Raw genomic sequence first — 112,159 nt, 5'->3', positions numbered from 1 at the left:
CCGCACACCACGCAGTCCGCGAGCGGATGCCGCACGCCTGCCAGCGGGTACCGCGACCGCGCGAGCAGCGCCTCGTCGTACGTCGGCGGAGGCGGTGCCGGGGAGTCGCTGAGCTGACCGGGTCGGGCCAGCGCGATCAGCCGGCCACGATGGTGGACCACTCCCCCACCGCGCCCATCCCCGACGACCGGAAGTTCGAGGCCGAGCGGGATCGGTCGATGCAGGACGACGGTGACCGTCTCCGCGTCGATGTGCTGAGCAAGGGAGCCGGCGGCGAACCCGCCGTTGGCGGAGCGGCGCGGACCGTTCAGCCGTCGATCGAGGAAGATCGTCCCGGTCGGCTCGGCATATTCGGCCGTGCGCGACGGGGCAGCCGGGAGAGTCACCGGCGAGTCGTGGTCGTGGGATGAGAGTGCGAGTGCTGACATGCTTCGAGTAGACGCGTGTCGGCATGACGGGCGCGTCGCCCTTTACGGCCATTCGCGACTGGCCGAAAACGGCCATGGTGAGTTGTGAGGCAGCGAGTGCTCCGCCGCCGAACAGCGTCAGACGAGGTCCAGCTCGCGCGCGAACGCGCGCACCCGCTCGGCCATGACCGAGGGCACCTCGGCGACCGCGAAATGCCCTCCCTCATCGAGGCGCTCGAAGGTGCGCAGGTCACGGTAGAAACGCCGCGCGAGCGATTCCGGATAGTCGCCTTCGTGACGCTGGATGTGCACGGATGCCGGAATCGAGACCGGCGGCATCTCATCGGGCTGGTCGGCGCCCTCGTAGTACGGGCGGAAGGAGGAGCCGATGCTCTGCGTCGTCCAGTAGATCATCGCCTCGGTGAGGATGCGCTCCCGCGAGATGCGACGTTCGACCGCCCGTGGATCCGCCGGAGGCGTGTCACTCCACTCGACCAGCTTCTCAGCCAGCCAGGCGATCAGCCCTGCCGGGGAGTCGTTCAGCGCCGCCGCCAGAGTGTCGGGGCGCGTCGCCTGCACGTGACCGTACGCGCCGTTGGCGCCGCCCCACTGCTGGAGGCGCGCGAAGAACGCCACCTCGTCGGGCGCCGTGAGTTCCGGACGCTCGGCCATCGACGGGAAGTGCGAGTGCGTCACGATGACGCCGCTCACCGCCTCGGGATAGGAGCCGGCGATCAGATCGTTCACGTTGGCCGACACGTCCTCGCCGTACGTGAGGTACTTCTCGTAACCCAGCACATCCGTCATGAGCGCGTGCATCGTGGCGGCAAGGCGGACCTCGGTGACGGGCCCGTCGGTGTAGGCCGAGGAGTAGCCGAAGCCGGGAAAGCTCGGCACGACGACGTGGAAATCGGGCAGCAGGTCGGCGAAATCCAGCTGCAGTGCGAACGTGTGCGGCCAGCCGTGCATGACCAGCAGCGCCGGCGCATCATCGCGGTCGGAACGCAGGTGGGCGAAATGGACGGTGCTGTCCCCGATCTCGGCGAGGAATTGCGGATGCCGGTTGAGCCACCGTTCGCGACCCCGCCAGTCCCACGTGCGCCACGTCGCGACGAGCTCGGCGAGGTAGTCGGCGCTCATGCCGGACTCCGGCCGGCGTGGTGAGTCCGGCAGCGGCCGGAACCGCGCGAGACGCTCTCGCAGATCGTCGAGTTCGGAATCGGGCACCTGGATCGAGAAGGGGCGCGGGCTGCTCACACGCCGAAGCTACTCGGCACCTCCGACACGCTCCCGTATGCCATGCATGGCTTCGCGCGTCCGCGCGAAGGTTCGCGCTTCGATGCTGGCGAGGGCCCCACGGTGATGCGTGAGGGGAAAACGGTCAGGCGCTCTTGCGCTTCTCCCGCAGGACGAGCGTGGGAAGGGCGCCCTCTTCGACGGCCGCTCGGGTCACGACGACCTTGTCGACGTCGTCTGTCGAGGGGATCTCGAACATGATCGGTCCCAGCACGTCCTCGAGGATCGCGCGCAGGCCGCGAGCGCCCGTCTTGCGAGCCACGGCGAGGTCGGCGATGGCCTCGAGCGCCTCACGGTCGAACTCCAGTGCGACGCCGTCGAGCTCGAACATGCGGTGGTACTGCTTCACGAGTGCGTTCTTCGGCTCGGTGAGGATCTCCATGAGCGCTTCGCGATCGAGCGGCGAGACCGAGGCGATGACGGGCAGCCGGCCGATGAACTCGGGGATCAGCCCGAACTTGTGGAGGTCTTCGGGCTGCACGTCGCCGAAAAGGTGGAGGTCTTCGTCCTTGCGGTGCAGCGAGGCGCCGAATCCGACGCCGTGCTTGCCGACGCGCGACGAGATGATGTCTTCGAGGCCGGCGAAGGCGCCGGCGACGATGAAGAGCACGTTCGTCGTGTCGATCTGGATGAATTCCTGATGGGGGTGCTTGCGCCCGCCCTGGGGCGGCACCGACGCGACCGTTCCCTCGAGGATCTTCAGCAGCGCCTGCTGGACGCCCTCCCCCGACACGTCGCGGGTGATCGACGGGTTCTCGGCCTTGCGGGCGATCTTGTCGACCTCGTCGATGTAGATGATGCCGGTCTCGGCGCGCTTCGTGTCGAAGTCGGCGGCCTGCAGCAGCTTGAGGAGGATGTTCTCGACGTCTTCGCCGACATAGCCGGCCTCTGTGAGCGCGGTGGCGTCGGCCACGGCGAACGGCACGTTGAGACGCTTGGCGAGCGTCTGTGCCAGATAGGTCTTGCCGCAGCCGGTGGGGCCCAGCAGGAGGATGTTGCTCTTGGCGAGCTCGATCTCATCGGCGCGCTGCTCGGCCGACTGGATCGTGCCGTGCGCGCGGACGCGCTTGTAGTGGTTGTACACGGCGACCGACAGTGCCCGCTTGGCGTCGGTCTGACCGACGACGTACTCCTCGAGGAACGCGAAGATCTCGCGGGGCTTGGGCAGATCGAAGTCTGCGACGACGCCCGATGAGGACTCGGCCATGCGCTCTTCGATGATCTCGTTGCAGAGCTCGACGCATTCGTCGCAGATGTAGACGCCCGGTCCTGCGATCAGCTGCTGGACCTGCTTCTGACTCTTCCCGCAGAAGGAGCATTTGAACAGGTCGGCGCTCTCACCGATGCGTGCCATGCCGCTCCTCCTCGTGACGTCGGGGCAAGCCCCCCAGCTGTTCTCCGAGCCTAATAGCTGACGCCGACATGCGGCGGCATTGCGACGCACGTTGTGGAATCGTCGGTTTCGCGCTGAGCGGACGAGGCACCCGGGAGCACGACGACGCCCCGCCGCCGGAGAATCCGGACGACGGGGCGTCGAAGAACCGCTGCTGTCGAAGCGACTACTTCGTCAGCGCCGCCTGCTGGCCGCGCTTGCGCGTGGTGAGCACCTGGTCGACGAGACCGTATGCGACGCTCTCCTCGGCGGAGAGGATCTTGTCGCGGTCGATGTCCTTGTTCACCTCTGCCTGCGTCTTGTTCGAGTGCTTCGCGAGCGTCTCTTCGAGCCACGTCCGCATACGGAGGATCTCCGCGGCCTGGATCTCGATGTCGGACGCCTGACCGTGCCCGGCCTCGCCGACGGCGGGCTGGTGGATCAGGATGCGGGCGTTCGGCAGCGCGAGGCGCTTGCCGGGGGCGCCGGCGGCCAGCAGCACGGCAGCCGCCGAGGCGGCCTGACCGAGCACGACCGTCTGGATCTGCGGCGACACGTACTGCATGGTGTCGTAAATCGCAGTCATCGCCGTGAACGAGCCGCCGGGCGAGTTGATGTACATGATGATGTCGCGGTCGGGATCCTGGCTCTCGAGCACGAGGAGCTGGGCCATGACGTCATCCGCCGACGCGTCGTCGACCTGGACGCCCAGGAAGATCACGCGGTCCTCGAACAGCTTGTTGTACGGGTCCTGGCGCTTGTAGCCGTAGGCCGTGCGCTCCTCGAACTGCGGCAGGATGTAGCGGCTGCCGGGCATCTGGAGGCCCTGAGGTGCCAGCGGCGCGCCGCCGAAGGTGGGGGTCTGCATTCGGGTTCTCTCTCTTTCGCCTTCGGGTGCCGTCAGCTCGCGGTTCCGGCGGTGCCGCCGCCGCCGATGACGTCGAGGGCCGAGTCGCGGATGTGGTCGACGAAGCCGTAATCGAGCGCCTCGGGGGCCGTGAACCAGCGGTCGCGGTCGCCGTCGGCGTTGATCTGCTCGACGGTCTTGCCGGTCTGCGACGCCGTGATCTCGGCCAGTCGCTTCTTCATGTCGAGGATCAGCTGGGCCTGGGTCTGGATGTCGCTCGAGGTGCCGCCGAAGCCGCCGTGCGGCTGGTGCAGCAGCACGCGGGCGTTGGGCGTGATGTAGCGCTTGCCCTTCGTGCCGGCGGTCAGCAGCAGCTGTCCCATCGACGCAGCCATGCCGATGCCGACGGTCACGATGTCGTTGGGCACGAACTGCATGGTGTCGTAGATCGCCATGCCGGCGGTGATCGAGCCACCGGGCGAGTTGATGTAGAGGTAGATGTCCTTCTCGGAGTCCTCAGCGGCGAGCAGCAGGATCTTCGCGCAGATCTCGTTGGCGTTGTCGTCGCGCACCTCCGACCCCAGCCAGATGATGCGGTCCTTCAGCAGCCTGTCGAAGACGCTGGTCGCGACAAGTGGTTCGGCCATGTGTACTCCTGTTTCCTTGGGTCGCCATCGAATCTACCGGCGCGCCACGAGCGACCCGCCCGTGTTCGCCCTGGGCAGAGCGGGCGCCGGACGCAAGAGGACGGATGCCGCGGCATCCGTCCTCTTGTCTCAATCGGTCACTGCGCGAGTGCCGGCCGAAGTGCGCGTCACTCGGCGGCGGCGGCCTTCTTCGCCGGAGCCTTCTTCGCGGGCGCCTTCTTGGCCGGAGCCTTCTCAGCGGCGGCCTCGTCGGCGTCGGCGGCCTCGGCGGCCTTCTTGGCGGCGGGCTTGCGCGCAGGAGCCTTCTTGGCGGGCTTCGCGGCCTCCTCGGCCTCGATCACGGCGTCGGCGTCGGCCGCGGCATCCGCGATCTCCTCCGCCTCCTCCACGACCTCTTCCTCGTCCGCGGCCTCGTCCTCCGTGGCGACGAAGCCGCTGAGGTCGACCGGGTTGCCGTTGGTGTCGACGACGGTGACCTTGCCGAGCGCGACGGCCAGAGCCTTGTTGCGGGCGACCTCGCCGATCATGGCGGGGAGCTGGTTGCCCTCCTGCAGCGCGTTCACGAACTCCTGCGGAGCCATGCCGTACTGGGCGGCGGACTGCACGAGGTACTGCGTGAGCTCGTCCTGCGAGACCTGCACGTTGACCGTCTCGGCGATCTTGTCGAGGAGCATCTGCGTCTTGAACTGCTTCTCGCTCGCCTCGGCGACCTCGGCCCGGTGCACGTCGTCCTCGAGACGACCCTCGCCCTCGAGGTGGTTGTGCACCTCGTCCTCGATGAGCTGCGGCGGAACGGGGATCTCGACCTGCTCGAGCAGCGTCTCGATCAGCTTGTCGCGCGCGGCCGAGCCCTGCGTGAACGCGCCCTGCTGGCCGACGCGCTCCTTGAGGCTGTCGCGCAGCTCGGCGATGGTGTCGAACTCGCTCGCGATCTGAGCGAAGTCGTCGTCTGCCTCGGGAAGCTCGCGCTCCTTGACGGCCTTGACGGTCACCGAGACCTCGGCCTCGTCACCGGCGTGGTCGCCGCCGACGAGCTTCGAGCGGAACGTGGTGTCCTCACCGGCGGTCAGGGAGTCGATCGCCTCGTCGATGCCCTCGAGGAGCTCGCCCGAGCCGACCTCGTACGACACGCCCTCGGCGCGGTCGATCTCGGCGTCGTCGATGGTGGCGACGAGGTCGAGCTCCACGAAGTCGCCGGTGGCGGCGGGGCGGTCGACGGTGACGAGCGTGCCGAAGCGGGCGCGCAGGCGGTCGAGCTCTTCGTCGATGGCGGCCTCGTCGACCTCGATGGCGTCGACCTCGACGGTGGTGCCCTCGAACGACGGAAGGTCGAACTCGGGGCGCACGTCGACCTCGACGGTGACCTCGAGGTCGCCCGAGAAGTCCTTCTCATTCGGCCACTCGGTGACCTCGGCCGACGGGCGGCCGAGCACGCGCAGCTCGTGCGCCGCCGCGGCCTCGCGGTAGAAGGTGTCGAGGCCTTCGCTGACGGCGTGCTCGAGCACCGCGACGCGCCCGATGCGCTGGTCGATGATCGGTGCGGGCACCTTGCCCTTGCGGAAGCCGGGGATCTGCACGTCCTGCGCGATGTGCTCGTACGCGTGCTTGATCGACGGCTTGAGCTCGTCGGGGCTGACCGTGATGTGCAGCTTCACCCGGGTCGGGCTGAGCTTCTCGACGGTGCTGTTCACCATGCCTGTACTTCTCCTCTATCGGACCGCGCGAGGACGCGGCAGTTGAAGGTCTGGGTTCGGAATTCTGAGGGCCGTGATGTCGGGGCGACAGGATTTGAACCTGCGGCCTCCCGCTCCCAAAGCGGGCGCTCTACCAAGCTGAGCTACGCCCCGGGCGGGTTCGCACGCGTGCGTGCGCCTTTCGGCCCCGAGAAGTCTAGCCGACCTGCCCGTGCCCTACCTGCGCGGGCCTCAGATCGACTCCACCCAGGCGGCTCGCCAGGCGGGAGCCGGAAACGGCTTCGTCCAGTACGCGGTCTCTTTCGCGATGCGACCGTCGCGCAGCTCGAAGAGGAAGACCGTCTGATAGGGATCGCCGTCGCCATAGTCGAGATCTGCCTGCAGCACCCACACGTCGCCCTCGCCGGTGAGCCGCCGGGGCGAGATGCTCGGAAGCCGCGGGAAGGCGCCGTAGATCGCGCGGCGATTGGCGGCGCCGACGATGCGCTCCCCGGATTGGGGCCACTCCATGACGGCGTCGTCGTGGAACAGATCGTCCATTCCGCCGATCTCGCCGGCGTTGAGCGTCGCCACGAGCGCTTCGACCACTTGCCTGCCCGTGCGTTCCATCGCAGCATTCCTTCCCTCAGCCGCGCGTCGGGGCTGCGGGTCGGAAAAGGATGACCGCCGCGATGTACTACGATTGGGCGGTGCCCGTTCGCGGGCGCACGGGGATGTAGCTCAATGGTAGAGCCTCAGTCTTCCAAACTGATGGTGCGGGTTCGATTCCCGTCATCCCCTCCACGGGGCCCGACGTACCGCCGAAGGCGTGCGGCGGGCCTTTCGCGTGGATGCCGTCCGAACGGTCACCCGGATCCATCGCCCGCCCCGCGACTGCGCGCCTGCTGCTCGGACCGCCGGAGGAAAGGCTGGGGGCGGAACGTTTCGGGGTGGCTCAGCCACGACGCCGCGACGGGAGGAAACTCCATCCGGAGGCGGTGCCGGTCCAGGCGGCGCTCTGTGGCATCGGGATCGTCGATGATCGTGTCGATCGCCGTCGTGAGCCAGCCCGTCAGCACCTCGGCGTTGGGCTCGTCGATCTCGGCGATGATGCCTCGCGCGAGGGGAAGATAGTGCCGAATGCCGCTGCGCTGTCCGAGACCCATGTCCTTGGCTCGCGATGCCCGGTAGGCCTCGAGCGCATCGACGAGTCGCCGCCGCTCGGACCGGCGGATGAGGTCCACGTTCTGGGCGGCCAGCCGATTCGCAGCCGACGACGCCCGCAGTGCCGCTACGGCCAGCACCGTGGCCACCGCAGCCGAGATGAGCGCGACGACGAGGGCGATCAGCCCCACTCGACTCTGGCTCTCCAGCAGAGTGACGACGACGTCGAGCCGGCAGCTGACAGGATCCAGGCGCTCCTCACAGGCTCCCACGGGGCAACCATACTGGCCCGCGCGAGACGCGCACAGGGCGGTGCTGCGAGCGCGAGCGACGGCCGGGGCCGCCGCCGCCGGGGGCCCTCGTGTACACGCGATCCGCGCTATTGCGCCGGCGCCGCAGCGGGCAGACTGACAGCAGCACCGTTCCCAACTCGCTGAGGAGCCGCGATGAGCAGCCCGACCCCCGCCCCGCAACCGGGACCGCCGAAGAAGCTGCCGCGCCGCCCGGCATCCAGCCTCGCCGAGAAGTGGACGCGCATCGACGACGTCGACGTCTTCTATCGCGAGTCGCCGCGGCCGTCCCGCGATCCTCGCGTCATGGCGCACGTGCACGGCTTCGGGCTGTCGGGCCGCTACCTGCTGCCGACGGCCGAGATGCTCGCCGACGAGTTCCACACCTACGTGCCCGACCTGCCCGGCTTCGGCCGGAGCGGCAAGCGGCGGGACATGCTCGACATCCCCGACCTCGCTCGCGCCGCGCTCGATTTCCTCGACGATCGGGGCGTCGAGAAGGCGACGCTCGTCGGCAACTCCATGGGATGCCCGGTCATCATCGAGTTCGCGCATCGATATCCCGACAGAATCGACCGTGCCGTGCTGGTCTCCCCGGCCGGCGGACTGTTCAATCAGCCGCTGCGCCGGGCCATGAAGCAGCTCTCGCAGGACGCACCGAGAGAGCCGGTCAAGATGGCGCGGGTCGCGGTGCCCGACTACGTGCGCTTCGGCGTGCCGAGCACGGTGCGCATGTTCCGATCGCTCACGCAGTATCCGTCACTCCAGCGACTGCTCGAGATGCACATCCCGACGCTCGTCGTGCTGGGTCAGCGCGATCCGCTGCTGCCGCACGCGCATCGCGTCGACGAGATCGCCAGTCAGACCGACAGCCACGTGCTCGTCGTGATGCTGGAGGGCGCCGCGCACGCGATCAACTTCAGTCACCCCGGGCAGCTCGCGCACGTCATCCGGCATTTCATGGACGACCTGCCGATCGAGAACGACCCGGCGTGGCCCGGACACGTGCGCCTCTACGAGGTGCACCGGGGCAAGCACCACCCGCCGACGAAGCCGCGGGACTGATCCGTCCGGGGATCCCACGCAGCCGGTGCGGGGCTCAGACCACGGGACTCGCCTCGAGGTGCTCCCGCACGTGCGCCAGGTAGTGCTCGGCGTTCTGGAGCAGGCCGGCGCGCTCCTCGTCGGTGAGCTCGCGTCGCACCTTGCCGGGCACACCGGCGACGAGCGAGCCATCGGGGATCTCGGATCCCTCCAGCACGACCGCGCCGCCGGCGATGAGGCATCCCGATCCGATCCGTGCGCCGTTGAGCACGACCGCCCCCATGCCGATGAGCGAGCCGTCGCCGATCGTGCAGCCGTGCACGACGGCGTTGTGGCCGACCGACACGTTCTCACCGATCACGACGGGCTTGCCGGCATCGACGTGCACCGAGACGTTGTCCTGCAGGTTGCTGTTCGCGCCGACGGTGATCGTGTCGCCGTCGGCGCGGAGCACGGCGTTGTACCAGACGCTCGCGCCTGGGGCGAGGGTCACTCCCCCGACGATGCGCGCGCCGGCGGCGACGAACGCCGTGGGGTCGAGGTCGGGAGTTCTCCCGGCGGCGGCGAGCACCGAGGCTCCGGGTGCGATCGTCATGGCTGGCCTCTCTTCGCGAGCGCGGTCTCGATGGCATCGGTGTACCAGGGCGCGAGGGTGTCGGCGAAGGTCACCGTGACGTGGTCCTGGTCGCGGTAGATGTTCGCACCGCCGACGACCGGCGCGCACAGCTCGGCGCCGCAGTAGACATCGGTGAAGTCGAGCAGCGTCGCCGTGTCCAGACCGGATGCCGCATCCTTGAGCGGGTCGTCGGCGACGAGCACGTCCGAGCGGGCACCGTCGCACTCCGCGACGTCGCGCGTACGGAGGCACTTGTTCGGGTCGGTCTCCCATACCGGGTTGTCGACGACGGTGATGACGGGGATGCCGCGATCCATCACCGTGCTCCACGCCTCGCGATAGCCGGCCACGGCAGCGTTGTGGGAGGAGTCGTACCCGGCGGACGAATACGGCGTCGTGGCCAGCGCCGCCGTGAATACGGCATCCAGGTCGGCGCCGTCGATCGCATTCTGCACGCGCTCGCGCCATTCGGTGCACGCAGCGCCGAAGGCTCCAGGCGTCGACAGCGGCGTCGTGTTCCAGGGGCACGCGCCCTTGAACCAGGTGACGAGCTGCCATCCGTTCTCGTCGGCCATCCGCTGGAACGTCGAGAGCAGCTGGTACGCGTGGCTGTCGCCGATGAGCGCGATGCGCGGGGCGTCGTCGTCGTCCGAGCCGAAGGTGCACGATACCGGCCGCGAGTCGGTCAGCTGGACGAAGCACTGCGGGTGCTCCGGGCGGTCGATGCCGGCGAACCCCGGTGCGGGCAGGATCTCGCTGCCGAAGTCGGCACCGGCGCAGGAGGCGTCGAGAACCGCTGCCGCGCCGAAGCACTCCGGCGGGTTCTCCTGCAGCGCGGCGATGTCGCGGGTGCCCTGGTTGTACAGCGGCGCGTTGACGAGCCACGCGGTGCTCGCGACGAGAGCGACGACGATCATCGCGGCCAGGGCCGACCAGAGTGTCACCCGTGGCGGCCGCGAGGTCAGCACCTTCCAGCCGCGCGCGGGGTCTTCGACGAACCGCTTGGTCAGCCACGCGAGCACGAAGCACAGCCCCAGCAGCGCGACGCGGTGGTAGATCGTGAGACCCCAGAACGGCACCGACGGCGCGATGACGATCAAGGGCCAGTGCCACAGGTAGAGCGAATACGAGATGTCGCCGACGAACTGCGCGGGGCGGATGGCGAGGATGCGCGTCGGGTACCACCATCGGTCGGTGTTGGATGCGGCGATCACCGCGGCGGCACCGAGCGTGGGCAGCGCCGCCATGTACCCGGGGAACGGCGTCTGGGCATCGAACGTGAAGGCGACGTAGAGCAGGAGCAGGATGCCGGCCCAGCCGAGCACGAAGCTGCCGAGGGCGTTGCGCACCCGCAGCATCGGGACGAGCGCGATCAGCGCGCCCACGCCGAACTGCCACATCCTGCCGAACGTGACGAAGTACGCGGGCGCCGGGTTCGTGATCGTGAAGACCACGCAGAACACGAAGGACACCGCGGTGACGACCCCGAGCGCGGCGATGACCGTGCGGCGACGCTCGCCGCGGAACCACTTCACGCCGATCCACGCCGCCAGCAGCATGATGAGCGGCCACATCACGTAGAACTGCTCTTCGAGCGACAGCGACCAGTAGTGCTGGACGGTGGTCGGCGCGCCCGCGTGGTTGAGGTAGTCCGCCGAGTTCAGCGCGAGGTACCAGTTCTCGACGTAGAAGGTCGATGCCAGGATCTCGCGCACCTCGTTCGGCAGAGCCGACGTGGGCATGAGGTACGGCGACATGACGACGACCGCACAGAACAGCAGGACGAGGAGGGATGCCGGAAGCAGGCGGCGCGCGCGGCGCGCCCAGAACTGGCCGAGCCGGACCGTGCCGGTCGCGGTGAGCTCGCGCATCAGGTGCGCCGTGATGAGGAAGCCCGAGATGACGAAGAAGATGTCGACGCCGATGTAGCCGCCTGTGAGGCGGCCGGGCCAGAAGTGGTACAGCACGACGCAGAGGACGGCGATCGCGCGGAGTCCCTGCACATGCGGGATGAACCGGGACGGCTCGGCGTGCTCGGGCGAGCGGTCGCGAGGCTCGCGGGTCACGGTCTTGGCGGGAACGCTCAGATGCTGCGGTCCGAGGTCGTGATCGGCGGAAGGCACGAATCGACGTTAGCCGCTGTCGTGCGTCCGGCCCGCACCGACAGCGCGGATTCGCCGGTTTAGCCCAGCCTTGTCTTGCTTGCGGAATGGCTCCCGCTGAGTAGCGTTGCAGTCACTGGAGGGCGATCGCCGAGCTGAGCGACCCTCCGCACGATGGAGGCGACAGATATGACGAACACCCAGACCACCCCCGCAACCGCAGCGAACCCCGACGTCGCCGCCGCGACGGCGCAGTTCCTCACCCCCGTCGTCCTGGGCCTGCAGGCCCTGGCCGTGAACGGGAAGCAGGCGCACTGGAACGTGCGCGGCGCGAATTTCATCGCGATCCACGAGCTCCTCGACTCGGTCGTCGCCCACGCCCAGGATGGCGCGGACCAGGCCGCGGAGCGCATCGTCGCCCTCGGCCTGCCGGTCGACGCCCGTGTCGGCACGGTGGCCCAGAAGACCGCGACGGCCGTACCCGCCGGATTCACGCAGTGGGACGCGCTCATCCGCAACGTGATCACCGACATGGACACCGTCATCGCGGACGTCCAGGCGGCGATCGACGGACTGGACGAGTTCGACCTGACGAGCCAGGACATCGCGATCGGCATCAAGGAGTCGCTCGAGAAGGACCGCTGGTTCCTCTTCGCGCACCTCGCCGAGTGACCTGATCTCGAACGAAGACCCCCGGGAGTCCGGGGGTCTTCGTCGTCTCAGGGATGCTGCAGGAAGGCGAGGACCGCGAGCACGCGGCGATGCTCGGTACCCGACTCCTCCAGCCCGAGCTTCGCGAAGATCGCGCTGATGTTCTTCTCGACCGCTCCGACCCCGATGAAGAGCCGCTCGGCGATGCTGGCATTGCTGCGTCCCTCCGCCATGAGCGTGAGCACGTCCCGTTCGCGCGGGGTCAGCGCCGCCAGCGGGTCGGGCCGGGCCGACAGCAGCCCCTGCACGACGAGCGGGTCGAGCACCGTGCCGCGCTCGCGGACGCGGCGGACGGCATCCGTGAACTCGTCGAGGGACGTGACGCGATCCTTCAGGAGATAGCCGACCCCGCCCTCGCCGCCCGCGAGGAGCTCACGCGCGTAGACGCCCTCGACGTACTGGCTCAGGACGAGGATGCCGACGTGGGGAAGGGCGGCGCGTACGGCGAGGGCGGCACGGATCCCCTCGTCGCGGAAGCCCGGCGGCAGGCGCACGTCCAGGATCGCGACGTCGGCACGCGCCTCGCGGACCCGCGCCACGACATCCTGCGCATCGCCCCACGCGCCCGCGGTCGTGTAGCCGGCCTCGTCGAACAGCCGGACGAGCCCCTCGCGCAGCAGGACCGAGTCTTCGAAGAGGACGACGCGGAGCGCGGCGGAGTCGTGCGAGGCGGCCATCTCCTCAGAATAGGCATCGGTCATGACGCGACCGCCAGCGGGATGTGCGCTCCGACGGAGGTGGGGCCGCCGGCGGGGCTCGTCACGACGAGGACGCCGCGCAGGCCCGCGACGCGCTCGCGCAGCCCCTCGAGGCCGTGGCCCGTCGTGATGACGGCGCCTCCGCGACCGTTGTCGACGACCCAGACATCGAGGTGGGTGGGCGCGCCGGCCGCGTTGCGGCGAAGCGACGCGCGCACCGTCGCGGCTGTCGCGCCGGAATGCTTCACGGCGTTGGTCATCAGCTCGGCCACCACGAAGTACACCGTCCGCGCCACTTCCTGGCTCACGGCCCGGTCGATGGCCGGATCGATCTCGACCTGCGCCCACAACGGCGAGCCGGCCGCCAGAGCGTCGAGCGCGGCGGCGAGGCCGCGATCCTGAAGGAGCGGAGGCGCGACCCCGCTGGACAGCGCACGCAGCTCATCGAGCGCCGCCTTGGCGTGGCCGCGGGCCTCACGGGCGAGTTCGGCGGCGGCATCCGCGTCTCCGGCTTCGGCCCGGCGCTCGAGCGCGGCCAGGTCCATCTGCAGGCGCACGAGGCGCTGCTGGGGACCATCGTGGATGTCGCGCTCGAGGCGGCGCAGGGCGACGTCCTCGGCGTGCACCGCGGCGCTGCGGGCGGCGGACTCCGCGCGCACCTCGGCGGCGAGGTCATCGGAGTTCCAGCGGCCGAGCATGCCCCTGGCGACGGCGTGGTGACCGCGGGCCAGTCCGCCCAGCACCCACGGCATGGTGGCCGTGAAGAGGATGCCGGCGAGGAAGTACAGCGCGACCTCGACAGCCCAGCTCGACCATCCGCCGAACAGCCACGGCAGGTAGTCGGCGACGAATCGGCCCCATTCGCCGTCGGCGCCGTCGCTGCCGCCGCGAGGGAGGAACGCTCCCCAGAACCAGTAGGTCAGTCCGCCGAGGCCGATGCTCAGCCACACCGTCGTCAGTGCGAACGAGATGGTGCTGATGACGGGGCTCACGATCATGCCGTGCACCAGGTAGAGCCAGTAATGCGCGTTGCGGATGGGTCGCGTGAGCGTCATCCAGAAGCCGGTGCTGTCCGACCTGTCCCGGTTCCACTCCGGCTCCTCGATCTCGGGAAGACCGGTGAGCAGCAGCAGGAACCGGTCGGCGACGCCGAATCCTCTCGCGATGAGCAGGGTGAGCACCCCCAGCGGCAAGCCGATCAGGATGACCAGGAGACCGACGCTCGTCCAGAACAGCGGGGCCAGCACGCTGATCGAGATCATCGCGAGGACGAAGACCGCCAGGAGGTAGAGGGCGCTGCCCGGCGTACGGATCCAGGCCCGCCCATAGGAGGCCCAGAACCCGCTGACGGGTCGGGACGCGTCCGGCTGCAGCGCGGCCGGCTCAGTGGTCGTGACGGTCATCGGTGTCTCCCTCGGGACGCTTCAGGTCGGGCTGCTGGCCCGGTTCGACGACCAGGAACTGTCCCATCATGCCCTGGTCCTCGTGCCACAGCAGGTGGCAGTGGTACATGTACGGAGTGGTCGGATCGGCGTAGTCGTCGAACCGCACCAGCAGCCGGTACTCGCGGTCGCGCTCGAGCGCGATCGTGTCTTTGAAGCCGGCCAGCCGGGCCGGCGGCGGGGCGCCGTCGACACTGAGGATGCGGAACTGCGTGTCGTGCACGTGGAACGAGTGCGGCAGCGGATTCTCGTTGCGCACGGTCCACACCTCGCTGGTGTCGACGGTGGCGACGACGTCCGCGCGGCCCAGGTCCATCTGCCGGTCGTTGATGTTGTGGCCCGACATGACGAAGTCGCGCTCGGCTGCGGCACCGCTCGCATCTGCCGCCGGCATGTCCGCAAGCCGCGACGGCACCTCCGGTGAGGCTGCGAGGGATGCCGCGGCCCGCAGCTCCATCACGTCGAAGCCGGCCGCACCCGCGTTGAGCGCCGGGTCCGGCGCCAGGGACCGCAGCACGATGCGCTCCCCCGGCTTCACGGACACCACGATCTCGGCGCGCTCACCCGGCGACAGCGGGATGTCTGTCGCCGTGACGGGCGCCTCGAGCAGGCCGCCGTCGGTGCCGATGAGGGCGAACTCGCGGTCGTCGGCGAACGCGAAGTCGTACATACGTGCGCTCGAGCCGTTCAGAAGACGCAGGCGCACCCGCTCGGTCGTGACGTCGAGGTACGGCGCCACGGTGCCGTTGACCAGGATCGTGTCGCCGAGCACCCCGTCGAACTGCATGCCGAGACCGCCGGCGAACGACCCGTCGGAGTTGAAGGAGCGGTCCTGCACGATGACGGGGAGATCGTCGACGCCATACTCGCGGGGCAGGGCGAGCGCGGCCTCCTCTGCGTCCCGCACCAGGAACATGCCGGCGAGCCCCGCGTCGACCTGCTCACGTGTGCGTCCGTGCAGGTGCGGGTGATACCAGAGGGTGGCCGCGGGCTGGTCGATCGTCCACTCCGGCTGCCACGAGGCACCCGCGGTGATCGGCGAGTAGGGGCCGCCGTCCATGGCGGCAGGAAGGTGCATGCCGTGCCAGTGCACGGTCGTCGGATCGGCGAGGCCGTTGGTCACGTCGACGCGCACCTGCTCCCCGCGCTCGGCGACGAGCGTGGGGCCCAGGTAGGCGCCGTCGTAGCCGAGAGTCGGCGTCTGCCCCTCCGGAACGAGCGACGAGCGGCCCTCCTGGGCGGTCAGCTCGAAGACGCGCACGCCGTCCTCGACATGCGACGGCGCCAGCGGTGGGACCGCGAGCGGCGCGCGGAAGTCGATCGCGCCGACAGCGGGAGGCGTGGCGCGCACGGCGTTGGTGGCGAACCAGATCCCGCCGGCGGCGATGAGGAGGGCGATGACGGCCAGCGGGATCGCGACGAGGACGATGATGAGCCGCCGGCGACGTCGCCGACGCGGTGTCGCGCTCGGCGGCGCCATGGTGGGCGGGGACGGCGGCTGCGGGGGTCGCTGCGTGGACGGGGGGAAGGTCATGCATCCAGCCTCGCGACGACGGCGTCGCGGCGGCATCCGACCCCCTCCCGAACCCGTACGGGGGAAGACCCCCGCACGGCGGGGAGGGCTTTACGCCAGGTGGGTCAGGCGTCCCGCCAGGAGCGTCGCGCCGACGCGCATGCCGCGGAGCCCCGCCTCGTCGGCGGTGAGCGGGTCCCGCTCGCAGATCGCGAGGTCGGCCACGTCGCCCGGCTCGATCCGAGCAGGCTCGGTCGACCCGCCGCGGGTGGATGCCGAGAGCGCGGTGGCGGCATCCACTCGCTGCCCGGGCTGCCAGGCGTCGCGACCGTCGCGCGTCCGGAACACCGCCGCCGCCATCGTCGCCCACGGATCGAGCGGCGCCACCGGCGCATCCGACCCGAACAGCAGGTTCGCCCCGGTGTCGGCGAGAGCGCGCAGCGGGTAGGCCTGTGCGGTCTGGCCCGCCCAGACCCTGTCGGTGAGGTCGCGGTCGTCCAGCGCGTGCTCGGGCTGCACGCTCGCGCCCACGCCCAGACGCGCGAACCGCGGGATGTCGGCGTGAGCGACGAGCTGGGCGTGCTCGATCGTGCCCCACGCGCCCGTCGCCGCGAACGCGTCGAGCGCGTGGGAGTTCGCCACGTCGCCGATCGCGTGGATCGCGGAGGCGATGCCGGCCGCGGTCGCGCGTGTCATCAGATCGACCAGCGTGGCGAGATCGACCGTCAGCAGTCCGTGGTTGTGCGGATCGCCCGGATAGGCCTGGGACGTCGCCGCCGTGCGGGTGCCCAGCGAGCCGTCCGTGATCACCTTGAGCGGACCGACGCGGACCAGGTCGGATGCCGTACCCCGGGCGACATCGCCCGTCTGCAGTCCCTCCGCGACGGCCCGGTCGAGGAGCTCGGGGTAGATGCCGAACACGACCCGCAGGGCGTCGAAGCCGTCCGCGAGGCGGCGCATCCAGGCGTCCTCGTTCCACGCCATGTCGAGATCGACGAGCCCCACGACGCCGCGGGAGGCGGCATCCTGCGCCATACGGCCGACGAGCGGATCCGACACCGACGCGTCGACGGCATTGAGCCGCCGCGATATCTCGAACGCCGGCCCCTCGCGGAGTACGCCGATGCCGTCGGGCGCGAATCCCTCGCGGCGGAGAGCGGCGGTGTTGAGCCACACGCTGTGCACGTCGGCGTTGATGAGGTAGGCCGGCACCTCGCCGGTCGCCGCGTCGAGGACGGCGAGGTCCGGTGCGTCGGCCCAGAACGCGTCGCGGTATCCGCTGCCCACGCGGCGCCCGTCGGACATCGTCTGCGCGGCCGACATGAGCGCGGCCGCGTGCGCGGCGGACTCGGCCTGGCCCAGAGCGATGCGCTGCGCGGTGAGCGCCCACTGCACGGTGTGCACGTGGTGGTCCCAGAGACCGGGGATGAGGCAGCCGCCGCCGGCGTCGAGCACGCGACCTCTGCGCGGCAGCGCGCCTGCGGGCGCGATGTCGACGACGAGTCCCTCGGCGAGGTGGACGTCGACCGGGTCGGAACCGAAGGGGTCCGTGCGCTGGGATCCGGTCAGCCGCGCGTTCGCGATCACGTCGGGGGCGTCACCGCGGGCGAGCGTCATCGGGCCGCCTTCCGGGTCTCGAGGTCGCGGCGCATCTCGGCCGGCAGCCGTGGATCGGCGTAGGGGCTCGCACCGGCCGCGAGCTCGACGATCACCGTCTCGACGACGTCGTCGGGTTTGTTCTGGCTGAGCTTGCGCTTGCCGACGACCCGGGTGGCTGTGAGGCGGAACCCCGCCGTCCCCTTCTCCAGTCGACGGACGAACTCGGGGTCGTTGGGAGGCGCCCACATCAGCCGGGGCTGCGGCATGCCGCTCTCGAAGCGCGCCACGAGGCGTTCGAGCACCTCGAGGTTCTCCTCGGGCGTCAGCAGCTCCGGGACGCCGGTGAGATGCGCCGAGACGAAGTTCCAGGTCGGCACGCTCTGCGCGTCGCCGTACCAGCCGGGCGAGATGTACCCGTGGGGGCCCTGCACGACGACGAGAAGCTCGCGCTCGCCCAGTCCGTGGATGAGGTCATCGGGCTTGCCGACGTGGCCCACGATGGTGAGGTCGTCCCGGTCGGCGTCCAGGAGCACCGCGTAGTGCGAGGCGACGAGCCCGGCGTCCGTGGAGCTGACCAGCGTGACCCACGGATTCTGCTCGATGAGGCGGCGGATCTCGCCGACATCCGACATCGCGAAGCTCGGGTTCTGGCGCATGGACTCAGCCTATTCGCGCAGCGGAGGCGTCAGCCGCGGCGTCAGGCCTGACAGGACGGGCACCAGTAGAGCTTCCGGGTGGCGACCTCTTCGACGACGATCGCCGTGCCGCACACGCGGCAGGGCAGCCCGGCGCGGTGGTAGACCCAGTGCCGGTCGTCGCGGCTCGCCATCGCCTTGCGGTAGGCGTCCGGGTCGAGGTCGTCCATCGTCATCATCTGACCGGTCTCGACACCGATCGCGAGAAGCCGCACCCAGTCGCGCCAGATCTCGCGCACGACCTCCTCGGGCACGTCGCGACCCGGGGTGTGCGGGTTCTGGCGCGCACGGAACAGCAGCTCGGCTCGGTACACGTTGCCGATGCCGCTGACGACGCTCTGGTCCATGAGCAGCAGGCCGATGGACGTCGGCTTGCGGCGCACCACCGAGGTGAACCGCTCCTCGCCCTCCGTGACGTCGTCGACGAGGGGGTCGGGGCCGAGCTTCGCGATGGTGGCTGCTACCTCGTCCGGGGTCTGCAGCTCGCAGGCCGTCGGTCCGCGCAGATCTGCGCACGTGACGTCCGTGAGAAGCCGCAGTCGCACCTGCCCCACCACGGGCGGCGGCCACTCGTCGCCCTCGTCGGCGAGACCCGTGGTCTGCTCCGACATCCGCACGTGCACGCGGGTCCGCCGGGGGGCGCCGATCGAAGTCAGCGAGTTCTCCCCGGCACTGTCGAGGATCACCTCGCCGAGCTCGGTCCCCCGCTGGTTGGTCTGCCCCATCCGGCCGTTCGCCGAGGCGATCGTGGGATCGACGACGATCTCCCCGGCGAAGTCCCATGCGCCGTACATGCCCAGATGCACCCGCAGCCACAGATCGTCGTCGAATTCGAGGAACATCTGCTTGCCGACGGCCCGCACCTGCGTGGCGGTGCGGCCGCTGAGGATCGCGGCGCCTTCGACGAAGCGGCCCTGCGGACTGGAGGCCGCGACGGCGCGGCCGACGAAATTGCGGTCGAACTGGCGGGCGATGCGATGGACGGAGTGGCCCTCGGGCATCGGGTCAGCCGGCTTCGGGGTCGAACGAACTGTCGTCGGCGGCCAGGACGTCGGGCTGCTGAGCGGCGCGCGGGTCGGGCTGCAGCGTGCCGTCCTCCTCGTAGGCCGCCAGCTGCGCGATGCGCCGCGCGTGACGTTCCTCCCCCGAGAACGGCGTCTCGATGAAGCGGTCGATGAACGTCGTCGCCTCTTCGAAGGTGTGCTGGCGGGCGCCGATCGCGATGACGTTCGCGTCGTTGTGCTCACGCGCGAGCTCGGCGGTGGCGATGCTCCACGCAAGGGCCGCACGGACGCCGATCACCTTGTTCGCTGCGATCTGCTCGCCGTTGCCCGAGCCGCCGAAGACGACGCCGAGCGTCTCGATGCCGGCGGCCTGGTCCCGCACGACCGCCTGGGCGGCACGGATGCAGAACGCCGGGTAGTCGTCGAGCGGGTCGTACTCGAGGGGGCCGTGGTCGACGACTTCGTGACCCGCCGCGGCGAGATGGTGCTGCAGCTGCGTCGAGAACTCGAGGCCGGCGTGGTCGGTCGCGATGTGGATGCGCATGGGCTCAATCCTAGGGAAGCCGGAGGGGACGGTGACGGATGCCGACAGCTCGGTGCCGGGCGGTGCTGCGGTGGTGTGCGGGGCTCAGGGTGCGACGCCGGCGGCAGCCGGCTTGAAGCCCGCGCGCACGTTCTCGCAGCAGGCCGGGCGGCACACGTCGAACCACGGCCCGAGGTCCGTCGCGTGCGGGCGCTCCGCCGCGGGCGTGCCGCTCAACCGCTCCTGGACGAGGTCCACGAGCCCCGACACGAAGACCGGGTCGACACCGGGGGTCGGCGTGCGCACGGCACGGATGCCCGCCTCCGCCGCGGCATCCATCGCTTCGGTGTCGAGGTCCCAGAGGACCTCCATGTGGTCGCTCATGAAGCCGAGGGGGACGATCGCCACCGCCTGCACACCGGCAGCGGGAAGCTCGGCGATCGCGTCGTTGACGTCGGGCTCGAGCCAGGGCTGGCTCGGCGGGCCCGAGCGCGACTGGTACACGAGATCCCACGCGACGCGGTCGGCGCCAGGCACCTCTGCCGCGACTGCGGCCATGACCACGTCGGCGACGGCGAGGTGCTGCGCCGCGTAGGCGCCACCCTCCCCGAGATCACGGTGCTGCTCGTCTCCTTCGCGTGGGCCGGACCGCTCAGCATCCGCCGTCGGGATGCTGTGGGTGGAGAACAGCACGCGCACGGCCTCCGGAGCGATGCCGTCGGCGAGGAATCCGCTGACGGCATCGCGCACGCCGTCGACGAACGGCTGCACGAAGCCGGGGTGGTCGAAGAACTGGCGCACCTTGTCGATGGTGACCGTGTCCCCGAGACCGGTCTCGGTCAGCACGCGTGCGAAGTCCTCGCGGTACTGCCGGCAGCTCGAGAACGACGAGTAGGCGCTGGTGGCGAGGCCGAGCAGCCTCGTGTCGCCGGCGGCCGCGGCATCCGTCACCGCCTCATCCAGGTACGGCGCCCAGTTGCGGTTGCCCCAGTACACCGGAAGCTCGATGCCGCGGGCAGCGAGCTCCGCCTCCAGCGCGGCCTTCAGCGCGCGGTTCTGCGCATTGATCGGGCTCACCCCGCCGAAATGGCGGTAGTGGTGGGCGACCTCTTCCAGGCGCTCGTCGGGGATGCCCCGCCCGCGCGTGACGTTGCGGAGGAACGGGATGACGTCGTCCTGGCCCTCGGGACCCCCGAAGCCGGCGAGCAGGATGCCGTCGTAGGCGACGGCCTGCTCCACGTACGGAGCCCCGGATGCGGCGGCGGGCGATGCGAACGGTACGACGTGCTGCTCGGGAGAGGTCACCCCTCCATCCTGACACTGCTCACTCTGGCGCCTCACCGATATGATGACTTCATCATGCCGCTAACACAGAGCCAGCGTCCGCTCTACGAGGTCAAGGCCGGGCTGTTCAAGGGACTCTCGCACCCGCTCCGGATCCGCATCCTCGAACTGCTCGCCGCCGCGGACGAGGTGAGCGTGGCGGAGCTGCAGACGGAGACCGGTCTCGAGGCATCCCACCTGTCGCAGCATCTCGCGGTGCTGCGACGGCACCGGCTGGTGGCGTCCGAGCGGCGCGCGAGTCACGTCTTCTATCGGCTGGCCGACCCACGCGTCGCCGAGCTGCTCGCTGTGGCGCGTGCGCTGCTGATCGGGATGCTCGCGGGAGACAGGGACCTGCTCGCCGACGCAGGCTCCCTTCCCGCCCTGCCCTCGCAATGAGTGTGACCGATGGCTCAGCGCGAGGACCCCGCGCGACCCGGCTGATGCGGTCGATGCGGGAGCTCCTGCCCTCGCTCGGCGACTACCGCCTGCTCCGACGCACCTGGCGAGGCGACCTTCTCGCCGGAGTCACTGTCGGCATCGTCGCTCTCCCGCTCGCCCTCGGCTTCGGCGTCAGCTCGGGACTCAGCGCCGAAGCCGGGCTGGTCACCGCGATCGTGGCCGGGCTGCTCGCAGCGGTGTTCGGAGGGTCGAACGTGCAGGTGTCGGGGCCGACGGGAGCGATGGTCGTGGTGCTTCTGCCGATCGTCGCCTCTCACGGCGCCGGCGCCGTCGCGGCGCTCAGCGTGATGGCGGGAGTCGTGGTGCTCGCTGCCGGAGCACTTCGACTGGGGCGCGCCGTGTCGTTCGTCCCCTGGCCCGTCATCGAGGGCTTCACGCTCGGTATCGCCGTCATCATCTTCCTGCAGCAGATCCCCCTCATCGTGTCGCCGATCACGCCGAGCGCCGGCGAACACAGCGCGAACGCCGTCGTGGCCGCCGTTCATGCGATCGCGAACGCCGACTGGGCGTACGTGCCGTGGGCGGCCGGCGCCGCCGCGATCGTCGCCGCATGCATGCTGCTGGCGCCACGGATCCACGCAGCGCTGCCCGGATCGCTGATCGGCATCGTCGTCGTCACAGTGCTCGCCGCCGTGGTGGCCACGCCGCTCGCAACGATCGGCGCGCTGCCGTCCTCGCTGCCCCTGCCGGTCCTTCCCATGCTCGATCCGGCCACGCTCGGCGAGCTCGCCGTCCCCGCGCTCACCGTGGCGGCACTCGCCGCCCTCGAGTCGCTGCTCTCGGCGCGGGTCGCCGCATCATTGGCCGATACCGGACCGTACGACCCCGATCGCGAGCTCGTCGGGCAGGGCATCGCGTCGATCGGCTCGGGGCTGCTCGGCGGCATGCCTGCGACAGGGGCCATCGCGCGCACCGCCGTCAACGTGCGCTCCGGCGGACGCACCCGGCTCGCATCGATCGTGCACGCGCTGGTGCTCGTCGGCGTCGTGCTGGTCGCAGCGGGGCCGGTCGGCGCCATCCCGCTCGCCGCCCTCGCCGGGGTGCTCATGGTCACGGCGCTGCGGATGGTCCACGCGCGGACGGTGCGCTCGGTCCTGCGGTCGACACGGTCCGACGCCGCCGCGTTCATCGTCACTGCAGTGATCACGGTGTCGTTCGACCTGATCGTCGCGGTCGTGATCGGCGTCGTCTTCGCCGGCGTCTTCGCTCTGCGCAGCGTCTCGCGCGCGACCGGGGTGCAGCGCGAAGCGCTCGCCGGCGCGCCGGCGCCGGGCGACGAGCGCATCGCGATCGTGCGGATCGACGGCCCGCTGTTCTTCACCGCGGCCGACCGGGTCTTCGACACGGTGATGCACATCAGCGGGGTGTCGGTCGTCATCCTGCGGATGTCGCAGCTCGAGCTCGTCGACGCGTCCGGGGCGCGCATCCTCACCGAGATCGTCCAGTCGCTCGAGCGGCGCGGGGTGACGGTGCTCATCAAGGGCGTACAGCCCGGCCACGAGGAGCTGTTCCGGACCGTCGGAGTGCTCGACTCGCTCCGGCATCACAACCACCTGTTCGACACCCTCCCCGCCGCGGTCGAGCACGCGCGGAGCCACGTGCGTCGTGAGCCGCGGGGACGCACCGCGTAGGCTGGGACGGTTGTCGCCGGCGCCAGCAGCGTCGGCCGTGGCATCCGAAACCCCTCACCCCTGGGAGCAAGAGCAGTGCCTGGAGAGAATCTCACCCGCATCGAGGCGCAGGAGCGCCGCGCGATCGTCGACACGCAGTCCTACGAGATCGCGCTGGACCTGACGAAGGGCGCCGAGATCTTCGGATCGCGCACCGTCGTCCGCTTCACCGCCACCGCGGGTGCCGCGACGTTCATCGACCTGATCGCGCGCGACGTGCGCGAGATCACCCTCAACGGCCGATCCATCGACCCGGCGTCCGCCTTCGCGGATTCGCGCATCGCGCTCGACGGCCTCGCCGCCGACAACGAGCTCGTCATCGACGCCGACTGCCTCTACACGAACACGGGCGAGGGCCTGCACCGCTTCGTCGACCCGGTCGACGGCGAGGTGTACCTCTACTCGCAGTTCGAGGTTCCCGACTCCCGCCGCGTCTTCGCGGTGTTCGAGCAGCCCGACCTCAAGGCGACGTTCGCCTTCACGGTCACCGCGCCCGAGCCGTGGAAGGTCGTCTCCAACTCCCCCACCCCCGAGCCCACGGCGCATGGTGATGGCACCGCGACGTGGCGCTTCGAGCCCACTCCCCGCATCTCGTCGTACATCACGGCGCTCATCGCCGGCCCCTACGAGGCGACGTTCTCCGAGCTCACCAGCTCGTCGGGCCGCGTCATCCCCCTCGGCGTGTACGGCCGCAAGAGCCTCTGGCAGTACCTCGACTCCGACTACATCTTCGACAAGACGCGTCAGGGCTTCTCCTACTTCGAGGAGAAGTTCGACTACGCCTACCCGTTCGCGAAGTACGACCAGCTGTTCGTCCCCGAGTTCAATGCGGGTGCGATGGAGAACGCCGGCGCGGTGACCTTCACCGAGACGTATGTCTTCCGCTCGAAGGTGACGGATGCCGTCAAGGAGCGTCGCGTCGTCACGATCCTGCACGAGCTTGCGCACATGTGGTTCGGCGACCTCGTCACCATGAAGTGGTGGAACGACCTCTGGCTCAACGAGTCGTTCGCCGAGTGGGCGTCGACGATCGCCACCGCCGAGGCCACCGAGTGGACAGAGGCGTGGACGACCTTCAACGCCATGGAGAAGACCTGGGCGTACCGCCAGGACCAGCTGCCTTCCACGCACCCCGTCGTCGCCCAGATCAACGACCTCGAGGACGTGCAGGTCAACTTCGACGGCATCACGTACGCCAAGGGCGGCTCGGTGCTCAAGCAGCTGGCCGCCTGGGTCGGCATCGACGAGTTCTTCGCCGGTGTGGGCGCGTACTTCAAGAAGCACGAGTGGTCGAACACCGAGCTGTCGGACCTGCTCTCCGAGCTCGAGGTCACCAGCGGCCGTGAGCTCTCGACGTGGTCGAAGAAGTGGCTCGAGACCGCGGGCGTCAACACGCTGTCGCCCGAGATCGTGACGGATGTCGACGGCACCATCACGCGCTTCGCGATCGTGCAGACCGCGCCCGCCGACTACCCCACCATCCGACCGCACCGTCTCGGCGTCGGCTTCTACGATCTCGACGGTGACGCCCTCGTGCGCGTGCACCACATCGAGCTCGACGTCGACGGCGACCTGACCGAGGTGCCCGAGCTCAAGGGCCGCAAGCGCCCCGCGCTCGTGCTGCTGAACGACGAAGACCTGGCGTACGCCAAGATCCGCCTCGACGATCAGTCGCTGCAGACCGCGATCGACCACCTCGGCAAGATCAGCGACCCGCTCGCCCGGTCGCTGGTGTGGGGTGCCGCGTGGGACCAGACGCGCGACGCCGAGGCATCCGCGTCGGACTACGTCGACCTGGTGCTGCGCAACATCGGCGCCGAGACCGAGTCGACGACGGTGCGCACGACGCTCGCCCAGCTGCAGCTCGCGGCGAACTCGTACGTGGCGCCCGAGAAGCGCGACGTCACCCGCACCCACGTCGCCGACGCACTCTGGAAGCTCGCCGAGGCGGCAGAGGCCGGCAGTGACAGCCAACTGCAGTTCGTCACCGCATTCGCCTCCGCGGCCGCCACCCCGAGCCAGTGGGAGAAGGTGCGTCAGGTGCGCGACGGCGAGGTGGCCTTCGCCGACCTGGCGATCGACACCGACCTGTCGTGGCAGCTGCTCGTGTCGCTCGCCGCCGGCGGCGTCGTGACGGCGGACGACATCGACGCCGCGCTCGCAGCCGACAACACCGCCAAGGGCGGCGAGTTCGCCGCCCAGGCCAAGGCCGCGCTGCCCTCGGCCGAGGCGAAGGCCGCCGCGTGGTCGTCGCTCGTCGACAGCGACGACCAGCCGAACACGATCGTCCGGGCCGCCGCGCTCGGCTTCGTGCACCCGGCCGGCCGTGAGCTGCTCGATGGCTTCGTCGCGCGCTACTTCGACGCACTGCTGCCGATCTGGGGCTCGCGCACCTATCAGATCGCGCAGTACCTGATCGTCGGGCTCTACCCCGCGCCGCTCGCGAACGTCGCCCTGCGCGACGCCACGCGCGCCTGGCTCGAGGCGAATGCCGACGCCGCCCCGGCGCTGCGCCGCCTCGTCGCCGAGAACCTCGCGGGCGTCGAGCGCGCCCTCTCGGTGCAGGACCGCGACGCCCAGTAGCCGGCACTCGGATGCCCCGGCCCGTCGCCTGAGCCTGTTCACGGGCTCAGGTTCGGCCGGGGCATCCGTCGTTCCGGCACCGTGGTACCACTCGCCGTGGCGCACTCTCGTCCTCCAGGTGGACGCGCCCGAAGCCGCCCGCTCCTAGCGTGGGAGCATGATCGTTGCAGAGAATCTCACGAAGCGATTCGGAGACAAGACCGCCGTATCGGACGTGTCGTTCACGGTGCAGCCGGGCAAGGTGACCGGGTTCCTCGGTCCGAACGGTGCCGGCAAGTCCACCACCATGCGCATGATCGTGGGCCTGGACCGGCCCACGTCGGGCACCGTCACCGTCGGTGGAGAGCCGTACTCGCGGCTGCGCGCGCCGCTGACCGAGGTCGGGGTGCTGCTCGACGCGAAGGCGGTGCACACGGGCCGCTCGGCCCGCAACCACCTGCGCGCGATGGCCGCGACCCACGGCATCGGCAATGCGCGGGTCGACGAGGTCATCGAGCTCACCGGAATCGGATCCGTGGCCGGCAAGCGCGCCGGGAAGTTCTCGCTGGGCATGGGCCAGCGGCTCGGCATCGCCGCGGCCCTCCTCGGCGACCCCCGGACCCTGATCCTCGACGAGCCGGTGAACGGGCTCGATCCCGAGGGCGTCCGTTGGGTGCGCCAGTTCGTCCGCTATCTCGCGGCCGAAGGGCGCACGGTCCTGCTGTCCTCCCACCTCATGAGCGAGATGGCGCAGACCGCCGATCACGTCATCGTCCTCGGCCGCGGCCGGGTGCTCGCCGACGCCGAGCTCTCCGAGCTGGTGCGCGCCTGGACCACCAACACCGTGGCGGTGCGCTCCCCGCGCCTCACCGAACTCGTCGCGGCGCTGGCCGGCCCCGACATCGCGGTGACCGCGACCGAGCCCGGCGCCGCCGAGATCTCGGGAGTCACCGCCGCCGTCGTGGGCGACCTCGCCGCCTCTCTCGGCATCCCGGTGCACGAGCTCACCTCACGAACCGGATCGCTCGAGGACGCCTATCTCGCCCTCACCGGCGAAGCCGTCGAGTACGCCTCCAAGGAGATCTCATGACCACCCTCACTGCTCCTCCGACTCACGCGACGCGGGCCGCCACCGCCCATCGTCTGACATTCGGCCACCTCATCCGCAGCGAGTGGATCAAGCTCATCAGCCTGCGGTCGACCTGGTGGTCGCTCGGCATCGCGGCAGCCCTCTCGGTGGGGATCTCGATGATGATCGCGGCGGCATCCGCGTCGTTCGGACCGGGATTCCCCGCCGTGAGCGCCATTCTCACCCCGACCCAGTTCACGATGCTCGTCGCGGGCATCCTCGGTGCCATCGCGATCACGGGCGAGTACTCGACCGGCATGATCCGCTCCACCCTGACGGCGGACCCTCGCCGCGGCACTGTGCTCGCCGCCAAGGCGGTCGTCGTCAGCGCGCTGATGGCCGCGACGACGGTCGTCATGTACGCGATCGCGATCCTCGCGACCTCACCGCTGCTCTCCGAGCAGATCGACTGGTCGGATGCCGCGCAGTCGTGGATCCCTCTCGCCTACGGCGTGCTGTCGATGGTGGCGTTCACGCTCATCGGGCTGGGGTGGGGCTTCCTGATCCGCAACGGCGCGGGAGCCATCGCGGCGACCGTCGGCCTCCTGTTCGTCCTGCCCATCGTCACGAGCATGTTCGCCATGGCCGGCGAGGCGTGGCAGTGGATCGTCGACCTCGGGGAGTACCTGCCCATGGCAGCCGCCAGCACGATCTCCACTCCCGGCGCCGAAGACATCCTGCCGTCGCTCCTCGCGCTGATCGGCTGGGTCGTCGTGCTGCTCATCGGCGGCTGGACGGTGCTGCGCACCCGCGACGCGTAGAGTCGGCCGGATGCCTCGTCGCACGCTCACGGCCGTCGTCGGCGCCCCACCGGGCGCCGACGACGGCCTGCTGCTGCCGCGCGAGCCCGGGTTGTTCCGCCGCTACTGGGCGCGGCACCGCCGCATCGCCGACGCACTCATCGCGTTCGTCGCCCTGGTGCTGTCGGCTCCGGCCGTGACGCTCCGCGCGGAATTCGGTGCGCCGCCGACGGACGCACAGGTCTGGCTCGCGGTCGGTCTGATCCTGCTCGCGTCCGCAGCGCTGATGCTCCGCCGTCACCGACCGCTCGCGGTGTTCGTCGTGACCATGGTGCCGGTGCTGGTCCTTCCGCCGAGTCTGGTCCCGGCATCCCATCTCCTCCCCGCCTTCGCCCTCTACGCCGTCGCGGTGTACCGCTCCGCACGGGCCTGCTGGATCGCGCTGGGAGCAGCGACCGCGGCGATGACGGCGTCCACGGCCATCGCGGCGCTCGCTCTGCCGTCCGAGCTGACGTCCCTCGTCACCACGCTCGTGTCGGCAGTCGTCGTCCTGCTCATCGCCGCGCTGATCGGCGTCAACGTCGGCAACCGGCGGCGGTATCTCGAGGCTCTCATCGACCGCTCACGGCAGCTGCTCGTCGAGCGCGACCAGCAGGCGCGGTTGGGAGCCGCGGCCGAGCGCACGCGCATCGCGCGGGAGATGCACGACATCGTGTCGCACAACCTGACCGTCGTCGTCGCCCTGGCAGAGGGCGCGACCGCGACCACGGATCCGGCGCGCGCTCGCGTGGCGACCGAGCAGATCGCCGCGACCGCGCGCGGCGCGCTGACCGAGATGCGGGCGATGCTGGGTGTGCTGCGCGACCCCGACCCGTCGCCCGGCGCACCGCTGTCGCCGATCCTGCCCGCGACGGCGGGCGACGCGGTGGAGGCGGCGCAGCGTGCCGGCTTCCCGGTGCGCCTCCACACGGAGGGGCGGATCGACTCCGCGCCCGCGGAGGTGCGCTTCGCGGTGACGCGGATCGTGCAGGAGTCGCTGACCAACGCCATGCGCCACGCGCCGGCCGCGTCCCGCATCGACGTGCGCATCGTCGTGGGCGAGGACGTCGACGTGGAGATCATCAACGACGGCGTTCACGCGCGCCCCGAATCGGCAGCGGATTCCCGCGGCGGGTACGGACTGCCCGGCCTCCGCGAGCGCGCCGCGCACGTCGGCGGGCAACTGACGGCCGGACCTGCGGAGGGCGGGCGCTGGATCGTGCGGGCGTCTCTCCCGGCGCCCGCGACGACCGGCACCGCCGGCCTCGAACCCGGGGAGGAGAACCCATGACCGACGCCGTCCGCATCCTGCTGGTCGACGACCAGGAGCTGATCCGTCTCGGCTTCCGCCTCGTCCTCGAGGCGGAGCCCGAGTTCGAGGTGGTGGGCGAGGCCGCCGACGGTGATGAGGCCGTGCGGGCCGTGGCCGAGCACTCCCCCGACGTCGTGCTCATGGACATCCGGATGCCGCGCACCGACGGCATCGCCGCGACGCGCGAGATCGTCGCCGCCCACCCCGCGACGCGTGTGCTCGTGCTCACGACGTTCGACCTCGACGAGTACGCGTTCGGCGCCCTCGACGCCGGCGCCGGCGGCTTCCTCCTGAAAGACGTGCAGCGCGGCGAGCTCACGGCGGCGATCCGTGCCGTGCACCGCGGCGATGCCGTGCTCGCGCCGGCGGTGACCCGCCGCCTGATCGAGCGGCTGCACGCCGCGCCGAGCGCCCTGCTCGCGCCGACGCCTCCGGTCGCCGACCCCACGTCCGAGCTGACCGAGCGGGAGCGCGAGGTGTTCCTGGCGATCGCTCAGGGGATGACGAACACGGAGATCGCGCGGCATCTCTTCGTCAGCGAGTCGACCGTGAAGACGCACGTCGGGCGGGTCCTGTCGAAGGTCGGCGCCCGCGACCGCGTGCACGCAGTGATCCTCGCGCACCGCCTCCGTCTCGTCGACCCCGCCGCGCCGCTGCGACCCGACGGCGGCGGACCGACAGGCTGAGTGCGACCTCAGGCCCGGCGGCGGGTCCGCCGTTAGGATCGTCACGATGATCAGCGCTCCCTTCGACTCCGGCACCGGCGAATCACCCGACATCACCGACCCCGAACTGTGGGAGCGGATCGGCGGCTTCTTCACCACGGCGGGTCTGAATCTGGCCGCCGTCGCCGGGATCATCGTCGGCGCGATCCTCGTCACGTGGATCCTTCGCCTCGTCATCCACCGTGTCGTGAACCGGATCGTCAACGGTGCCAAGGACAAGGCGAACGTCGACGACACGCAGGCGCTGGAGCGGTCGCCGCTCGCGTCCGTCCGGCTCGTCCAGCGCACGCGCACGCTGGGCTCGATCCTCAGCAACATCGTCAACGTGACGATCGTGATCATCGCGCTGCTGCTGATCCTCAACGTCCTCGCACCGACGGCGCTCGGCTCGCTGACGCTGCTGACGGCCGCCATCGGCGCGGGTCTCGGTTTCGGTGCTCAGAACATCGTCAAGGACGTGCTCAACGGCATCTTCATCGTCGCTGAGGACCAGGTCGGCATCGGCGACGTGGTCGATCTCGGTCTCGCCACCGGCATCGTCGAGTACGTGAGCGTGCGCGTGACGCACGTGCGCGACGTCAACGGCACCCTCTGGTACGTCCGCAACGGCGAGATCACGCGCATCGGCAACCTGTCGCAGGGCTGGTCCCGCGTCATCCTCGATCTCTCCGTCGCCACCGACTCCGACATCGACGAGGTCGAGAAGGCGATGCTCGACACCGCCAAGGCCCTGGCGAAGGACCCGAAGTGGCGCACGCGGATCCTCGAGCAGCCCGAGGTCTGGGGACTCGAGTCCATCTCGGGCGACGCGCTCGTCATCCGCCTCGTGATGAAGACCCGCGCCAACGCGAAGGACGACGTCGCCCGCGAGCTGCGCATGCGCCTCAAGCACACCATCGACGAGATGGGCATCACCCTCCCGGCGCTCAACGCCGTCATGCCGACGGGTATCGAGGGCGCCCAGCGCGTGCGCGGCGCCAACCCGCCGAAGACCAAGCCCACTCCCGTGACACCCACCCCCGAGCGCGCCGTGTGGAAGCCGAAGCGCACGAGCAAGAAGCCTTCGTCACCGGGCGACGAGCCCGGCACGACTCCCGGAGGAACACCATGACCGACCCCATGCCTCCCCTGCCCTCCGCCGGCTCTCCGGGCGACGCGGGCGCGGCCCCTGGACCCGCCGCGGCACCGGCTGCACCCCTCAGCTTCTACGACGAGGTCGGCGGGCACGACACATTCGTGCGGCTCGTCGACGCGTTCTACCGAGGCGTCGCCGACGACGAGGTGCTGCGCCCGATGTACCCCGAAGAGGACCTCGGGCCCGCAAAGGAGCGCCTCACCCTCTTCCTCGTGCAGTACTGGGGCGGCCCGACGACCTACAGCCAGGAACGCGGGCACCCGCGCCTGCGGATGCGGCACGCCTCGTTCCATGTCGATCCTGACGCGCGCGACAGATGGCTCGCCCACATGCGCGTCGCCGTGGACGAGCTCGACCTGCCGCCCCTGCACGAGACGACGCTCTGGGACTACCTGCAGCGTGCCGCGTATGCGATGGTGAACACCTTCGAGCCCTCGGGCATCGGACCCGCCGCAGGCACCCGGAGCTCGGCATCCTTCCCGGTGTCGGCCGCGCCGCCCGCGGAGCCGGGCCCCGACCGCTGAGACACGGTCTCGTTCTCACCCCCGCCGACAAAGGAGTCGACATGCCCCCCGCCGCCCACCACACGGACATCCTCGTCATCGGATGGGGCCTCGCCGGTCTCGTCGCGACGGCGGAGGCCGTCGCCGCCGGCAAACGCGTCACGATCGTGGACCAGGAGCCCCGCTCCAATCTCGGCGGTCAGGCGTGGTGGTCGTTCGGCGGGCTGTTCTTCATCGACTCGCCGGAGCAGCGCCGGCTCGGCATCCATGACTCGCTCGAGCTCGCGCGTCAGGACTGGCTGGGCAACGCCGGCTTCGACCGCGACGAAGACCTCTGGCCCCGGCGGTGGGCCGAGGCCTACCTGCAGTTCGCCCATGAGGAGAAGCGCGCGTGGCTGCGCGAGAAGGGCGTCGGCTTCTTCCCCATCGTCGGCTGGGCCGAGCGCGGTGGATACTCCGCCACCGGACCCGGCAACTCGGTGCCCCGGTTCCACGTGACCTGGGGCACCGGACCCGGCGTCGTCGCGCCGTTCCAGGCGGCCGTCGAGGCAGGCGAGGCCGAGGGACGCGTGACGATCCTGCCGCGCCATCGCGTCACGTCGCTCACCCTGGACAACGGCACGGTGACCGGTGCCGCGGGCGACGTGCTGGCGCCGTCCGGGGCTGCGCGCGGTGCGGTGAGCTCGCGCGAGGTCGTCGACGCGTTCTCGATCACCGCGGGCGCCACGATCGTCTCGTCCGGCGGCATCGGCGGCAACCACGAGCTGGTGCGCAGATGGTGGCCGGAGCGGCTGGGCACTCCCCCGGCCACCATGCTGACCGGCGTCCCCGCGTACGTCGACGGCTCGTTGCAGCCGGTCAGCGAGGCCGCGGGCGCCCGCCTCGTCAACGGCGACCGCATGTGGCATTACGTCGAGGGCATCCAGAACTGGGACCCGGTGTGGCCGGATCACGGCATCCGCATCCTCCCCGGCCCGTCGTCGATCTGGCTCGACGCGACGGGCAACCGCCTGCCCGTCCCGCTCTTCCCGGGATTCGACACCCTCGGCACCCTCGCGCACCTGCGCGCCACAGGCTACGACCACTCATGGTTCGTGCTGTCGCAGCAGATCATCGAGAAGGAGTTCACGCTCTCCGGCAGCGAGCAGAACCCGGATCTCACCAGCAAGGACGTGCGGCTGCTCGCCAAGTCCCGCCTCGGCAAGGGTGCGTCCGGCCCCGTGCAGGCGTTCATGGACCACGGCGCCGACTTCGTCGTGCGCAACACCCTCGACAATCTCATCGCGGGGATGCAGGCTCTCCCCGGTGGTGACGCCCTCGACGCCGATCGCGTACGGCTCGAGGTCGAGGCACGCGACCGAGAGATGGCCAACGACTTCACCAAGGACGCGCAGATCGCCATGCTGCGCTCGGCACGGGCCTTCCGCGGCGACCGGCTCATCCGCACGGCGAACCCCCATCGGATCCTCGACCCCAAGTCGGGGCCGCTCATCGCGGTCAAGCTGCACGTGCTCACGCGCAAATCCCTGGGCGGCATCGAGACCGACCTGTCCGCCCGGGCGCTCGGCGCCGGCGGCGAACCCGTCCCCGGGCTGTACGCCGCGGGCGAGGCGAGCGGGTTCGGCGGCGGCGGCGTGCACGGCTACCGCGCCCTGGAGGGCACGTTCCTCGGAGGATGCCTCTTCTCGGGACGCGTCGCCGGCCGGGCGGCCGCGGCGGCGGTCTGACGCCCCACCCGCTGATTCAGGCGCCCGGGGCTCACCGGGCGGTCGTCCTCAGCTCGCGGCCGGACCCGTCCGGCGCACGGGCGTGAGGCCGGTAGCCACGGGTCCGCGCACGAGCACGTGCCCCCGCGTCAGGCTCACGCGCGTCCACGGGCCCGTCGCGAACACCCGCGCGGTCTCGCCGCCGCTGATGAACCCGAGGCTCAGCGCCGCGAAGGCGACGCCGAGCGGCAGCCCGGCGAGTTCGTCGTCGGGTGCCCCCCACACCGCTGCGCGCACCGTCCGCACGACGTCCTCCCCGGCATCCGTCGGGACTGTGTCGGCGACGCGGGCGATGCCGCCCTGGGCCTTCGCCGCGAGGGTCGAGGCTTCGATGCCCGGCCGGGCATCCCAACCGCTGCGTGGTGGCGTGATGCCGGCCCACGCCGGCGACAGGGCCGTCTCGGGAAGCGCCAGCGCCCGCGCATCGTCAGGAGATGCGGACAGCGCGGACGCATCGACCACGAGGTCGCACACCAACTCGGGATCTGCCGCGAGGGTGCGCAGAGCCAGCACCGTGGGCGTCGGGTCGCCGAACCCGCGAGGTGCCAGCGGCGCGGCCGTCATCGCGAGCACGCCGCCGGAGGCCTGCAGCCGCACCCCCTCGACCGTGAAGCGCGCAGCGCGGGCGGCGAACGTGAGGGCGTCGGCCGCGGAATCGGGGTCGGCGAGCAACAGGCGCGGAGACATCGTCTTCTAAGCTACCAACCGGACCTGCGGGCGGTGGCCGCCCCGGAGAGGAGCACCGTGGAAGCCGAGGCTGCGCCCGAGACCGATCCGGTCGCGTCGATGCTGTCGGTGATCGACTTGAGCGCCTCGGATGCCCGCACCACCGAGGACATCTTCACCGGGCAGTCGCAGTCGATGCCCCTCGGCCGGGTGTACGGCGGCCAGGTGCTGGCGCAGTCGATCGTCGCAGCGTCGCGGACGATCCCAGACGAGCGGATCGTGCACTCGATGCACGGGTACTTCCTCCGCCCCGGCGACTCGACGAAGGGCATCACCTTCTCGGTCGACCGCATCCACGATGGGCGCTCCTTCTCGACGAGGCGCACCCAGGCGTACCAGGAGGGCGTGCCGATCTTCTCGATGATCGCCTCGTTCCAGGACGAGGATCCCGGCCTCGACCACCACGAGCCGATGCCCGACGGGCTGCCGGCACCCGACGATCTCCCGGATGTCGAATCGCACCTCAGGGGCCTGCACCCGATGTCGAAGCGTCTGTTCACCGACCGGCCGGTCGACCTCCGCCACATCCCCGCTCCCATCTACATCGCGGCGGACCCCGAGCGCGCCCCGCGGCAGGCGGTCTGGATGCGCGTGCGACGACAGATCCCCGACAACCCCGCGACCCACCGTGCGGCGCTCGCCTACCTGAGCGACCTGACGATCCAGGAGTCGATCCTCCGCGCGCACGGCGTCTCGTGGGCGACACCCGGGCTCAAGGTCGCCAGCCTCGATCATGCGATGTGGTGGCACCGATTCGGCCGTGTGGACGAATGGATGCTGTACGTCCAGGAGTCGCCGAGCGCTCGCGGCGGCCGCGGCCTGGCGACCGGACGCATCTACGCCGCTGACGGCACGCTGCTCGCGAGCGTCGCACAGGAGATCATGGTCCGCGTCCCCGACGAGGCCGGGGCCACCGGCTGATCGACAGCCGGGCGTGGTGTCAGTGCCGGTGGGCGTAGACGATCGGCTCGCCGATGTACGGCCGCCAGGCGGACCGCTCCTCGGGACTGAGCCGGAGGGGGCGGCCGGACGCGGCGTCCACCTTCACGATCACCGTCGTGGCCCGCGCGTAGAGGGTCTGGCCATCGGCGCCCGTCTCGACGGGGCTTCGCACCTCGTAGCAGACCTCGATGCTCGAGCCGCCGAGCTTGCCGAACCACATCTGCACGTCGAGCGGATGCCGCTGGTACGGCACCGGCGCCAGGTATTCGATCTCCTGGCGGGCGATGAGCGTCAGCATGCCGCTGAAGATGCTGGAGTCGAGCACAGCGGTGTCGGGCGCGTCCTCCCCCGGCTCCGGGAGCCAGAACGCCCGCACGCGCGCCTCTTCGAGGAGCTTCAGCATGGAGGTGTTGTTGACGTGGTTGAACGCGTCGAGGTCGCCCCACCGCAGATGGATGGGGATGTGCAGGCGGCGGCCGCCTCCGTCGAGCGCAGCCGCCGCGTCGCGGGTGTCAGTCACGCGTGAGCTTGCGGTAGGCGGTGCGGTGCGGACGCGCGGCATCCGCACCCAGGCGCTCGATCTTGTTCTCCTCGTACGCCTCGAAGTTGCCCTCGAACCAGTACCACTTGTCGGGGTCCTCGTCGGTGCCCTCGTAGGCGAGGATGTGCGTCGCGATGCGGTCGAGGAACCACCTGTCGTGCGTGATGACCACGGCGCAGCCTGGGAACTCGAGCAGCGCGTTCTCGAGCGACTGCAGGGTCTCGACGTCGAGGTCGTTGGTCGGCTCGTCGAGGAGCAGGAGGTTTCCGCCCTCTTTGAGCGTCAGGGCGAGGTTCAGGCGGTTGCGCTCACCGCCCGACAGCACGCCGGCCTTCTTCTGCTGGTCGGGACCCTTGAAGCCGAACTTCGACACGTAGGCGCGGGACGGGATCTCGGTCTTGCCGACCGTGATGATGTCGAGCCCGTCCGACACGACCTCCCACAGCGTCTTGCTGGGGTCGATGTTCGAGCGAGACTGGTCGACGTAGCTGATCTTGACCGTCTCGCCGATCTTGAGGTCTCCGCCGTCGAGCGGCTCGAGGCCGACGATCGTCTTGAACAGGGTCGTCTTTCCCACGCCGTTCGGGCCGATGACGCCGACGATGCCGTTGGGCGGCAGGCTGAAGCTCAGCCCGTCGATGAGCGAGCGGCCGTCGAAGCCCTTCTGGAGCTTCTTCGCCTCGATGACGATGCTGCCCAGGCGCGGCCCGGGCGGGATCGAGATCTCCTCGAAGTCGAGCTTCCGCGTGCGGTCGGCCTCGGCCGCCATCTCTTCGTAGCGCGCCAGGCGCGCCTTGGACTTGGCCTGGCGCCCCTTCGCGTTCGAGCGCACCCAGTCCAATTCCTCGGCGAGACGCTTGGCGAGCTTCGCGTCCTTCTTGCCCTGGATCGCGAGACGCTCGCCCTTCTTCTCGAGGTACGTCGAGTAGTTGCCCTCGTAGCCGATCAGACGGCCGCGGTCGACCTCGGCGATCCACTCGGCGACGTTGTCCAGGAAGTACCGATCGTGGGTGATCGCGATGACGGCGCCGGGGTACTTCTGGAGGTGCTGCTCCAGCCACAGCACGCTCTCGGCGTCGAGGTGGTTGGTGGGCTCGTCGAGCAGCAGCAGGTCGGGCTTCTGGAGCAGCAGCTTGGTGAGCGCGACGCGGCGCTTCTCGCCGCCCGACAGGGGGCCGATTTCGGCGTCACCCGGGGGGGTGCGCAGAGCATCCATCGCCTGCTCGAGCTGGGAGTCGAGGTCCCACGCGTCGGCGGCGTCGATCTCCTCCTGCAGCACGCCCATCTCGGCCAGGAGCGCATCGAAGTCGGCATCGGGGTCGGCCATCAGGCCGGAGATCTCGTTGAAGCGGTCGACCTTCGCCTTGATCGCGATGCCGTCCTGGATGTTCTCCAGCACGGTCTTCGTCTCATCGAGCTCGGGCTCCTGCATGAGGATGCCCACGCTGAAGCCGGGGCTCAGCTTCGCCTCGCCGTTCGACGGCGTGTCGAGGCCGGCCATGATCTTGAGGATCGTGGACTTTCCGGCGCCGTTCGGACCGACCATGCCGATCTTCGCGCCGGGAAGGAACGCCATCGTGACGTCATCCAGGATCAGCTTGTCGCCGACGGCCTTTCGGGCGCGGACCATGGAGTAGATGTACTCAGCCATGCGGGTTTCTGCTCTCCTCGGACTTCAGACGTCAGCGTCCCAGCCTACCGGCCTCTCGGCGGGCGGACTCCCGGTCCGAACCCGCGGACGCCGGATCGTCGCAGTCCGGTGCGTCCTCCCCGAGGGCGGGCGTCACCAGTCGATGGGTCGTGTCTGGCCGACGAGGCAGGTTCCTTCTGCGAGAACCGGCACCACCACCGTGACCGGGTTTCCGGTCGCCGGGCCCACCTGACCGACGAGGCATTCGTCGCCCCACCGCACCGCGAACTGAATGCTCTCGGCGGGGTTGCCCACCGTCGTCTCGTCGTCGGTCACCTGCATCGCCGCCTTGTCGAAGCCGGCGGCCGCAAGTGCGTCCACGTAGGCGCGTCCGGCCACTCGGCCCTCGGACGCCCAGACGGCGGCGGTCACCGACGAGAACAGCGGCAGGTTGTCGGCCGCCGCACCGTCCACCACGAACGTCGGCTCGGGCGGGCTCGTCGGCGTCGAACTCGGGCTGGGCTGAGCTGTCGTCGCGGTGACGGTCGGCGACGACGACGACGGGTCGGGAACGGCTTCCGGGGCGCATGCCGTCAGTGCCGCGGCGAGCAGCGTCGCCGCGATCGCCGCTGCGACGGGACGGTGCCGGGCTTCGAAGCGAGCGCGGGGCGGGAGGTCTCGGGCCACGGGGAGAGTTTAGGGCCGCCCGCCTCACGCAGGCTGAACGCGTCAGAAGGGTGTCTCGTCGCCGTCGGCCGCCGAAGGGGAAGCGGATCCTGCCCCGACCAGCGCAGGATGCGCGTCCTGCCCCTCGGTACCCGACGAAGCGGAGTCGACGCCGGGCGCCGCCCACGCGTCCTCCTCCGCCCCCTGCGCCGGGCCGCGTGCGGCATCGATCGTCGCGCCTCGCGAACTCTTCACGAATGTCGTCGTCCCCCACCGGAGATCGTGACCGATCGCATCGGCATCGATCTCCACCGCCGTCCCCTTGCGGGTGCCGTTGTCCCAGTCGCGCACGCGCAGGTGGCCGGTCAGGATGACTCGGTCGCCCTTGTGGAGCGAGTGGTGGGCGTGCTCCGCGAGCGTGCGGTACGCCGACACCGTATAGAAGTTCGTGCCCACGTCCGACCACACGCCGGTATCACGGTCGTAGCGCCTCAGGGTCCTCGCGACGCGGAACGTCGTGATCACCACACCCGCCGGCGTCCGCTTCAGCTCAGGTGGTGTGGCCACATTCCCGGTGATCGTGATCGTGTCGCCTCTGTCGCTCATCTCGTATCCCGTCTCTCAGGCCGGGGAATCTCCCCGCTTGGGTACCGCCGGCGCCCCGTGCCCAAGACGCCGGCGGTGGTTCCAGCCTGGTCGGGCGCGTCGGCGCGCAGCACGAGCGAGCGACGATCTGGGGAGAGCCCGCGCCGGCGGGCGTCTGGGGAGGAATCGCCGGAATCCGGTGGCGCCAGGAATGTCGGAACCCGTAGATATGTTCGAGTCGAAGGAGGAATCATGTCGACCGTCATCGAAGCTGGATCATCCCTCGCACCTCGTCTCTCTTCGAACCCGCGCGTGCATCTCGTCGCTGCCGCACCCGCACTCTGGCGCGTGCTGGATCACGCGGGCGTGGTCATCGGTCACCTGCAGGAGGTTCCGCATCCGGGCGGCAGCCGGTTCCGAGCACGCCGCTTTCACGCGCCCTCCCACGCGTTTCGAGACCTCGGGGACTTCTGGAGCGCCGACGACGCGGTGGAGTGCCTGCGATTCGCGCGGTGAGCAGCCCGTACGGCGGGGGCTGCTCAGACGACCGCGTCGGCTCCCTCCGCGATCGACGACGGGGCGCCGGCCCGCACTGCACCCCATGCCTCGGCGAGCACGTGCGAGGCGCGCACCATCTCGTCCGGCGGGGCGGTGAAGGGCACCCGCAGGTGACGTTCATGGCCACCCTCGACCGAGAATCGCGGCCCGGCGCTGAGGAGCAGGCCGCGGGAGCGTGCCTGCATGACCAGTGCCGAGCTGAGCGGCGCACCGAGTTCGATCCACAGCGACACTCCCCCGTGGACGGCGGGGATGTCCCACGACGGCACGGCCGCGTGCAGCGCGGCCACGAGCGCGTCGCGCCCGGATCGCAGCAGCTGCGAGCGCTGCGTCACGATCTCGTCGAAGCGGCTCAGGAGGCGGGTCGCGATCGCCTGCTCGAACTCCGGCGTCCCCAGATCGTGCGCCGGCCGCGCCGCCACGAGCCTGCGGATGAGCTCGCCGTCGGCGCGCACCCAGCCGAGCCGCAGCCCGCCCCACACCGTCTTGCCGAGCGATCCCAGGCGCACGACCGTCCCGGGCTCCGAAGGCTCGAATCCCGGCATCAGAGGCCCGCGATCGATGTCGAGATCGGCCGTCGTCTCGTCGAGCACCAGCACGGAGCCCGAGCGCTCGCCCGCGACGAGCATCGCCTGCCGTTCCTGGGTGGTCATGCTGCGCCCGGTCGGATTCTGGAAGTCGGGCATGAGGTAGGCCATGACGGGGAGCGTGCGCGCGAACGCCTGCTCTGCGCGGTCGACGTCCCATCCGTCACCCGTCGTCACCGGGATCCCGACGAGCCGCGCGCCTCCGCGTCGGATCGCGTCCGCCGCGTGCGGATAGGTCGGCGTCTCCACGAGCACCCGATCGCCCCGCCCGATGAGCACCGACGAGACGAGATGGATCGCGCTCTGCGCACCCGTCGTCACCAGCACTTCATCCGGGTGCGTCGGTACGCCACGGTCCGTGTAGCGGCGCGCGATGGCCTCACGAAGCTCGATACGTCCGAGCACGTCGTATCCGACGCGCGACACCAGGGACGAGGCGCTCGCCGCCGTCTCCGCCATGATGCCCGCCAGCCCGGGCCACGCGGGTGGGCTGGCCTGCTGCAGATCGATCATGCCGTCCACCGCGTCGACGCGGCCCGGATCGCGGCGTCCGAGGGGCAGGGTGACGCTGCCCGATCCCCGCAGGCTGGCTATGTGGGCGGTGTCGCGGAGACTGCGATACGCGGCCGCGACGGTGCTGCGACTGACATGGAGCGCACTCGCCAATTCCCGTTCGGCAGGAAGCGCCGTGCGCGGCGCGAGCCGGTTGTCGAGGCACAGCAGGCGGATGCCGTCTGCCAACGCCTCGTACGCGGGCTCTCTCGTGCGCCATCCGCCGAGAGATGCCGCCAGGGCGCGCGCTGAGACCCGAGAATCCATGGGGCCAGCGTAGTCACATTGGACTGCATGGCACATGCCAATCATGAGATTGGATGGAGCCATGCCCCGCCGTGTCCTCCAGCTGCTCGTCGGCTTGTTCCTCTACGGAGCAGGCTGCGCCCTCACCGTGCAGGCGGGACTGGGCGTCGATCCGTGGACCGTGTTCGCGCAGGGGCTGTCGGTGCGAACGGGGGTCGGCATCGGCTGGATCACCAACGTCGTGGGCTTCTTCGTGCTGCTGCTGTGGATCCCGCTGCGCCAGAAGCCCGGTGTCGGAACCGTCGCGAACATCCTGCTCGTCGGCACCAGCATGCAGCTCGTGATCGGCATCGTCCCGCCCGTGACCGGATTCGCCGCGCAACTCGCGACGCTGCTGGGCGGCATCCTGCTCGTCGCGATCGCCTCAGGTCTCTACATCGGTGCCCGTTTCGGTCCGGGCCCGCGCGATGGGCTCATGACCGGCATGAACGCGCGACTGGGCTGGCCGATCTGGCTCTGCCGTGCGCTCGTGGAGCTGTCCGTTCTGCTCATCGGCTGGCTGCTCGGCGGCACGGTCGGCATCGGGACGGTGCTCTTCGCGGTGCTGATCGGCCCGCTCGTGCACCTCGCACTGCCCCTGCTCGACACCGGCCGGCGCCCCGCGGCGGTGGCGGAGCAAGCCGCCTGACCCTCGCGAGCCGGAGCGGACGGCGCTCCGAGAACCGCGCTCAGTGCTCGCGGAACAGCGGCCAGTCGCTTCCCGGGGCCATCCGCGAATGCAGCGCGCTCTTCGCGATCTCCATGGTCGGATACGTGCCCGCCGAGTTATCGGCCCCGGCCATCGTCACCGTGTAGCCGTCGTCGTCCTTGCGGATGCTGCCGGCCACACCTGATGCGCCATAGGCGACCCAGAGCGGGTGGTGCGTCTCTGTGGTGCTCATCGTGAACTCCTCTCGATGCCTCCGATGCCGACGCTACGCCGAGCAGGCTCGATCCACCAGCGTCCGCGACGGCGTGGTGCGACCCGGTAGTGTGGAAATACCTTTCCCTCCGTAGCTCAGGGGACAGAGCGAGCGGTTTCTACCCGCAAGGTCGGGGGTTCGAATCCTCCCGGAGGGGCAACGGGTCCGGCGTGGGAGCCGGAACTCGGGTCCGGGCCCGTGGGATGTCTGGACATGCGATAAGGATGGAGCACATGGTGGGTGCATCCGAGAACGACCGTCTGGTGTGGATCGACTGCGAGATGACCGGGCTCGATCTCGGCGTCGACGAACTGGTGGAGATCGCCGTCGTCGTCACCGATTTCGAGCTGCGACCGCTCGATGCGGGCTTCGACGTCGTGATCAAGCCGGACGATTCGGCGATGGCGAACATGAACGAATTCGTGACGAACATGCATCGTTCGTCGGGGCTGCTGGACGAGATCCCGCACGGCGTGAGCCTGGCGGATGCCGAGTTCCAGGTTCTGGAGTACATCCAGCGCTTCGTCCCGCTCGAGGGAAGGGCGCCGCTGGCGGGGAACACCATCGGCACCGACCGCATGTTCCTCGCCAAGTACATGCCGCGCGTCGACCGCTGGCTGCACTACCGGAACGTCGACGTGTCGAGCATCAAGGAGCTCGCGCGGCGGTGGTACCCCCGCGCGTACATCCACGCTCCGGCGAAGGACGGCGGCCACAGGGCGCTCGCCGACATCCTCGAATCCATCCGCGAACTCGCGTATTACCGCCAGGCGGTCTTCGTTCCCGAGCCCGGCCCGACGAGCGACGGCGCGCGCGCCGCAGCCGCTGCCGTCGTGTCGTCGTTTGCCCCAGAGGTGTGAGAGAATCGTCTGGTTGCCCGCTCAGGCGGGAGACATGGTGGGTATAGCTCAGTTGGTAGAGCGCTGGCTTGTGGTGCCGGATGTCGCGGGTTCGAGTCCCGTTACTCACCCCGATTCCGGTCGAATGGGGCGCGTATCCGCGCCCCATTCGCGTCGAGGCGGGGCATCATGATGGAGATGGATGCCGCGACCTTCGAGCTACTCGTGACCGATGAGCTGGATGCACTCCCCGACGACATGGTGGAGGGCCTCGACAACGTCGTCTTCGTCGTCGAAGACCGCCCCGAGGACGGCAGCCTCGATCTGCTCGGGCTCTACGACGGCTGGGCGCTGACCGAGCGAGAGCGGTACGGAGTCGGCGAGCTGCCGGACCGGATCATCGTCTACCGCGAGCCGCATCTGGCAGTCTGCGACGACGAGGACGAGCTGCGTGATGAGGTGCACACGACTCTCGTGCACGAGATCGCCCACTTCTACGGGATCGACGACGACCGTCTGCACGAGCTGGGGTGGGCGTGATGACACCCGTCGCCCTCCCCTCCACCGATCACGACGTGGATCTCGCAGCCCACGTCGACCCGGCGCGCCCCTGGCAGACCGTCGTCTGGGACGACCCGGTCAACCTGATGAGCTATGTCACACACGTCTTCCGCGAGTACTTCGGGCTCCCGCGCGCCGAGGCGGAGCGCCTCATGCTCGCCGTGCACAACGAGGGCCACGCGGTCGTCGCGCAGGGGCCGCGGGAGCAGATGGAGCTGCACGCTCAGGCGATGCACGACTACGGCCTGTGGGCGACCGTTCGGCAGGAGCCCGCATGAGCGATCGTGTCGTGGTGATGGAGATCACCCGTCTGGAGGCCGCGCATCTCGCCGGCCTGGTGGGTCAGTTCGCCGAGCTGCTGCGTGATTCCGCTCCCGAGGACGGCGATCCCGCTCTCGAGCGGCTCGTGCCCTCCGCCTACTCCGACGATGACGACGCCGCCAGGGAATTCCGCGCACTCACGCAGTCCGATCTGCTCGACCGGCGCGCCGCCGACGCATCCGACGTCCTCGCGTCGCTCCAGGAGGCGGCGACGATCCCCGAGGATCCCGAAGACCCGGCGCTGCTCGAACAGGTCGAGATCCGGCTCGGACCTGCCACGGCACGCGCGTGGCTGCGCACTCTCGCGGCGGTCCGGCTGGTCCTCGCCACGCGTCTCGGAGTGGTGGACGAGGACGATCACGACGCCACCGATCCGCGCTTCGGCATCTACGACTGGATCGGCTACCGGCTGGACGGCCTCGTCAACGCCCTCGACACCGACGGCTGACTGACCGGCCTCAGGGCACGGGGAAGACGAGGGTGGCCAGGCGCATGGGATCATCGCGTGCGACGTGCCGCTGCTCCTGGCGCGCCCAGCGATCCCAGTGCGGGCGGTAGGCGTCGCCGTCGCGGGCGAGCGCACGCTGCTTGCGTGACGCCGCGGGCGATTCGAGCCACACCCGCACGTCACCGAGCCGTGCTGTCGCCGGCGTCAGCAGTCCAGCACCCTCGACGATGAGCGGCAGCGACGGATCGACCGCGTGCGCCTCAGCCGGCTCTCCGACGGTCCAGTCCCAGCGCTGCCAGACGCCCAAGAGACCTCGCGCATGGGGTGTCAGGATCAGCTCCCGCGCCAGCTCGACGCCGTCGTCCAGACCGTCCCAGCCCGGGTACAGCGAATCGAGCGCGACGACCTGCACACGCCCTCGCAGCGGCCACCGCGCGACGAGCGCGCGTGCCAATGAGGACTTGCCGGCACCGCTGCGACCGTCGATCAGGACGACGGGATTGGATGCCGATACCGCCGCGATCGCCTCGTTGATCCGGTCGACCGCGATCGCGAGCGAGTTGCCGACCGCGTCCGTGCTACTTCTTGATGGTGCGGATGACACGGCTGAGCGCGCGGCCGGCGAAGAAGACGAACGGGACCGCGACGGCCAGCAGCGCGATGAGGTTCGGCTCGAAGCGAAGGTCATCCCCACGGCGGATGTAGGCGCCGACGGGGATCGCCCAGCCGCCCCCTCCGCCGCCGCCGTTGCCGGCCTCGTCGGAGCCGCCGCCGAAGCCGGACCACGTCAGTGCGACCGGGATGATGCGGACGCCGTCGACGTCCTGCTGCTCCCCGTATGCGCTCTTCACGCCGAAAGAGGCGGACTGCTTGCCGAGTTCGAGTGCGATGTTGGGCATGGGTCAACGGTAGCGGGCCCAGGCGTCCCGGCACACCCGCTGCGACAACACAGGCAGTCTCGGCGTGCCGAACCGATTTCGGCGGCGTCAGCCCTGGTCCAGGCGCGGCGCGGGCGGACTCGTCGGGATGGTGCCGCCGCCGCGCGTGCCGAGCAGCGTGGCGCGTGTGACGGCACCACGGCCGAACTTCGCCGTCGCCCCGTCGAGAGCATCCTCGATGCGCCGCCATCCCTCGTCGTCGTCCCACAGCGTCGGCGCGGCGGCGCCGGAGGCGCGCAGCTTCTCCGCGCGAACGCCGATCAGCCGCACGGGGAGCGCGCGCTCGAGCGAGCCGAAGAGCTCGAGGGCGGCGTCCCCGATCCGCTGGCCCACGGCCGTCGGCTCCATGAGCGTCTGGGAGCGGGAGATAGTCGTGAAGTCGGCGAAGCGCACCTTGATCGCCACGGTCGACGCCTCCCAGCCGTTGCCACGCAGCCGCGCGCCCACCCGGTCGGCCAGACGGCGCAGCTCGGAACGCAGGATCGCCGTGTCTGCGATGTCGTCGTGGAACGTCTCCTCGTGGCCCACGCTCTTCTCGACGCGGCGGGTGTCCACCTCGCGGGCATCGATGCCTCGCGCCAAATGCCACACGCGGTCGCCCATCGCGGGGCCCAGCGCACGATCGAGGAGATCGCGAGGTGCCTCGAGCACGTCGGCGATGGTGCGGATGCCACGGTTCTCGAGCGCCTCCGAGGCCTTCGGACCGACGCCCCACAGCGCGCGCACCGACCTCGGGGCGAGGAACGCCGCCGTGTCGGCCTCCGCGATGATGAGGAGCCCGTCGGGCTTGCTGATGGTGGAGGCCATCTTCGCGACGTGCTTCGTCGCGGCGGCTCCGATGCTGCAGGTGAGCCCCGTCTCATCGAGCACTCGCTGGCGGAGCATGTGCGCGATCCGCCCGGGGCTCCCCCACAGTCGGCGCGCCCCGCGCACGTCGAGGAACGCCTCGTCGATCGACAGCGGCTCGACGAGCGGCGTGACGTCGCGGAAGATCCGCATCACCTGCGACGACATCTCGACGTACCGCTCGAAATGGGGAGGGACGACGATCGCCGTCGGGCACAGCCGGAGCGCCTGGCCGACCGGCATCGCCGATCGCACGCCGAAGCGACGCGCCTCGTACGAGGCGCTGGACACGACGGACCGGCTCTCGGGGGCGCCGATGATGATCGCCTTGCCCCGCAGCGAAGGGTCGTCGAGTTGCTCGACCGACGCGTAGAACGCATCCATGTCGACATGCAGGATGCCGGCGCCGGTGTCGTCAGCGTTCTCGGGCGAGACGAGACGCCCGGATCCGTCACCACGCCCCATGTCGTCCATTCTCGCAGCAGCCGCCGACATCGACACGAGAGGGCGGACCCGCCCGGGTCCGCCCTCTCAGGTCCGATCAGGTGCATGCACCCGGATCAGCGCCTACGAGCCGGTCGCACTCGCACGTTCGAGGACGAGCTCACGCACGCGTGCGGCATCCGCCTGTCCCTTCATCGCCTTCATGACGGCGCCGATGACCGCCCCCGCCGCCTGCACCTTGCCGTCGCGGATCTTCGCGAGCACGTCGGGCTGCGAGGCGAGCGCCTCGTCGATCGCTGCGATGAGGGCGCCGTCGTCCGAGACCACGGCGAGCCCGCGGGCATCGACGACCTCCTGCGGGGAGCCCTCGCCGGCGATGACGCCCTCGAGCACCTGGCGCGCGAGCTTGTCGGTGAGCGTGCCGGCATCGACGAGCGCCTGGAGCGCAGCGACGTCGGCGGGAGTCGCCAGCTCGGACGCCTCACGTCCCTGCACCTTGGCGATGCGGGCGATCTCGCCGGTCCACCACTTGCGAGCGGTCGCCGGCGACGCGCCGGCTGCGACAGTCGCCTCGATCTCGGGCAGGATGCCGCTGTTCGCCGCGTCCTGGAACTCGAGGTCGGTGAAGCCCCACTCGGTCTTCAGACGACGACGGCGTGCGGCAGGCGGCTCGGGAAGCGCCGCGCGGAGCTCTTCGATCAGCTCGACCGGAGGCGCGACCGGAAGCAGGTCGGGCTCCGGGAAGTAGCGGTAATCATCGGCATCCGACTTCGGCCGACCGGGCGACGTGGTGCCGGTGTCCTCGTGCCAGTGCCGGGTCTCCTGGGTGATCGTGCCGCCCGCCGCGAGGATCGCGGCCTGGCGCTGGATCTCGTAGCGCACGGCGCGCTCCACCGACCGCATCGAGTTGACGTTCTTCGTCTCGGTGCGCGTGCCGAGCTTCTCCTGGCCGCGGGGGCGCAATGAGACGTTCGCGTCACAGCGGAGGTTGCCGCGCTCCATGCGCGCCTCCGAGATGCCCAGCGAGATCACGATGTCGCGGATCGTCGCGACGTAGGCCTTCGCGATCTCGGGGGCACGGTGCTCCGCCCCGAAGATCGGCTTGGTGACGATCTCGACGAGCGGGACACCCGCACGGTTGTAGTCGACGAGCGAGTACTCAGCGCCCTGGATGCGGCCGGTGGAGCCGCCGACGTGCGTCAGCTTGCCGGCGTCCTCTTCCATGTGCGCACGCTCGATGGGCACCGTGATGATCTCGCCGTCGGCGAGCTCGATGTCGACGGATCCCTCGAAGGCGATCGGCTCGTCGTACTGCGAGATCTGGTAGTTCTTGCCGAGGTCGGGATAGAAGTAGTTCTTCCGGGCGAACCGGCTCGACGGGGCGATCGAGCAGCCGAGTGCGAGACCCAGGCTGATCGAGTAGCGCACCGCGGTCTCGTTGACCACCGGGAGCGCACCCGGTAGGCCCATGTCGACCGGTGCCACGAGCGTGTTCGGCTCGGCGCTGTGGTTCGCGGAGTTCGCGGGGTTCGCTGCCGCCGAGAACATCTTGGTCTCGGTGTTGAGCTCGACGTGCACCTCGAACCCGAGCACCGGCTCGAACAGCTCGAGCGCCTTGTCGAAGTCCATCAGCTTGTCCTTCGCCATCAGCGGACGCCTCCGTTCGCGCCGAGCACCGGCGCCCTGTCCAGGAGCGGTCCGCCCCACGAGTCGACGAGCAGGGCTTCGAGCGCCGCACCCACGCGGTACAGCCGCGCGTCCTCGTGCGCCGGCGCGAGGAACTGGATGCCGACGGGAAGACCGTCCTCGGATGCGAGCCCCGAAGGGATCGAGATGCCCGGGACACCGGCGAGGTTCGCCGGGATCGTCGTCACGTCGTTGAGGTACATCTGCAGCGGGTCGTCGATCTTCTCCCCCAGCCGGAACGCCGTGGTCGGCGCCGACGGCGTCGCGATGACGTCGACCTGCGCGAACGCCTCGGCGAAATCGCGCTGGATGAGGGTGCGCACCTTCTGAGCCGAACCGTAATAGGCGTCGTAGTACCCCGCCGACAGCGCGTAGGTGCCCAGGATGATGCGGCGCTTCACCTCGTCGCCGAAGCCGGCGTCGCGGGTCTTCGCCATGACGTCCTCGACGGTGCCGCCCGGCACGTCGACACGCAGGCCGAAGCGCACGGAGTCGAACTTCGCGAGGTTGCTGGATGCCTCCGCCGGGAGGATCAGGTAGTACGCCGCGACACCGTACTCGAAGTGCGGTGCGCTGATCTCGACGATCTCGGCGCCCTGTGCCTCCATCGCCGCCAGCGCGGCGCGGAACGACTCCGACACGCCGGCCTGGAAGCCGCTGTCGGGCAGCTCGCGGATCACGCCCACCTTGAGGCCCTTGAGCACCTGACCGGTGACGCCCTCGCGGGCGGCGCCGGCGAACGACGGCCAGTCGTGGGCGAGCGAGGTCGAGTCGTGCGGGTCGTGTCCGCCGATCACGTCGTGCAGGAGCCCGGCGTCGAGCACGGTCCTGGTCACGGGACCGACCTGGTCGAGGCTCGAGGCGAGAGCGATCGCGCCGTAGCGGCTGACGCCGCCGTAGGTGGGCTTGATGCCCACCGTCCCGGTCACGTGCGCGGGCTGGCGGATCGAGCCGCCGGTGTCGGATCCGAGCGCGAGGGGCGCCTCGAACGCGGCGACCGCGGCCGCCGAGCCGCCGCCCGAGCCGCCGGGGATGCGGGTGAGATCCCACGGGTTGCGGGTCGGACCGTACGCCGAGTGCTCGGTCGACGATCCCATGGCGAACTCGTCCATGTTGGTCTTGCCGAGCGGGACGAGGCCGGCCGCGCGGGAACGCGCGACGACGGTCGCGTCGTAGGGCGACATGTAGCCCTCGAGGATCTTCGAGCCGCTCGTCGACGGCATGTCCGTCGTCACCAGGACGTCCTTGATGGCGAGCGGCACGCCGGCGAGCGGGCCGAGATCCTCACCGGCCGCACGGCGGCGGTCGATGTCGGCCGCCGCGTCGAGCGCGTGCTCGTTGACGTGGAGGAAGGCGTGGACGTCGGCATCCACCGCCGCGATGCGGTCGAGGTGCGCCTGCGTCGCCTCGACGCTGGACACCTCGCGGGCGGCGAGCTTGTCTGCGAGCGCGGCGGCGCTCAGCTTCGTGAGATCGGTCACGGTGGGGCCCCTTACTGCTCTTCGCCGAGGATCGCTGTCACGCGGAACCGGCCGTCTGCGGCATCGGGCGCGTTCTGCAGCACCTGCGCGGGCGTCAGCAGGTCTCCCGGAACGTCCTGCCGGAACACGTTCTCGAGCGGGATCGGGTGGCTGGTGGCGGCGACGTCGGGTGTGGCGACCTCGGAGACCTTGGCGATGTTGTCGACGATCGCGTCGAGCTGACCGGTCAGGCGCTCGACCTCCTCGTCGCTCAGCTGGATCCGGGCGAGCACACCGAGATGGCGCACGAGATCGGGGGTGATTTCAGACACCCCTCCAGCCTACCGGGGCCGCGCCCCTGGCCCACGGCGGCCCCGGCGTAGGCTGATCGCGTGACGACCTACGACCCGCCGCGCCCCTGGATCGCCAGCTACGCCGAAGGCGTCCCGGAGGACCTCGCGCCCGTGACAGGCTCCCTCGTCGACATCGTCGACGCGTCGGCGCGCGACTATCCGGATGCCGCTGCCCTGCAGTTCTTCGGGCGCGAGACGTCCTACCGCTCGCTGCACGAGCAGATCGAGCGCGCGGCCGCGGGGCTCCGAGAGCTCGGCGTGAAGGCGGGCGACCCCGTCGCGATCGTCCTGCCGAACTGCCCGCAGCACATCGTCGCGTTCTACGCGATCCTGCGACTCGGGGCGGTCGTCATCGAGCACAACCCGCTGTACACGCCGCGTGAGCTCCGCAAGCAGTTCGAGGATCATGGTGCGAAGCACGCGATCGTGTGGACCAAGGTCGTGGCCAGTGTGCAGGAGTTCCCCGCGGACCTGGCCGTGACCAGTCTCGTCTCCGTCGACGTGATCAAGGCCATGCCGTTCGGCACGCGGGTCGCGCTCCGGCTGCCCGTCGCGAAGGCGCGCGAGTCGCGGGAGGCGCTGAGCGCGCGCGTGTCGGGCACGGTCGCGTGGGAGCAGGTCGTGGGCAGCGCCCCGCTGCCGGCATCCCACCCGCGCCCCGGGACGGATGACCTGGCCCTCATCCAGTACACGAGCGGAACCACGGGCACGCCCAAGGGCGCGGCGCTGACGCACCGCAATCTGCTCTCCAACGCCGCGCAGGCGCGGGCATGGGTCCCGTCGATCGTGCGCGGCGACGGCTGCGTGGTGTACGCCGTGCTGCCGATGTTCCACGCCTACGGGCTCACACTGTGCCTCACGTTCGCGATGTCGATGGGCGCACGGCTGGTGCTGTTTCCCCGCTTCGACCCCGACATGGTGCTGGAGGTCACCAAGAAGCATCCCGCGACCTTCCTGCCGCTGGTGCCGCCCATCGCAGATCGGCTGCTCAAGGCCGCGCGCGAGAAGGGAGTGTCGCTCGCCGGCACAGAGGTCGCGATCTCCGGGGCGATGGCCCTGCCGCACGAACTCGTCGTGCCGTTCGAAGCGGCTTCCGGCGGCTTCCTCGTCGAGGGATACGGGCTGAGCGAGTGCTCGCCGGTGCTCATGGCGAACCCGGTCGCCGACAATCGCGTGCCCGGCACGGTCGGGCTGCCGCTGCCCGGCACCGAGTGCCGTGTCGTGGATCCCGACGACCCGACGCAGGATGTCCCCGCGGGCGGGCGAGGCGAGCTCGTCGTGCGCGGCCCGCAGGTCTTCGGCGGATACTACGGCAAGCCCGAGGAGACGGAGGCGGTCTTCACCGACGGCTGGTTCCGAACGGGCGACATCGTCACCATCGACGAGGCGGGATTCGTGCGCATCGTCGACCGGATCAAGGAGCTCATCATCACGGGCGGCTTCAACGTCGCGCCGACCGAGGTCGAGAACGCTCTACGCCAGCATCCGCAGGTCGAGGACGCGGCGGTCGTCGGCCTGCCCAGCGACCGCTCGGGCGAGGAGGTCGTCGCCGCGATCGTCGTCGGGCAGGGTGAGGAGATCGATGTCGAGGCCGTGCGCGAGTTCGCCCGCGGCATCCTGACGCCGTACAAGGTGCCCCGCAGGATCTACGTCGTCGACGAGCTTCCGAAGTCCCTCATCGGCAAGGTGCTGCGCAGGCAGGTCCGCGACCGCCTGCTCACCTTGAACGCGGGAGCCTGACGCTCACTCGTCCAGTCCGTCGCGGGCCACCGCGACCCGGTACGGGTGCACCGTCGCGAGGAACACGCCTGCCGCGACGGCGGGGTCGGCGTGCATGATCTCGCGCGCCGCCGCTTCGTCGTCAGCCTCGAAGATGGTGATGCCGAACGTGCCTTCCGCCTCTTGCGTCCGCCCGGCGAGGATCAGGACGCCGCGATCGCGCAACGCGACGAGGTACGCGAAGTGATCCCCGACGATCCGCTGCTCGTCGGCAGTCGGATCGCTCACCATCGCGGGCCGTGAGGGAGCGATGCGATACAGCCACTGCGCCATGCCGCCATCATCCCAGTCGCGCGCCGCGACCGCACGGGTCAGCCGGCGTCGGCGGAGGCCCCGTCGAGCGCCTCGGGCCCCTGCGTGACCAGGACGTGGAACTGCGCGGCGTCGAGGATCCGGATGCCGAGCTCCTCCGCCTTCGCGAGCTTGGATCCCGCTCCCGGGCCTGCGGCGACGAAGTCGGTCTTCTTCGACACGCTCGAGGCCGCCTTGCCGCCGGCCTTGAGGATGGCCTCCTGGGCCGCCTCGCGACTGTAGCCCTCGAGTGATCCGGTCGCGACGACCGTGATCCCGTCGAGCACTCCCCCGGCATCGGTCGCGGCGCCCGGGCCGGGGTGTCCCGGTGTGGCCAGCTGGGCGCCCGCTGCCGCCCAGCGCTCGACGATCTCGCGGTGCCAGTCGACCTCGAACCAGTCGAGGAGCGAGTCGGCGATGATGCCGCCGACGCCCTCGACCCCCGCGAGCTCGTCGCGCGACGCGGTGCGGATCGCCTCGACCGAGCCGAACCACTGCGCAAGAGCACGGGCTGCGACGGGACCGACGTGCCGGATGTTCAGGGCGACCAGGAACCGCCACAGCTCCTTGGTCTTCGCTCGCTCGAGCTGATCGATGAGCGTCAGCGCCTGCGCCGAAGGCTGGGCACCGGTGAGCCCGGCCTTCTTCTCGGCCTGCGTCGGGTTGCGGCGGAAGGGCGAGCGCCGCACGACGGCGCCGCTCTTCTCGTCGATGCGCGGTTCCCCGGTCTCGGCGTCGCGGACGACCACCTCGATCGGCACGAGCTGCTCGACGGTGAGCTCGAACAGGGTCGCCTCGGTCTCGAGCGGCGGCACGTCCGGGACCGACGGCTGGGTCAGCGCCGCCGCCGTGACCTCTCCCAGCGCCTCGATGTCGAGCGCGCCTCGCGAGCCGATGTGCTCGACGCGGCCGCGCACCTGTGCCGGGCAGGCGCGCGTGTTCGGGCAGCGCAGATCGATGTCGCCCTCCTTGGCCGGCGCCAGTCGCGAGCCGCACTCGGGGCACACCTCGGGCATCACGAACTCGCGCTCCGTGCCGTCGCGCAGCTCGACGACGGGACCGAGGATCTCGGGGATGACGTCGCCCGCCTTGCGGAGCACCACGGTGTCGCCGATCAGCACGCCCTTCGCGCGGACGACGTCCTGATTGTGCAAAGTCGCCTGCCGCACCACGGACCCCGCGACGCGCGCGGGCGCCATGACCGCGAAAGGCGTCGCGCGTCCGGTGCGGCCGACGGAGACGACGATGTCGAGCAGCTTGGTGTTGACCTGCTCCGGCGGGTACTTGTACGCGATCGCCCACCGCGGAGCACGACTCGTCGCGCCCAGCTCATCGTGCAGCGCCAGCTCGTCGACCTTCACGACGACGCCGTCGATCTCGTGCTCGACGTCATGACGGTGCTCGCCGTAGTGGGCGACGAAGTCCAGCACGCCGTCGATGTCGTCGGCGGTGCGGAAGTACGGGCTCGTCGGCAGTCCCCAGTCCGCGAGCAGCGCGTAGATCTCGCTCTGGGAGTCGACCGGGGGCCGGCTCCACGCGCCGATGCCGTGGACGAACAGCCGGAGGGAATCCAGACGTGCCTGCCCCGCCTCGCGCTCGAGGCCGTCCTTCTTGTCGAGCTGCTGACGCAGGCCTCCCGAGGCCGCGTTCCGCGGGTTCGCGAACGAGGGGAACCGCCGCTCGGCGCTCAGCCGGGCCTTAGCCTCGTCGAACGCGCGGCTGCGCGCACGGGTCTCGTCGACCGCGCGATCGCGCATGGCGGCCTGAAGAGCGTTGAGCTGTGCGAACGCGGCGACCGGGATGAACACCTCGCCCCGGACCTCCACGATCTCGGGGTGCCCGCTGCTGTCCAGTCGCTGCGGGATGCCGGCGACGCGGATGGCGTTCACCGTCACGTCCTCGCCGATCCGGCCGTCGCCGCGGGTGGCGGCGGAGGTCAGCACGCCACGCTCGTAGCGCAGGCTGATCGCCAGTCCGTCGATCTTGAGCTCGGTGAGCCAGCGCACCCGCCGGCCGGCCGACGCCTCGGCCTTGAGACACCACTCCCGCAGCTCGTCGAGGCTGAACACGTTGTCGAGGCTCAGCATCCGCTCGGCGTGCTCGACGGGCGCGAACATCGAGCTCTCGGCCGCGCCGACCGTCTGCGTCGGCGAGTCCTGACTCTGCAGCTCGGGATGGAGCCGCTCGAGCTCCTCGAGCCGGTGCATCCAGCCGTCGTACGTCGCGTCGTCGACGAGCTCGGCGTTGCGGCCGTAGTAGGCGTCGCGCGCGCCGAGGATGCGCTCGGTCAGAGCCTCGGCCTCGGCTCGGGAGGCGTCGAGACCTGCATCGGCGGCCAGCCCCCCATCGGCGGCGAGGGCGGTCGGCGCGTCGAGCGGCGCGGTGGCTGGCGTACCGAGGTCATCCATCACCACGCCAGTCTAGGAGCGGGCTCCGACAGCACGCAGGCTCGACGGGCAGCACAAGGCCGGCCGGCGGCGTCCGCCGCCGCGTGCGTTCATGCGTCTGCGGGGACCGCCGACACGGTGCGGTCGATGGTGAACTGGCCGATCACCCGCGTGCCGTCGTACAGCACCGCGGTCTGCCCCGGGGCGACGCCGTCGAAGGGCGTCTCGGGGACCACCGTCAGCAGCCCGGCCGCCAGCGTGGCGGTCGCGGGCACCGGATCGGCGTGCGCGCGGATCTGCACATGGCAGGCGAAGTCGCCCGCCTCCTGTGGACGCCCGGCCCAGGAGAAGCGCTCACCGGCGATCTCCGCGGTCGCGAGGGCCTCCTTGGGGCCGACGACCACCGTGTTGGAGACCGGGCGCACCTCGAGCACGAACCGCGGCTTGCCGTCGGGTGCGGGCACGCCGAGCTGCAGGCCCCTGCGCTGGCCGACCGTGAACGCGTGAGCCCCATCGTGCGAACCGACGACGGCCCCCGTGCGATCCAGGATGTCGCCTCGCTCGGCGCCCACCTTGTCGGCGAGCCAGCCGCGCGTGTCGCCGTCCGGGATGAAGCAGATGTCGTGGCTGTCGGGTTTGTGCGCGACGGTGAGGCCGCGCTCCGCGGCCTCGGCCCGCACGAGCGCCTTGGACGGCGTCGCCCCGAGCGGGAAGTAGGTGTGGGCGAGCTGCTGCGCGTTCAGCACGCCGAGCACGTAGGACTGGTCCTTCGCCGCATCCGAGGCCCGGTGCAGCTCGAGGCCTTCCGCGCCGTCGACGAGCGTGGCGTAGTGACCGGTGCACACCGCGTCGAATCCCAGCTCCAGCGCCCGCTCGAGCAGTGCGGCGAACTTGATCTTCTCGTTGCACCGCATGCACGGGTTGGGCGTCCGGCCGGCGCGGTACTCGGCCACGAAGTCGTCGATGACGTCGTCGCGGAAGCGCTCGGAGAAGTCCCACACGTAGAACGGGATGCCGAGCCGATCGGCCGCGCGCCGCGCATCCATGGCGTCCTCGATGGTGCAGCATCCGCGGCTGCCGGTGCGCAGCGTTCCGCCGGCGCGCGAGAGCGCCAGGTGCACGCCGACGACCTCGTGCCCCGCCTCGACGGCACGGGCGGCCGCGACAGCGGAGTCCACTCCGCCGCTCATGGCCGCAAGGATTCGCATGGGTCCAGTCTACGAACCCGGAGCTGACCGGGACCCGGATGCCGCGCGCGCCCGCTCGACGACACCGGGGAGGGCGGCGAGCACCGCGTCGATGTCGCCGTCGACAGTGGTGCGGCCGAGCGTGAACCGCAGCACCTGGCGCGCCTCGGCATCCGTCCGCCCCATCGCGAGCACGACGTGCGACGGCTCGGGAACTCCCGCCTGACACGCGGACCCCGTGGATACCGCGATCCCGGCGAGGTCGAGCAGGAACAGCAGGGTCTCCCCCGACGCGCCGGGGAACAGCACGTGGGCATTGCCGGGGATCCTGTCGACGGGATGGCCGAGCATCTCGGCGTCCGGGATGCTGCGACGGATGCCGCTCACGAGCCGATCCCGCAACGCTCCGAGGCGCACCGCCTCGGCTTCCTGCTCGTCCCGCGCGGCTTCGGCAGCCACGGCGAAGGCCGCCGCACCGGCCACGTCCTGGGTGCCGGCGCGCAGGCGCCGCTGCTGACCGCCGCCGTGCTGCAGCGGCGCCAGTTCGGCGCCGCGGGCGACCACCAGCGCTCCGACGCCCGTCGGCCCGCCGATCTTGTGAGCCGAGACGCTGAGGGCCGCGAGCCCGGCGCGACCCTGTGCGTCGCCGCGCCAGCCGCGGAAGGACACCGGCACGTGCCCGAACGCGGCGACCGCATCGAGGTGCAGCGGCACGCCGGCCTCAGCGGCCGCGGCGGACAGCGCCGCGGCGTCGTTGATCGACCCCGCCTCGTTGTTGGCGACGATGGCCGTGGCGACCGCGGCCCCCGGCAGCGCCGCGGAGAACTCGGCGAGTCGGATGCGGGCGGTGGCGTCGATGCCGACGTGCCGCAGGCGTGCGCCCTGCGCCTCGAGCCATTCGACCGCGTCGAGAGTGGCATGGTGTTCGCCGTCCGGCAGCACGACGGCATCCGCATCGGCCGGACGCGCCCACCACAGGCCCTTGGCCGCCAGGTTCACGGCCTCGGTGCCGCCGGATGTGAAGACGATCTCGATCGGGTCGGCCTCGATCACCGCTGCCAGGCGCTCGCGCGCCTCCTCGAGCACGCGGCGTGCGCGCTGGCCCGCGCCATGGATCGACGAGGCGTTGCCGACCGCGGCAGCGGCATCGAGCCATGCGTCGCGCGCCTCCGGACGCAGCGGTGCGGTCGCGGCGTGGTCGAGATAGATCTGCACGTCGCTCATGACCGCTCGGCCTCCTTCACGATCGCCTTGCCCGGCAGGTGCTTCCGAGTCCCGTGGACCGCGGAACCGGGTCTCGTAACAAGTCCGACTCGGACCATGGTTATGGTAGTCCGCATGGTCAGCCCGGAGTCCGTCCTCTCGCCCCCAGCCGCGGGGCTGCTCAGCCCGCAGCTCGATGGGCTGGGCGTCGTTCTGCTCCCCGACGGCGGCCGCCTGCGGGTGTGGTCGGGCGCAGCGGATGCCGTCGACCTCGTCGTCTTCGACGACACCGACCTCGACTGGATCACGGCGACCGAGCCCCTCGCCCCGATCGGCGGTGGCGTGTGGGAGATCTCGACTCCGCTGCTGCGGCCGGGCACACGGTACGCGATCCGCGTCGACGGCCCCCAGGGAGCCGGCAACACGTTCAACCGGGGCACGCTCCTGCTCGACCCGTACGCCCGCGGCCTCGAGCGCACCGGCTACGACGGCTGGCGGTCGGCCGTCGTCGAGGGATCGTTCGACTGGGGCGGCGTATCCAAGCCCGCTGTCCCGATGGACCGCACCGTCCTCTACGAGGGCCACCTCAAGGGCCTGTCGAAGCGGCATCCCGATGTTCCGGGGAGCCTGCGCGGCACGTATGCCGGGCTCGCTCACCCCGCGATGGTGCAGCATTTCCTGGACCTCGGCGTGACGAGCATCGAGCTCCTGCCGGTCCACGCGTTCGCGACCGAGCCGCGGCTGCTCCAGCACGGTCTCGCGAACTACTGGGGCTACAACTCCCTCGGCTTCTTCGCGCCCCACGGCGCGTACGCCACCGAGGAGGCCCGCCGCCAGGGACCCGAGGCGGTCCTCCGCGAATTCAAGGGGATGGTCCGGCTCCTCCACGAGGCCGGGCTCGAGGTGATCCTCGACGTCGTCTACAACCACACGGCGGAAGAGGGCATCGGCGGCCCACGCTCGAGCCTGCGCGGCATCGACAACCGCGCGTACTACCGCCAGCAGGACGACGGGGTCTACATCGACGTCACGGGGTGCGGCAATTCGCTGGACACCTCGACGGATGCCGCGGCCCGCCTGGTGCTCGACTCGCTGCGGTACTGGGCGAACGACGTGCAGGTCGACGGGTTCCGATTCGATCTCGCCGCAACGCTCGGCCGCGACGAGACGCACGCCTTCACCCCGGAGCACCCGCTTCTGCGCGCCATCGTGGACGACCCCGCACTGGCCGGTGTCAAGAAGATCGCAGAGCCCTGGGACGTCGGCATGGGCGGCTGGCAGACCGGCAACTTCGGAGACGGCTGGAGCGAGTGGAACGACCGCTACCGCGACCGCGTCCGCAACTTCTGGCTGAGCGACGTCGACTACGCGCGGCGCGCCTCGACCTCGCCCGTCGGCATCGGCGGCTTCGCCAACCGGCTCGCCGGGTCGGCGAACACGTTCGCCGACGAGCGCGGCCCTCTCGCCGGCGTCAACTTCGTGACGGCGCACGACGGTTTCACACTGCGCGATCTCGTCTCGTACGACGTCAAGCACAACTTCGGCAACGGCGAGCACAACCGCGACGGCGCCGACACGAACCGCTCCTTCAACCACGGCGCCGAAGGGCCGACCGACGATCTGGGGATCCTCGCCACGCGACGCAAGGCGATGCGCAATCTCCTCGGCACGCTGCTGCTGTCGGCCGGCGTGCCGATGCTGACCGCGGGCGACGAGTTCGCACGCACGCAGCGCGGCAACAACAACGCGTACTGCCACGACTCGGTCCTCACCTGGCTGTCGTGGGAGCACGCCCCCTGGCAACGCGACCTGTACGCGCACGTGCGGCATCTGCTGCGGCTGCGGCGAGAGAACCCGGCCCTGCGCCCCGGCCGCTTCGCGCGCCTCGGCGAACGCACGCCTTCGGCATCCGTCATGGAGTGGTACGACGAGCGCGGTGAGACCATGTCGCTCGAGCGGTGGACCGATCCCGCGCACCGCACGCTTCAGTACGTGGCGGCGTCCACACCGGAGTTCGAGGGGTTCAACCGCGTGCTCCTCATGGTCCACGGCACCGAGCGTCCGACCACGGTCACACTTCCCGACGTGGAGGGAGTGACGAGCTACGTCTCGCTGTGGTCGAGCGCCGACGAGACGCCCTCCGAGCTCATGCCGACCTTCGCGCCGGGCGACACCGTCGCGCTGCCCGGCACTTCGATGCGCCTCTTCCGTGCCGAGTAGACCGGAAGCGGTGAGCCGGCCGACGCGCCTCGTCACGTCGCTGTCATCCCGGTCGGTCGCGCGATAGGTTCGACACGTGGTCACGACGACGCGCTCCGCGCGCTCCCGCCCGTGGCGGAGCGCCTCGGCCCTCCCTGTCCGCGACATCCATGCCTGGCAGGCTGAACGAGACACCGCCGCGCGGCGCATTCCGCTCGCCCAGCCGTCACCCGCCGTCCCCTGGGGCGACTACCGGCCCAGGGCGTTCAACGGCGAGGCGGTGCCGTTCCGCGTGACGGCGTTCCGCGAGGGACACGACCGCATCGGCGTCCAGGTGCGTCTGTTCTCGCCGTCCGGCGACGAGTCGCTGCACCGCCTCGAGTCGCTCGACGACGGCTTCGACCGCTGGCAGACCGAGGTGGTGCTGCTCGAGCAGGGCATCTGGCGCTTCCGGTTCGAGTCCTTCGGCGATGACTTCGCCACGTGGGAGCACGCCGCCTCGCTCAAGATCGCCGCCGGAGTGGACGCCGCGCTCATGCGCGAGCTCGGTGCGCTCCTGTTCGATCGCGCCGGCGCCGAGAAGAGCCGCCCGGTCGCCGAGCGGCGCGCTCTCGCCGCGGCTGCGGCATCCCTCCGCGACGCGACGCGGGACGACGCGGCGGCGCTGACCATCGTCGAGGACCCGGTGATCGCCGGCTACTTCCGTCAGCGCCCCCTCATGTCGCTCGTGACGATCGGCGACGACCTCGAGCTGCTCGTCGAGCGTGAGCGCGCGGGAGTGGGCGCGTGGTACGAGTTCTTCCCCCGGTCCGAGGGAGCCCGCCGATTCAAGGACGGCACGGTCAAGAGCGGCACCTTCCGCACCGCGACGAAGCGTCTTCCGGCCGTGGCGGAGATGGGCTTCGACGTGCTCTATCTGCCGCCGATCCACCCGATCGGCACCGTGAACCGCAAGGGACCCAACAACACCCTCGGCGCGGGTCCCGGCGATCCCGGCTCGCCGTGGGCGATCGGCTCGGCGGACGGCGGGCACGACGCGGTCCATCCCGACCTCGGAACGCTCGCCGATTTCCGGGCATTCGTGCGCAATGCCCGCACCGCCGGCATCGAGGTCGCCCTCGACCTCGCGCTGCAGGCCGCTCCCGACCATCCCTGGGTCGCCGCGCACCCGGAGTGGTTCACGACGCTCCCCGACGGCTCCATCGCGTACGCCGAGAACCCGCCCAAGAAGTACCAGGACATCTACCCGGTCAACTTCGACAACGACCCGGCCGGCATCCGTGCCGAGGTCCTCCGCATCGTCCGCCACTGGATCGCGCAGGGCGTGCGCATCTTCCGCGTCGACAATCCCCACACGAAGCCCCTGCAGTTCTGGGAGTGGCTCATCGCGACGGTCACCGCCGAGGACCCCGACGTGGTGTTCCTCGCCGAGGCGTTCACACGCCCCGCGCCGCTGCAGAGCCTCGCGTCCGCGGGCTTCCAGCAGAGCTACACGTACTTCACCTGGCGCAACACCAAGGCCGAGCTGGAGGAGTTCCTCTCGGGGCTGGCCCACCAGACCGACGACTTCCTGCGCCCGAACCTCTTCGTCAACACGCCCGACATCCTCACCGAGTACCTGCAGTTCGGCGGCCGTGCCGCCTATCGGATCCGGGCCGCCATCGCAGCCACGGCGGCGCCGACCTACGGCGTGTACGCCGGTTACGAGCTCTACGAGAACGTGGCGCGTCCGGGCTCGGAAGAGAACATCGACAACGAGAAGTACGAGTACAAGCTCCGCGACTGGGCCGGCGCCGCCGAGCGCGGCGATTCGCTCGCCCCGTTCCTGGCCCGGCTCAACGAGATCCGGCGCGCGCACCCCGCCCTCCGGCAGCTGCGCAACCTCAGCATCCACTGGAGCGACGACGACGCGATCCTCGTGTACGCCAAGCACCTCGACGCGGCGCTCTCCCCCGACGGCCGCAGCGACACCGTCATCGTCGTGGTCAACACCGACCCCCACTCGGTGCGCCAGACGATGGTCCACCTCGACACCCGCATCTGGGGCGTCGAGCCCGGTTCGCCGTACGAGGTCGAGGACCTCGTCACCGGCGGCCGGTGGACGTGGTCGGATCACAACTACGTGATGCTCGACGCGTTCACCGAGCCGGTCCACATCCTCCACGTCAAGGGGCCGCGATGACGCTCACCGACCAGATCCTCGATGCCGTCTCGACGGGCTCGTACCACGACCCCCACGCCGTGCTCGGCATCCATCCCGACACGGATGCCGAGGGCACCGCGACATGGATCATCCGCGCACGCCGGCCGCTCGCCCGCAGCGTCACGGCGGTGTTCGCCGACGGCACGCGCGTTCCGCTCGAGCACGTGCGGGCCGGGATCTGGGAGGGCACGCGCGCCGGCGCCCTCACCCGCTACGAGCTGCTCACCACCTACGCGCACGGGCCCGACTACGTCGCGGACGACCCCTATCGCCACACGCCGACGATCGGCGAGCTCGACCTGCACCTGATCGCCGAAGGGCGCCACGAAGAGCTGTGGCGGGCGCTCGGCGCGCACGAGCGCGAACACGACGGCACGATGGGCACCGCGTTCACGGTGTGGGCGCCCAACGCGCGGGCCGTGCGGGTGGTCGGCGACTTCAACGGCTGGGACGGTCAGGGCCACGCCATGCGCTCGATGGGCGCCAGCGGCGTGTGGGAGATCTTCGTCCCGGGGATCGGCCAGGGCACCACCTACAAGTTCGAGCTGCGCGGTCGCGGCGGCGAGTGGGCGCTGAAGGCCGACCCCATGGCCCGGTTCGCCGAGGTGCCTCCTGCCACGGGATCCGTCGTCGTCGGCTCCTCGTACTCCTGGGGCGACGCCGCATGGCTCGCCGAGCGCGCCCGCTCGACGCCCGTGTCGCGGCCCATGTCGGTGTACGAGCTGCACTTCGGCTCATGGCGGCAGGGGCTGACGTACCGCGATGCCGCCGATCAGCTGATCGACTACGTCACCGGCCAGGGATTCACGCACATCGAGTTCCTCCCGCTCGCCGAGCATCCGTTCGGCGGATCGTGGGGCTATCAGGTCACCGGCTACTACGCGCCCACCAGCCGGTTCGGGCACCCCGATGACCTGCGGTACCTCATCGACAGACTCCACCAGGCCGGCATCGGCGTGATCATGGACTGGGTTCCGGGCCATTTCCCGAAGGATGCCTTCGCGCTGGCCCGGTTCGACGGCGAGCCGCTCTACGAGCACGCCGATCCCCGGCGCGGCGAGCACCGCGAGTGGGGCACCTACATCTTCGACTACGGCCGCAGCGAGGTGCGCAACTTCCTCGTGGCCAACGCGCTGTACTGGTTCGAGGAGTTCCATGTCGACGGTCTGCGGGTGGACGCCGTCGCGTCCATGCTGTACCTCGACTACTCGCGCAACGAGGGCGAATGGGCGCCGAACGTCCACGGTGGCCGCGAGAACCTCGAGGCGATCCACTTCCTGCAGGAGGTCAACGCCACCGCGTACAAGCGGTACCCCGGCATCGCGATGATCGCCGAGGAGTCTACGAGCTTCCCCGGCGTGACGGCGCCCACGAGCCAGGCAGGGCTCGGATTCGGGTTCAAGTGGAACATGGGCTGGATGAACGACTCGCTCCAGTACATCAAGCGCGACCCGATCTATCGCGCGCACCACGAGGGCGAGCTGTCGTTCTCGTTCGTGTACGCGTTCAGCGAGAACTACGTGCTTCCGATCAGCCACGACGAGGTCGTCCACGGCAAGGGGAGCCTGTTCGCACGGATGCCGGGCGACCACTGGCAGCAGCTCGCGAACATGCGCGCGTTCCTCGCGTACATGTGGGGGCACCCGGGCAAGCAGCTGCTGTTCATGGGCCAGGAGTTCGGCCAGCTGTCGGAGTGGTCCGAGGGGCGCTCGCTCGACTGGTGGCTGCTCGATCAGCCCACACATGCCCAGCTGCAGCAGTTCGTCGGCGTGCTCAACCGCGTCTACCGCGAGCAGTCCGCGCTCTGGGCGCGTGACAGCGACGGCGCCGCGTTCACGCGGCTCGGCTCCCCCAAGTGGAATCCGAACGTGATCGCCTTCGCCCGGCGCGACTGGCACGGCAACACGATCGTCGTCGCGGCGAACTTCTCGGGGCAGCCGCTCACGTCGTACGAGCTCGACCTGCCCGAGAGCGGCGTGTGGCACGAGATCCTCAACACCGACGCGCAGGCGTACGGCGGCTCGGGGGTCGGGAACCTGGGCGTGGTGCACGCGGGCGCGGACGGACGCGCGTCGCTCGTGCTGCCCCCGCTCGGAGTGCTGTGGCTGCGCCACGAGACGAGCGCCCATATCCCGTCACCGACGCGGGGCTGACCTGCCGTCGGTCGAGGCGCGACTCAGAACAGCAGTGAAGCGAGGCGACCGCGTGCCGCGATGACGCGCGGGTCGCCATCGCCCACGAGCGCGAAGAGCTCCAGGAGGCGCTCCCGCACGGGTGCGCGCTCGTCCGCGGGCAGCTGCGAGAACAGATCGAGCAGGCGGCCGAATGCGTCCTCGACGTGCCCGCCCGCGATGTCGAGATCGGCGACCGTCAGCTGCGCGGGGATGTCCTGGGGAGCGGATGCGGCGGCCGCACGTGCCGCCTGGAGGTCGACGTCCTGCACGCGGAGCAGAAGCTGCACCTGTCCGAGCCCGGCACGCGCCTCGGCGTCGCGGGGGTTCTCCACGAGCGCCTTCTCGTATGCGGTGACGGCGCGCGCGTAGTCGCCCTCCTCGATGGCCTCGAACGCCTCGGCATGCAGCGGCGGGAGCGCGGGCTCATCGGGTGTCTCCTCCGGCGCCTCGCCGTCGACGGCGACCGTGCCGGTCACACCGTTCTGCGCCGCGAGCTGGAGGAGCTGCGCGAACACCTCGCGCACCTGCTGCTCGGGAACGGCCCCGGTGAACATCTGCACCGGCTGCCCGGCGACGAGCGCGACGACCATCGGGATGGACTGCGCGCGGAACGCCTGCGACAGCTGCGGATTGGCGTCCACGTCGACCTTCGCCAGCACGAGGCGGCCGCCGAGCTCGAGGACGACCTTCTCGAGGATGGGGCTCAGCTGCTTGCACGGGCCGCACCATTCGGCCCAGAGGTCGACGACCACCGGAACGGTGCGCGACAGCTCCAGCACCTGCTGGAACGTCTCATCGGTGACGTCGAGCACGAGGGCCGGGACGACGGCCCCGCTGCCCGCGGGGGTCTCCTCACCGGGCGCGGCCGGCCCTGTGGACGCGGGGCGATTGCGGAGAGTGGACAGGTCGACGGCACCACGCAGCGAGGCGCCCAGAGTGGGATCGGTCACTACAGAATCTTCGCATCGAGAATGTCGGATGAGTAACCGAGCAGGCGGATCTTCTCATTCGAACCGGCATTCGGCACGTAGAAGAACACCTGGTCGCTGAACGTCGTCTCGAAGCCCGTGGCGGACTGGTCGGCGCCGGCCAGCGTCTTGACCGTCCGGTTGTTCTCCACCTTGATGACCGCATCCGCGTTGGTCGGCTTGGCCGTGTCGACCTCGTTGATGTTCACGGCCACGATCGCGCCGCTCTCGACCGTCTGCAGCGCGAACGGCGCCTGCGGCCCGGCGACCGCACTGAACTCGAGGGTGCCCGTGGACGCGCCGGAGTTGGCGGTCTGGTTGAACTCGTCGCGCCGTCGCTGCCGGTCTGCGGCGATGCTGGCGCGGAGCTGATCGCCGTCGGCCTCGAAGAGGTCGTAGTACTCGCTCTCCGCGTCCTTGCTGATGACGTCTGCGTACGCGGCGGCCACCTGATCGGGCGGCAGTACGAGGAACGGCGAGTCGGGCTCGACCGCCGCCGCACCGATGTAGGCCGGGGCGAGATCCGGGATAGCGGTCGACGCCTCCAGGCTCCCGACATACGAGAGCTTGTACTCCGACCACTGATCCTGCTGGGTCAGCACCATGATGCTCGAGGTCTTCGACTCTTCGTCGTCGGCGATGGCGATCACCGAACGGGGCCACGCGTCGTAGGCCTGCGGCAGGATGATCTCCAGCGGCTTCGCAAGAATCGGCGCGGGCGCGGGATAGTCGCCGAGGGCCGAACGGAGCTTGTAGTTCGTGTCGCGCGCAGCCAGGGCTGCACCCTCCAGGCGTGTGTCGGCGAGGTCGCCGTCCATCGCCGCGTCGGCGTCGGCCACGGTGGCCGAGATGCGCGTGAGGATCCGCTCGGCCTGCGCCTTCGTCACTGCAGGCGCCTGCTGGCCGTCGGGCGCGATGACCGTCGCGGTCGGCGTGGGGGTCGGCGATGGGACGAGCTGCGGCCAGGCGTCGGCGGAGCAGCCCGTGAAGAGCAGCGCCGATACGGCGACGACCGGCAGGAACGCGAACGCGCGGCGCCCGCTCGAGACCGCCCGGCGCGTACGAGCCGAGCTGCTGATCACGCCCTTGTCGTCGCCGTCGATCGCGATGTCGATCGGCTCGGTCACCGGCAGCGGCAGGCCCTTGCGGCGGGGTCCGCGCTTCCGACGGGCATGACGGATGCCGAGGATGTAGAGGAACACGCCCGCGGCCATGAGGATGCCGCCGCCGACGATGAGCGGACCCGCCCAGGGGGTCGAGGTCTGCAGAGGCCAGGTCACAGTCACCCTGCTCGGTGCGGGTGCGGTGCCGTCGGAGGCGACGAGCACGCTCATCTCCTTCGGAAGCTGGAGCGGCGCGATCAGGAGATCCTTCTGCTGATACTCGTCGAGCCACAGGTCTGAACCGACCGGGCTGCGGCCCGCCGCGTCGGTCGCGGCATCCGTCGACGCGTCAGCCGCAGCGTCGTCGGTCGCGGCATCCGTCGACGCGTCAGCCGCAGCGCCGTCGGTCGCGGAGCCGTCCGCGGGGGCGTCTGTCGCGGGGTCGGCGATCGCGTCGATCTCGGGCTCGACGACCACGGTCTCGACCTCGCCGTCACCGGCCAGCGTGACGTGGGTGTACGTGGTGTCGGACAGCCACGCCTCCATGTCGGCCGTCCGCCCGTACGAGGCGTAGATGTCGCCCTCGGTCTGGGCACGAAGTGTCTGGGTACCCGGCATCTGATTGAGCACGGCGCCGTCGATGAGGAGGTAGGGAGTATCCTCCTCGACCGAGATCGCCGTGGTCTCGGTCCTGGGACCCTGGAAGATCGTCCGCTGGGCGATGCCCGCCCCGATCATCACGGTGGCGAGCACGAAGGCCGCCACGGCCCATACGAAACGCACGAAGAACACCTTTCCCGGGCGCGCAGACGCAGCGCAACCCTTCGATTCGACGTTTCAGACTAGCGGGAATGACCTGTGAGGCGCGTGGGAGGGACCATTCCACGGCCTGGGCGCTCGGCATGCGTATCCTGGGCGGACACAACGCATCGACGGGAAGTCGATCGGCAGGGGGACCTCGATGAAGCTGCACAGCCCGTTCCGCACCGCGCTGCTCGCGACGCTCGGTGTCGGCTTGGGACTGCTGCTCATCGGCAGCATCCAGAACCTCCAGACGATCCTGCTCTACGTCGGCACCGCGCTGTTCCTCTCGCTGGGCCTCGACCCGATCGTCGCGTGGCTCGAGCGCCGCAAGCTGCCGCGCTGGGCGGCGGTGCTCATCACCATTCTGGGCGTGCTCGCGGTGTTCGCCGGGATCATCCTCATGATCGTGCCGATCATCGTGCAGCAGATCGGTCAGCTGGTGACGACGATCGAGGAGCTCGCCGGCGAGGGGATGTTCGACGATCCGGTCGGCGCGATCCAGGACTGGCTGCACGGGGTGTTCCCGGCGCTGGACGTCGACGAGGTCTGGGCCTACATCGAGGACTGGTACGCGTCCCTCGACGTCGGCGCGATCGGCAGCGAGGTCGGCGGCAGCATCATCACGATCGTCGGTGCGCTCATCGCGGGCTTCGCGGGCGCTTTCATCGTGCTGATCCTCACCATCTACTTCACGGCGTCGACTCCGAGCCTGAAGCGCTCGGTCTACCAGCTGGTCCCGGCCTCGAAGCGGGCGCGGTTCATGGACCTCGGTGAGCAGATCACCGACTCCGTCGGCTACTACGTCATCGGCCAGGTGACGCTGGGTCTCATCAACGGTGTGCTGAGCGCGATCTTCCTGTCGATCATCAAAGCGCCGTTCCCCGCGGTGCTCGCCGTGATCGCGTTCTTCTTCTCGCTGATCCCGCTGGTCGGCACCCTGACCGGCTCCATCATCATCGTCCTGACCTGCCTGGTGGTGGGCTCCCCCACGACCGCGCTCATCGCGGCCATCTACTACCTGATCTACATGCAGATCGAGGCGTACGTGATCTCGCCGCGCATCATGGGGCGGGCCGTCTCGGTCCCTGGAGCGGTCGTCGTGATCGCCGCCCTCGCGGGCGGATCACTGCTGGGCCTGCTGGGCGCCCTGGTCGCCATCCCCGTAGCTGCGAGCATCCTGATCATCTACCGTCAGGTCGTCATCCCGCGCCAGAACGAGCGCTGAGGCGGGTCCGGTCCAGCCCGGGCCCGTGGGTGCGCACGGTCACGCGTCGACGACGGGTCCGTCCCACTCCAGTGGCAGCGGCAGCGCGTCCGGATTGACGGCCGCCACGATCTCGGTCAGCACTCGACGGGTCTGGTTCTCCCCCACCCACAGGTGCTTGCCGCCCTCGACCGGGATCAGGACCGCCTCGGGCACGCTCGCGAAGCGCTCGGCCGCGGCATCCGGTCGGAGATAGTCGTCGAACTCCGGAACCAGCACGATCAGGCGTCTGTCGTCGCCCGCCCACGCCGCGATCTCTTCCGAGGTCGCGCGGTGCAGCGGCGGCGACAGCAGGACGGCCCCCTCGACCGCGTGATCGCGCCCGTACTTCAGCGCGAGCTCGGTGCCGAACGACCATCCGACCAGCCACGGCCGCGGCAGACCTCGGGTGTGCACGAAGTCCATCGCCGCGGCGACATCGAAGGCCTCGGACCGGCCGCCGTCGAAGGCGCCCTCGCTCGTGCCCCGCGGTGAGGTCGTGCCCCGCGTGTTGAACCGCAGCACCGCGAGATCCGCCAGCGCGGGAAGGCGCCCGGCCGCCTTGCGGATGATGTGCGAGTCCATGAATCCGCCGGCCGTCGGCAGGGGATGCAGCGTCACGAGGGTCGCGACCGGCTCCCGGTTCTCGGGCAGGGCGAGCTCGCCGACGAGCGTCAGCCCGTCGAGCGTCTCGAGCTCGACGTCCTCGCGCCGGGCGGGCAGCAGCATCGGTCCGCGGATCTCCATGTCACGCCACCTTCCAGCAGTGCTGATGCCAGTGCCGACGCGCGGCGAGATCCGCGGCATCGCCCAGCACCCCGTCGGCGCGCCAGGCCACCAGATGCGCGACACCGATGTCGACCTGGCGCCCGCAGCCCGGACACGTGTAAGGCTTCTGCGCCTGGGCCGCCGAGACCGGCTGCACGATCCATTCCACACCGCGTCGCATCTCGCTGCGCTTCCAGCCGGCGAGGAGTCGCTCGAAGGACTCGTCGCCGCTCGAATCAGGACGGCGGCGGTTCGATCGGGGCACGGCTCAATACCAGCCCGTGCGCTGCGAGTGGTCCCAGGCACCGCACGGAGTCCCGTAGCGCCCGCCGATGTAGCCCAGGCCCCAGGTGATCTGGGTCGCCGGGTTGGTCTCCCAGTCGGCACCCGCGGTCGCCATCTTGCTGCCCGGCAGCGCCTGAGGGATGCCGTAGGCGCCGCTGCCGGCGTTGTAGGCGTTGACCCGCCAGCCGGATTCCTTGTTCCACAGTGCGACCAGGCAGGCGAACTGGTCGTCGCCCCAGCCACGGGCGAGCACCATGTCGTAGGCGATGGCCTGCGCGGTGCCGGGGTCGGGCGTGACGAACGGAGGCCGCCAGCCGCTGGACGCGGACTTCGATGCCGTCGTCGGCGCCACGGTCGGGGTGGGCTTGGGCTTCACATACACGGAGTAGCCGCCGCGGTCGAGCGCTGCAGGCTCCGCGACCTGAGCGCTGCCGTCGCCGCTCAGGGACTGCACGTCGTCGAGCGAGCTGGCGTACAGCGAGACCTGCGACTCCTCTTCGGCCGTGGCCTGCGCGAGCGCGAGGCCGGTCGGACCGATGTAGGCGACCACGAACCCGAGCACCGCGAAGGCGGCGAAGCCTCCCAGCACACCGCGGCGACGTGACCACCGGGCAGAGGAACCGGCCGCGCGCGGGGGCGCCGACGGCGACACGGATGCCGTCGAGACGACGCGTCCCGCGGCCCGGGTCGACACCTCGTGACGACGGGCGCGCCTGGTCGGGTTCAGCTCGTTTCCGGAAGTCACAGTGCCCCGATTCTCGCATACCGGCACGAGGGCGTGCCATCCGCGACACCCGTGCGTGTCACTTCACCGCGAGCATCACCTCGACGACCGCGTCGAGCACGGCATCCACCTGCGTCTCGCGGTAGCCGCCGCGCTGCATGCGGAACGCGACCGCGCGCACCTGCTCCACCGTCACCGAGTCGCCGGTCTCGAGAAAGCGCGCGAGCTTGTCGGTGACGAGGTCCACCTCGGCGACCCGGTAGCCGTAGCGCAGCCGGGACACCCGGTCGAAACGGCGCCCGGTGGGACGCGACAGTCGATCCAGCACCTCCTGCGCGAGCTCCCGGGTGTGGCCGACCCATGCGCGGGCGCCTGCGGCCGCCATCGCGGACGCGCGCTCACGTGCAGCGAACGCGTCTTCGATGCGACCGAGGGCGGCATCGACCGACGCGATCGCGTACCCGTGCCGCACGAGCGGGAATGCCACCTGGCGGACGTCGGCCGATGTGAGGGACTCGCTGCCCTGCTCGAACGACGCGCGGGCGCGAGCGAGGAACTCGTCGACCGGCTCCTTGTCGTAGCCCTTCTCGCGCCCTCGGGCCTCGGGGAAGGATGTCCGGGAGGTCGTCTCGGATGCCGTCATGATGCCACCAGCGGAGTGAAGAGGTAGTAGAGGGACAGCGCCGCCACGACCGACAGCAGGATCGAGTCGAGTCGATCGAGGACGCCGCCGTGACCGGGCAGCCAGGAACTCATGTCCTTGATGCCGAGATCGCGCTTGATCATCGATTCTCCCAGGTCGCCGACCGTGGCGGTGGCGAGGATCAGGATGCCGAACACCGCGCCCATCCACCACTCGAGACCGAGCATGAACATGCCGACCAGCACGCCGGCGATGGTGGCCGCCGCCGCGGCGCCGGCGAAGCCCTCCCACGTCTTCTTGGGGCTGATGCGGGGAGCCATCGGATGCTTGCCCAGGGTGATGCCCGCGATGTACGCGCCGGTGTCGACGGCGACCGCAACGATGATGAACGACAGCACCCACCACTCGCCGCCGTCCTTGCTCAGCAGCACGAGGCAGAGACTCGTGAGGAACGCCACATACAGCTGCAGGAAGGTGGCGATCAGCACATCCCCGAGCACGGCGGAGTACACGCGGCCATCGTGGGAGGCCATCTGCGCGACCAGCCGCCAGACCACCAGGAACGCCAGGACCACGAACAGCAGCACCCACTGCAGCCACGCGTCCACGAAATAGGCCGACAGCACGACGACGGCACCCGCGACGAGCTGCGGGACCAGATCGACGCGGCGTCCGCTGGCGATCAGCGCGCGGGAGAACTCGAACATCGCGAGCAGCGCTGCCGCCAGGGCGAACGGGACGAACGCCCACTTCACGAAGATCAGCGAGCCGAGCAGGGCGACCCCGATGGCCAGCCCGATCAGGGTCGCGACGATGAGGTCGCGCCCCGTGCGCTCCTTGATGCGCTCGTTCGCCTCCTCGAAGTCCGCCTTCGCCTGCGCGACCTGGCTCTCCAGCTCACTGCGCGCAGCGCGCAGATGGGCCTGCAGCGCCGGCGGGGTGTCGTGTGCCTCCGCGGCACGCCGTGCGTCGCCCGCTTCGCGCCGCGTCTGCGGAGAAGCGGCCTCTTCGCCGCGCGGCGGGTCCGGTGCGTCGGTCATGGGCAGACCTCAGACTTCGAGGAGCTCGGCCTCTTTGCGCTTGAGCGCGTCGTCGATCCCGTCGACGTGGGCGCGCGTCAGCGCGTCGAGTTCCTTCTCGGCGCGGGCGAGCTCGTCCTCGCCGACCTCGCCCTTGAGGGCATCGATGTCGTCCTTGGCCTTGCGGCGGATGCCGCGCACATGCACCTTGGCATCCTCGCCCTTGCCGCGCACGAGCTTGACGTACTCCTTGCGACGCTCCTCGGTGAGCTCCGGCATCGTGACGCGCACGAGGTTGCCGTCGTTCGTCGGGTTCACCCCCAGGTTCGGGATGTCGCGGATCGCCTGCTCGATCGCCTTCAGCGCCGACTTGTCGTACGGGGTGATGAGGAGGGTGCGCGCCTCGGGGTTGTTGATCGACGCGAGCTGCGCGAGCGGCGTCGGGCTGCCGTAGTAGTCGACGAGGACCTTCTGGAACAGCTGCGGGTTCGCGCGTCCGGTGCGCACCGTCGCGAAGTCCTCCTTCGCACCCTCGACAGCGCGGTCCATGCGCACTCCGGCATCGGCCAAGACGTCCGCGATCACAGTGTCTCCTTCAGGTAGATGGGGCTGGTCAAGTGTATCGGCGGCAGCGTCGTCACGCCGTGACGAGCGTGCCGATGGGCTCGCCGAGGAGCGCCTTCGTCACGTTGCCCGCCGGCTCCATGCCGAACACCCGCATGTCCATGCGGTTGTCCATGCAGAGGCTGAAAGCGGTCGAGTCGACGACCTTGAGGCCTCGCTGCAGCGCGTCGAGGTACGTGATGCGATCGATCAGCGTGGCCGAGGCATCCTTCTTCGGGTCGGCCGTGTAGACCCCGTCCACGCCGTTCTTCGCGACGAGGACCTCCTGCGCGTCGATCTCGAGCGCTCGCTGGGCGGCCACGGTGTCGGTGGAGAAGTACGGCAGGCCTGCGCCGGCGCCGAAGATCACGACCCGGCCCTTCTCCATGTGCCGCTCTGCGCGCCGTGGGATATACGGCTCGGCGACCTGGGTCATCGAGATGGCCGACTGCACGCGCGTGGCGGCGCCCGCCTGCTCGAGGAAGTCCTGGAGGGCCAGGGCGTTCATCACGGTGCCCAGCATGCCCATGTAGTCGGCGCGACCGCGGTCCATGCCGCGCTGGCTGAGCTCGGCGCCGCGGAAGAAGTTGCCGCCTCCGACGACGACGGCGATCTCGACGCGGTCGACCGCCGCGGCAATCTCCTGCGCCATCTGGCTGACCACGTCGGGGTTGACACCCAGTTGCCCCCCACCGAACGCCTCGCCGGACAGCTTCAGAAGGACGCGGCGGCGCCCGGTGTTCTCGTTGATCACTGTGGTCCTCTCGTCTACGACAAACTACCGAAGGGCATGAGAAAAGGCCCGCATCGGATTGCCGATGCGGGCCTTCTCAATGGATCAGGCGCCGACCTTGTAGCGGGCGAAGCCCGTCAGGGTCAGACCGGCGGCCTTCGCGACCTGCGCGACCGACTGCTTGTTGTCCTTCGCATAGTCCTGGTCGAGAAGCGAGACCTGCTTGAAGAACGCGTTGACGCGGCCCTCGACGATCTTCGGAAGAGCCGCCTCGGGCTTGCCCTCGTTGCGCGAGATCTCGGTGACGATCTCGCGCTCCTTGTCGACATCCGCCTCGGGGACCTCGTCGCGCGACAGGTACGAGGGGTTGGCGAACGAGATGTGCTGCGCGATGCTGCGCGCCGTCTCGGCGTCGTCGCCCGAGTAGGCGAGCACGACGCCCACCTGCGGCGGCAGGTCCTTGCTGGTCTTGTGGAGGTAGATCTCGAAGTTGTCGCCCGAGAGCGTGCTCACCCGACGCAGCTCGACCTTCTCGCCGATGATGGCGGCCTCGTCCGAGATGAGCTCGGCGACCGTCTGCGTGCCGGCGGGCGCGGCCAGCGCAGCCTCGGCCGAGTCGGCGTGAGCGGCAGCGGCGGCGTCGAGCACCTTGTCGGCGAGGGCGATGAAGCGCTCGTTCTTCGCGACGAAGTCCGTCTCGGTGTTGAGCTCGATGATCGTGACCTGACCGTCGACCTCCTTGGCCGCGACCAGTCCCTCGCTCGTGGAGCGGTCGGCGCGCTTGGCGTTGCCCTTCGCGCCCTTCAGACGCAGGATCTCGACGGCCTTCTCGAGGTCGCCGTCGGCCTCCTCGAGCGCCTTCTTGGTGTCGACCATGCCGGTGCCGAGCTGCTCGCGCAGGGCCTTGATGTCGGCGATCGTGAAGTTTGCCATGGGTGGCGGCTCCTTGATTCTCGTGAGTTCTCGTGGATGCCTCGGCGGGACCGTCCAGCCGTGAGGCCAGGACGATCCCGCCGAGGCGGAGTGTGAGTGAGGCTTACTCGGCGGGGGTCGCCTCGGCGACCTCGGCGGCGTCAGCGGCCTCGGCGGTCTCGACGACCTCATCGGTCTCAGCGGCGACAGCGGTCTCGACGGCCTCAGCAGCCTCGGCGCCGGCCTCGTCGGCGGCCGACTCGGTCGCGATGGTCTCGACCTCGGCGACGTCGGTCTCGACGGGCGCGCCCTGCTCGAGCAGCTCGCGCTCCCAGTCGGCGAGAGGCTCCGCGTCAGCGGTCTCGTCGGTGGGCTGGTGGCGCTGGATCAGGCCCTCCGCGGCGGCGTCGGCGATGATGCGGGTGAGCAGGCCCACCGAGCGGATCGCGTCGTCGTTGCCGGGGATCGGGTACTGGAACTCGTCGGGGTCGGCGTTCGTGTCGAGGATGCCGATCACGGGGATGCCGAGCTTCGACGCCTCATCGATGGCGAGGTGCTCGCGCTTGGCGTCGACGACCCAGATGGCCGAGGGGGTCTTCTGGAGGTTGCGGATGCCGCCGAGCGACTTGTGCAGCTTGTCGAGCTCGCGCTTCTTGAGGAGGAGCTCCTTCTTGGTGAAGCCGCTCGCGGCCGGGTCCTCGAAGTCGAGCTCCTCGAGCTCCTTCATGCGGGCAAGACGCTTCGACACGGTCGAGAAGTTGGTGAGCAGACCGCCCAGCCAGCGCTGGTTGACGTAGGGCTGGCCCACGCGGGTCGCCTGCTCGGCGATGACTTCCTGCGCCTGCTTCTTGGTGCCGACGAAGAGGATGGTGCCGCCGTGCGCGACGGTCTCCTTGACGAACTCGTACGCCTTGTCGATGTACGTCAGCGACTGCTGCAGGTCGATGATGTGGATGCCGCTGCGCTCCGTGAGGATGAAGCGCTTGACCTTCGGGTTCCACCGGCGGGTCTGGTGTCCGAAGTGCACGCCGCTGTCGAGCAGCTGGCGAATGGTGACGACGGCCATGGCCGTTCTCCTGTTCCGGCGCGTGCGCGCCTGTTGCGGTTGTTCTCGCGCCGGCGTGGAGCCGGCGAGCCTGGTGCCCGGCACATTCCCACCCCGCGCCCGCTCATGAGCGTTCGCAGGGACCGTTGGGAGTGGATGCCGCGCCGTCACCCTCCGTCAGACTCGGGGTGCGTGGCGCTGTGGGCACGCGGAGTCACTCCGACATGCGGAGTGCGCATCCAGTGTATCAGCAGGCGACCGGGCCGAGCCTCCTCCCCCGCAGGGCGAAGGCGACGGTTCTCCACGGGTCCGCGACGGGGGCCATCGCGCCCGAACGGCGTGCGGCAGGGTCAGGTGATGCGCACCATCGCCCCGGCTCCACTCCCGCGATTTCGTGCGGCAGCGGCGCTCGCGCTCGTCGTGTGGATCGCCGCAGTGCCTGTGACCGCGTCGGCATCGAACCCGGATGACCCCGACGGTCCGGCAGGGCGCTCCGCGGACGGCGGGTCGGTTGCTCTCGCGCGCGACTGGCTGTGGCCCGTGGACGCGTTCCGCCTCGAGCGTCCCTTCGTCGCCCCACCCCACGAGTACGGCCCCGGCCACCGGGGCATCGACCTCGCCGTCCTCGGCGAGGACGGCGTCTCCGCCCCCGCGGCGGGCGCGGTCGCCTTCTCCGGCCAGGTGGCCGGGCGCGGCATTCTGACGATCGACCACGGCGATGGACTCGTCTCCACTCTCGAGCCCGTGGAGTCCACGCTCGTCGCCGGCACGCCGGTGGCTGCCGGTGCCGCTGTGGGGCGCGTCTCCGCGGGCGGTCACACCGCGCCCGGCGCGCTGCATCTCGGCGTGCGCCTCGACGGCCGGTACATCAACCCGCTCGTGCTGCTCGGCGGCGTGCCGCGAGCGGTGCTTCTGCCCTGCTGCTGAGCGCCCGCTCAGGCGCGCGGGTGGGCGAGACGGTAGGACGCCGCCAGCCGCTCGCTCGAGACGTGGGTGTAGATCTGCGTGGTTCCGAGGCTCGCGTGGCCGAGCATCTCCTGGACGGCACGGAGGTCGGCGCCGCCGTCGAGCAGATGCGTCGCCGCCGAGTGCCGCAGCGCGTGGGGCCCCACCTGAGCGCCGAGTTCGGGCCCGAGCTCGCGAGACACCAGGTCGTAGACCGCACGAGGTCCGATGCGACCGCCTCTCGCGCCGAGGAACAGGGCGGCTGCCTCAGGCGCGTCGACTCGACGCGCCACGAGCACGGGCCGGCCCCGCACGAGGTACGCATCGACCGCACGCAACGCGGGGAGCCCGAAGGGGACGACGCGCTCCTTGGAGCCCTTGCCCCACACGCGGGCCGTGCGACGTTCGGGGTCGAGATCGCCGACGTCCAGTCCGCACAGCTCGGAGACGCGCACCGCGGCCCCGTACAGGAGCTCGAGCATCGCGTGGTCGCGCAGCGCGAGCGGGTCGCCTTCCGCGGCCGCGGAAGCGAGCCGCTCCAGGACCCCTGCCAGCGCATCGGCGGTCGCGACTTTCGGCAGCGTGCGGCCGCGCTTGGGCGCGACCAGCCGCAGGCTGGGGTCGGATGCCACGGCGCCCGTCTCGGTCGCCCAGGCGAAGAAGCCGCGCACAGCGGCCGTCCGCCGTGCGATGGTGGCACGGCTGTCGCCCCGCTGCACGGCCTGCCACAGCCACTCACGGAGGTTCTCGAGGTCGACGACGGCGAGATCGACGTCGCCGCACGCGACGGCCAGCCCGGCGAGATCCGAGCGGTACGCACGGACCGTCGCCGGCGACAGTCGACGTACCTCCGCCAAGTGGCGCAGGTACGTCTCCGCTGCGTCGACGATCTCCACGCCTCCAGCTTGCGCCTCGACGAGGGGTACGCGGCGCTGCGACGCACCCCCGTTCGCTCTCGCCCGGCGAGCCGAGCGGAGCGCCGGTCACAGAGGGCGGCAGCGTCATCGCGCGACGTCGGCATGGTGAGGCGCTTGACACGGCTGGGGCACTGCCCCCGACCGTGCAGTCCCCACGACCGTGCACTCCCCGCGGCTGCGCCCTCGTCACGCCCCCGCCCGTCGCAACCTCCATCCCTCCGCGCCGGCCTCCACGGATCCGTCGAGCTGCAGCAGACCGAGTACGCCTTCGACGGCGTCGGCCGCCATCCCCGCGCGGCGCGCGATATCGCCGGGCTGTCGCCAGGCGCGCGTGCTCATCGCATCCACCACGCGCGTCGCGTCGCCGGTGTAGCCGGGCATCCGAGCCGCTCCGGCACCGTTCGCAGTGGCCAGCCCCAGCAGCTCACGGACGTCATCCGCCCCGGTGATGCACTGCGCGCCGTACTCGCGGATGAGGCGGTGCGTGCCCGCGGAGGTGGCCGAGGTGATCGGGCCCGGGACCGCGCCGAGCGGCCTCGACAGCGTCGCCGCATGGCCGGCGGTGTTGAGCGATCCGCTGCGCCAGCCGGCCTCCACCACCACCGTCGCCGCCGACAGCGCGGCGATGAGCCGATTGCGCTGGAGGAAGCGCCACTTCGTCGGAGCGGAGCCGCACGCCACCTCGCTCGCCACGACACCGTGCCGGGCGATGTCGTCGATCAGCCCTGCGTGCCCGGCGGGATACGAGCGGTCCGCGCCGCCCGCGAGCAGTGCGACCGTCAGACCGCCCGCCGACAGTGTCGCGCGATGCGCGGACCCGTCGATGCCGTATGCGCCGCCCGACACCACCGCGATGCCGTCACCGGCGAGCTCGGCCGCGAGCTCCATCGCGACATGTTCTCCGTAGCGCGACGCGGCGCGCGCGCCGACGATGGCGACGGAGGCGTCGAGACGGCGGAGGGCGGAGGCATCGCCGCGCACCCAGAGGCACAGCGGGGCGTGCGCCTCGAGGTCATCCAGCTGGGCGGGCCACTCGGGATCGGCCCGCGTCACGAGGCGGACGCCGCGCGCCGCGGCCGTGAGGAAGGAGTCCGCGACCACGCGCGCCGAAAGCCGCGGCAGCCACCGCTTGCGGCCCTCGGCCAGTTCCCGCGGGGTGACTTCTGCCAGCGTCCCCTCGGCCAGCACCGCCTCCAGCGCGGGCGCGGCACCGCGAGCGGCGACGATGCGCCCTGCCACGGAGTCGCCGGGCTCGATCAGGTGGCACCACACCGCGGTCGCGTAGCGCTCACGGGCCGCGTCGGCGCTCTGGTGGACGCCCAGCGGTGCGAGCGCACGCCCCGCGGCGTCGGCGCCCAGGTCGAAAGCGGTCACAGCGCCAGACCCTTCTTCAGGTAGAGCGCCCGCCCGACATGCTCGGCACTCAGCTGCGCTCGCCCGTCGATGTCGGCCAGCGACCATGCGACCCGCAGCACGCGATCGTAGCCGCGCAGCGTCAGCGCACCACGGTGCAGCGCGGCATCCAGCGGGCGGCGGATCACGGGCGGCGGGGCGACCGGTCCCTCGCGGAGCCAGGTCCCCGGCACATCGGCGTTCACTCGCCAGGGCGTTGCCTGCAGCCGGTGACGTGCGCGCGCACGGGCCTCCGCGACCCGATCGCGCGCCGTCGCGGTCGAGATCGTCGGTCCGCGGCCGCGCTGGGCGACGGAGACCCTGGTCAGGGTCAGCTCGATGTCCATGCGGTCCAGCAGCGGCCCGGAGAGCCGGCCGAGGTAGCGGCGGATCGCGGCCGGTGGGCACGTGCAGGTGCCGCCGCGGATCCCGTAGTCCCCGCACGGGCACGGGTTCGTGGCCAGGACCAGCTGGAAGCGTGCCGGGTATCGTGCGTATGCCCCCGCGCGATGGATCGTGATGGACCCGGACTCCAGCGGCTGCCGCAGCGCGTCCAGCGCGCTCGCCGCGAACTCGCCGGCCTCGTCGAGAAACAGCACGCCTTCGCTGGCGCGCGCGATCGCGCCCGGCCGGATGACGCGGGAACCCCCGCCCACGAGAGCCGCGACGCTCGCGCTGTGATGCGGCGCCTCGAACGGGGGCGTTCGTGACAGCTCCATCACGCGCGAGCCCGCGAGGCTGCGGATCGACGCACTCGCGAGCGCCGCACCGTCGTCGAGTTCGGGAAGGATGCCGGGCAGCCGTCGCGCGAGCATGGTCTTGCCGGCACCGGGCGGTCCGCACATCAGCAGGTGGTGCCCGCCGGCCGCTGCGACGATGAGCGCATCCACGGCATCGCGCTGACCGATCACCTCGGCGAGATCGAGTACGGGCTCGGGTGTCCGCTCGTCGTCCGGCAGGGCGACGGGATCTTCGTCGGCGACCTCGACGTCACCGCCGTGCCAGGCCACCACCTGTGCGAGGTTGACGGCGGCGAGCACGTCCATCCCACCGACGAGCGCCGCCTCGGCGCCGTTGGCGTAGGGCACGACGATCCGCCGATGACCTGCCCGCCGCGCAGCGACCACCGCGGGCAGCACACCGGGGACAGGGCGCAGGCGCCCGTCGAGGCCGAGTTCCCCGATGTGCACGGCCGACGCGACCGAGGCCGCATCCATCGACGACTCGGTCGCGAGAGACGCGACTGCGATCGCGATGTCGAAGCCGGATCCCTGCTTCGGCAGGCTCGCCGGTGACAGGTTCACGGTCAGCCGTCGCCGGGGCAGCGGCGTGCCGCTGTTGGCGCACGCGTTGTGAACGCGCTGCACCGCCTCGCCCAGTGCCTTGTCGGGCAGGCCGATGATGCGGAACTCCGGGGTCTGCTGCGACAGGTCCGCCTCGACCTCGACGCACTCGCCCTCGGCACCGACGAGCGCGACGGCCCACGTGCGCGCGACGCTCACGGCACCTCCACGTCGACGAGGTGTTCCAGGCGAGCCGTCGAGGGCTCCGTGCCCGTGAGCCCGATCGCGTCGATGCGCAACCGGCGCCCCTGCACGAGCTCGCGGTGCTGACTCGCCCATGCGACGCCGAGCCGCCACAGCCGTACGCGCTTGCGCGCGTCGATGGCCTCGAAGGGGTGCCCGAACTCCTCGCCGCGCCGTGTCTTGACCTCGACGACGACCACCGCGGCGCCGTCCGCCACCACGAGGTCGAGTTCGCCCTCACGGCTTCGCCAGTTGCGCGCGAGCACCGTGAAGCCCTGGGTCTCGAAGTACCGTGCGGCGCGGTCCTCGCCCGCACGGCCGAGCACGTCTTTGTCTGCCATTCAGGCATCGTCGCGCGCGCGAACCTCGCGCGGACGCGCGGCGGCGGCATCCGTTCAGAACCGGCGTGCCGTCCCGGGATCGCGGGGGCTGGGGAGGAGCCTGTGGCTCAGGTGTCGAGCGAGAGCTCTTCGGGCAGGTGGAAGTCCCGGCGCGACAGCTCTTCGACGTTGACGTCCTTGAAGGTGAGCACGCGCACCGCCTTGACGAAGCGGTCGGCTCGGTAGATGTCCCACACCCAGACGTCCGACATCGAGATCTCGAAGTAGAAGTCGTGCTCGGTGTCGCGGCGCACGACGTTGACCTCGTTCGCGAGGTAGAAGCGCCGTTCCGTCTCGATCACGTACTGGAACTGCGAGACGACATCGCGATACTCGCGGTAGAGCGCGAGTTCGAGTTCGCGGTCATAGTCTTCGAAGACCTCGTCATCCATGGTGCTCCCATCCTATGGGCGTGAACGGATGCCGCGACGCCGGTCCGCGCGTGGCGAACGCTCAGAAGAGCGTCGGCGCGTCCGCGATCGACCAGGACGCGCGATGGTGTCGGCTGATTCCGTGCATGCGGATGGCCTCGCGGTGGTCGGGGCTCGCGTAGCCCTTGTTACGCGCCCAGTTGTAGGCCGGAAGCTCGTCGTGGAGCTCGGTCATGAGACTGTCGCGCGCGACTTTGGCGATGACGGATGCCGCCGCCGCCGAAGCGCAGTCGCGATCGGCCTTGATGACCGGCTGCACCGTCAGCCCCCATGCGCCGGCGGGGCGGATGTAGTCGTAGTTGCCGTCGAGGATCACGATCGCATCCTCGGGGACGACCCCGTGAGCACGCAGGTCGGCGATCGCGCGGATGGCGGCGAGCCCGAGTGCGCGCATGATCCCGATCTCGTCGATCTCCTCCGAGCTCGCCCAGCCGACCGCGCTCGCTGCGACCCACGACGCCGCCCGTGCCGCGACGTCGGCGCGTCGGGGCTCGGGGACCAGCTTCGAGTCGCGGAGCCCCTGTGGGATCCGCTTGCGGGAGCGGGGGGCGTCGACCACCGCCGCGCCGACGGCGACCGGACCGGCCAGCGCACCGCGGCCGACCTCGTCGCACGCGATGACGAGCGCGTGCTCCCGCAGGAGCCGCCGCTCGAGCGTGAGACGAGGCTCGGCGACGGTCACTTCGCGCCGCCCTCCGGCTCCGGCGCGGGAACGCCGGCGAACACGTCGTGGTGGAAGTCGAGGAAACCGAACCGGTCGAACGGCCAGGTCACGAGGAAGGCGCGGCCGACGAGATTGTCGATCGGCACGAAGCCCTTGCCCGGCTGGTCGGTGTTGTACCGCGAGTCCTTCGAGCGGTAGCGGTTGTCGCCCAGCACCCAGAGACTGTCCTCGGGCACGACGATGTCGAAGGGGTCGCCGGATGCCGCCGACTCCCCCGCCGGCAGCTTGATGTACACGCTCTCGTTGATGGGCACGTCGTTGACCGTGATCTGACCGATCGCGTTGCAGCACACGACGTGGTCACCCGGGAGCCCGATGATGCGCTTGACGAGGTGGTCGTCGCTGTCGGGCGCGGCGAGACCCACGAGCGACAGCACCCACTCCACCCCCTCGACGATCGGCGGGCGGGCGGGCTCCGTGCTCGGCGGCAGCCAGCCGCCGGGATCCTGGAACACGACGATGTCGCCCCGCTCGTAGGCACCGAACCGCGGGGTGATCTCGTCCACGAGGATGCGGTCCTTGACGTGAAGGGTGTCCTCCATCGAACCGGAGGGGATGTAGAACGATCGGACGATGAACGTCTTCACGATGAGCGAGACGAGGACGGCGATCAGGATGATCACGATCACATCGCGCAGGAAGACGAGCCAGCCCCGACGACGCGGCTGAATGGTCGCTGCGGGCTCGGCCCCGGGGGCCGGCTCGGCGGGAGCCGACTTCTCGGTCGTCATGGAGTTCCTTCGCGGGCGCCGACGGTCGCGGCGACCCGCCTTCAAGGGTCGCACATTCCGGCCCGTCCGGAGAACGGACGAGGCCCCGGACGCAAGCGTCCGGGGCCTCGAGACAGCGCTGCAGGCAGCTGGTGTCAGTTGTCGCGCTTCTCCTTGATCTTGGCCTTCTTGCCACGGAGGTTGCGCAGGTAGTAGAGCTTCGCGCGGCGCACGTCACCACGGGTCACGACCTCGATGTGGTCGATGACCGGGGAGTGCACCGGGAAGGTGCGCTCGACGCCGACCTGGAAGCTGATCTTGCGGACCGTGAAGGTCTCGCGCACGCCGTCGCCCGAGCGGCCGATGACGACGCCCTGGAAGACCTGGATACGCGAGCGGTTGCCCTCGGTGATGTTGACGTGCACCTTCACGGTGTCGCCGGCGTTGAAGGCGGGGATGTCGGAGCGGAGTGAAGCCGCATCGACGGCGTCGAGGATCTGCATGATCGTCTCTCTCTGCGGCCGCCACAGGTCGACCGCGGGAAGTAAGGTGAAGGACTCGGTGTGCCGCAGGCCTCCGGCGTGACGCCGTTCAGCTGATTCCCCTGAGGCAGAACCGGTCAGGGCACAAACAACCATTCTGCCATGGATGCCGCACCCGGCCAAAACGCGTCAGCTCGCGGGCGGCGTCTGCTTCTCGGAGATGATGATGACGTCGCGCTCGGCGACGTACCCTTCGTCGGCCGGCGCCGGAATGTAGGCGACGCCGTCGGCTGTGCGCAGGACGAATCGCGACGGCCGGGCCTCGCTCCACAGCTGCCACAGCTCGAGCCAGAACAACCCGACACCGGCCAGGATCGTCACGACCATCACCGGAGCCCACCAGGCCTCGGCGAAGAAGCCGAGCGAGATCACGAGCCCGTGCCAGACGGTGAACCCGAGGACGTCCCACCACGAGACGGCACGATGGGCGCGGACCGTACCGCGCGCCCGCACCAGGAGCGTGAGGATCAGCTGCCAGACGAACACGCCGGGGATCGCGAGGAACAGCACCCAGAGGAACGCCCAGCCGCCCGCATTGAAGACGGCCCACCCGACGAAGAGCCACAGCGGCAGCAGGAAGGCCGCCGGAATGAGCCAGCCGAAGAACACGCGACGCAGCCACATGCCTCTGATGGTACGCCGACGATGCGGGTGACGGCGCGGTTCCGCGTGCCACGGGGCATCCTCCCAGCCCGGTGGTGCCGAGTCCGACAGAATGGAGGAGGACTGAGAGGAAGCTCCACATGATCGAGTTGCGCACCCCTGCCGAGATCGAGGCGATGAAGCCCGCCGGGCGATTCGTCGCCGAGACGCTCGCGACGCTGCGCGACGAGACCAAGGTGGGCACGAACCTCCTGGCGATCGACCGCCGAGCCCACGAGCTGATCCGCCGGGCCGGCGCCGAGTCGTGCTACATCGACTACCACCCGTCGTTCGGCGCCCGCCCCTTCGGCAAGGTCATCTGCACCTCGGTCAACGACGCGGTGCTGCACGGACTGCCCTTCGACTACACACTGCGCGACGGGGATCTGGTGTCGCTCGACTTCGCCGTGTCGATCGACGGCTGGGTGGCCGATTCCGCCGTCTCGTTCGTCGTGGGCACACCGCGTGACGAGGATCTCGCGCTGATCGACACGACGGAGCGGGCGCTGGATGCCGCAATCGCGGCGGCGACGGTGGGCAACCGCATCGGCGACATCTCCGCGGCCATCGCCGCCGTCGCCCACGGCGACGGCTACTCCATCAACACGGACTTCGGCGGGCACGGCGTGGGTCGTGAGATGCATGGCGACCCGCACGTCGCCAACGACGGCAAGGCCGGGCGCGGCTACCCGCTGCGGGCCGGGCTCGTGCTCGCCCTCGAGCCGTGGTTCCTGCAGACGACCGACGAGCTCATCACCGACCCGGACGGGTGGACGCTGCGCTCGGCCGACGGGTCGCGGGGCGCCCACTCCGAGCACACCGTCGCGATCACCGAGGACGGCCCGATCGTGCTCTCGGACCGTTCGTGGCTCGGCGTCCGCTGACCTCAATCCGTCCCGGTCGCGACGACCAGCGCTGAGCGCGGCGGCAGCGCGAGCGTCTTCTCCGCGGCCGACGCTGCCGGATCGGTCGACAGCAGTATCCGCCGCGCGCCGCTCACCGGCAGGCGCAGGAGCTCGGTCGAGAAGTTCACGACGATCTCTGTGCTGCCGCGCTCGAGCCGGAACCAGCGCGCGCCGTCGTCGGCCGTGGCCGCGATGTGGCGGAAGTCGGGGTCGGTGAGTTCAGGGCGCGCCCGTCGCAGCGCGAGGAGCTCCCGGTACAGAGCAAGCACACGCGCGTGGGTGCCGGCATCCTTCTCCTCCCAGCGCAGGGCGGAGCGCCGGAAGGTCTCGGGATCCTGCGGATCCGGAACGAGGGACTCGTCCCATCCCATGCGGGCGAACTCCGCTTTGCGGCCGCGGGCGGTGGCCGCGCCCAGCTCGGGTTCGGGGTGCGAAGTGAAGAACTGCCAGGGCGTGGAGGCCGCCCATTCCTCGCCCATGAACAGCATCGGCGTGAACGGTGCGAGCACCGTGAGGACCGCGGCGATCGCGAGACCGCCTTCGTCGAGCGTCTGGGCGAGGCGGTCGCCGGCCGCCCGGTTGCCGATCTGATCGTGGTCCTGCGAGAACGTCACCAGCCGCCAGGCGGGGATGCGCGCGTCGATGGGGTGACCGTGCGCGCGACCGCGGAAGGACGACCACGTGCCGTCGTGGAAGAAGCCCCGCGTGGCTGCTTTCGCCAGCGCCTCCAGGGAGGCGAAGTCCGCGTAGTAGCCGGTGGTCTCTCCTGTCAGGGCGACATGCAGCGCGTGGTGGTAGTCGTCGTTCCACTGCGCCGTGAGCCCGTATCCGCCGGCCTCGCGCGCCGAGATCAGCCGGGCGTCGTTCAGGTCGGACTCCGCGATCAGCGTGAGCGGCCGACCGAGGTGAGCGCTGAGCGCGTCGACCGATTCCGCGAGCTCCTGCAGGATGTGGACGGGGCCGTCGTCCTTCAGGGCGTGCACGGCGTCGAGCCGCAGGCCGTCGACGTGGTGGTCGCGCAGCCACATCAGCGCGTTCTCGACGATGTAGCGACGGACCTCGGCTTCGTCGAGGTCGACGGAGGACCCCCAGGTGTTCGACTCCGCGTCGCGCAGGTACGGTCCGAACTCGGGCAGATAGTTGCCGCTCGGGCCGAGGTGGTTATATACGACGTCCTGGATCACGCCGAGCCCGGCCGCATGGCACGCGTCGACGAAGCGCTGATAAGCGGCCGGACCTCCGTACGGCTCGTGCACCGCGTACCAGAGCACGCCGTCGTAGCCCCAGTTGTGCACGCCGTTGAAGCCGTTGACCGGCAGCAGCTCGACGAAGTCGATGCCGAGCTCGACGAGGTGCCCGAGCCGCCGGGCGGCGGCATCCAATGTCCCCTCGGGCGTGAAGGTGCCGATGTGCAGCTCGTAGACCACTCCCCCGGCGAGCTGCCGCCCGGTCCACGAGCCGTCGTTCCATTCGTGGATGCCGGGCTCGAAGACGGCGCTCAGCTCGTGCACGCCGCGAGGCTGGCGCCGTGATCGCGGATCGGGCCGTGCCACCGTCGCGTCGTCCAGGACGAAGCCGTACTCGTCGCCGTGCTCCAGCTCGACGCCGGCGCGCCACCAGCCCTCGCCGACGTGAGTCATCGGCGTGTCGGCACCCCGCCCGGGCGCGCGGAGCGCCACCGTCGTCGCCCGCGGAGCCCAGACGTCGGGCATCATGACGGCTCCGCCGTGATCAGCAGCGCGACGGGATAGACGTCGAGCAGTTCCGCCAACGCGATGTGGCCGGTGAACGACCGCCCGGTGAGCACGTCGGTGGTGGGTCCGGCGTGCCGCAGCAGGACCGTGTCGCCCCACGTGGATCCGGTCGCCTCACCGCGGCGCGCCAGTCCGACCGGGCGGCGCGTCGCCACCGCCACCGCGCCGCCGCGGTCGGCCGCGATCGCGTGCTCGGCGGCGGAGCCGACCACCGTCATCGGCGTGTAGCGCGTGAACAGGTCGGGGCGGTCGCGACGCAGCCGCAGGGCGCGAGAGGTGACGAGCAGCTTCGCCGCTCCGCTCCGATCGACGATCGGCTGCTCACCCGCGTCGATGCGCGACAGCAGCCGGCGGCGTTCGTCGAAGTCGACGGCCCTGCGGTTGTCGGGGTCGACGAGGCTCTGCTCCCACAGCTCGCTGCCCTGATAGACGTCGGGGACACCCGGACCGGTGAGCTGCAGCAGCTTCGCCGACAGCGCGTTCGACCAGCCGGCGCCCTCGATCTCGGAGACGAAGGACTCCAGGCGCGCCGCCACCGCGGGGTCGTCGAATGCCGCATCGACCGCCGCGTGGAGGCGGCGCTCGAACCCCGCGTCCGGCTCCAGCCACGAGGTGGCCTCGCCGGCCTCGCGCGCCGCCTTCTCGGCATACGCGTGCAGGCGCTCACGGGATGCCGGCCAGGCACCCACGATGGCCTGCCACAGCAGCGCGTCGAAGGGTCCGTGGCCGGTGGAGGCGGCATCCGCCAGTCCCTCCAGCACCTCGCCCCACCGCTCGGGGATCTCGGAGAGCACGGCGAGCCGCGCGCGCACGTCTTCGCCCCGCTTGGTGTCGTGCGTCGAGAGGGTCGTCATCGAGTGCGGCCAGGCGGCGTGCCGAGCCGCCTGGGCGGCGTGGAACTCATCGACCGACAGCGCGAACACGGAGGGATCCGCGCCGACCTCGGTGAGCGTCCCGAGACGCGTCGCGCGGTAGAACGCCGTGTCCTCCACCCCCTTCGCCATCACCATGCCGCTGGTCTGCTGGAAGCGCAGCGCGGCGGGATGCCGGGGGTCGGCGAGCGCCGGGAGCACGGCGTCGAGCGTCGCAGCCAGGTCGGCGCGGTGCGCGCGGGCGGCGGCGGCCGCCGCGTCCAGGTGCTCGCGGCCCGCCGGCAGATACGACCGGTACACCGGGAAGCGTGCGAGGAGCTCGACGAGCGCGTCCTCGGTCGCGGCGTCGTCGGGCGCTCCGAGGTCACGGGCGAGCCGACGCACCTCGGAGCGCAGGATCCCCTCGCCGATCCCCCGCTTCGTGGCCGCGATCACCTCGGGCCACGGCTGCGCGGCGGGCAGGCGCGAATGCTCGCGCAGCCGTGCGTCGAGGGCGTCCAGGTGCGCTTCGCCGCGGGGATCCACGAGCACGCGGTCGATGGCCGCGAGCGCCTCGTAGCCCGTCGTGCCGTCGGCGGCGAAGAACTGCGGCAATGTCTCGCCGTGCTCGAGGATCTTCTCCACGAGGACGTAGGCGCCGCCGGTGAGCGCGTCGAGGTGCTCCAGGTACTCCACCGGGGCACGCAGACCATCGGGATGATCCACCCGCAGGCCGTCGACCAGGCCGTCGGCGAACCAGCTGCCGATCTCGCCGTGGCTCGCCTCGAACACCTCCGGGTCCTCGACACGGATCGCTGCGAGGCTCGAGACGCCGAAGAACCGGCGGTAGTTGAGGTCGAACGCTTCTCGGCGCCACGACATGAGCTCGTAGTGCTGCCGCGCGTGCACGGCCAGCACGTCCTCAGGGTCGGATCGCGTGCTGCCCGGCGCGAGCGGGAACCGGTGGTCGTAGTAGCGGAGCTCGCCGTCCTCGACGCGGAGCGTGCCGGCTGCCGCAGCCTGCGCGGCGTCTTCGCCGAGGACCGGCAGCCGCACCTTTCCGCCGCCGAAGTCCCAGTCGATGTCGAAGGCCGTAGCCCAGCGCGACCGGCGACCGTGTGTCAGCAGATCCCACCACCACGGGTTCTCATCGGGGCGCGCGACGCCGACGTGGTTCGGGACGATGTCGACCAGGATGCCCCGGCCGGCCCCGTGGAAGGCGTGCGCCGCGCGCTCGAGCGCCGCCCTGCCGCCTCGAGACGGATCGACAGACGTCGGATCGACGACGTCGTAGCCGTGGTCGGATCCCTGGGAAGCGGTGAGGAGGGGCGAGAAGTACACCCAGTCGACGCCGAGATCGCTCAGGTACTCGCGGAGCGCGACGGCGTCATCGAGTGTGAACGACGGACGGATCTGCAGACGATACGTGGACGCGGGTCGCGACGTCGGCATGGCTCTTCGGATCCTCTCAGTGGCGGAGCTCTGCGCGCGGGGCGGCTGAGCGCACCTCGTCGGGTCCGACCGGATTCGCGGCCGCGAGCGACGCCGCCACGGAGTGGTCGACCTCGGGCTCGGGCAGCTCGTGCTCTCGCAGCACCATCAGCGACCGGGCGGGAACCGCCAGGGTCGACCCGGGCTCGATCGGCTCGGTGTTGGCGTGAACCCCCGCGGTGTCGACGATCACGTCCCACTCCGGGCTGAACTCGACGGCCGGGATCAGGAAGTCGACGGAGTCGTCTCCGGCATTGAACAGCACGATGAAGTGGCGGTCCGAGATCGCTTCGCCCCGGCGGTCGCGCTCACGGATGCCGCCGCCGTTGAGGAACACCGCGACAGCACGACCGAACCCCGAGCCCCAGTCCTCGGGCTGCATCTGCGAACCGTCAGGACGTGCCCACACGATGTCGGGGATCGGCGCCCCCTCTTCGCGGCGCACCGGGCGCCCATCGAAGAAGCGACGGCGACGGAACGTCGGGTGCTCGCGGCGCAGCCGCGCCAGAGCCGCCGTGAACTCGAGGAGCGGCTGGTCGGGCGCGGACCAGTCCACCCATGTGATCTCGTTGTCCTGCGCGTAACCGTTGTTGTTCCCGCCCTGAGTGCGGCCGAGCTCGTCCCCATGCAGCAGCATCGGCACGCCCTGCGACAGCATCAGCGTGGCGATGAAGTTCCGCTGCTGGCGGGCGCGCAGCGCCAGCACGTCCGGATCGTCCGTCGGCCCTTCGACGCCGCAGTTCCACGAGCGGTTGTCGTCGGCGCCGTCGCGGTTGTCCTCCCCGTTTGCCTCGTTGTGCTTCTCGTTGTACGAGACGAGGTCACGCAGGGTGAAGCCGTCATGCGCGGTGACGAAGTTGATGGATGCCACCGGCCGGCGCCCCGAGTGCTCGTAGAGGTCCGACGAGCCGGTGAGTCGCGACGCGAACTCGCCGAGGGTCGCGGGCTCGCCCCGCCAGAAGTCGCGCACCGTGTCGCGGTACTTGCCGTTCCACTCCGTCCACTGCGGCGGGAAGTTGCCGACCTGATAGCCGCCGGGGCCGACGTCCCACGGCTCGGCGATGAGCTTCACCTGCGACACCACGGGATCCTGCTGGACCAGCTCGAAGAAGGTCGACAGGCGGTCGACCTCGTAGAACTCGCGCGCGAGCGTGGAGGCGAGATCGAAGCGGAAGCCGTCGACGTGCATCTCGAGCACCCAGTACCGCAGCGAGTCCATGATGAGCTGCAGCGTGTGCGGGTTGCCGGCGTTGAGGCTGTTCCCGGTCCCCGTGTAGTCGGTGTAGTAGCGCTTGTCGTCGTCTTCGAGACGGTAGTACGCCTCGTTGTCGATGCCGCGCATCGACAACGTCGGGCCGAGGTGGTTCCCCTCAGCGGTGTGGTTGTACACGACGTCGAGGATCACCTCGATCCCCGCGGCGTGCAGGGCCTTGACCATGGCCTTGAACTCCTGCACCTGCTGGCCGCGCTGGCCGCTCGAGGAGTAGGTGTTCTGCGGAGCGAAGAACGCGATGGTGTTGTAGCCCCAGTAATTCGAGAGGCCCTTCTCCTCGAGGCCCGAGTCGTTGACGAACTGGTGGACCGGCATGAGCTCGATGGCCGTCACGCCGAGCTTCTCGAGGTGCTCGATGATCGCGGGGTGCGCGATCGCGCTGTAGGTGCCGCGGATCTCCTCGGGAATCGCCGGGTGCAGCTTCGTGAGCCCTCGCACGTGGGCCTCGTAGATGAACGACTCCGCGTACGGCGTCTTGGGCTGCCGGTCGCCGCTCCAGTCGAAGTACGGGTTCACGACGACGCCCATCATCTGGTGGGACGCGGAGTCCTCGTCGTTGCGCGAGTCGGGCTCTCCGAAGTCGTAGCCGAACACGGCCTGACCCCAGCGCACCTGACCCTCCACCGCCTTGGCGTAGGGGTCGAGCACCAGCTTGTTCGCGTTGAACCGCTTGCCCGTGGCCGGGTCGTATTCGCCGTGCACGCGATAGCCGTAGCGCTGTCCCGGCTGGATGGAAGGCAGATACCCGTGATGGACGAAGGCGTCGACGTCGACGAGGTCGACGCGGGTCTCGGTGCCGTCATCGTCGAAGAGGCAGAGCTCGACGCGATCGGCGCCTTCGCTGAAGAGCGCGAAGTTGGTTCCGCTGCCATCGAACGTCGCCCCCAGCGGGTACGGGGAACCGGGCCAGATCTGCATGCGACCTCCATTTCGGCGGGGCCTTCACCCTAGCGGGCGCGGGGGAACGGAGGTTCGGGGTGGCGCCCAGTGTCGGCGGCCGGTATGCGTGCGGCGGGCCTGCCGTTCTCACACCTCTGCCGCCCGGGCTGTGAGAGAAACGTTCGCTCGGGGTAACGGTGGGCGGTCGGGGGGTGAAACACCGCCCTCGTAACGTCTGGATCACCGAGATCTTCGCCCCACGAGGAGGAGCCATGGCCCACCGGGATCGTGTCGACAGCTGGAAACATGACGCTGACGCTGCTGCAACATCAGCCGCGTACGGTGACGACATGAACGACACCCCTGCCCTCGGCACCCATGTGGTGGTCGTCGGTGCGGGCATGGTCGCGCACCGATTCGTCGAGAGCCTGCTGAGCCGGGCCGGCGAGCAGTGGCACATCACGCTGATCGGCGAGGAGCAGCGTCACCCGTACGACCGGGTGGGGCTGACAGGGTTCTTCGCCGGGGCGTCCGCCGAGGATCTCGAGCTCGAGCGCACCGTCCTCGAGGACAGCCGGGTGCGCTTTCTCCGCGGGGACGCCGTGACCCGCATCGATCGCTCGGCGCGCCGCGTGACCACGCGCAGCGGCACGAGTGTCGCCTACGACCGGCTCGTGCTCGCGACCGGCTCCTACGCCGCACGGCTCGCTGTCGACGGCTTCGGGCTGGAGGGCTGCTTCGTCTACCGCACGCTCGACGACGTCGAGAAGCTCGAGGAGTTCGTGCAGCGACGCTCGGCCGAACTTGGGCGACCGCTCGCAGGCACGGTGATCGGCGGCGGGCTGCTCGGGCTCGAGGCGGCCGGTGCACTGCAGGGTCTCGACGTCGCCTGCACCGTGGTGCAGTCCTCCGACCGTCTGATGTCCGCCCAGCTGGATCTGCCCGGCGGCAATGCGCTCCGTCGACTCATCGAGTCGCGCGGCATCGCCGTCAAGACCGAGACGGTGACGACCCGATTGGACCCTGACCGGTCGGGTCAGGTGACCGGCCTCGAGTTCCGCGACGGCTCCTATGCACGCACCGACGTCGTGGTGTTCACGGTCGGGGTGCGGCCGCGCGACGAACTGGCCCGCAGTGCCGGTCTCGACGTGCACGAGCGCGGCGGCGTGCTGATCGACGACGGGTGCCAGACCTCCGACCCGCGGGTCCTCGCGATCGGCGAGGTCGCCAACTACGACGGCATGTGCGTGGGACTGGTCGCACCCGGCTACGCGATGGCGGAGGTCGCCGCGACCCGTCTGCTCGGCGGCGAGGCGTCCTTCCCCGGCTACGACCTGTCGACGAAGCTCAAGCTGTCGGGCGTCGATGTGGCGAGCTTCGGCGACGCCTTCGCCGAGACTCCCGGCGCCCTCGATGTGACGTACGCCGACCCGGTGGCGGGCGTCTACAAGAAGCTCGTGCTCTCGGACGACGCCAAGACCCTGCTCGGCGGCATCCTCGTCGGCGACGCCTCGGCCTACGGTTCGCTGCGGCCCCTCGTCGGGGGTGCGCTCGGCGGCGACCCGGCTGCCTACCTCATGCCCGAGGGCGGCGTCGCGGCTCCCACCGGGGATCTTCCCGACGACGCGCTCGTGTGCTCGTGCAACAGCGTGACCGCCGGCCGGATCCGCAATGCTGTCCACGAGGAGGGCTGCACCGACGTCGCCGGGATCAAGGCGTGCACGAAGGCGGGAGCCGCCTGCGGCTCCTGCGTGATGATGGTCAAGAAGATCGTCGGCACGGAGCTCGCGAAGTCCGGTGCGGCGCTGAGCAACGCCATCTGCGAGCACTTCGACATGTCGCGCCGCCAGCTGTTCGACGCCGTCCGCGTGTCGGGCCTGACCACCTTCAGCGCCGTGATCGAGCGCTTCGGCACCGGCCGCGGATGCGACATCTGCAAGCCCGCGCTGGCGAGCATCCTCTCCACGCTGGTGCGCGGACACGTCCTCGAGGGCGAGAACGCGACGCTGCAGGACACCAACGATCACGTGATGGCCAACCTGCAGAAGGATGGCAGCTACTCGGTCGTCCCCCGCATCCCGGGTGGGGAGATCACGCCCGAGGGACTCGTCGTGATCGGCCAGGTCGCTCAGGACTTCGGGCTGTACACCAAGATCACCGGCGGACAGCGCATCGACATGTTCGGCGCGCGTCTCGAGCAGCTGCCCGACATCTGGCAGCGCCTCGTCGAGGCGGGGTTCGAATCCGGCCACGCCTACGGAAAGTCGCTGCGCACGGTGAAGTCGTGCGTCGGATCCACATGGTGCCGGTACGGCGTGCAGGATTCCGTCGGCATGGCCGTGCAGCTGGAGCTGCGCTACCGCGGCCTGCGCTCGCCGCACAAGATCAAGCTCGGCGTCTCGGGCTGCGCCCGCGAGTGCGCCGAGGCGCGCGGCAAGGACGTCGGCGTCATCGCGACCGAGGCGGGCTGGAACATGTACGTCGGCGGAAACGGCGGCTTCACGCCGCGGCACGCGGTGCTGCTGGCCGAGGGGCTCAGCGACGAAGAGCTTCTCACCGCGATCGACCGCTTCCTGATGTACTACATCTTCACCGCCGACCGGCTGCAGCGGACGGCGCCGTGGTTCGAGGATCTGGACGGCGGCATCGAGGAGCTCCGCGCTGTGATCTTCGACGACAGCCTGGGCATCTGCGCCGACCTCGACACCGCCATGGCCGCGCACGTGGACTCCTACGAGGACGAGTGGAAGGCCACGCTCGACGATCCCGAGAAGCTGCGTCGGTTCGCCTCCTTCGTGAACGCGCCGACCACTCCCGACCCCTCGCTCGCCTACACCGCCGAGCGCGGACAGCCCCGACCCGCGACCGAGGACGAGCGCACCGACTCGCGCGTGCTCATCGCCGGAACGACACTGGAGGTGCGCCGATGACGCTCGTCGACCCGCAGACGGCCGAGTACACCGCTCCCGACGGCTGGGTGCGGGTGTGCGCCCTCGACGATCTCGAGGTGGAGCGCGGCCGGGCCGCCCTCCTGGGCGGCACCCAGATCGCCCTCTTCCTCCTCCACGGACCGGACGGGTCGGGCGGCCGCGTGCACGCGGTGTCGAACCTGGACCCGTACAGTCACGCCCACGTCATCTCGCGCGGCATCGTCGGGACACGGCAGGACGTCCCCACGGTCGCGTCCCCCATGTACAAGCAGGTCTTCGATCTGCGGACGGGCGCGTGCCTCGACACCCAGGGCAAGGAGCCCAAGAGCCTGCACGTCTGGCCCGTCGCGGTGGACGACGGACACGTGCTGGTCCGCTGGGAGGGAGAGCGATGACCGCGGTCGGGCGCGTCGACCTCATCGGCGGCGGTCCCGGTCCGATCGACCTGCTCACTCTGCGGGCGTGGCGTCTGCTGCAGCGCGCGGACGTCGTCGTGATGGACCGGCTCGGTCCGACCGACATCCGCGATCATGTCGGGCCGGGCGTCGAGGTCATCGATGTCGGCAAGCACCCCGGTCACCACCCGGTGCCGCAGGAGGAGATCAACGACCTCCTGGTGGCTCGCGCGCGGGCCGGCAAGCGCGTGGTGCGGCTCAAGGGCGGCGATCCGTTCGTCTTCGGCCGCGGCGGCGAAGAGGTCGCCGCCTGCCTGGCGGCCGGCATCCCCTTCGACGTGGTGCCCGGAATCTCGAGCGCCATCGCGGTGCCGCAGGCCGCCGGCATCCCGGTCACGCATCGCGGTGTCGCAGGCGCCGTCCACATCGTCAACGGCCCGTCCGAGGTCACCGACGCGACGCTCGCCGCGCTCCGCGACGACAGCGTGACCACCGTGATCCTGATGGGCGTCGGCGCGCTGCCCCGCATCGTCTCGGACGCGCTGCACGCCGGCGTGCCGGCCGACCGCCCGGTGGCGATCGTCGAGCGCGGGCACCACCGCGATCAGCGGACGACGCGCAGTACGCTGGGTTCGGTGGTGTTGGATGCCGGACGTGCCGGTGTGCGAAACCCCGCCGTCATCGTCGTGGGCGACGTCGCCCGTGCCGGGCTGCTGCAGCCCGAACACCAGCTGGCAGGTGACACCGTCCGTTGAGCTCCACCACCCGCCCCACCCTGTCGGCCGCGCTCGACGGCTGCACGATCGTCATCGCCGTCGACCGTCGTTCGTCGGAGCTCGCCGCTGCCCTCGAACGCCACGGCGCGCAGGTCCGCCACGCGCCGGCGCTCACGATCGTGCCGCACATCGACGACGACGCCCTCATCGCAGCCACGCGCGAGCTGATCGCACGTCAGCCCGACGTGGTGGTCGCGACGACCGGCGTCGGCTTTCGTGGCTGGATGGAGGCGGCCGACGAAGCGGGGCTCCTCGACGACCTCCACGCGGCGCTCACTCGCGCGCAGATCGTCGCCCGCGGCCCCAAGGCCCGTGGTGCGATCCAGCAGGCGGGTCTGACCGCCGACTGGGTCGCGGAGTCCGAGACGTCGGTCGAGCTCGGCGAGTTCCTCCTCGCCGAGGGCGTCGCCGGCAGACGCGTCGCCGTGCAGCACCACGGCTCCGGCGCCGACGGCCTCGACGAGCTGTTCACGCGTGCCGGCGCCGACGTCGTGAGCCTCACCGTGTACCGCTGGGGCCCGCCTCCGGATCCCGCGGCCGTCTCCCGCTCTGTCGTCGCAGCCGCGGCGGGCGAGGTCGACGCCGTGCTGTTCACCTCCGCGCCCGGTGCTGCCGAGTGGATCACCGCGGCCCGCCACGAAGGCGTGCTCGAGGCTATCGTCGAGCGCGAGGCCGAGCGGCGCGTACTCATGGCCGCCGTCGGGCCGATCACGGCAGGTCCGCTGCAGGATGCGGGACTTCACCCGCTCATCGCCGAGCGCGGCCGCCTCGGCTCCCTCGTACGCGCCGTCGTGACGCACTTCGGCGGCGGCGGAGCGGCATCCCTCCCGACATCCGCCGGCCGGCTCGAGCTGCGCAGCGGCGGGATCGTGCTGGACGGCCGGCACATCGCTCTGTCACGGAGCGCCACCGACATCGTGGCGGCCCTGTTCGATGCGCATGGCGGCGTGGTCTCACGTCCGCGCCTGCAGGCTGCCCTCCCCCGGTCCGGAGAGAACACCCACGCGGTGGAGATGGCCGTCGCACGCCTGCGCGAGGCCCTCGGCGTCCCCGACCTCGTGAAGACGGTCGTCAAGCGCGGCTACCGGCTCAACGTGATCGAACCCGCCTGAGCCGTGTCAGGGCGCCGACTCGGGTTCGGGCTCCCGCAGCAGATCGGGGCGGTGCGCCCGGGTGCGTTCGAGGCTCTGCTCCCGCCGCCACGCGGCGATCGCCCCGTGGTTGCCGCTGAGCAGCACCGGAGGAACCTCCAGGCCCCGCCATTCGGCGGGCTTGGTGTAGCTCGGATACTCGAGCAGACCCAGCTCGTGCGACTCCTCCACGAGGCTCTCGGGGTTTCCGACGACGCCGGGGATGAGGCGCGACACCGCCTCGATGACCGCCATCGCGGCCACCTCGCCACCGTTGAGCACGTAATCCCCGAGGCTGACGAGCCGCACACGCCCGCGCGCGGCGTAGTGATCCACGACCCGCTGGTCGATCCCCTCGTAGCGTCCGCACGCGAACACGAGGTGCTTCTCCTCCGCCAGCTCTCGCGCCATGGGCTGCGAGAACAGCTCGCCGGCGGGCGAGGGCACCAGAAGCACGGCATCCTCGCTCAGCAGCTCGTCGAGCGCCTCGCCCCACGGCTCCGGCTTCATCACCATGCCCGCGCCGCCGCCGTACGGGGTGTCGTCGACGGTGCGGTGGCGGTCGTGCGTCCAGTCACGCAGGTCGTGGACGTGCATGTCCAGGATGCCGCGGTCACGGGCCTTGCCGATCAGCGAGACCCCGAGCACATCGAAGAACGTCGGGAAGATCGTGACGATGTCGACGCGCATGCCTCCGAGTCTAGGAGGCCCCCGTGTTTCCGATGTGTGACGGCGCACCCACCTCGGCATGGCGACGGCGGTGACGCAGAAGTGATCGAGAAGTAACCGCGCGGGCTGACGGGCGGAAACACCGCGTTCCTAACGTGGAGACACACTCACCCCCACGTGTTTGCTCACCCTCAGGGAGGCGCCATGACCACGACCGATTCGCCGTCGTTGACGGATACCGCATCACCGCCCAGCATCACCTCGCCGGCCGATGCGCCGGTCGCCCTCACTCATCGCCCCGGGCGCTGGATCGACGGGTGGAACGCCGAGAACGCGACGTTCTGGCTCGGAGAGGGTCGCGCCATCGCGCGGCGCAACCTCGGCTGGTCGATCTTCGCCGAGTTCCTCGGGTTCATCATCTGGCAGCTGTGGAGCATCGTCGTCGTGATGCTGCCGGCGGCGGGCTTCCAGCTCACGAGCTCTGAGTCGTTCTGGCTCATCTCGCTGCCGAGCCTCGTCGGCGCGACCCTGCGCTTCCCCTACACGTTCATGGTGGCGATCTTCGGCGGCCGCAACTGGACGATCGTGTCGGCCGGCCTCCTGCTGATCCCGGCGGTACTGCTCGGCATCGTGGTCGGCAATCCCGACACGCCTTTCGGCGTGCTGCTGCTCGTGGCGGCGCTCGGCGGCGTCGGTGGCGGCAACTTCGCGAGCTCGATGGCGAACATCACCTACTTCTTCCCCCAGAAGGAGAAGGGCTGGGCGCTCGGTCTCAACGCCGCAGGCGGAAACCTCGGCACGTCGGTCGCGCAGTTCGCGGTCCCGATCGCGGTGACCATCGGCGCCGGTGCGACGCTCAACATCTCGCTCGCCGGATGGATGTGGATCCCGCTCATCCTGCTGGCGATGTTCGGCGCGTGGCGCTACATGGACAACCTGTCGTCCGCGAAGGCCGACTTCGGCGGCTCCGCCGCGGCCCTGCGCGAACCGCACCTCTGGATCATGTCCGTGCTCTACATCGGCACGTTCGGCTCGTTCATCGGCTTCGCGAGCGTGTTCCCCAAGCTCATCGCCGACCAGTTCCCGGAGTTCTCGACCATCCAGGTCGGGCAGGCCGCCGTCTCGCTGGCGTTCCTCGGCGCGCTCGTCGGCTCGCTCGCCCGCCCGTACGGTGGCCGGCTCGCCGACCGCTTCGGCGGCGCACGGGTCACGGTGGGCGCCTTCGCGGTGATGGCGCTGGGGGCACTCGCGCTCATGTGGACACTGCCGCTGCGCAACTTCGCGGTGTTCCTCGCGTGCTTCCTGGTGCTCTTCGCCGCTACCGGCATGGGCAACGGCTCCACCTACCGGATGATCCCCAGCATCTTCGCCGGCCGGGCTATCGCCAAGGGCTTCGCGCCGGGCACACCCGACGCCGCCAAGATGCAGCGCAAGTCGGCCGCGGCGCTCGGCCTGATCTCGGCGATCGGCGCGTACGGCGGCTTCCTGGTGCCGCAGGTGCTGAACGCGTCGCAGCTGGCGACGGGCGGCTACGCGGCGGCCTTCGTGGGCTTCGTAGCCGCCTACGTGGGGCTGCTCCTGCTCACGCTGTTCGTCTATGTCATCCCGCGGCCGTCGCTGGCGAAGCAGCGCATCTGACTCAGAGTCCTGACAGAACGGGATGCCTCACCCCGAGGCATCCCGTTCTTCATGCGTCCTCGCGGGATCCGCGAAGCGGGAGTTCTCCTTCGGTCCGGAATCGCGAAAGGGTGGATCTCCGCACGCCACAGCGCGCAGCGATCCACCCTTTCGCGATTCCCCGCTGTCGGGTGCGCCGTCAGTAGACGTCGCGGACGTAGCGCTCCTCGGCGGCGAGGGTGCGCGTGTACTCCGCCGCAGCCTCCTCCGAGAGGTTGCCGTGCTGCTGCGCGATGGCGACGAGGGTCGCGTCGACGTCCTTTGCCATGCGCGTCGCGTCGCCGCACACATAGACGTGCGCGCCCTCCTCGAGCCAGCGCCACAGTCGCGCGCCGTGCTCGACCATGCGGTCCTGGACGTAGATCTTCTGCCGCTGGTCACGTGAGAAGGCGAGGTCGAGGCGCGTGAGGAAGCCGTCCTCGCGCATCCCCTCGAGCTCTTCGCGATAGTAGAAGTCGGTCGCGGCGTGCTGCTCCCCGAAGAAGAGCCAGTTGCGGCCGGTGTGCCCGTCTGCTCGGCGATCGTGCAGGAACCCGCGGAACGGCGCGACGCCGGTCCCCGGGCCGATCATGATCATCGGCGTGTCGCCGGCCGCGGGCGGCCGGAAGGCGGGCGATCGCTGCAGGTAGACGGGAGCCGAGGCGGCATCGCCGTCGGCGAGGAACGTCGAGCACACGCCGCCGCGCGCGCGGCCCGACTCCGTCTCGAAGCGCACGACCGACACGGTCAGCTCGACGGTGTCGGGGTCGTCCTTCGGACTCGACGAGATCGAGTACTGCCGCGGCTGCAGCCGTTTGAGCACGCCGACCCAGTCGGCGGCGGTGGCTGTCACCGGGAAGTCGCGCACGAGATCGACCGCCTGCTGACTCCACAGGAACTGCTCGAGGCGGCCCTTGTTCTCGCGCCGGAGCAGCGCCGACAGGGTGCCGTCGCCGCTGCGCTCCGCGACGAACCGGACCAGGTCGAGAGGTGTCTTGGTGATGTCGAGCCTCGTGCGCAGGGCGTCCACGAACGTGCGCTCCTGGCCGTCGAGCTCCACGATCGTGTGCGGCGCGATCCCCGTGGCCTCCAGCCACTCCGCGACGACACCGGGCGAGTTGGCGCAGACCACGCCGAGCGAGTCGCCGGCCTCGTACCGCGCGCCCGTGTCGGAGAGGTCGAACGCGATGCGCCGCACCTCCTTCTGCGAACCCGGGCCGCTGAGCAGGTCGTTGCGCACCAGCGTCGCACCCACCGGGTTCGAACGGCTGAAGAACCGGCGGGCGGGCGGCGCCTGGAGCCCCAGTGCTCCCCCGCCCCCGCTCGCGGCGTCCGGACCCTCCGCCGCGAGGGTCGCGAGGATCTGCGCCAGCCACACCGCGCGCGGCTCGTCGGCATCCGGTTCGAGGTCGACGCGCTCGAGGAGAGCCGTCGCTCCGAGCTCGCCGAGTCTCGCATCGAGTCGGCGGCCGTGACCGCAGAAGTCGTCGTAGTTCGAGTCGCCGAGTGCGAGCACGGCGTAGCGCAGCCCGGAGAGCTCGGGGGCGCCATCGGCGTTCAGCTCGTGCCACAGCGCCGCCGCGTTGTCGGGCGGCCCGCCGTCGCCGAACGTCGACGTGACGACGAGCAGCCGGCGCACGGCGGTCAGATCCGACGCGCGCAGCTCCGCCATGCTCCGGGCACGCGCCGGGATGCCGCGGGCGCCGAGCGCCGCGGTCGCCGCGGCGGCGAACTCCTCGGCGTTGCCGGTCTGCGAGCCCCACAGCACCACGACCTCGTCCTGTGCCGCGGCCGGCGGCATCCCACCCCCGGCGGTGGTGCGCGAGAAGGCGCCGGCGAGCACACCATCGAACCACGCTCGCGCTCGCGGGCCGAGCGGCGCCTCGACGGGCAGCACGGGAACCTCTCCGGGCGCGAGCACCGCCGAGCGCACCGTCGACAGGAATCCCGCGAGGTAGGCGCCTTCGAGGTCGTTGAGCGCCGGCGGCGCGAGGTCGACGCCCGCGGCTGCCAGCGCCTCGTCGGCGGAACCGGTCGCCGCGCCGCCTGGCGGCGGCCCCACGCGCCGCAGCGTCACGGCGGCGAACTTGAACTCGGGCTGCGCCGACAGCGGGTCCACCGCGTCGTTGGTCACCGCGTTCACCGTCACGTACTCGCCGTGCTCGTCGTTCCAGTGGAACGGCGCGAACAGGCCGCCGGGCTGCACCCGGTCGGTGAGCACCGCGGGCACGACGAAGCGGCCGCGGCGCGATGCGACCTCGACGAGGTCGCCCTCCGCGATCGCGTGCCGCTCGGCGTCGACGGGGTGCACTTCGACGAACGGGCCGGGATGCAGCTTCGCCAGCTTGGCGACGCGGCCCGTCTTCGTCAGAGTGTGCCAGTGGTGCGGCAGCCGGCCGGTGTTGAGCACCCACGGGTAGTCGTCGTCCGGCAGCTCTGCGGGGGCCAGGTGCGGGCGCGCCAGGAACTGGGCGCGGCGCGAAGGGGTCGCGAAGGCGAGGCGCGGCACCGTGCCGTCGCCCTCGACGTGCAGCGACTGGCTCACCCCGTCGTTGAGGTAGCGGATCGGATGCCGCGTCGCGGCGTCGCCAGGGGGCGCTGGCCACTGCACCGGTGTCTCGCGCAGCCGCTCGTACGTGACGCCGCGCAGGTCCCATCCGGTCTGCGGGTTCCAGAAGCGACGGATCTCGTCGAACACCTCGTCGCTCGTGGCGAAGTCGAAGCCCGGGAACCCCATCGCGCGCGCCACCTGGCAGATGGTCAGCCAGTCCGGCTGGGCCTCGCCCGGGGCGGGCAGCACGTCGCGCACGAGCGTGAGCGTTCGATCGCTGTTGACCGTGACGCCGTCGGCCTCCACCCACAGCGTGGCGGGGAGCAGGATGTCGGCGTACGCGGTGGTGGCGGTCTCGGTGTAGACGTCCTGGGCGATGACCAGCTCGGCGTTCTCCAGCGCCTCGATCACCGTCTTGCGGTTCGCGACCGACGCGACCGGGTTGCTGAAGATGATCCACACCGCTTTGATCTCGCCCTCGGCGGCGCGGCGGAACATGTCGATGGTGCCGGCGCCGGACTCGGCGCGGATCGACCCGGGCTCGAGCCCCCAGACCTCTTCGACGAAGGCACGGTCGGGGCCGCTGAACACGGCACGCTGCCCCGGAAGGCCGGGACCCATGTAGCCCATCTCGCGCCCGCCCATCGCGTTCGGCTGGCCCGTCAGCGAGAACGGCCCGCTCCCCGGCCGGCAGATGGCGCCCGTCGCGAGGTGGAGGTTGCAGATGGCGTTGGTCGACCACGTGCCGTGGGTGGACTGGTTCAGGCCCATCGTCCACAGCGTCATCCACTCGTCGGCCTCCCCGATCCAGCGGGCGGCCGTGCGGATATCGTCCTCGGCGAGTCCGGTCAGCTCCGCCACGCGCGCAGGCGGGTACTCGGCGAGCACCTCCGCCATGTGCTCCCAGCCCTCGGTGTGGGCGGCGATGAACTCCTCGTCGATGTCGCCGGCCTCCACGAGCAGATGCAGCAGGCCGTTGAGGAGGGCGAGGTCGGTCCCGGGGGCGATCTGCAGGAAGAGATCGGCGCGGTCGGCCGTCGTGGTCCGGCGGGGGTCGACGACGATGAGCCTCGCGCCCTGCTTGAGCCGGTCGGCCATCCGCAGGAACAGGATCGGATGGCAGTCCGCCGTGTTCGACCCGATCACGAAGAACAGGTCGGCGTGGTCGAAGTCCTCGTACGAGCCGGGCGGGCCGTCGGCACCGAGCGACTGCTTGTAGCCGGTGCCGGCCGACGCCATGCACAGGCGGGAGTTCGACTCGATGTGGATGCCGCGCAGGTAGCCCTTCACGAGTTTGTTCGAGAGGTACTGCGCCTCCATGCTCATCTGCCCCGACACGTACATCGCGATGGCGTCGGGCCCGTGCTCGTCGAGGATCGCGCGCAGGCGCGTCGCGGCATCCGTCACGGCATCAGCGAGTGCGACAGGTTCCGCCGGCTCCCCTCTCGCGGGGCGCACGTGTGCGGAGGTCATGCGCCCCGGAGCCTGCATCAGCTCCGCATGGGTCGCGCCCTTGGTGCAGAGCCGCCCGGCGTTGGTGGGGTGGGCGCGGTCGCCCGCGACCTTCGCGATGGTGAGCGGATGCCCCGCCCCGGCGTGGGAGGTCGTCACCGAGATACCGCAGCCGACGCCGCAGTAGGAGCACACGGTGCGTACTTCGCCCATGCCTTCGATGATCCGGGATGGAGGTTCCGGGGCGTTTCCCGCCGTGTTACCCGCAGATCACATCTGCCGCACGGCTGCCGGTGGCGCCGCGTGAGACGGTGTCAGCGAGCGGTGTCGGCGTCGTCGGCGGACGGGCCCGCCGGAGCGTCGTCAGCGTCGTCGGCGGACGTCTCCGCCGCAGCGTCGTCGCCGTTGTCATCCTCGGGGAGCTCCTCGAAGAGTCCTGCCGGCGGCGTCACGATGACGCGCCCGGCCGCGATGTCGACCTCCGGCACGATCGCCTTGACGAACGGCACCAGCACCTCGTCGTCGCGCACCTTCACGATGAGCAGGTCCTGCGCGGGGAAGTGGTCCACCCGGGCGACCTTGCCGACGACCTGGCCGTCACGGACGACCTCGAGGCCGACGAGCTGGTGATCGAACCAGGCGTCCTCCTCGGTCGGCGAGGCCTGGATATCCTCATCGACCCACAGGATGGCGCGGATGAGCGCCTCTGCGGCGTCGCGGTCGTCGACGTCTTCGAAGAAGGCGACCGGGTGGCTGTTCATCCAGCGGAACTCGCGCACCGTGAGCGGCTTGCCGTGCCACGGCGACGACTCGGGAACCTGCAGGGTGAACGTCGCGCCGGGGACGAAGCGACCCTCGGGGTCGTCCGTGTACAGCTCGAGCTTGATGGCGCCCTTGAGTCCGTGCGCCTTGACGAGGCGACCGACACGGAGCTGCGTCTTGCCCACGGGGGGAACGGCATTCACGGGCTTGCGGGCGTCTGCGCCCGATCCCGCGGTGTTCTCGCCTGACACCTCAGTCGTCCGCGACGTCGACGCGCACGCGGCGTCCGTCGGCGAGGGCACTGATGAGGGTGCGCAGGGCTTTGGCCGTGCGGCCGCCGCGCCCGATCACGCGACCCCGGTCATCGGGGTGGACGTGCACTTCGAGCACGTCGCCGCGGGGCGACGTGGACGAGTCGATGCGGACGTCGTCCGGGTGATCGACGATCCCCTTGACGACGTGTTCGAGCGCGGCGGCGAGCAACGGATTACTCTGCGGACTCGGCGGCGGCCTCGTCGGTCGCCTCGGCGGCGGGAGCCTCGGCGGCCTCGGCCTTCTTCTCGGCCTTCGGCTTCACGACCGACTTCTTCGAGGAGTCGATCTCGAACGCGGGCTTCTCGTCGCGGGTCTTCACGGTCGAGACCGCGTTCTTGTCGCCCTTGAACTGACCCCAGTCGCCGGTCAGCTTGAGGAGTGCGCGCACCTGCTCGGTCGGCTGTGCGCCGACGCTCAGCCAGTACTGGGCACGCTCGGAGTCGACCTCGATGAACGAGGGCTCCTCGGTGGGGTGGTACTTGCCGATCTCTTCGATGACACGGCCGTCGCGCTTGGTGCGCGAGTCGGCCACGACGATGCGGTAGTAGGGCGCACGGATCTTGCCGAGGCGCTTGAGACGGATCTTGACAGCCACGATTCTCCTGAATGTGTGGAAAGCGAACGAACCTGTCGCCTGGAGCGTGGGGTGCACACCCGGCGGGAGCTCAGAGGAGGAGCACGACGCTGGATAGAGGGTCGAGCGTGTGGTCCAGCCCTCTATTCTGCCAGATGACGCACCATGCCGCGAACCACCGGAGTCCAGACCCGTGCGTGCCAGACTGTGCCCATGACGGTGCCCTTCGCGACATCCGACCGCTCATCCGTGGGCCTGGAGTGGGAGCTCATGCTCGCCGACACCGCGACCGGGGACCTGATCCCCCGCGGCCCCGATCTCCTCGCCGCGCTCGAAGAGCGCTCCAGCCTCGAGCGCTACACCGTCACCGGCGAGCTGCTCACGAACACCGTCGAGGTGACCAGCGGCATCGGCGACACCGTTGCCGCCGCCGTCGACGACATCGCCGACGCGATCGCCGAGGTGCGCACCTACACCGACCCGCATGGCGTCGACCTGCTCTGCGCGGGCAGCCATCCGTTCGCGCAGTGGTACGACCAGAGCGTCACCGACAAGACCCGCTACCACAAGCTCATCGAGCGCACCCAGTGGTGGGGCCGCAACATGATGATCTGGGGCATCCACGTGCACGTCGGCGTGGAGGACGTCAACAAGGTGTTCCCGATCATCAATGCCCTCGCCGTCTACCTGCCTCACCTGCAGGCGCTGTCGGCGTCGAGCCCGTTCTGGGCGGGTGAGCGCACCGGCTACGCCTCCAACCGCGCGCTCGTCTTCCAGCAGCTGCCCACCGCGGGTCTGCCGTGGCCGCTCCAGAACTGGAACGAGTTCGAGGGCTACCTCGACGACATGGTCGGCACCGGAGTCATGGAGGACGCCACCGAGGTGCGGTGGGACATCCGTCCGGCGCCGCGCTGGGGAACCATCGAGGTGCGCGCCTGCGACGGCATGTCGACGCTCCCCGAGCTCGCCGCGGTCGCCGCCCTGGTGCAGGTGCTCGTGGAGCACTTCTCCCGACGCCTCGACGAGGGTCTGCCGCTGGAGACGATCCAGCCGTGGTTCATCCGCGAGAACAAGTGGCGCGCCGCGCGCTACGGACTCGACGCACGCGTGATCGTCGATCATCTCGGCACCCAGCGCCTCGTCACCGAGCACCTGCGCGAGACGCTCGCAGAGATCGGCGACATCGCCGACGACCTCAAATGCGCCCGCGAACTGGCGGGCATCGAGGCCATCCTCACGGGCGGTGCGAGCTATTCGCGCCAGCTCGCCGTCGCCGACGCGGCCGAAGGCGACCTCCGCGAGGTTGTGCGCCACCTGGTCGGCGAGTTCCGCTCCGGCCCCACGTTGCGCGAGCACCTGGCCACCCTCGGCCGCTGACCCGGCGCTGTCGCTCCGCAGGGGCCTACTCCGCGCCTGCGGCCTACCCCTGTGACGTCACCTGAGCACGTCGCGGAGGGGACGGATGCCGCGGCAGCGGCATCCGTCCGGCGCGGGGCGTCGCCAGCGGCATCCGACAGGCGCGAGGCGTCGCCAGCGGCATCCGACAGGCGCGAGGCGTCGCCAGCGGCATCCGACAGGCGCGAGGCGTCGCCAGCGGCATCCGACGGGCGCGGGGCGTCGCCAGCGGCATCCGACAGGCGCGGGGCGTCGCTGACCACGCGTCGGTACGCACCCCGCGCCGAGGCACGAGATCAGGTGATTTCGCCAACACAGGAGAATCCGCCGTCAAACGTCCTGCCCCGGTGAGATCACCTGATCTCGTAACAGCGGCAGGCGAGCGGATGCTGAGACCCCAGGCATCCTCCCCTCCGACGCGCTCGCACCGCCGTCGATTCGCACGACCACCGCCGTCCACTGACACCTCCCCACCCTGCGCGTCTTCGCGCGTGACGAGATCAGGTGATTTCGCCAGCACAGGAGACTCCGCCGTCAAACGTCCTACCCCGGTGAGATCACCTGATCTCGCAACAGCGAGGAGGCTGTGGATGCCGTGGCTCGAGGCCGCGACGCCAGGCACGGCTTCCTCCCCAACTTGGGGCTGCGCCGCACTATCCCCGGATCGGTGCACTTGTGCGCGCCCGAAGGTGAGGGCCATCGACGCTGGACCAGTGAACACCGCAGACCTCGGCACCCGACCGTCCCTCCTAGAGTGGATCGATCAGCGCCACGGCGTTTCGCACACGTCGCAGCTGCGCGTCGCCGGGTACACCGCCCGCGAGATCGCCGATGGCGTAGCCCGCGGGGATCTCCACCGGGTGCGCCGCTCGTGGCTAGTACGTCCGGATGCCGATGCGAGGCGCGTGAAGGCTGCCTCCGTGGGTGGGCGAGCGACATGCCTGAGCGGTGCGGAGATGCTGGGACTGTGGGTTCCGGACCACTCGGAGGTGCACGTCGCAGTTCAGGCCACTGCATCCCGCAATGCGACTGAGGGAGTTCGATTGCATTGGGCGTCCGCGCCGGCGCCCGTGAGCCGGACCATGACGGAGGAGCCGGTCGTGAACATCCTCTTCCATGTCGCGAGGTGCGTGGAACCACGCGATGCTCTGGCGGTCTGGGAGTCCGCCATTCGAGCGAAGAAGGCGATGGCCGCGACGCTCAAGCGCGTCGCTTGGCGAAGCAGCGCTGCATCGGAGTTCGCGCGGCTGGCGAGCGAGCTCTCAGACTCCGGCCTGGAGACGCGATTCGTCCATGGCATGAAGCAGGTCGGCGTGCCGGTCCAGCAGCAGGTGACGATCGACGGTCACCGCATCGACGGACGCGTTGGCGACTCGCTTCTGGTGCAGCTCGATGGATTCGAGTTCCACAGCTCGGCGCAAGACCGCCGGCGTGATCTAGAAGCCGACGCTCGCCTCGTCCTGCGCGGCTACGTCGTGCTCCGTTTCGACTACTTCCAGGTGTTCTTCCGGTGGGAGTACGTCGTGGAGACGATCCTCATGGCGATAGCCCAGGGGCTCCACCGTCGCGAAATCAGGTGATTTCACGGGCGTAGGACGTTTCCCGCCGAAACGTCCTACCTCGGCGAAATCACCTGATCTGGCGACAGAGAGGGCGACCACCGGCGGGCAGGCCGCGCGCAGTCTCGAAGGCGGCGGGCAGGCCGCGCGCAGTCTCGAAGGCGGCGGGCACGCCGCGCGCAGTCTCGAAGGCGGCGCGCAGGCCGCCCGGACAAGCGCGGGGTCAGCCGCGGCCGAGCATCTTCTGCAGCTCGGCGAGATCCGCCTCGGTCGGGGCGCCCTTCGCTCCTCCGGCGCCGAGCCCGAAGCCCGAGCCCGTCGGGGCCTCGGCGTCCTGCGCCGCGATCCCCGCGTTCTCGGCGGCGCGCTTGGCGGGGTTGCCCGACCGCGAGCCCTTCGCCTTCTGCTGCTTGCCGCGCTTGGACGAGGCGCCCGGCCGGCCGGCGCCGGGGATCGGACCCATACCGGGGATGTTCGGCACGCCGCCGCGGGCGACGGTCTTCATCATCTTCGCGGCCTGGTCGAATCGCTGCACGAGCTGGTTGACGTCCGTGACTGTCATGCCCGAGCCGCGCGCGATGCGCAGCCGGCGCGATCCGTTGAGGAGCTTGGTGTTGCGGCGCTCGGCGGGGGTCATCGAGCGGATGATCGCCTCGGTGCGGTCGATCTCGCGCTCGTCGAAGTTCTCGAGCTGATCCTTCATGGACCCCATGCCCGGGAGCATCCCGAGCATCTTCTTCATCGAGCCCATCTTGCGCATCTGCTGCATCTGGGCGAGGAAGTCCTCGAGGGTGAACTGCTCGGTCGCGAGCTTCTCCGCGACCTTGAGCGCCTCCTCTTCGTCGAACGCCTGCTGCGCCTGCTCGATAAGGGTGAGGATGTCGCCGAGGTCGAGGATGCGCGACGCCATGCGGTCGGGGTGGAACGCCTCGAGGTCGTCGAGGCCCTCACCCGTGGACGCGAAGATGATCGGGCGGCCCGTGACCGAGGCGACGGAGAGCGCGGCGCCACCGCGGGCGTCGCCGTCGAGCTTCGAGAGCACGACACCGGTGAAGTCGACGCCGTCCTGGAACGCCTTGGCGGTGTTGACGGCATCCTGTCCGATCATCGCGTCGATGACGAACAGCACCTCGTCGGGATCGGTCGCCTTGCGGATGTCGGCCGCCTGCTTCATGAGCTCGGCGTCGACGCCGAGGCGGCCGGCGGTGTCGATGATGACGACGTCGTGCTGCTGGCGACGCGCGACCTCGACGCCATCGCGGGCGACCTTGACCGGGTCGCCGACGCCGTTGCCCGGCTCGGGCGCGTAGATCGCGGCACCGGCGCGCTCGGCCACGACCTGCAGCTGGTTGACCGCGTTGGGACGCTGGAGGTCGGCGGCGATGAGGAGCGGCGTGTGGCCGTCCTTCTCGAGCATCTTGGCGAGCTTGCCCGCGAAGGTCGTCTTACCCGAGCCCTGCAGGCCCGCCAGCATGATGACGGTCGGCGGGTTCTTCGCGAACTGCAGCCGGCGCTGCTGGCCGCCGAGAATCGCGACGAGCTCCTCGTTGACGATCTGCACGACCTGCTGCGCCGGGTTCAGCGCCTTGCTCACCTCATCGCCGAGCGCGCGCTCGCGCACCTTGGCGGTGAAGTCCTTGACGACGGGCAGCGCCACGTCGGCGTCGAGCAGGGCGCGCCGGATCTCGCGGACGGTGCCATCGACATCCGCGGGCGTGAGCTGCCCCTTCTTGCGGAGGTTGCGGAAGGTCTCGGTGAGCCGGTCGGAGAGGGTGCCGAAAGTCGCCATGATGCCCCGATTCTACCGGGGACGGATGCCGACGCCGCCCGCTCCGCCGCCACCCGCCGTCCCGGGCGATTCAGCTCTCGGGTCCGAGCTCCTCGAACAGGGTCAGCTGCAGACCTGCAGGACCCCGCAGACGCGCGTTGCGGGAGCGCCAGGGCGTGACGCGGGCGGATGCCTGCACCTCCGCGCCGCGGTGCGCCAGGCGCTCGGCGGCGGCAGCGCTGTCGTCCACCTCGAGCGCGAGCCGGATCCGGTCGCTCGGGGCGTCGCCGTCTGTCTCGACGCGGTCGATGAACGCGACCTGCGCCGGGTTCGACAGCTCCAGGGTCGCGCGCCCGGCGTCGAGGATCGCCACGCGGGCACCGCCCTCGGCCTCGTACGCCTCGGCCTGCGGCATCCCGACGACGTCGCGGTAGAAGCGGAGGGCGGCCTCGAAGTCGGGCGCCTCGACGACCACGCGCAGCTGCCGCACCTCCCCGGCACGCACCGGCCCGACGGCTTCGGCGGCGTCCGCCGCACGAGCCAGGAAGCGCGCGAGCGAGGTGCGGCCGGCACCGTCGTGGGCCCACGCCTCGACCGCGGCGAGCACCGCCCCGCCCCACGCAGCGCCGGCGACCTCGGCGTGCACGCGATCCGACCCGGCGCGGACGAACCGCGTCGAGACCGCCCTCGCCACGCGCGCCCGGCGGAGGGCGGCGTCGCGCTCGTACTCGGCCTCGAGTCCCATCGCCTTCGCGTTGACGATGCCCAGCGCAAGGCTGTCGGGCGCGAATCCCTCCGCTATGGCGAGGGTCGCCGAACGGACGTCGGCGACGGCAGCCGTCTCCTCGTCCGAGCCCAGGTGCCGCTCGAATGCGGCGAGCCGCTCGTCGAGCCCCGCCCACAGCACATCGGACTTGGAGGAGAAGTAGTTGAAGAAGCTCGACCGGCTGACTCCGGCGCGGCTGGAGATATCGGCGATCGAGGTCTGCTCGTAGCCCTGCTCGAGGAACAGCTCGCACGCCGCTTCGGCGATGGTCTCGCGCGACGACGCCTTCGGTCGCCCCGCGCGCGGCTCGGTGGACATGAAGCCACCTTATGGCCGGTGGTCCATCCGGCATGGGTGCTGTCGGATGCGCCGTGCGTGTCTCGGCATGGGCGAGCAGCGGATGTATTGTTGGACGCAATCCATCAATCGCCACGAGCGAACAAGTGAAGGAGCGCGATGCTCGACATCCAGACGGTCGGCCTCTCCCCCGACTACGTGCCGTATCTCGACGGCTGGGCCTTGCAGCGAAGCATCCACGCCGAGGTGGTGGCGGGCACGCGACCCGACACGCTGCTGCTGCTGGAGCACGAGCCCGTCTACACGGCAGGCGCTCGCACGGCGCGGCATGAGCGCCCGACCGACGGCACGCCCGTCGTTGATGTCGACCGAGGCGGCAAGATCACATGGCATGGCCCGGGACAGCTCGTCGGCTACCCGATCGTGCGGCTCACCGAGCCGGTCGACGTCGTCGCACATGTGCGCCGCCTCGAGCAGCTGCTGATCGACGTGCTGGGCGCGTACGACGTCGAGGGCTACCGGGTCGAAGGCCGCAGCGGCGTCTGGGTGCGCCGCCCGCTGGGCGAGGACAAGGTCGCCGCGATCGGCGTCCGCGTGCAGCGGGGCGTGACGATGCACGGCTTCGCGCTCAACTGCGACAACTCCCTCGCCGGCTTCCGCGGCATCATCCCGTGCGGGATCACGGATGCCGGAGTCACGACGATCAGCGAGGTGGCCGGCGCCGAGATCGCGCCGAGCGACGTGATCGGCACGGTGAGCCGCGTGTTCGCCGCCGACTTCGCCGGGGTGCCGGCATGAGCGCCTGCAGCAGCGCGCCGGGTGCCGCAGGCACGCCGGACGCGGCATCCGCTCCCTCGGGTCCTGACGGGCGCAAGCTCCTCCGGCTCGAGGTGCGCAACGCGCAGACGCCGATCGAGCGCAAGCCGGAGTGGATCAAGACCAAGGCCAAGATGGGGCCCGAGTACCAGGCGCTGCATTCGCTCGTGAAGACCGAGGAGCTTCACACCGTGTGCCAGGAGGCCGGCTGCCCCAACATCTACGAGTGCTGGGAGGACCGCGAGGCGACCTTCCTCATCGGCGGCTCGCAGTGCACGCGCCGGTGCGACTTCTGCCAGATCGACACCGGCAAGCCGGCGGACTACGACATTGACGAGCCGCGCCGCGTCGCCGAGAGCGTGGTGCGCATGAACCTGCGCTACGCCACAGTGACGGGAGTCGCACGCGACGATCTGCCGGATGGCGGCGCATGGCTCCACGCTGAGACGGTGCGGCAGATCCACGCGTTGAACCCGAACACGGGCGTCGAGATCCTCGCGACCGATTTCAACGGCGACCCGGCCCTGCTCGGCGAGGTGTTCGAGAGCCGTCCCGAGGTCTTCGCGCACAACGTCGAGACGGTCCCGCGCATCTTCAAGAGGATCCGGCCGGCCTTCCGCTACGAGCGCTCGCTCGACGTCCTGACCCAGGCGCGCGATGCGGGTCTCATCACCAAGTCGAATCTCATCCTGGGCATGGGAGAGGAGCCCGAGGAGGTCATCCAGGCACTCGAGGACCTCCGCGCCGCCGGCACCGACATCATCACCATCACGCAGTACCTCCGGCCGTCGCCGCGGCACCTGCCCGTCGCGCGGTGGGTCAAGCCGCAGGAGTTCGTCGAGTTCAAAGAGGAGGCCGAGCGGATCGGATTCCTCGGAGTGCTCGCGGGGCCGCTCGTGCGCTCGTCCTACCGCGCAGGCCGCCTCTGGGCGCAGTCGATGCTGTCCAAGGGTCGCGAGATCCCGGCGCACCTGGCGCACATCGCCGAGGACGTCCACGTCGAACGCGGCTTCGCCCAGGCGGTGTGACGGCGGCGGTCAGTCCGCGCTCGTGACCGACAGCACGGCCCCGGCGGAGTCCAGGTTGACCAGCAGCACGTCGTCGGTGGCGTCAGGATCGAGCGCGTACTCCAGCACCGCGAACGGGTCCGAGCCGCCGTGCTCGTCGGCGAGGATCGTCATGCTCATGAGCTGGAGTGAGCGGATCACGTCGATCTGGACGTCACCCGAGATGTCGACGAGCGTTTCCTCGAGGGCCTCTCCCAGCGTCTCCTGCTGCTGCAGGATGTACTCGGTCACTTCGCTGGTGCGATCGTTCAGCTCGTTCACCATGCCGTTGCGCGCGCTGCGGTCGATGTCCTCGATCGACGAGATGAGCGCGGCGGCGACGTCGAGGGCGGCCTCGGAGACGTCGTCCTGGTCGGGCGCCGTGAGATCCACCGTGACGGACTGGTCTCCCAGTTCGACGTTCTCCGACCAGAAGATCGATCCGTCAGGCCCCGATTCGAGGAGTCCGAAGTAGTCGTGCTCGATCGCCATGACCCCATGAAACCGCAAGGAGCGCGTCGGCGATAGCCCGAACACGGCATGGCGTGAATTCGGTCCGCGACGGCGCCAGGATCAGTCGACGAGAGCGGCCGCGAATACGTGCGGGGTGAAGCCGGTGAGGTCGCCGATCCCCTCGCCCTGACCCAGCAGCTTCACCGGAATCCCGGTGCGCTCCTGCACGGCGAGCACGAAGCCGCCCTTCGCCGAGCCGTCGAGCTTGGTGAGGACCAGGCCTGTGACGCCCGCGTGCTCCAGGAAGGCCTGAGCCTGCATGACCCCGTTCTGACCGGTCGTGGCATCGAGCACCAGGAGCACCTCGCTGATCGGCGCCTGCTTCTCGATCACACGTCGGATCTTGCCGAGCTCGTCCATGAGCCCGCCCTTGGTGTGCAGGCGGCCGGCGGTGTCGACGAGCACGATCTCGGTGCCGGTGCTCTTGGCGTACTCGATGGTCTGGAAGGCGACGGATGCCGGATCCTGGCCCTCCTGCTGCGGCCGCACGATCGCCGCCCCGCCCCGCTCGGCCCAGGTCGCGAGCTGGTCGACGGCAGCAGCGCGGAAGGTGTCGGCGGCACCGACCACCACCGACCGTCCGTAGCGCTGCAGGAACTTCGCGAACTTGCCGATGGTCGTGGTCTTGCCGACGCCGTTCACGCCGACGACGAGCACGACGGCGGGCCGCTCGGTGAGGCGGAGGGTGGTGTCGAACTTGGCGAAGTGCTCCTCGAGCGTCTCCTTCAGCATCCGCTGCAGGTCGCGCGGGTCGGTCGTGCGATACCGCTCGACCTTCTCGCGCAGCTCGTCGATGATGCGTTCGGTGATGTCGGGGCCGAAGTCCGCCGTGAGCAGCGCCGTCTCGAGGTCTTCCCAGGTCGTCTCATCGATCGTGGGTTTGACGAACATGCCGCGCAGCGCACGGCCGAGCGACCAGGAGCTCTCTGCCATCCCCCCAGCCTAGGTGCCCGCGCCGTTCACCCCGACGCGGGCGCCACCGCGATGCCGAGGTAGTTGCCGAGAAGGTCGGTCACCTCGGTGGCGACGTCTTGTCCGGGCGGGCACTCCACGTTGACGACCAGTGACGTGCCGAGGGTGCCGAACGTGCGCCCGAACTCGCTCCAGCTCGCCTCGTCGCCACCCGCGCCCCCGCTGCCCCCGACCATGCGGATGTCGACCGTGCCCTCCTGCGTCGTCTGCGCGACGTAGTCGTCCGATGCGTTGGCGCTGACGTCGGCCCCCGTCACCCCGGGAATCTGCGTGCTGAGCACCGCGGCGAGCATGTTGTCGGTGCTCTCGCGGTCATCCGCTCCCAGCTCCAGGTCGGTGATGGCGCCCTGGTAGAAGGCGACCGTGCACTGGGTCTGTCCGTCCAGATAGGCCCAGCTGCCGTTGCCGTCGTCGGGCGACGATGTCGCGAACCGCTCGTCCGCGGCCATCAGCCGATCGTCCCAGCCCACCGTCCAGAGTGCGGGGTCCAGTTCCGCGCCCGCGGCGAACGTGATCTCGGTCGGTGGACTGCCGGCGTCATCCGCAGGCTCGGGCGTCTCGCCGGCATCCACGGAGGCCGAGTCGGAGGGCTCCGGCGACAACAGCCGCGCACCCGGGGGGAACGGTGTGCACGCGGTCAGCGCGAACGCCGACAGCAGCAGTCCGGCCGTCACCGCGCGCGCAGAGGTGTGCATAGGCGAACGCTACTCCCCCGCCCCCGAGATCCACGCCCAGCTGTCGGGGCAGTCAACCCGCCGATCAGGAGGCCACGCGCTCCACGATGCGCTGTCCGACGACGGCGGAGACGCCGTCCTGCCTCATCGACACGCCGTAGAGGGCGTCGGCGATCTCCATGGTGCGCTTCTGATGGGTGATGACGATGAGCTGGCTCGATTCGCGCAGCTGCTCGAAGACGCCCAGAAGGCGGCCGAGGTTGGCGTCGTCCAGCGCGGCCTCCACCTCGTCCAGGATGTAGAAGGGGCTCGGCCGGGCCTTGAAGATCGCCGTCAGGAGCGCCACCGCGGCGAGAGAACGCTCGCCGCCGGAGAGCAGCGAGAGCCTTTCGATCTTCTTGCCGACCGGGCGTACGGCCACCTCGATGCCCGTCGTCAGCGGCGAGTCGGGGTCGGTGAGAGTGATCGACCCGGTGCCGCCGGGGAACAGGATCGGGAACACCTCGCCGAAGGCGACCTTCGTGTCTTCGAACGCCGCGAGGAAGATCGACTGCATGCGCTCGTCGAGCTCTTCGATGATCGTCAGCAGATCCTTGCGGGTTTGGGTG

At 70.3% G+C, this 112,159-nt stretch carries 104 protein-coding genes and 4 tRNA genes (2 of these 108 only partly in view); 38 read left to right on the top strand and 70 right to left on the bottom strand.

The window, feature by feature from the left end:
• The 8 genes from MRBLMI12_RS15565 to MRBLMI12_RS15530 form a co-directional block, all read right to left on the bottom strand.
• On the bottom strand, positions 1–428 hold the 5' portion of the coding sequence (locus tag MRBLMI12_RS15565; RefSeq protein WP_363357280.1) for a hypothetical protein. Its footprint begins 400 nt before the window's first position; the window shows 428 of its 828 coding nt (coding positions 1–428); its start codon is at positions 426–428; its stop codon lies beyond the left edge, outside the window.
• A 117-nt stretch (positions 429–545) separates the two neighbouring features.
• Positions 546–1,664 (bottom strand): epoxide hydrolase family protein, encoded by a 1,119-nt coding sequence (locus MRBLMI12_RS15560; RefSeq protein ID WP_363357279.1) that lies wholly within the window; start codon positions 1,662–1,664, stop codon positions 546–548.
• Between the two features lie 124 nt (positions 1,665–1,788).
• Positions 1,789–3,057, bottom strand: coding sequence for an ATP-dependent Clp protease ATP-binding subunit ClpX (clpX, locus tag MRBLMI12_RS15555; protein ID WP_349427395.1), 1,269 nt, complete (start codon positions 3,055–3,057; stop codon positions 1,789–1,791).
• A 205-nt stretch (positions 3,058–3,262) separates the two neighbouring features.
• A complete protein-coding gene (locus MRBLMI12_RS15550) occupies positions 3,263–3,943 on the bottom strand; it encodes an ATP-dependent Clp protease proteolytic subunit (protein ID WP_308867092.1) in 681 nt (226 codons plus the stop codon).
• 32 nt (positions 3,944–3,975) lie between these two features.
• Positions 3,976–4,569, bottom strand: coding sequence for an ATP-dependent Clp protease proteolytic subunit (locus tag MRBLMI12_RS15545; RefSeq protein ID WP_349427394.1), 594 nt, complete (start codon positions 4,567–4,569; stop codon positions 3,976–3,978).
• Between the two features lie 167 nt (positions 4,570–4,736).
• On the bottom strand, positions 4,737–6,263 hold the full coding sequence (gene tig / locus MRBLMI12_RS15540) for a trigger factor (protein ID WP_363357278.1): 1,527 nt from the start codon (positions 6,261–6,263) through the stop codon (positions 4,737–4,739).
• A gap of 79 nt (positions 6,264–6,342) precedes the next feature.
• Positions 6,343–6,416: transfer RNA gene (locus MRBLMI12_RS15535), tRNA-Pro, on the bottom strand.
• 78 nt (positions 6,417–6,494) lie between these two features.
• The gene (locus MRBLMI12_RS15530; RefSeq protein ID WP_363357277.1) at positions 6,495–6,872 is read right to left on the bottom strand and encodes a nuclear transport factor 2 family protein; all 378 of its coding nucleotides are present in this window, start codon (positions 6,870–6,872) and stop codon (positions 6,495–6,497) included.
• A gap of 100 nt (positions 6,873–6,972) precedes the next feature.
• On the opposite strand from MRBLMI12_RS15530, the gene MRBLMI12_RS15525 reads away from it, so the two are divergent.
• Positions 6,973–7,046 (top strand) — tRNA-Gly (locus MRBLMI12_RS15525).
• Positions 7,047–7,108: 62 nt separating this feature from the next.
• On the opposite strand, the gene MRBLMI12_RS15520 is transcribed toward MRBLMI12_RS15525, so the two are convergent.
• Positions 7,109–7,678, bottom strand: a complete 570-nt coding sequence (locus MRBLMI12_RS15520) for a hypothetical protein (RefSeq protein ID WP_363357276.1) — start codon at positions 7,676–7,678, stop codon at positions 7,109–7,111.
• 174 nt (positions 7,679–7,852) lie between these two features.
• On the opposite strand from MRBLMI12_RS15520, the gene MRBLMI12_RS15515 reads away from it, so the two are divergent.
• Positions 7,853–8,761: an alpha/beta fold hydrolase gene (locus tag MRBLMI12_RS15515; protein WP_363357275.1), complete on the top strand. Its 909-nt coding sequence runs from the start codon at positions 7,853–7,855 to the stop codon at positions 8,759–8,761.
• 34 nt (positions 8,762–8,795) lie between these two features.
• Here the strand turns inward: MRBLMI12_RS15515 and MRBLMI12_RS15510 are convergent, their stop codons facing one another.
• The gene (locus tag MRBLMI12_RS15510; RefSeq protein WP_349427389.1) at positions 8,796–9,335 is read right to left on the bottom strand and encodes a gamma carbonic anhydrase family protein; all 540 of its coding nucleotides are present in this window, start codon (positions 9,333–9,335) and stop codon (positions 8,796–8,798) included.
• The gene (locus tag MRBLMI12_RS15505) at positions 9,332–11,479 is read right to left on the bottom strand and encodes an acyltransferase family protein (protein ID WP_363357274.1); all 2,148 of its coding nucleotides are present in this window, start codon (positions 11,477–11,479) and stop codon (positions 9,332–9,334) included. The genes MRBLMI12_RS15510 and MRBLMI12_RS15505 overlap by 4 nt, the downstream gene beginning before the upstream one ends.
• 168 nt (positions 11,480–11,647) lie before the next feature.
• On the opposite strand from MRBLMI12_RS15505, the gene MRBLMI12_RS15500 reads away from it, so the two are divergent.
• On the top strand, positions 11,648–12,130 hold the full coding sequence (locus tag MRBLMI12_RS15500) for a Dps family protein (RefSeq protein ID WP_163630393.1): 483 nt from the start codon (positions 11,648–11,650) through the stop codon (positions 12,128–12,130).
• A 47-nt stretch (positions 12,131–12,177) separates the two neighbouring features.
• Here the strand turns inward: MRBLMI12_RS15500 and MRBLMI12_RS15495 are convergent, their stop codons facing one another.
• The 8 genes from MRBLMI12_RS15495 to MRBLMI12_RS15460 all read right to left on the bottom strand — a co-directional run bounded on the left by MRBLMI12_RS15495 (position 12,178) and on the right by MRBLMI12_RS15460 (position 20,948).
• Complete coding sequence (locus tag MRBLMI12_RS15495) at positions 12,178–12,846, bottom strand: response regulator transcription factor (protein WP_331905627.1); 669 nt, start codon at positions 12,844–12,846, stop codon at positions 12,178–12,180.
• Between the two features lie 20 nt (positions 12,847–12,866).
• The gene (locus MRBLMI12_RS15490; RefSeq protein ID WP_363357273.1) at positions 12,867–14,270 is read right to left on the bottom strand and encodes a sensor histidine kinase; all 1,404 of its coding nucleotides are present in this window, start codon (positions 14,268–14,270) and stop codon (positions 12,867–12,869) included.
• Positions 14,251–15,843, bottom strand: coding sequence for a multicopper oxidase family protein (locus MRBLMI12_RS15485; RefSeq protein WP_363357272.1), 1,593 nt, complete (start codon positions 15,841–15,843; stop codon positions 14,251–14,253). Before MRBLMI12_RS15485 ends, MRBLMI12_RS15490 begins: the two co-directional genes overlap by 20 nt.
• Before the next feature lie 90 nt (positions 15,844–15,933).
• The gene (locus MRBLMI12_RS15480) at positions 15,934–17,439 is read right to left on the bottom strand and encodes an amidohydrolase (protein WP_363357271.1); all 1,506 of its coding nucleotides are present in this window, start codon (positions 17,437–17,439) and stop codon (positions 15,934–15,936) included.
• Entirely contained in the window at positions 17,436–18,077 is a 642-nt protein-coding gene (locus tag MRBLMI12_RS15475) for an FMN-binding negative transcriptional regulator (protein WP_363357270.1), read from the bottom strand. Before MRBLMI12_RS15475 ends, MRBLMI12_RS15480 begins: the two co-directional genes overlap by 4 nt.
• A gap of 41 nt (positions 18,078–18,118) precedes the next feature.
• On the bottom strand, positions 18,119–19,117 hold the full coding sequence (locus MRBLMI12_RS15470; protein ID WP_363357269.1) for an Fpg/Nei family DNA glycosylase: 999 nt from the start codon (positions 19,115–19,117) through the stop codon (positions 18,119–18,121).
• 4 nt (positions 19,118–19,121) lie between these two features.
• Positions 19,122–19,664, bottom strand: coding sequence for a ribose-5-phosphate isomerase (locus MRBLMI12_RS15465; protein WP_363357268.1), 543 nt, complete (start codon positions 19,662–19,664; stop codon positions 19,122–19,124).
• An 84-nt stretch (positions 19,665–19,748) separates the two neighbouring features.
• The gene (locus MRBLMI12_RS15460) at positions 19,749–20,948 is read right to left on the bottom strand and encodes a ferrochelatase (protein WP_363357267.1); all 1,200 of its coding nucleotides are present in this window, start codon (positions 20,946–20,948) and stop codon (positions 19,749–19,751) included.
• A 54-nt stretch (positions 20,949–21,002) separates the two neighbouring features.
• On the opposite strand from MRBLMI12_RS15460, the gene MRBLMI12_RS15455 reads away from it, so the two are divergent.
• From MRBLMI12_RS15455 to MRBLMI12_RS15410, 10 genes are all read left to right on the top strand, one after another.
• A complete protein-coding gene (locus MRBLMI12_RS15455) occupies positions 21,003–21,365 on the top strand; it encodes an ArsR/SmtB family transcription factor (RefSeq protein WP_363357266.1) in 363 nt (120 codons plus the stop codon).
• Between the two features lie 53 nt (positions 21,366–21,418).
• Positions 21,419–23,059: a SulP family inorganic anion transporter gene (locus MRBLMI12_RS15450; RefSeq protein WP_363357265.1), complete on the top strand. Its 1,641-nt coding sequence runs from the start codon at positions 21,419–21,421 to the stop codon at positions 23,057–23,059.
• Positions 23,060–23,134: 75 nt separating this feature from the next.
• Complete coding sequence (pepN, locus tag MRBLMI12_RS15445; protein WP_363357264.1) at positions 23,135–25,681, top strand: aminopeptidase N; 2,547 nt, start codon at positions 23,135–23,137, stop codon at positions 25,679–25,681.
• Positions 25,682–25,838: 157 nt separating this feature from the next.
• Positions 25,839–26,750 (top strand): ABC transporter ATP-binding protein, encoded by a 912-nt coding sequence (locus MRBLMI12_RS15440; RefSeq protein WP_363357263.1) that lies wholly within the window; start codon positions 25,839–25,841, stop codon positions 26,748–26,750.
• Positions 26,747–27,550, top strand: coding sequence for an ABC transporter permease subunit (locus MRBLMI12_RS15435; RefSeq protein ID WP_363357262.1), 804 nt, complete (start codon positions 26,747–26,749; stop codon positions 27,548–27,550). The genes MRBLMI12_RS15440 and MRBLMI12_RS15435 overlap by 4 nt, the downstream gene beginning before the upstream one ends.
• Positions 27,551–27,560: 10 nt before the next feature.
• Entirely contained in the window at positions 27,561–28,859 is a 1,299-nt protein-coding gene (locus tag MRBLMI12_RS15430) for a sensor histidine kinase (RefSeq protein WP_363357261.1), read from the top strand.
• Complete coding sequence (locus tag MRBLMI12_RS15425) at positions 28,856–29,566, top strand: response regulator transcription factor (protein WP_349427374.1); 711 nt, start codon at positions 28,856–28,858, stop codon at positions 29,564–29,566. Before MRBLMI12_RS15430 ends, MRBLMI12_RS15425 begins: the two co-directional genes overlap by 4 nt.
• A gap of 46 nt (positions 29,567–29,612) precedes the next feature.
• Positions 29,613–30,716: a mechanosensitive ion channel family protein gene (locus MRBLMI12_RS15420; protein WP_363357260.1), complete on the top strand. Its 1,104-nt coding sequence runs from the start codon at positions 29,613–29,615 to the stop codon at positions 30,714–30,716.
• A complete protein-coding gene (locus MRBLMI12_RS15415; RefSeq protein WP_363357259.1) occupies positions 30,713–31,264 on the top strand; it encodes a globin in 552 nt (183 codons plus the stop codon). Before MRBLMI12_RS15420 ends, MRBLMI12_RS15415 begins: the two co-directional genes overlap by 4 nt.
• A 41-nt stretch (positions 31,265–31,305) precedes the next feature.
• Positions 31,306–32,970, top strand: a complete 1,665-nt coding sequence (locus MRBLMI12_RS15410; RefSeq protein ID WP_363357258.1) for an FAD-binding dehydrogenase — start codon at positions 31,306–31,308, stop codon at positions 32,968–32,970.
• A 48-nt stretch (positions 32,971–33,018) separates the two neighbouring features.
• Here MRBLMI12_RS15410 and MRBLMI12_RS15405 read toward each other — a convergent pair whose 3' ends face one another.
• Positions 33,019–33,696, bottom strand: coding sequence for a hypothetical protein (locus MRBLMI12_RS15405; protein WP_363357257.1), 678 nt, complete (start codon positions 33,694–33,696; stop codon positions 33,019–33,021).
• Between the two features lie 99 nt (positions 33,697–33,795).
• Here MRBLMI12_RS15405 and MRBLMI12_RS15400 point away from each other — a divergent pair, with 99 nt between their 5' ends.
• On the top strand, positions 33,796–34,656 hold the full coding sequence (locus tag MRBLMI12_RS15400) for an acyl-CoA thioesterase (protein ID WP_363357635.1): 861 nt from the start codon (positions 33,796–33,798) through the stop codon (positions 34,654–34,656).
• Between the two features lie 19 nt (positions 34,657–34,675).
• Here MRBLMI12_RS15400 and MRBLMI12_RS15395 read toward each other — a convergent pair whose 3' ends face one another.
• The 4 genes from MRBLMI12_RS15395 to ssb all read right to left on the bottom strand — a co-directional run bounded on the left by MRBLMI12_RS15395 (position 34,676) and on the right by ssb (position 38,120).
• Positions 34,676–35,197: an acyl-CoA thioesterase gene (locus tag MRBLMI12_RS15395; RefSeq protein WP_363357256.1), complete on the bottom strand. Its 522-nt coding sequence runs from the start codon at positions 35,195–35,197 to the stop codon at positions 34,676–34,678.
• The gene (gene ettA / locus MRBLMI12_RS15390) at positions 35,190–36,869 is read right to left on the bottom strand and encodes an energy-dependent translational throttle protein EttA (RefSeq protein ID WP_363357255.1); all 1,680 of its coding nucleotides are present in this window, start codon (positions 36,867–36,869) and stop codon (positions 35,190–35,192) included. Before ettA ends, MRBLMI12_RS15395 begins: the two co-directional genes overlap by 8 nt.
• A gap of 132 nt (positions 36,870–37,001) precedes the next feature.
• Positions 37,002–37,535 carry a DUF6993 domain-containing protein gene (locus tag MRBLMI12_RS15385; RefSeq protein WP_363357254.1) on the bottom strand — a complete coding sequence of 178 codons (534 nt, stop codon included), beginning with the start codon at positions 37,533–37,535 and terminating at the stop codon, positions 37,002–37,004.
• Positions 37,536–37,577: 42 nt separating this feature from the next.
• Positions 37,578–38,120: a single-stranded DNA-binding protein gene (ssb, locus tag MRBLMI12_RS15380; RefSeq protein ID WP_363357253.1), complete on the bottom strand. Its 543-nt coding sequence runs from the start codon at positions 38,118–38,120 to the stop codon at positions 37,578–37,580.
• A 231-nt stretch (positions 38,121–38,351) separates the two neighbouring features.
• Between ssb and MRBLMI12_RS15375 the strand changes: the two genes are divergently transcribed.
• Positions 38,352–38,615 carry a hypothetical protein gene (locus tag MRBLMI12_RS15375; protein WP_349427365.1) on the top strand — a complete coding sequence of 88 codons (264 nt, stop codon included), beginning with the start codon at positions 38,352–38,354 and terminating at the stop codon, positions 38,613–38,615.
• Positions 38,616–38,638: 23 nt separating this feature from the next.
• Here MRBLMI12_RS15375 and MRBLMI12_RS15370 read toward each other — a convergent pair whose 3' ends face one another.
• Complete coding sequence (locus tag MRBLMI12_RS15370; protein ID WP_363357252.1) at positions 38,639–40,063, bottom strand: PLP-dependent aminotransferase family protein; 1,425 nt, start codon at positions 40,061–40,063, stop codon at positions 38,639–38,641.
• Between the two features lie 61 nt (positions 40,064–40,124).
• Between MRBLMI12_RS15370 and MRBLMI12_RS15365 the strand changes: the two genes are divergently transcribed.
• On the top strand, positions 40,125–40,730 hold the full coding sequence (locus MRBLMI12_RS15365; protein ID WP_363357251.1) for a YczE/YyaS/YitT family protein: 606 nt from the start codon (positions 40,125–40,127) through the stop codon (positions 40,728–40,730).
• A 40-nt stretch (positions 40,731–40,770) separates the two neighbouring features.
• Here MRBLMI12_RS15365 and MRBLMI12_RS15360 read toward each other — a convergent pair whose 3' ends face one another.
• Entirely contained in the window at positions 40,771–40,983 is a 213-nt protein-coding gene (locus tag MRBLMI12_RS15360; RefSeq protein ID WP_363357250.1) for a methyltransferase, read from the bottom strand.
• 105 nt (positions 40,984–41,088) lie between these two features.
• Between MRBLMI12_RS15360 and MRBLMI12_RS15355 the strand changes: the two genes are divergently transcribed.
• The 6 genes from MRBLMI12_RS15355 to MRBLMI12_RS15330 all read left to right on the top strand — a co-directional run bounded on the left by MRBLMI12_RS15355 (position 41,089) and on the right by MRBLMI12_RS15330 (position 43,173).
• A tRNA-Arg gene (locus MRBLMI12_RS15355) sits at positions 41,089–41,161 on the top strand.
• Between the two features lie 76 nt (positions 41,162–41,237).
• The gene (orn, locus tag MRBLMI12_RS15350; protein ID WP_308867063.1) at positions 41,238–41,864 is read left to right on the top strand and encodes an oligoribonuclease; all 627 of its coding nucleotides are present in this window, start codon (positions 41,238–41,240) and stop codon (positions 41,862–41,864) included.
• 37 nt (positions 41,865–41,901) lie between these two features.
• Positions 41,902–41,974, top strand: a tRNA-His gene (locus tag MRBLMI12_RS15345).
• A 61-nt stretch (positions 41,975–42,035) separates the two neighbouring features.
• Complete coding sequence (locus tag MRBLMI12_RS15340) at positions 42,036–42,383, top strand: metallopeptidase family protein (RefSeq protein ID WP_422656057.1); 348 nt, start codon at positions 42,036–42,038, stop codon at positions 42,381–42,383.
• The gene (gene clpS, locus MRBLMI12_RS15335) at positions 42,383–42,682 is read left to right on the top strand and encodes an ATP-dependent Clp protease adapter ClpS (protein ID WP_363357249.1); all 300 of its coding nucleotides are present in this window, start codon (positions 42,383–42,385) and stop codon (positions 42,680–42,682) included. The genes MRBLMI12_RS15340 and clpS overlap by 1 nt, the downstream gene beginning before the upstream one ends.
• The gene (locus tag MRBLMI12_RS15330) at positions 42,679–43,173 is read left to right on the top strand and encodes a DUF2017 family protein (RefSeq protein WP_363357248.1); all 495 of its coding nucleotides are present in this window, start codon (positions 42,679–42,681) and stop codon (positions 43,171–43,173) included. Before clpS ends, MRBLMI12_RS15330 begins: the two co-directional genes overlap by 4 nt.
• Before the next feature lie 10 nt (positions 43,174–43,183).
• On the opposite strand, the gene MRBLMI12_RS15325 is transcribed toward MRBLMI12_RS15330, so the two are convergent.
• From MRBLMI12_RS15325 to gatC, 6 genes are all read right to left on the bottom strand, one after another.
• Complete coding sequence (locus MRBLMI12_RS15325; protein ID WP_349427358.1) at positions 43,184–43,777, bottom strand: hypothetical protein; 594 nt, start codon at positions 43,775–43,777, stop codon at positions 43,184–43,186.
• Positions 43,752–44,072, bottom strand: a complete 321-nt coding sequence (locus MRBLMI12_RS15320) for a hypothetical protein (protein ID WP_349427357.1) — start codon at positions 44,070–44,072, stop codon at positions 43,752–43,754. Before MRBLMI12_RS15320 ends, MRBLMI12_RS15325 begins: the two co-directional genes overlap by 26 nt.
• Positions 44,073–44,159: 87 nt before the next feature.
• Positions 44,160–45,422 carry a DNA polymerase IV gene (locus tag MRBLMI12_RS15315; RefSeq protein ID WP_363357247.1) on the bottom strand — a complete coding sequence of 421 codons (1,263 nt, stop codon included), beginning with the start codon at positions 45,420–45,422 and terminating at the stop codon, positions 44,160–44,162.
• A gap of 102 nt (positions 45,423–45,524) precedes the next feature.
• On the bottom strand, positions 45,525–47,048 hold the full coding sequence (gene gatB, locus MRBLMI12_RS15310) for an Asp-tRNA(Asn)/Glu-tRNA(Gln) amidotransferase subunit GatB (protein ID WP_363357246.1): 1,524 nt from the start codon (positions 47,046–47,048) through the stop codon (positions 45,525–45,527).
• Positions 47,048–48,568 carry an Asp-tRNA(Asn)/Glu-tRNA(Gln) amidotransferase subunit GatA gene (gatA, locus tag MRBLMI12_RS15305; RefSeq protein WP_363357245.1) on the bottom strand — a complete coding sequence of 507 codons (1,521 nt, stop codon included), beginning with the start codon at positions 48,566–48,568 and terminating at the stop codon, positions 47,048–47,050. Before gatA ends, gatB begins: the two co-directional genes overlap by 1 nt.
• 11 nt (positions 48,569–48,579) lie before the next feature.
• Positions 48,580–48,879 carry an Asp-tRNA(Asn)/Glu-tRNA(Gln) amidotransferase subunit GatC gene (gene gatC, locus MRBLMI12_RS15300; RefSeq protein WP_349427353.1) on the bottom strand — a complete coding sequence of 100 codons (300 nt, stop codon included), beginning with the start codon at positions 48,877–48,879 and terminating at the stop codon, positions 48,580–48,582.
• 60 nt (positions 48,880–48,939) lie between these two features.
• On the opposite strand from gatC, the gene MRBLMI12_RS15295 reads away from it, so the two are divergent.
• Complete coding sequence (locus MRBLMI12_RS15295) at positions 48,940–50,640, top strand: long-chain-fatty-acid--CoA ligase (protein ID WP_363357244.1); 1,701 nt, start codon at positions 48,940–48,942, stop codon at positions 50,638–50,640.
• A gap of 3 nt (positions 50,641–50,643) precedes the next feature.
• On the opposite strand, the gene MRBLMI12_RS15290 is transcribed toward MRBLMI12_RS15295, so the two are convergent.
• From MRBLMI12_RS15290 to MRBLMI12_RS15275, 4 genes are all read right to left on the bottom strand, one after another.
• Entirely contained in the window at positions 50,644–50,952 is a 309-nt protein-coding gene (locus MRBLMI12_RS15290; protein ID WP_349427351.1) for a YciI family protein, read from the bottom strand.
• A gap of 38 nt (positions 50,953–50,990) precedes the next feature.
• Positions 50,991–53,378, bottom strand: a complete 2,388-nt coding sequence (gene ligA, locus MRBLMI12_RS15285; protein WP_363357243.1) for an NAD-dependent DNA ligase LigA — start codon at positions 53,376–53,378, stop codon at positions 50,991–50,993.
• A gap of 89 nt (positions 53,379–53,467) precedes the next feature.
• Positions 53,468–54,565: a tRNA 2-thiouridine(34) synthase MnmA gene (gene mnmA, locus MRBLMI12_RS15280; protein WP_363357242.1), complete on the bottom strand. Its 1,098-nt coding sequence runs from the start codon at positions 54,563–54,565 to the stop codon at positions 53,468–53,470.
• Between the two features lie 9 nt (positions 54,566–54,574).
• Positions 54,575–55,759, bottom strand: a complete 1,185-nt coding sequence (locus MRBLMI12_RS15275; protein WP_363357634.1) for a cysteine desulfurase family protein — start codon at positions 55,757–55,759, stop codon at positions 54,575–54,577.
• A gap of 123 nt (positions 55,760–55,882) precedes the next feature.
• Here MRBLMI12_RS15275 and glgX (MRBLMI12_RS15270) point away from each other — a divergent pair, with 123 nt between their 5' ends.
• The 3 genes from glgX (MRBLMI12_RS15270) to glgB all read left to right on the top strand — a co-directional run bounded on the left by glgX (MRBLMI12_RS15270) (position 55,883) and on the right by glgB (position 62,302).
• Positions 55,883–57,967: a glycogen debranching protein GlgX gene (gene glgX, locus MRBLMI12_RS15270; protein WP_363357241.1), complete on the top strand. Its 2,085-nt coding sequence runs from the start codon at positions 55,883–55,885 to the stop codon at positions 57,965–57,967.
• Positions 57,968–58,154: 187 nt separating this feature from the next.
• Positions 58,155–60,128: a maltotransferase domain-containing protein gene (locus MRBLMI12_RS15265; RefSeq protein WP_363357633.1), complete on the top strand. Its 1,974-nt coding sequence runs from the start codon at positions 58,155–58,157 to the stop codon at positions 60,126–60,128.
• Complete coding sequence (gene glgB / locus MRBLMI12_RS15260) at positions 60,125–62,302, top strand: 1,4-alpha-glucan branching protein GlgB (protein ID WP_363357240.1); 2,178 nt, start codon at positions 60,125–60,127, stop codon at positions 62,300–62,302. The genes MRBLMI12_RS15265 and glgB overlap by 4 nt, the downstream gene beginning before the upstream one ends.
• A gap of 23 nt (positions 62,303–62,325) precedes the next feature.
• Here the strand turns inward: glgB and MRBLMI12_RS15255 are convergent, their stop codons facing one another.
• Positions 62,326–63,273: a tetratricopeptide repeat protein gene (locus MRBLMI12_RS15255; protein ID WP_363357239.1), complete on the bottom strand. Its 948-nt coding sequence runs from the start codon at positions 63,271–63,273 to the stop codon at positions 62,326–62,328.
• A complete protein-coding gene (locus tag MRBLMI12_RS15250; RefSeq protein ID WP_363357238.1) occupies positions 63,273–65,177 on the bottom strand; it encodes a glycosyl transferase in 1,905 nt (634 codons plus the stop codon). The genes MRBLMI12_RS15255 and MRBLMI12_RS15250 overlap by 1 nt, the downstream gene beginning before the upstream one ends.
• Before the next feature lie 178 nt (positions 65,178–65,355).
• Here MRBLMI12_RS15250 and MRBLMI12_RS15245 point away from each other — a divergent pair, with 178 nt between their 5' ends.
• Entirely contained in the window at positions 65,356–66,423 is a 1,068-nt protein-coding gene (locus MRBLMI12_RS15245; protein ID WP_349427346.1) for an AI-2E family transporter, read from the top strand.
• A gap of 39 nt (positions 66,424–66,462) precedes the next feature.
• Here the strand turns inward: MRBLMI12_RS15245 and MRBLMI12_RS15240 are convergent, their stop codons facing one another.
• From MRBLMI12_RS15240 to rpsB, 9 genes are all read right to left on the bottom strand, one after another.
• Positions 66,463–67,188, bottom strand: coding sequence for an alpha/beta hydrolase (locus MRBLMI12_RS15240; protein ID WP_363357237.1), 726 nt, complete (start codon positions 67,186–67,188; stop codon positions 66,463–66,465).
• A gap of 1 nt (position 67,189) precedes the next feature.
• Complete coding sequence (locus tag MRBLMI12_RS15235; RefSeq protein ID WP_349427344.1) at positions 67,190–67,474, bottom strand: hypothetical protein; 285 nt, start codon at positions 67,472–67,474, stop codon at positions 67,190–67,192.
• Positions 67,475–67,477: 3 nt separating this feature from the next.
• Positions 67,478–68,239, bottom strand: a complete 762-nt coding sequence (locus tag MRBLMI12_RS15230; RefSeq protein WP_363357236.1) for a lytic transglycosylase domain-containing protein — start codon at positions 68,237–68,239, stop codon at positions 67,478–67,480.
• A gap of 58 nt (positions 68,240–68,297) precedes the next feature.
• Positions 68,298–68,861: a DivIVA domain-containing protein gene (locus MRBLMI12_RS15225; protein ID WP_363357235.1), complete on the bottom strand. Its 564-nt coding sequence runs from the start codon at positions 68,859–68,861 to the stop codon at positions 68,298–68,300.
• Positions 68,858–69,901 carry a phosphatidate cytidylyltransferase gene (locus MRBLMI12_RS15220; protein ID WP_363357234.1) on the bottom strand — a complete coding sequence of 348 codons (1,044 nt, stop codon included), beginning with the start codon at positions 69,899–69,901 and terminating at the stop codon, positions 68,858–68,860. Before MRBLMI12_RS15220 ends, MRBLMI12_RS15225 begins: the two co-directional genes overlap by 4 nt.
• 9 nt (positions 69,902–69,910) lie before the next feature.
• Positions 69,911–70,465, bottom strand: coding sequence for a ribosome recycling factor (gene frr, locus MRBLMI12_RS15215; protein WP_349427340.1), 555 nt, complete (start codon positions 70,463–70,465; stop codon positions 69,911–69,913).
• A 52-nt stretch (positions 70,466–70,517) separates the two neighbouring features.
• A complete protein-coding gene (pyrH, locus tag MRBLMI12_RS15210) occupies positions 70,518–71,237 on the bottom strand; it encodes a UMP kinase (protein WP_331911736.1) in 720 nt (239 codons plus the stop codon).
• Between the two features lie 84 nt (positions 71,238–71,321).
• A complete protein-coding gene (tsf, locus tag MRBLMI12_RS15205) occupies positions 71,322–72,149 on the bottom strand; it encodes a translation elongation factor Ts (protein WP_349427339.1) in 828 nt (275 codons plus the stop codon).
• 103 nt (positions 72,150–72,252) lie between these two features.
• Entirely contained in the window at positions 72,253–73,194 is a 942-nt protein-coding gene (rpsB, locus tag MRBLMI12_RS15200) for a 30S ribosomal protein S2 (RefSeq protein ID WP_349427338.1), read from the bottom strand.
• A gap of 336 nt (positions 73,195–73,530) precedes the next feature.
• Between rpsB and MRBLMI12_RS15195 the strand changes: the two genes are divergently transcribed.
• Positions 73,531–74,100, top strand: a complete 570-nt coding sequence (locus MRBLMI12_RS15195; RefSeq protein WP_363357233.1) for a murein hydrolase activator EnvC family protein — start codon at positions 73,531–73,533, stop codon at positions 74,098–74,100.
• An 8-nt stretch (positions 74,101–74,108) separates the two neighbouring features.
• On the opposite strand, the gene MRBLMI12_RS15190 is transcribed toward MRBLMI12_RS15195, so the two are convergent.
• From MRBLMI12_RS15190 to MRBLMI12_RS15150, 9 genes are all read right to left on the bottom strand, one after another.
• Positions 74,109–75,014 (bottom strand): tyrosine recombinase XerC, encoded by a 906-nt coding sequence (locus MRBLMI12_RS15190; protein ID WP_363357232.1) that lies wholly within the window; start codon positions 75,012–75,014, stop codon positions 74,109–74,111.
• Between the two features lie 207 nt (positions 75,015–75,221).
• Positions 75,222–76,409, bottom strand: coding sequence for a DNA-processing protein DprA (gene dprA / locus MRBLMI12_RS15185; protein WP_363357231.1), 1,188 nt, complete (start codon positions 76,407–76,409; stop codon positions 75,222–75,224).
• The gene (locus MRBLMI12_RS15180; RefSeq protein ID WP_363357230.1) at positions 76,406–77,929 is read right to left on the bottom strand and encodes a YifB family Mg chelatase-like AAA ATPase; all 1,524 of its coding nucleotides are present in this window, start codon (positions 77,927–77,929) and stop codon (positions 76,406–76,408) included. Before MRBLMI12_RS15180 ends, dprA begins: the two co-directional genes overlap by 4 nt.
• Entirely contained in the window at positions 77,926–78,294 is a 369-nt protein-coding gene (locus MRBLMI12_RS15175) for a YraN family protein (protein ID WP_349427333.1), read from the bottom strand. Before MRBLMI12_RS15175 ends, MRBLMI12_RS15180 begins: the two co-directional genes overlap by 4 nt.
• A gap of 107 nt (positions 78,295–78,401) precedes the next feature.
• Entirely contained in the window at positions 78,402–78,725 is a 324-nt protein-coding gene (locus tag MRBLMI12_RS15170; protein ID WP_045297888.1) for a DUF2469 family protein, read from the bottom strand.
• A gap of 61 nt (positions 78,726–78,786) precedes the next feature.
• Positions 78,787–79,446, bottom strand: coding sequence for a ribonuclease HII (locus MRBLMI12_RS15165; RefSeq protein WP_363357229.1), 660 nt, complete (start codon positions 79,444–79,446; stop codon positions 78,787–78,789).
• Positions 79,443–80,219: a signal peptidase I gene (gene lepB / locus MRBLMI12_RS15160; RefSeq protein WP_349427331.1), complete on the bottom strand. Its 777-nt coding sequence runs from the start codon at positions 80,217–80,219 to the stop codon at positions 79,443–79,445. Before lepB ends, MRBLMI12_RS15165 begins: the two co-directional genes overlap by 4 nt.
• A gap of 134 nt (positions 80,220–80,353) precedes the next feature.
• Positions 80,354–80,701: a 50S ribosomal protein L19 gene (rplS, locus tag MRBLMI12_RS15155; RefSeq protein WP_179432961.1), complete on the bottom strand. Its 348-nt coding sequence runs from the start codon at positions 80,699–80,701 to the stop codon at positions 80,354–80,356.
• 168 nt (positions 80,702–80,869) lie between these two features.
• Positions 80,870–81,364, bottom strand: coding sequence for an MFS transporter permease (locus MRBLMI12_RS15150; RefSeq protein WP_349427330.1), 495 nt, complete (start codon positions 81,362–81,364; stop codon positions 80,870–80,872).
• Positions 81,365–81,483: 119 nt separating this feature from the next.
• Here MRBLMI12_RS15150 and map point away from each other — a divergent pair, with 119 nt between their 5' ends.
• Positions 81,484–82,266, top strand: coding sequence for a type I methionyl aminopeptidase (gene map, locus MRBLMI12_RS15145; RefSeq protein ID WP_349427329.1), 783 nt, complete (start codon positions 81,484–81,486; stop codon positions 82,264–82,266).
• A gap of 2 nt (positions 82,267–82,268) precedes the next feature.
• On the opposite strand, the gene treZ is transcribed toward map, so the two are convergent.
• From treZ to glgX (MRBLMI12_RS15130), 3 genes are read right to left on the bottom strand one after another with little or no spacing between them, the layout of a single operon-like run.
• Positions 82,269–84,002: a malto-oligosyltrehalose trehalohydrolase gene (treZ, locus tag MRBLMI12_RS15140; protein WP_363357228.1), complete on the bottom strand. Its 1,734-nt coding sequence runs from the start codon at positions 84,000–84,002 to the stop codon at positions 82,269–82,271.
• Positions 83,999–86,344: a malto-oligosyltrehalose synthase gene (treY, locus tag MRBLMI12_RS15135; protein ID WP_363357227.1), complete on the bottom strand. Its 2,346-nt coding sequence runs from the start codon at positions 86,342–86,344 to the stop codon at positions 83,999–84,001. The genes treZ and treY overlap by 4 nt, the downstream gene beginning before the upstream one ends.
• A 16-nt stretch (positions 86,345–86,360) precedes the next feature.
• Positions 86,361–88,574 carry a glycogen debranching protein GlgX gene (glgX, locus tag MRBLMI12_RS15130; protein WP_363357226.1) on the bottom strand — a complete coding sequence of 738 codons (2,214 nt, stop codon included), beginning with the start codon at positions 88,572–88,574 and terminating at the stop codon, positions 86,361–86,363.
• Positions 88,575–88,885: 311 nt separating this feature from the next.
• Between glgX (MRBLMI12_RS15130) and nirB the strand changes: the two genes are divergently transcribed.
• Genes nirB through MRBLMI12_RS15110 form a run of 4 tightly spaced genes read left to right on the top strand, consistent with a single transcriptional unit; the run spans position 88,886 to position 93,748 of the window.
• Positions 88,886–91,465 carry a nitrite reductase large subunit NirB gene (gene nirB / locus MRBLMI12_RS15125; RefSeq protein WP_363357225.1) on the top strand — a complete coding sequence of 860 codons (2,580 nt, stop codon included), beginning with the start codon at positions 88,886–88,888 and terminating at the stop codon, positions 91,463–91,465.
• On the top strand, positions 91,462–91,860 hold the full coding sequence (gene nirD / locus MRBLMI12_RS15120; RefSeq protein WP_308867017.1) for a nitrite reductase small subunit NirD: 399 nt from the start codon (positions 91,462–91,464) through the stop codon (positions 91,858–91,860). Before nirB ends, nirD begins: the two co-directional genes overlap by 4 nt.
• Positions 91,857–92,615 (top strand): uroporphyrinogen-III C-methyltransferase, encoded by a 759-nt coding sequence (cobA, locus tag MRBLMI12_RS15115; protein WP_363357224.1) that lies wholly within the window; start codon positions 91,857–91,859, stop codon positions 92,613–92,615. The genes nirD and cobA overlap by 4 nt, the downstream gene beginning before the upstream one ends.
• Positions 92,612–93,748, top strand: a complete 1,137-nt coding sequence (locus MRBLMI12_RS15110) for a uroporphyrinogen-III synthase (protein ID WP_363357223.1) — start codon at positions 92,612–92,614, stop codon at positions 93,746–93,748. Before cobA ends, MRBLMI12_RS15110 begins: the two co-directional genes overlap by 4 nt.
• Before the next feature lie 6 nt (positions 93,749–93,754).
• On the opposite strand, the gene trmD is transcribed toward MRBLMI12_RS15110, so the two are convergent.
• The gene (trmD, locus tag MRBLMI12_RS15105) at positions 93,755–94,456 is read right to left on the bottom strand and encodes a tRNA (guanosine(37)-N1)-methyltransferase TrmD (RefSeq protein WP_363357222.1); all 702 of its coding nucleotides are present in this window, start codon (positions 94,454–94,456) and stop codon (positions 93,755–93,757) included.
• A 183-nt stretch (positions 94,457–94,639) separates the two neighbouring features.
• Here trmD and MRBLMI12_RS15100 point away from each other — a divergent pair, with 183 nt between their 5' ends.
• Positions 94,640–96,073, top strand: a complete 1,434-nt coding sequence (locus MRBLMI12_RS15100) for an MFS transporter (RefSeq protein WP_363357221.1) — start codon at positions 94,640–94,642, stop codon at positions 96,071–96,073.
• 178 nt (positions 96,074–96,251) lie between these two features.
• Here the strand turns inward: MRBLMI12_RS15100 and MRBLMI12_RS15095 are convergent, their stop codons facing one another.
• From MRBLMI12_RS15095 to rpsP, 4 genes are all read right to left on the bottom strand, one after another.
• On the bottom strand, positions 96,252–100,307 hold the full coding sequence (locus MRBLMI12_RS15095; protein ID WP_363357220.1) for a bifunctional nitrate reductase/sulfite reductase flavoprotein subunit alpha: 4,056 nt from the start codon (positions 100,305–100,307) through the stop codon (positions 96,252–96,254).
• 101 nt (positions 100,308–100,408) lie between these two features.
• Positions 100,409–101,059, bottom strand: coding sequence for a ribosome maturation factor RimM (rimM, locus tag MRBLMI12_RS15090; protein ID WP_363357632.1), 651 nt, complete (start codon positions 101,057–101,059; stop codon positions 100,409–100,411).
• Positions 101,060–101,108: 49 nt separating this feature from the next.
• The gene (locus MRBLMI12_RS15085) at positions 101,109–101,339 is read right to left on the bottom strand and encodes an RNA-binding protein (protein WP_045276246.1); all 231 of its coding nucleotides are present in this window, start codon (positions 101,337–101,339) and stop codon (positions 101,109–101,111) included.
• Between the two features lie 4 nt (positions 101,340–101,343).
• Entirely contained in the window at positions 101,344–101,766 is a 423-nt protein-coding gene (rpsP, locus tag MRBLMI12_RS15080; protein ID WP_349427318.1) for a 30S ribosomal protein S16, read from the bottom strand.
• A gap of 192 nt (positions 101,767–101,958) precedes the next feature.
• Between rpsP and MRBLMI12_RS15075 the strand changes: the two genes are divergently transcribed.
• Both MRBLMI12_RS15075 and MRBLMI12_RS15070 read left to right on the top strand, forming a co-directional pair.
• Positions 101,959–103,122, top strand: coding sequence for a glutamate--cysteine ligase (locus tag MRBLMI12_RS15075; RefSeq protein ID WP_363357219.1), 1,164 nt, complete (start codon positions 101,959–101,961; stop codon positions 103,120–103,122).
• 1,205 nt (positions 103,123–104,327) lie between these two features.
• Positions 104,328–104,720, top strand: coding sequence for a DUF559 domain-containing protein (locus MRBLMI12_RS15070; RefSeq protein ID WP_363357218.1), 393 nt, complete (start codon positions 104,328–104,330; stop codon positions 104,718–104,720).
• Positions 104,721–104,922: 202 nt separating this feature from the next.
• Here MRBLMI12_RS15070 and ffh read toward each other — a convergent pair whose 3' ends face one another.
• Both ffh and MRBLMI12_RS15060 read right to left on the bottom strand, forming a co-directional pair.
• The gene (ffh, locus tag MRBLMI12_RS15065) at positions 104,923–106,488 is read right to left on the bottom strand and encodes a signal recognition particle protein (protein ID WP_363357217.1); all 1,566 of its coding nucleotides are present in this window, start codon (positions 106,486–106,488) and stop codon (positions 104,923–104,925) included.
• A 70-nt stretch (positions 106,489–106,558) separates the two neighbouring features.
• Complete coding sequence (locus tag MRBLMI12_RS15060; RefSeq protein WP_363357216.1) at positions 106,559–107,551, bottom strand: TetR family transcriptional regulator; 993 nt, start codon at positions 107,549–107,551, stop codon at positions 106,559–106,561.
• 138 nt (positions 107,552–107,689) lie between these two features.
• Between MRBLMI12_RS15060 and lipB the strand changes: the two genes are divergently transcribed.
• Together lipB and lipA are read left to right on the top strand one after the other, a co-directional pair.
• Positions 107,690–108,328, top strand: coding sequence for a lipoyl(octanoyl) transferase LipB (gene lipB, locus MRBLMI12_RS15055; RefSeq protein WP_331907478.1), 639 nt, complete (start codon positions 107,690–107,692; stop codon positions 108,326–108,328).
• Positions 108,325–109,374 carry a lipoyl synthase gene (gene lipA / locus MRBLMI12_RS15050; RefSeq protein WP_363357215.1) on the top strand — a complete coding sequence of 350 codons (1,050 nt, stop codon included), beginning with the start codon at positions 108,325–108,327 and terminating at the stop codon, positions 109,372–109,374. Before lipB ends, lipA begins: the two co-directional genes overlap by 4 nt.
• 9 nt (positions 109,375–109,383) lie before the next feature.
• Here the strand turns inward: lipA and MRBLMI12_RS15045 are convergent, their stop codons facing one another.
• The 4 genes from MRBLMI12_RS15045 to smc form a co-directional block, all read right to left on the bottom strand.
• Positions 109,384–109,884: a DUF2004 domain-containing protein gene (locus tag MRBLMI12_RS15045; protein ID WP_363357214.1), complete on the bottom strand. Its 501-nt coding sequence runs from the start codon at positions 109,882–109,884 to the stop codon at positions 109,384–109,386.
• Positions 109,885–109,965: 81 nt separating this feature from the next.
• On the bottom strand, positions 109,966–110,838 hold the full coding sequence (gene ftsY, locus MRBLMI12_RS15040; protein ID WP_331907472.1) for a signal recognition particle-docking protein FtsY: 873 nt from the start codon (positions 110,836–110,838) through the stop codon (positions 109,966–109,968).
• A gap of 26 nt (positions 110,839–110,864) precedes the next feature.
• Positions 110,865–111,572, bottom strand: a complete 708-nt coding sequence (locus MRBLMI12_RS15035) for a hypothetical protein (protein WP_363357213.1) — start codon at positions 111,570–111,572, stop codon at positions 110,865–110,867.
• 64 nt (positions 111,573–111,636) lie between these two features.
• On the bottom strand, positions 111,637–112,159 hold the 3' portion of the coding sequence (gene smc, locus MRBLMI12_RS15030) for a chromosome segregation protein SMC (RefSeq protein WP_363357212.1). The gene runs 3,026 nt beyond the window's last position; only the last 523 of its 3,549 coding nucleotides appear in the window; the start codon falls outside the window, past its right edge; it ends in the stop codon at positions 111,637–111,639.

This window comes from Microbacterium sp. LMI12-1-1.1 (assembly GCF_040676455.1).
Lineage (GTDB): Bacteria > Actinomycetota > Actinomycetes > Actinomycetales > Microbacteriaceae > Microbacterium.
Note: the sequence above shows the minus strand (reverse complement) of the source record. Positions and strands in the feature narration are given on the sequence as shown.

Excerpts from the sequence above, each read along its gene's own strand:
- clpX (WP_349427395.1), bottom strand. The coding sequence starts at position 3,057 with ATGGCACGCATCGGTGAGAGCGCCGACCTGTTCAAATGCTCCTTCTGC.
- MRBLMI12_RS15550 (WP_308867092.1), bottom strand. The coding sequence starts at position 3,943 with ATGCAGACCCCCACCTTCGGCGGCGCGCCGCTGGCACCTCAGGGCCTC.
- MRBLMI12_RS15545 (WP_349427394.1), bottom strand. The coding sequence starts at position 4,569 with ATGGCCGAACCACTTGTCGCGACCAGCGTCTTCGACAGGCTGCTGAAG.
- tig (WP_363357278.1), bottom strand. The coding sequence starts at position 6,263 with ATGGTGAACAGCACCGTCGAGAAGCTCAGCCCGACCCGGGTGAAGCTG.
- MRBLMI12_RS15530 (WP_363357277.1), bottom strand. The coding sequence starts at position 6,872 with ATGGAACGCACGGGCAGGCAAGTGGTCGAAGCGCTCGTGGCGACGCTC.
- MRBLMI12_RS15515 (WP_363357275.1), top strand. The coding sequence starts at position 7,853 with ATGAGCAGCCCGACCCCCGCCCCGCAACCGGGACCGCCGAAGAAGCTG.
- MRBLMI12_RS15510 (WP_349427389.1), bottom strand. The coding sequence starts at position 9,335 with ATGACGATCGCACCCGGAGCCTCGGTGCTCGCCGCCGCCGGGAGAACT.
- MRBLMI12_RS15500 (WP_163630393.1), top strand. The coding sequence starts at position 11,648 with ATGACGAACACCCAGACCACCCCCGCAACCGCAGCGAACCCCGACGTC.
- MRBLMI12_RS15495 (WP_331905627.1), bottom strand. The coding sequence starts at position 12,846 with ATGGCCGCCTCGCACGACTCCGCCGCGCTCCGCGTCGTCCTCTTCGAA.
- MRBLMI12_RS15490 (WP_363357273.1), bottom strand. The coding sequence starts at position 14,270 with ATGACCGTCACGACCACTGAGCCGGCCGCGCTGCAGCCGGACGCGTCC.
- MRBLMI12_RS15485 (WP_363357272.1), bottom strand. The coding sequence starts at position 15,843 with ATGACCTTCCCCCCGTCCACGCAGCGACCCCCGCAGCCGCCGTCCCCG.
- MRBLMI12_RS15480 (WP_363357271.1), bottom strand. The coding sequence starts at position 17,439 with ATGACGCTCGCCCGCGGTGACGCCCCCGACGTGATCGCGAACGCGCGG.
- MRBLMI12_RS15475 (WP_363357270.1), bottom strand. The coding sequence starts at position 18,077 with ATGCGCCAGAACCCGAGCTTCGCGATGTCGGATGTCGGCGAGATCCGC.
- MRBLMI12_RS15470 (WP_363357269.1), bottom strand. The coding sequence starts at position 19,117 with ATGCCCGAGGGCCACTCCGTCCATCGCATCGCCCGCCAGTTCGACCGC.
- MRBLMI12_RS15465 (WP_363357268.1), bottom strand. The coding sequence starts at position 19,664 with ATGCGCATCCACATCGCGACCGACCACGCCGGCCTCGAGTTCTCGACG.
- MRBLMI12_RS15455 (WP_363357266.1), top strand. The coding sequence starts at position 21,003 with ATGCCGCTAACACAGAGCCAGCGTCCGCTCTACGAGGTCAAGGCCGGG.
- MRBLMI12_RS15450 (WP_363357265.1), top strand. The coding sequence starts at position 21,419 with ATGCGGGAGCTCCTGCCCTCGCTCGGCGACTACCGCCTGCTCCGACGC.
- MRBLMI12_RS15440 (WP_363357263.1), top strand. The coding sequence starts at position 25,839 with ATGATCGTTGCAGAGAATCTCACGAAGCGATTCGGAGACAAGACCGCC.
- MRBLMI12_RS15435 (WP_363357262.1), top strand. The coding sequence starts at position 26,747 with ATGACCACCCTCACTGCTCCTCCGACTCACGCGACGCGGGCCGCCACC.
- MRBLMI12_RS15430 (WP_363357261.1), top strand. The coding sequence starts at position 27,561 with ATGCCTCGTCGCACGCTCACGGCCGTCGTCGGCGCCCCACCGGGCGCC.
- MRBLMI12_RS15425 (WP_349427374.1), top strand. The coding sequence starts at position 28,856 with ATGACCGACGCCGTCCGCATCCTGCTGGTCGACGACCAGGAGCTGATC.
- MRBLMI12_RS15420 (WP_363357260.1), top strand. The coding sequence starts at position 29,613 with ATGATCAGCGCTCCCTTCGACTCCGGCACCGGCGAATCACCCGACATC.
- MRBLMI12_RS15415 (WP_363357259.1), top strand. The coding sequence starts at position 30,713 with ATGACCGACCCCATGCCTCCCCTGCCCTCCGCCGGCTCTCCGGGCGAC.
- MRBLMI12_RS15410 (WP_363357258.1), top strand. The coding sequence starts at position 31,306 with ATGCCCCCCGCCGCCCACCACACGGACATCCTCGTCATCGGATGGGGC.
- MRBLMI12_RS15405 (WP_363357257.1), bottom strand. The coding sequence starts at position 33,696 with ATGTCTCCGCGCCTGTTGCTCGCCGACCCCGATTCCGCGGCCGACGCC.
- MRBLMI12_RS15400 (WP_363357635.1), top strand. The coding sequence starts at position 33,796 with ATGCTGTCGGTGATCGACTTGAGCGCCTCGGATGCCCGCACCACCGAG.
- ettA (WP_363357255.1), bottom strand. The coding sequence starts at position 36,869 with ATGGCTGAGTACATCTACTCCATGGTCCGCGCCCGAAAGGCCGTCGGC.
- ssb (WP_363357253.1), bottom strand. The coding sequence starts at position 38,120 with ATGAGCGACAGAGGCGACACGATCACGATCACCGGGAATGTGGCCACA.
- MRBLMI12_RS15375 (WP_349427365.1), top strand. The coding sequence starts at position 38,352 with ATGTCGACCGTCATCGAAGCTGGATCATCCCTCGCACCTCGTCTCTCT.
- MRBLMI12_RS15370 (WP_363357252.1), bottom strand. The coding sequence starts at position 40,063 with ATGGATTCTCGGGTCTCAGCGCGCGCCCTGGCGGCATCTCTCGGCGGA.
- MRBLMI12_RS15365 (WP_363357251.1), top strand. The coding sequence starts at position 40,125 with ATGCCCCGCCGTGTCCTCCAGCTGCTCGTCGGCTTGTTCCTCTACGGA.
- MRBLMI12_RS15360 (WP_363357250.1), bottom strand. The coding sequence starts at position 40,983 with ATGAGCACCACAGAGACGCACCACCCGCTCTGGGTCGCCTATGGCGCA.
- orn (WP_308867063.1), top strand. The coding sequence starts at position 41,238 with ATGGTGGGTGCATCCGAGAACGACCGTCTGGTGTGGATCGACTGCGAG.
- MRBLMI12_RS15340 (WP_422656057.1), top strand. The coding sequence starts at position 42,036 with ATGGAGATGGATGCCGCGACCTTCGAGCTACTCGTGACCGATGAGCTG.
- clpS (WP_363357249.1), top strand. The coding sequence starts at position 42,383 with ATGACACCCGTCGCCCTCCCCTCCACCGATCACGACGTGGATCTCGCA.
- MRBLMI12_RS15330 (WP_363357248.1), top strand. The coding sequence starts at position 42,679 with ATGAGCGATCGTGTCGTGGTGATGGAGATCACCCGTCTGGAGGCCGCG.
- MRBLMI12_RS15320 (WP_349427357.1), bottom strand. The coding sequence starts at position 44,072 with ATGCCCAACATCGCACTCGAACTCGGCAAGCAGTCCGCCTCTTTCGGC.
- MRBLMI12_RS15315 (WP_363357247.1), bottom strand. The coding sequence starts at position 45,422 with ATGGGGCGTGGTGACGGATCCGGGCGTCTCGTCTCGCCCGAGAACGCT.
- gatB (WP_363357246.1), bottom strand. The coding sequence starts at position 47,048 with ATGGCGAAGGACAAGCTGATGGACTTCGACAAGGCGCTCGAGCTGTTC.
- MRBLMI12_RS15290 (WP_349427351.1), bottom strand. The coding sequence starts at position 50,952 with ATGGCGCAGTGGCTGTATCGCATCGCTCCCTCACGGCCCGCGATGGTG.
- ligA (WP_363357243.1), bottom strand. The coding sequence starts at position 53,378 with ATGGATGACCTCGGTACGCCAGCCACCGCGCCGCTCGACGCGCCGACC.
- mnmA (WP_363357242.1), bottom strand. The coding sequence starts at position 54,565 with ATGCGAATCCTTGCGGCCATGAGCGGCGGAGTGGACTCCGCTGTCGCG.
- glgX (WP_363357241.1), top strand. The coding sequence starts at position 55,883 with ATGGTCAGCCCGGAGTCCGTCCTCTCGCCCCCAGCCGCGGGGCTGCTC.
- glgB (WP_363357240.1), top strand. The coding sequence starts at position 60,125 with ATGACGCTCACCGACCAGATCCTCGATGCCGTCTCGACGGGCTCGTAC.
- MRBLMI12_RS15245 (WP_349427346.1), top strand. The coding sequence starts at position 65,356 with ATGAAGCTGCACAGCCCGTTCCGCACCGCGCTGCTCGCGACGCTCGGT.
- MRBLMI12_RS15240 (WP_363357237.1), bottom strand. The coding sequence starts at position 67,188 with ATGGAGATCCGCGGACCGATGCTGCTGCCCGCCCGGCGCGAGGACGTC.
- MRBLMI12_RS15225 (WP_363357235.1), bottom strand. The coding sequence starts at position 68,861 with ATGACGGCATCCGAGACGACCTCCCGGACATCCTTCCCCGAGGCCCGA.
- MRBLMI12_RS15220 (WP_363357234.1), bottom strand. The coding sequence starts at position 69,901 with ATGACCGACGCACCGGACCCGCCGCGCGGCGAAGAGGCCGCTTCTCCG.
- tsf (WP_349427339.1), bottom strand. The coding sequence starts at position 72,149 with ATGGCAAACTTCACGATCGCCGACATCAAGGCCCTGCGCGAGCAGCTC.
- rpsB (WP_349427338.1), bottom strand. The coding sequence starts at position 73,194 with ATGGCCGTCGTCACCATTCGCCAGCTGCTCGACAGCGGCGTGCACTTC.
- MRBLMI12_RS15195 (WP_363357233.1), top strand. The coding sequence starts at position 73,531 with ATGCGCACCATCGCCCCGGCTCCACTCCCGCGATTTCGTGCGGCAGCG.
- MRBLMI12_RS15175 (WP_349427333.1), bottom strand. The coding sequence starts at position 78,294 with ATGGCAGACAAAGACGTGCTCGGCCGTGCGGGCGAGGACCGCGCCGCA.
- MRBLMI12_RS15170 (WP_045297888.1), bottom strand. The coding sequence starts at position 78,725 with ATGGATGACGAGGTCTTCGAAGACTATGACCGCGAACTCGAACTCGCG.
- lepB (WP_349427331.1), bottom strand. The coding sequence starts at position 80,219 with ATGACGACCGAGAAGTCGGCTCCCGCCGAGCCGGCCCCCGGGGCCGAG.
- rplS (WP_179432961.1), bottom strand. The coding sequence starts at position 80,701 with ATGCAGATCCTCGACGCCGTCGATGCGGCTTCACTCCGCTCCGACATC.
- MRBLMI12_RS15150 (WP_349427330.1), bottom strand. The coding sequence starts at position 81,364 with ATGTGGCTGCGTCGCGTGTTCTTCGGCTGGCTCATTCCGGCGGCCTTC.
- map (WP_349427329.1), top strand. The coding sequence starts at position 81,484 with ATGATCGAGTTGCGCACCCCTGCCGAGATCGAGGCGATGAAGCCCGCC.
- treZ (WP_363357228.1), bottom strand. The coding sequence starts at position 84,002 with ATGATGCCCGACGTCTGGGCTCCGCGGGCGACGACGGTGGCGCTCCGC.
- treY (WP_363357227.1), bottom strand. The coding sequence starts at position 86,344 with ATGCCGACGTCGCGACCCGCGTCCACGTATCGTCTGCAGATCCGTCCG.
- glgX (WP_363357226.1), bottom strand. The coding sequence starts at position 88,574 with ATGCAGATCTGGCCCGGTTCCCCGTACCCGCTGGGGGCGACGTTCGAT.
- nirB (WP_363357225.1), top strand. The coding sequence starts at position 88,886 with ATGAACGACACCCCTGCCCTCGGCACCCATGTGGTGGTCGTCGGTGCG.
- nirD (WP_308867017.1), top strand. The coding sequence starts at position 91,462 with ATGACGCTCGTCGACCCGCAGACGGCCGAGTACACCGCTCCCGACGGC.
- cobA (WP_363357224.1), top strand. The coding sequence starts at position 91,857 with ATGACCGCGGTCGGGCGCGTCGACCTCATCGGCGGCGGTCCCGGTCCG.
- trmD (WP_363357222.1), bottom strand. The coding sequence starts at position 94,456 with ATGCGCGTCGACATCGTCACGATCTTCCCGACGTTCTTCGATGTGCTC.
- MRBLMI12_RS15100 (WP_363357221.1), top strand. The coding sequence starts at position 94,640 with ATGACCACGACCGATTCGCCGTCGTTGACGGATACCGCATCACCGCCC.
- MRBLMI12_RS15095 (WP_363357220.1), bottom strand. The coding sequence starts at position 100,307 with ATGGGCGAAGTACGCACCGTGTGCTCCTACTGCGGCGTCGGCTGCGGT.
- MRBLMI12_RS15075 (WP_363357219.1), top strand. The coding sequence starts at position 101,959 with ATGACGGTGCCCTTCGCGACATCCGACCGCTCATCCGTGGGCCTGGAG.
- MRBLMI12_RS15070 (WP_363357218.1), top strand. The coding sequence starts at position 104,328 with ATGGCCGCGACGCTCAAGCGCGTCGCTTGGCGAAGCAGCGCTGCATCG.
- ffh (WP_363357217.1), bottom strand. The coding sequence starts at position 106,488 with ATGGCGACTTTCGGCACCCTCTCCGACCGGCTCACCGAGACCTTCCGC.
- MRBLMI12_RS15060 (WP_363357216.1), bottom strand. The coding sequence starts at position 107,551 with ATGTCCACCGAGCCGCGCGCGGGGCGACCGAAGGCGTCGTCGCGCGAG.
- lipB (WP_331907478.1), top strand. The coding sequence starts at position 107,690 with ATGCTCGACATCCAGACGGTCGGCCTCTCCCCCGACTACGTGCCGTAT.
- lipA (WP_363357215.1), top strand. The coding sequence starts at position 108,325 with ATGAGCGCCTGCAGCAGCGCGCCGGGTGCCGCAGGCACGCCGGACGCG.
- MRBLMI12_RS15045 (WP_363357214.1), bottom strand. The coding sequence starts at position 109,884 with ATGGCGATCGAGCACGACTACTTCGGACTCCTCGAATCGGGGCCTGAC.
- ftsY (WP_331907472.1), bottom strand. The coding sequence starts at position 110,838 with ATGGCAGAGAGCTCCTGGTCGCTCGGCCGTGCGCTGCGCGGCATGTTC.
- MRBLMI12_RS15035 (WP_363357213.1), bottom strand. The coding sequence starts at position 111,572 with ATGCACACCTCTGCGCGCGCGGTGACGGCCGGACTGCTGCTGTCGGCG.